This window comes from Actinophytocola glycyrrhizae (genome assembly GCF_042653545.1).
Classification (GTDB): Bacteria; Actinomycetota; Actinomycetes; order Mycobacteriales; family Pseudonocardiaceae; genus Actinophytocola; species Actinophytocola glycyrrhizae.
On record NZ_JBHSIS010000003.1, the window covers coordinates 681,328 to 762,886 of the forward strand.

Sequence of the window (81,559 nt, forward strand, 5' to 3'; positions counted from 1 at the left end):
ACCGCCGACGATCCGGTCCGCGTGGGACAACGCGCGCCGCGGCGGCACGGTCGTCGTGGTCGGCGCCGGTCGTGCGGACGCGATGGTGCGGTTCAGCGCGCAGGAGCTGTTCCTGCACGACAAGCGGCTGCTCGGCTCGTTCTACGGCGGCGCCGACGTGCGCCGCGACTACCCGATGCTGCTGAGGCTCTGGCAGGCCGGGAAGCTCGACCTCGACGGCATGATCACCAAACGGATCAAGCTCGACGAGATCAACGACGCCCTGCGGGCGCTGCGGGACGGCGCCAACGTCATCCGGCAGATCGTCACGTACTGACATGGGGGCGCTCGACGGGAAGGTCGCGATCGTCACCGGTGCCGGCGCCGGGCTGGGGCGGGCAGAGGCGCTCGCGCTCGCCCGCGCAGGCGCGGACCTCGTGGTCAACGACGTGGCCGACACCGATGTGGTCGCCGAGATCGAGGCGCTGGGCGGCAAGGCGCTGCTCGTGCGCGGCGACGTGTCCGACGCGGACACCGCGAAGGCGCTGACCGCCGCGGCGGTCGACCGGTTCGGCGGACTGCACGTGGTCGTGAACAACGCGGGCGTGCTGCGTGACCGGATGCTGTTCAACATGTCCGACGAGGAGTGGGACCTGGTGATCCGGGTCCACCTGCGCGGCCACTTCCTCCTGTCCCGCAACGCGGCCGCGTACTGGCGCGGGCACGCGAAGGCGAACGGCGGCACCACCTACGGGCGCGTGGTCAACACCGCGTCGGAGGCGTTCCTGTTCGGTTCCGAAGGCCAGCCGAACTACGCCGCGGCCAAGGCGGGCATCACCGCGCTCACCCTCGCCACCGCTCGCGGCCTCGCGAAGTACGGGGTGCGTGCCAACGCGATCTGCCCGAGGGCACGCACCGCGATGACGGCGGCGGTGTTCGGTGCCGCCCCGGCGGGTGTGGATCCCCTGTCCCCGGACCACGTCGCGCCGCTCGTCGCCTACCTCGCCTCACCTGCCGCCGAGAGGATCAGCGGGCAGGTGTTCGTCGTGTACGGCGGCATGGTCGCGCTGCTCGCGCCGCCGACCGTGGAAGCGCGCTTCGACAATCCACAGTGGACGTCGGAGGCGCTGGACACCGCCCTCGGCGCCTACTTCGCCGACCGCGACCAGAAGAAGACGTTCGCCGCCACAGAGCTGATGTCGCTCGAGGAGGAGCAGCAATGACTGGGTCAACGGCACTGAGCTTGGTCGCCCGCCGGGACGAGGTCGGTCTCAGGGACGGGCAGCTGCTGATCGACGGGACGTGGCGGCCCGCCGCGGCCGGCGAGACGTGGACGCACACCCATCCGGCGACCGGCGAGGCCATCGGCGAGATCGCGGTCGCCGGGCCGTCCGATGTGGACGAGGCGGTCCTGGCCGCGCGCCGGGCGTTCGACGACGGCCGCTGGTCGAACACCCGCGCGGGCGAGCGGGTGAAGGCACTGCACCGGTACGCGGACCTCCTGCGTGAGCACGCCGACGAGCTGCGTGGCCTGCAGGCACTGGACAACGGCGTGCCGCTGTCGTTCGGACCGGTGTACGCGACGTCGGTCGGTGCCGCCGCGGACGTGTTCGACCACCACGCCGGCTGGATCGACAAGATCGGCGGGCAGACACTCACCCCGTACCAGGGCGGCGACCACCTCGCGATGACCTTCCGCGAGCCGATCGGCGTGGTCGCGGCGATCCTGCCGTGGAACGGGCCGTTCCTGCTGTACGCGCAGAAGCTCGGCCCCGCGCTCGCGGCCGGGTGCACGGTCGTGCTGAAGCCGTCCGAGTACGCCACGTTCTGCGTGCTGCGCATGGTCGAGCTGCTCGCCGAGGCCGGCATCCCGGACGGGGTGGTCAACGTGGTCACCGGCCCCGGCGACCCGACCGGCCAGGCGCTGATCACGCACCCGCTCGTCGACAAGGTCAGCTTCACCGGCAGCCGCGGCGTCGGCAAACGGATCGTCGCCGCGTCGGCCGACACGCTCAAACGGGTGTCGCTCGAACTCGGCGGCAAGAGCCCGACGCTGGTGTTCCCCGACGCGCCGGACATCGGTCTCGCCGCGATGACCACCATGGGCACCGTCACCATGGGGCTGTCCGGGCAGGCCTGTGTCGCACACACCCGCGCGCTGGTCCACCGGGACGTCTACGACCAGTTCCTCGGCGCCGCCGAGATGATGGCGGGCGCGATCACCTACGGCGACCCGTTCGAGGCGTCCACACTGGCGAGCCCGCTCATCAACACCAAACAGCTCGACCACGTCATGGGTCTCATCGCCCGCGGCAAGGAACAGGGCGCGCGGGTCGTGTGCGGCGGCGAGCGGGTCGAGGGCGACCTCGCGGCTGGCAACTTCGTGCGGCCGACGATCTTCGCCGACGTCGACAACGGCATGGACATCGCCAGGCAGGAGGTGTTCGGGCCGGTCCTCGCGGTGATCCCGTTCGAGACCGAGGACGAGGCCGTCGCGATCGCCAACGACACCGAGTACGGCCTGGGCGCCGGGCTCTACACGACCGACGGGCGCAGGGCGTTCCGGCTCGCGCGCCGCCTGCGGGCGGGCACGGTCGGCATCAACGGCTTCCAGGTCGAGCCGCACCTGCCCTTCGGCGGTTTCAAGCAGTCCGGGCTCGGGCGCGAGGGCGGGCAGAGCGCGTTCGAGGCGTACACCGAGCTGAAGACGGTCCTGATGCCGCTCGGCGACGAGTTGATGTGACATGGGGCGACTGACCGGAAAGGTCGCGCTGGTCACGGGTGCGGCCGGTGGGCAGGGCGCGGCCGCGGCGCGCCGGTTCACCGAGGAGGGCGCGCGGGTCGTCGTCGCGGACGTGAACGACGAGGCCGGCAAGGAGTTCGCCGCCGAGATCGGCGCGCACTACCTGCATCTGGACGTGTCGCAGGAAGACGAGTGGAGGGCCGCGGCCGCCGAGGCGGTCGAGGTGTACGGGCCACCGAACGTGCTCGTGAACAACGCGGGCATCCTGCACTTCGCACTGCTCACCGATACCGCGCTCGCGGACTACATGCGCGTGATCCAGGTGAACCAGGTCGGCACGTTCCTCGGCATGCGGACCGTCGCGCCGCTGATGGTCGAGGCCGGTGGCGGATCCATCGTCAACGTGTCCTCTGTGGAGGGTCTGGCGGCGACCCCGGCCCTGACCGCCTACACCGCCAGCAAGTTCGCGGTGCGGGGCATGACGAAGGTGGCGGCGCTGGAGCTGGCGCGCAAAGGGGTGCGGGTGAACTCCATCCACCCCGGCGCGATCGAGACCGGCCTGCTGCCGGCCGCGCTCGGCGGGCAGCCCGTCGACCTGACCTATGTCGGCAAGCGGGTGCCGATGCGCAGGGTGGGCCAGCCGCCGGAGATCGCCGAGCTGGTGCTGTTCCTGGCGAGCGACGAGAGCTCCTACTGCACGGGTGCCGAGTTCGTCGCGGACGGAGGTGTGACCGCGGCCCATTCCTTGTCGAGTTTCGGGTAACCGCAACGGTTCTGGGTCGTTGTACCTCATGGGTGATGGCACATGGGCAATGAGGCTGGAGTGCGTCCCCCGCCTGTGCGTGCGCTCGCCCAGGTGGGGCGGATGTCGACCCTCGCGTGGGAGGTCGTCAGGTACACGCCGCGGCGGCCGTTCCAGTGGCGTGAGCTGATCCAGCAGTGCTGGTTCTTCGCGAGCGTCACGATCCTGCCGACGGCACTCGTGTCCATCCCGTTCGGCGCGGTCATCGCGTTGCAGCTCGGGTCGCTGACACAGCAGATCGGCGCGCAGTCGTTCACCGGCGCGGCCAGCGCGCTCGCGATCGTGCAGCAGGCGTCGCCGCTGATCACCGCGCTGCTGGTGGCCGGGGCCGGTGGGTCGGCCATGTGCGCGGACATCGGGTCGAGGACGATCCGCGAGGAGATCGACGCGCTCGAAGTCCTCGGTGTGTCACCGGTCCAGCGGCTGATCGTGCCGAGGGTGCTCGGCATGACGATCGTCGCGGTGCTCCTCAACGGGCTCGTCAGCGTCGTCGGTGTCGCGGGCGGCTACTTCTTCAACGTGGTCATGCAGGGTGGCACGCCGGGTGCGTACCTGGCGTCGTTCAACGCGCTCGCACAGCTGCCGGACCTGTGGATCAGTGAGATCAAGGCCGTGCTGTACGGGTTCGTCGCGGGGATCGTCGCCGCCTACCGGGGACTCAACCCGGGCCGGGGACCGAAGGGGGTCGGCGACGCGGTGAACCAGACGGTCGTGATCACGTTCCTGCTGCTGTTCCTGATCAACGTGGTGCTCACGGGCATCTACCTGCAGGTCGTCCCGCCGAAGGGCATGTGAGCGGAATGGCCACAGTGGACATTCCGCCGAAGGTGCCGCGACGGCTGGTGGTCGTCGCCACCCAGCCCGCGGACGGCCTCGCCGCGCTGGGCAGGCAGCTCGCGTTCTACGTCCGTGTCCTCGCGTGGGTGCCGCGCACGCTCGCGCACTACCCGCGCGAGATCCTGCGCCTGCTGTCGGACGTGTTCTTCGGTTCCGGCGCGCTCGCGGTCATCGGCGGCACGCTCGGCGTGATGATCGGCATGACCGTGTTCACCGGCCTGATCGTCGGCCTGCAGGGGTACTCGGCGCTCAACCAGCTCGGCACGTCCGCGCTCACCGGGTTCATCGCCGCGTACTTCGACACCCGCGAGGTCGCGCCGCTGGCCGCCGGGCTCGCGCTGTCGGCCACGGTCGGCTGCGGGTTCACCGCACAGCTGGGCGCGATGCGGATCTCCGAGGAGATCGACGCGCTCGAGGTGATGGCGGTGCCGTCGCTGCCCTACCTCGTGACCACGCGCGTGATCGCGGCGGTCGCGGCCGTGATCCCTCTGTACCTGGTGGGTCTGCTGTCGTCGTACGTGGCGTCCCGGCAGGTGACCGTGTGGTTCTACGGGCAGTCCGCTGGCACGTACGACCACTACTTCCACCTCTTCCTGCCGCCGGAGGACGTGCTGTGGTCGTTCCTCAAGGTGATCGTGTTCAGCGTCGTCGTGATCCTCGTGCACTGCTACTACGGCTACACCGCGTCCGGCGGCCCGGCCGGGGTCGGGGTGGCCGTGGGTAGGGCGGTGCGGGCGGCGATCGTGGTGCAGATGCTGCTGGACTTCTTCCTGTCGCTCGCCATCTGGGGCGCGACCACGACAGTGCGGCTGGCTGGGTGATGCCGATGAGTGAGCGACGCCGGTTCCAGGTCTACGGGCTGATCTTCCTGGTGATCGCCGGGATGTTCGTCGCAGCATCGGTTGCCTTCTACCGCAAGACGTTCACGCCGATCGTGCCGGTGACCCTGGAGACCGACCACGTCGGCAACCAGCTCCGCACGGGCGCGGACGTCAAGCTGCGCGGGCTGATCGTCGGGGAGGTGCGGGACATCCGGCCCAGCGGCGACCACGCGGTCCTCGACCTCGCGCTCGACCCGGACCACGTCGGGGAGATCCCCGGCAACGTGTCCGCGCGCCTGCTGCCGAAGACGTTGTTCGGCGAACGCTACGTGGCGTTGCAGACCCCGGCGGTCCCGAGCGGCCGGTTGCGGGAGGGCTCGGTGATCGGGCAGGACCGCACCAGCTCCGCCATCGAGATCGAGCAGGTGCTCGACAACCTCATGCCGGTGCTGCGGGCGGTGCAGCCGGAGAAGCTCGCGTCCACGTTGAACGCGATGGCGACCGCGCTCGACGGGCGCGGCGAGCAGTTCGGCGACACGCTCGTCCAGCTCGGGCGGTACCTGGGGGAGATCACCCCGTCGCTGCCGGACCTGCGCGCGAACATTCAGCGGCTCGCGGCGGTCGCGGACACCTACGCGCAGGCCGGGCCGGAGCTGCTGACCGCGTTGCGGGACCTGACCGTCACCACCCGGACCGTCGTCGAGCAGCGCGGTCGGCTGGCCGACCTGTACCGCACGCTCACGAACGCGTCGATCGACCTCGGCGGCTTCCTGGCCGCCAACAAGGACAACATCATCAACCTGGCGAGCACGTCGAAGTCGACCCTGGCCGTGCTGGCGAAGTACGCGCCCGAGTACCCGTGCCTGCTCAAGCAGCTCGTCGACTCGATCCCGGCCGCCGACGCGGCGTTCGGCAAGGGCTCGGCCACCCCGAACGTCACGCGCGTGACCATCGAGATCACGGCGAGCCGGGGCAAGTACCTGCCCGGGGTGGACACCCCGCGGTACGACGACAAGCGGGGCCCGGCCTGCTATCCGGTCGCGAAGCCACCGGCGCGGTTCCCGCAGTACCCGGAGGGCGGACCGCTCGACGACGGGTCGGCGAAACCGCCGCCGCCGAACTCGGACCGGCCCGAGGACTTCCCGAACACGCTGCCGCAGTCCGCGGCGGACATGCAGCTCGCCAACACCCCGCCGGAGCAGGACCTGATCGCCGCGCTCGTCGCGCCGGGGCTCGGGATGTCGCCGTCGGACGTGCCGGGGTGGTCGTCGCTGCTGCTCGGCCCGCTGTTCCGGGGTGCGGAGGTGACCGTGCGATGAGCGGAGCTTGCGGAGCGAACCATCGGTGTGCAGGCCGCCACGGAGCGGGCGAGGGGGCGGCATGAGGAACTTTCTCGGGCCGCTGGTCAAGATCACCGTGTTCGCGGTCGTCACGGTCACGCTGACCGCGTTGCTCGGCCTCACGATCGCCAACACCACACTGGGCTCGACCAGCGGCTACCTCGCCAGGTTCACCGACGCCACCGGGCTCAACGAGGGCGACGACATCCGCATGTCCGGTGTCCGCGTCGGGCAGGTCACCGACATCTCGGTGGTCGACGACACGTGGGCGGAGGTCCGGTTCGACGTCGAGGCGGCGCGGCGGCTGCCGAAGTCGGTGACGGCGACCATCAAGTTCCGCAACCTGATCGGCCAGCGGTACGTCGCGCTCGCCGTCGGATCCGGTGACCCCAACGCGGTGCTGCGGCCCGGCGACACGATCCCCCTTGAGCGCACGCAGCCCGCGCTGAACCTCACCCAGCTGTTCAACGGGTTCCAGCCGCTGTTCCAGGCACTGCAACCCGACCAGGTCAACAAGCTCGCGGGTGAGCTGATCCAGGTGCTGCAGGGCGAGGGCGGCACCATCGACAGCGTCCTCGCGCACACCGCGTCGCTCGCGAGCACGATCGCGAGCAAGGACAAGGTGATCGGGCAGGTCATCGACAACCTCAACACGGTACTGACGACGGTCAACGAACGCACGACCGAGCTGTCGGGGCTGATCGACCAGCTCCAGCAGCTCGCGTCCGGGCTCGCCGCGCAACGGCAGCCGATCGGTGCCGCGATCGGCGCCCTCGGCGACCTGACCCAGTCGACGGCCGGGCTGCTGTCGTCGGTGCGGCCGCCGATCAAGGACGACATCGCCGCGCTCGGTGCACTGGCCGGGAACCTGGCCGACCACGGCGACACGGTCGACAAGTTCCTCGCCGGGCTCCCGAACAAGATCCAGACGATCAGCCGGGTGTCGACCTACGGCGGCTGGTTCAACTACTACCTGTGCAGCATGTCCGGCCGGATCGGGGTGTCGGACCTCGGCGTCTCCGTCGACCTGCCGTTGTTGCCGGTTCCCGGTACACCGCCAGCGGAGAGGTGCCGATCGTGAGCGGAGCCAACCATCAGACACGGGGCGACCGTGAACGGCTTCCCCGAGCCTGCGAGGGGGAGTCGTGAAACCGCTGAAGGAACGGGACCAGGCGGCCGTCGGCACGGTGACGATCGTGTTGCTGGTGCTGGGGCTGCTCGTCGCGTTCAACTCCGACGACCTGCCGATCATCGGCGGCGGCACCACCTACACCGCCGAGTTCCGCGAGTCGGCCGGGCTGCGGCCGGGCAACGAGGTGCGGCTCGCCGGGGTGAAGGTCGGCGAGGTGCGCGGGGTCGAGCTGGCCCGCAACAAGGTGGTCGTGGACTTCCGCGTCGACGACGTGCGCCTCGGCGACCGCAGCACGGTGTCGATCGAGATCAAGACGTTGCTCGGCGACAAGTTCCTCGCGATCGAGTCCACGGGCAAGGCGCAACAGAGCGCCAACGACCCGATCCCGGTCAGCCGCACACGGACCCCGTTCGACATCGTCCCCGCGGTCGGCGAGCTGTCGCAGACCGTGGACCGGATCGACACCGAGCAGCTCGCGCAGAGCTTCCAGGTCATCTCCGACACGTTCGCGAACAGCCCACAGCACATGAAGGACACGCTGACCGGCCTGTCGCGGCTGTCCGCCACACTGTCCACACGGGACGAGCAACTGAAGACGCTGCTCGCGAACACCGCCGGGTTCACCGGGACCGTGGCCGACCGCGACGAGCAGTTGAAGCGGCTGTTCACCGACGCGTCGCTGCTGCTCGGCGAGCTGCGACTGCGCCGGGACGCCGTGCACACGTTGCTGACCGGCACCATCACGCTCGCCGGCGAGCTGCGCGGGCTGGTCGCCGACAACCAGGCACAGCTCAAACCCGCGCTGGACGAGCTGGACCGCGTCACCACGATCCTCGCGAACAACCAGGCGAACCTGTCGGAGAGCCTGCGTTCGCTCGCGCCGTACGTGCGGACCTTCAACAACGTCATCGGCAACGGCCGCTGGTTCGAGGGCTACATCTGCGGCCTGCTGCCACCGCCGACGGACCTGGGCATCCTCACGATCAACCCCGAGGGCTGCACGGTGCCGCACACCCCGCAGGGTGGTGGACGGTGAACGCGCGGGCGATGCTGGCCGAGAGCCGCACGAGCCGCCGCGCCGCGCTCGTCGTGATCTACGCGCTCGCGTTGATGCTGCTGATCAGTGCTGCGCTGTGGTGGATCACGATGGCCCCGGCGGGCACCCGGATCACCGCGTACTTCGCGAAGACCGTCGGCGTCTACCCGGACTCCGAGGTGAAGGTGCTCGGCGTCGGCGTCGGGCGGATCACGTCGGTGACCCCGAGGGGCGACCGGGTGCGGGTCGAGATGACCGTGGACGATGGCATCGAGATCCCGGCGGCCGCGCAGGCCGTCGTGGTCGCGCCGTCGCTGGTCAGCGACCGGTACGTGCAGCTGACACCCGCGTACGAGTCCGGCCCGCTGATGGCCGACGGGACGGTCATCCCGCTCGACCGCACCGCGACGCCGGTGGAGCTCGACGACCTGACCGCGAGCGTCAACGACCTCACGACCGCGCTGGGCCCGAACGGCGCCAACGAGAACGGCGCGCTGTCCGACGTGCTCGACACCGCCGCCGCGAACCTGGCAGGCAACGGCGAGCTGTTCAACCAGACCATCACGCAGCTCTCCGACGCGTCGGCCGCGCTCGCCGACTCGCGCGGGGACCTGTTCACCACCGTCGACAACCTCGCCACGTTCACCGAGGCGCTCGCGGAGAGCGACGCGCAGGTCAAGGCGTTCAACAACAGGCTGGCCGACGTGAGCGGCTACCTCGCGCAGGACCGCGACGAGCTGGGCACCGCGCTCACCTCGCTCGGCACCGCGCTGACCGACGTGCACGGGTTCATCGCCACCAACAAGGACGCCATCACGTCCAATGTGGACAAGCTGACCGGCGTGACGCAGGCGCTCGTCGACCAGCGGGCCGCGGTGGCGGAGATCCTGGACGTGGCCCCGCTCGCCATGTCGAACTTCCTGTCCACCTACGACGCCGCGTCCGCGTCGTTCGCGATCCGCGGCAACCTCAACGAGCTGACCTACCCGCCGGTGCTGATGCTGTGCCGCACGCTCGCGGCCGCGACCCCGGTCGAGCTGCCGAAGACACTGTCCGACCTGTGCACCCAGCTCGCCCCGTACCTCGACGGCACGCTCGGGTTGCCGTCCGCGGCGGAGGCACTCGGCGCGTTGTCGTCGGGGCAGCTGCCGCCGCTGCCGATCCCGCTCGTCGACCTGACCGGCGCCGTCTCGCGAGGTGGCCGATGAGACGAGCCATGGTGGGGTTCCTGGCTTTCCTGCTCGCGGGGTGTTCGACCGGCGGGTTCTCCGGCATGTACCAGCTGCCGCTGCCGGGCGGCGCGGACCTCGGCGAGCACCCCTACCGGGTCGTCGCCCAGTTCGGTGACGTGCTCGACCTGGTGCCGCAGGCCGGGGTGAAGGTCCACGACGTCGCGGTGGGCCGGGTCGACAGGATCGAGCTGGCGGCGGACAACACGACGGCCGTGGTGACGTTGCTCGTCAACGGCGACGTGCACCTGCCCGCCAACGCGGCCGCCGAGCTGCGGCAGTCGTCGCTGCTCGGCGAGAAGTTCGTGGAGCTGAGCGCACCGGACCGACCGGCCGGGAAACTGCGGGACGGCGCGGTGATCCCGATCGACCGCACCAACCGCAACCCGGAGATCGAGGAGGTCCTCGGCGCGCTGTCGCTGCTGCTCAACGGCGGCGGCATCGGGCGACTGTCGACCATCGTCGAGGAGGTGAACGCCGCGCTCGACGGCAACGAGCCGGAGCTGCGCGCCACGCTCGCCAACATCGACGACGTCGTCACGGTGCTCGACGGCGAGAAGCACAACATCACCAGGGCCATCGACGCGCTCGGCACCCTGTCGACGAGGCTCGCCGCGCAGACCGGCGACATCAGGGTCGCGCTCGACCACCTCGGGCCGGGCCTCGCGGTCGTCAACGAACAGCGGGACGCGCTCGTCACCATGCTCGGCGCGCTGGAGAACCTGTCGACCGTCGCCGTCGACACCGTCAACCGCAGCCGCGACGACCTCGTCGACGACCTGAAACTCCTGGCCCCCACGCTGAACAAGCTCGCGGAGGCGGGCTCGGACCTGCCGAACTCGCTGCAGTTCCTCGTGACCTACCCGTTCACCGACTACTTCCTCAACGCCGTCAAGGGCGACTACGTGAACGTGGACGTCAAGTTCGACCTCGATCTTTCGGTGCTGCTGGAGAACCTGGAGAACGCGAGCACACCGGTGATCCCGATCCCCGGCCTGTCGCCGACCCCGGGACCGTCGCAGTCACCGTCGCCGTCGCTGGAGCCGCCGCTGCCGGTGCCCACGCTGCCGCGGGTGCCGCAGGGCGACACGGCGGGCGGGCTGACCGGGCTGCTCGGCACGCTGCTGGGGGTGGGACGCTGATGTTGTTGCGCGGCACCAAGGTCCGGCTGCTCCTGTTCGCGATGATCGCGGTCGTCGGCATCGTGTACGTCGGCGGCACCTACGCGGGCCTGGACCGCCTGTTCGGCACCCGCGGCTACCGGGTGACGGTGCAGCTCGCCGACTCCGGCGGCATCTTCACGAACGCCGAGGTCACCTACCGCGGCGTCACCGTCGGCCGGGTCGAGCGGCTGCGCCTGTCCGACGACGGCATCGACGTGGTACTCGACATCGAGGACGACGCGCCACCGATCCCCGCCGACACCCGCGCCGTGGTGGCGAACCGGTCCGCGGTCGGCGAGCAGTACGTCGACCTGCAACCGGAACACGCCGGCGGCCCGTATCTCGCGGAGGGCGCGGTCGTGCCCCGCGACCGCACGTCGACCCCGTCGAGCCCGGAGACCCTGTTGTCCAATCTGGACAGTTTCGTCGAGAGCGTGCCGCAGGATTCGCTGCGCACCACGGTCGACGAACTGCACCGCGCGTTCGAGAACGCGGGCCCGGCGTTGCAGGTGCTGCTCGACAGCGCGGGACAGCTGACCACCACCGCGACCGAACACCTGCCACAGACCACGTCGCTGCTGTCCAACGGCCGGGTGGTGCTGGAAACGCAGGCGGCGCAGAGCAGACAGATCCTCGACTACAGCAGCAACCTGCGGCTCATCGCGCAACAGTTGAAGACGTCCGACCCGGACCTGCGCAAACTGATCACGACGGTCCCCGTGGTCGCCGTGCAGGTCGACGACCTCCTCCGCGACTCTGGCCAGGACCTCGGCGTGGTCATCGCGAACCTGCTGACCACCGTGCAGATCACGAGCACCCGCACCGACGCGCTGGAACACCTGCTGGTGGCCTTCCCGATGGTGACCGCGACCGCCCCGGGCGCGAACCCGGACGGCACCGGGCACCTCGGGCTCGTGCTCACGTTCAACGACCCGTTCTCGTGCACCCGCGGCTACGAGGGCACGAGACAACGCCCCGGCAACGACGTCACCGACGCACCACCGAACCAGCAGGCATACTGCGCGGAACCACCGGGCAGCCCGATCGGCGTACGCGGCTCACAGAACGCCCCGTTCGGCGGCAAACCGGTAGAGGTGCCGCCACCGGCCGCCGCACCGAGGACACCGACACCCGGCCTACCGGGCACACTGTCCTACCCGGGCGGCCCCCCGACCACACTGGGCGGCCTACTGGGCCTCCCCACCTGACCGAGGCCCACCTCCCAGGCCGCGGAATGCCCTGAAAGGCGCGTTCAGGGCGCTCGGCGCCCTGAACGCGCCTTTCAGGGCATGACCCGTGTCCCGAACGCGCCGTTGATCACCCTCGACCCACAGTTCGCTGCCCGCGAAGCGGGCACGCCGTGAAAGGCGCGTTGACGGCACACGACATGCCCTCAATGGCACATTCACGGCGCTCAGCGCCCTGAATGGCCCATTCACGGCACCGCCGATGTCCCAAATGTTCCGTTGATCAAGGACCGGCGCCGCTACGCGGGCCGCGCCGGCCGCAGGGCGAAGCCCGCGAAGCGGGCACGCCGCGAAAGGCGCGTTCACGGCACACCCCATGCCCTCAATGGCACATTCACAGCGCCCAGCGCCCTGAACGGCCCATTCACGACACCACCAATGTCCCAAACGCGCCGTTGATCAAGCACCGGCCCGCTACGCGGGCCGCGCCGCGCGCGGGCGCGCAGCGCCCGCCGGGCGAAAGCCCGCGCCGGGCGAAAGCCCGCGCCGGGCGAAAGCCCGCGCCGGGCGAAAGCCCGCGCAGCGGGCAAAGCCCCGCGCAGCGGGCCCGCCCCGAAGGGCAGAAGCACCCCGCCCTCAACGCACCTCAAGCGAACGGAACCACCCAGAAGGTTCGGTGGTGGCGGCGGGCAATCCAGTGGCAGGGCGCCAGCCCTGCCCGCAAGGGCCCCTGCAGGGCGGCGGAGGCTCGCGTGTCAAGGGTGGCGAAGCCATCCGGCGAAGCCGGACGCCGAAGGCGCCCTTGACACGTGAGGGGCCGCCCGTAAAATCCGCCGTCACCACCGAACACCAACACTCGCCAAAGCACCCCGAAGACCCAAGCGGGACAACGAATACAGCGACAAAGCACCCCGTGGTCAAACCCCAGCCCAAACCACACCCCGCGCAACAAGATCAACAGGCAGCCTCCGGCCCCCCGGAATCCAGCCTACCGGCCACCACCGACAGAACCGGACACAAGCGCCCGACCTGTCCACAGGCAATCGGCCTAGCGCTCCAGCATCGCGTCCACTTCGGACTCGAAGAACAGCGTGGTGTCGAAACCCATGGTGTCGAAGTGCCCGGCGATCTCGAGGCTGATCACCCCGTGCATCCTGGCCCACAGCCTCAGCGCCGTGCGGAGTGTCTCCGGCGGATCGTCGGTGCCCGCCCAGTCGCGGTGGGTGTCGAGGTGTTCGTCGAACGGCGTCTTCTCGCCGGGCCGGTGGTTTCGCAGTGCGGCCAGCAGCATGTTCATCAGCTCGGCGGCGATGTCGCGGGTCTGGGGTGGTGCGTGATAGCCGGGGATCGGCGTGCCGTAGATCAGGAAGTACCGCTGCGGGTGCGCGAGTGCCCAGTCCCGCATGGCGTGCGCGATCACCACCGGCTCGGAGCCCTTCGCCTCGACGGCGGCGCGGAACGCGTCGACCAGTTGGCGGTAGGCGTCGGTGACGAGGTCGGTGATCAGCTCGTCCCGGTTGGCGAAGTAGCGGTACAGGGCGGGCCCGCTCATGCCCATCTTCTTGGCGATCGCGTTGAGGGACAGCGCGGACGCGCCCGCCTCCGCGATCTGCGCCCATGCGTGCTCCTTGACCTCGGCACGTACCTGGGCGCGGTACCGCTCGCGGGGTGGACTGCTGCTCACCCCGGTAACTGTAACAGGCAGGTGCGCGTGTTATAAGCTGTAACCGGTCACCAGACGTGGTCGCCCGTGGCCAGTAGTGGCAGCAGTTCCGCCGCCTTGAGGGCCACGCCGACCGCCCACGCGTCGAGCGGGAGGCTGAGCCACAGCCACTGCCGGTGGGTCCCGGTGCGACGGCCGACCACGACCGTGAGTGCCGCGACGGCGACGGCGGGAAGGACCGTCCCCGCGCCCTGCCAGCCGAACCAGCCCAGCAGCCACATCATGCCGAGGCACATCAGGGCCGCGCGGGCGATGAGCCATCCCGGCCACAGTGACCGCAGGTGGTCGCGGACCGGCAGGCGTCGTTCCGCCTCCGCCAGTCGCGCGGCCACCAACCGCACCTCGGGCAGCGTCGCCATCTCGGCCGCCGTCGACCGGGACCGGCCGACCGTGAGCCAGGACGCGGCGAGCGCGACGAGGAGGAACACCAGCACGGGCCGGGGGGCGTCCGTCATGACCTGTCCGATGGCGTAACCGCCGACCCCCGCCGCGGCCGTGGCGACCACGAGCACCCAGAACGCGGTACGCGGCAGCCACTCCGGCGTCCGCGACCCGGTGGGTTCGGCAGGCACACCCATGGCGGCACGCAGTTCCCGTGCGTACTCGGCGGGGTCGCCGAGCCGGTCGGCGAGAGTGGCCGGGGACTGTGTGGCGGCGAGTTCGCCGGCGGTCGCCGACACCTGTGGCTCGACGTCCTGGACGATCTCCTCGACCTCGGCGGCCGGGAGGTCCGCCAGCTCGTGCCGCAGGCGGTCCAGATAGGACCCGACCTCGGTGTCCGTGCCGGTGTTCACGCCGTCTCCCCTTCCAGTAGGTCGGTCATCGTGTTCGCGAACCCGCGCCAGGTCTTGGTCCCGTCCGCGAGCCGCTGCCTGCCGAGTTCGTTGAGCCCGTAGTACTTGCGGTGCGGGCCTTCCTCGCTGGGGCGCACGTAGGACGTGAGCGCGCCCGCGTTGTAGAGGCGGCGCAGTGTGCCGTAGACCGACGCGTCGCCGACCTCGTCGAGTCCGGCCTTGCGCAGTCGCCGGACCACGTCGTACCCGTAGCCGTCCTCGGTGCTCAGCACCGCGAGCACGGCGAGGTCGAGCACACCCTTGAGCAGCTGGCTGATCTCCATCGGCGAGTCCAGTCGAGTGAGTAGTAGTACGGCAGGAACACTAGCACGCATTGCGTAGTAGTAGGTACGAGATCACGCAACACGCAATTTCAGGACAGTTACGAAGAAAGCCATTGGGCGCCCTCTGTCACTCGGATAGGCTCGGGCTCGCCCATTCGGGGGTGGAGCGGTCGCTGGGGGACACGATGAGCAACGCGTGCCTGCTCCTGCCGGTGGTTCCACCGCGCCGATGTGTCGACGATGAGGGGTTTTTCTTGATGCGTAGTCGAAGAGTTGCGGCCGTGGTGGCCACGGTGGCCGCCGCGCTGATGGCGGGTGTGCCGGTCGCCGGTGCGGAGCCGGAGAACGGCAGCGGGGTGAAGGCCGAGCGCGAGCAGGGGTCGCAGATGCGTGCCGCCGCCGTCCCCGCGATCCCGTCCGAGTACGTCCCGGTGTCGCCCGTCCGGGTGCTGGACACGCGGATCGGCGGGACCCCGGTCGGCCCAGGGCGCTCGGTGACCGTCGACCTGACGGCCAGGACGCCTGCCGCCGCCACGTCCGTGGTGCTGAACGTGACCGGTGTGTCGCCCACCCTCTCCACGTTCGTGACCGTCTACCCGGCGGGTGAGGCGCGGCCGAACGCGTCGAACCTGAACCTGGCCGCGCGGAACACGCGCGCCAACTCGGTCGTGGTCGCGTTGAGCGCGGACCGCCGCGTGACGCTGTACAACCACTCCGGCAACACCCACCTGGTCGCGGACCTCGCCGGTTACTACACCGAGGGCACCGCCAACCGGTACACCACCATGAACCCGAGGCGGGTGCTCGACACCAGGCCCGGCACGCCGCTTGGCCCGCGCGGCACCGGTGTGCTGAACGTGTCGTCGTTCGTCCCGGCCGGGGCCACCGCGGTGACCTTCAACATGACCGGTGTCGGCGCCACCGCGTCGACGTTCCTCACCGCGTACCCGAACGGGCAGACGCGGCCGACGGCGTCGAACATCAACCTGGCACCGGGTGAGGTCATCCCGAACCAGGTCACGGTGCCGATCGGGACCAACCGGTCCATCGTGCTCTACAACCACGCGGGCAACACCGACGTGATCATCGACCTCGTCGGCTACTACTCGCCGGGTGGGGCGTACAAGTTCATCGCCATCTCCCCGGAGCGCGCCTGGGACTCGCGTCAGGACGACGGCCTGCGGCCGAGCTACTTCGTCGGGCTGACCGGGTGGGGTGAGACGACCGACCCGGTGGCGTTGCACGCGATCGCGGGCAACGTGACCGGCGTCAACGCGACCGCACCCGGGTTCGTCACGGTGTGGCCGGGTGGTCAGCCGCGGCCGAACGCGTCGACCCTGAACGTGGTGCCGAACCAGGTCGTCGCCAACGCGGTGACCGTCGGGATCGGCTACGAGTCCGACCCGGGCATCCAGGACCGCGCGGTGAACTTCGCCAACAACGCGGGCTACGTCGACGTCGTGTTCGACGTCGCCGGGTTCTTCGTCGTACTGAACTGATCGCCGGCTCGCGCCGTCCGGGTGTTCACCGCCCGGGCGGCGCGAGCTGCGTTGCGTTGACCTCGCGGACCTCGGCCACCAGCTCCGGTCGCTCGACGACCGTCACCCCCGCCGCCGCGAGCTGTTCCGCGCCCTCGCCGACCACGAAGGTCGACGGTTCCCGGTAGGCGAAGACCACCCGGCGGACACCGGCGTCGAGGATCAGCCTGGTGCACGACAGCGGCCGGGACTTGCGGGTACTGCACGGTTCCATCGAGCTGTAGATGGTCGCACCCGCCAGGCGCGGGTCGTCGGCGGCGAGCTTGGCGAGCGCGGACTCCTCGGCGTGCACGGTCTCGTCGGTCTCGCGGGAGAAACCCCACGCGATCCGTTCTCCCGCCGCGTCGACGATCACCGCGCCGACGCTGAACGCGGTGGTCGAGGGCGGGCACCGGCGCGAGAGCGCGACCGCGTGGGCAAGCCAGTGACCGTCCACAGCGGACTCGCCGAGCAGGTACCTGTGCAGCACCACGTTCCCGATCGGTTCGACGGCCGCCAGTGTCGCCCGGTGGTCCTTGTGCCACCTGAACCGGCCATCGTGGACGAACCGGGGTGCCGCGCGGTCGCCGACGAAGAACGGCGCGATCACCAGCTGCAGCTCGTCGACCCGGCCAGAGGCGAGGAACGCCGTCAGCACCCGGCCGCCGCCCTCGACCATCAGCCGCGTCACCCCGCGTGCCGCCAGCCGCGCGAGGACCTCGTCGACGGACCCGCCGGTGACGAGCGACTCGCCGTCGGCGCGGAACGCCGCGTCCTGTGGCAGGTCCCCGTTCGACAGCACGACCTTCAGCGGTGTCGCCGGCTTCCCGGCCGCCTCCCGCGCGGCCCGGCGGGCGGGTGAGCGCACCGAGAGCCTCGGGTTGTCGTTGCGGACCGTGCCCGCGCCCACGAGGATCGCGTCGACCCCCGCGCGTTCGGCGTCCACCCGGTCGAGGTCGGCGGCGTTGGAGAGCACGAGCCGCTCGCCGGAGGTGTCGTCGAGGTACCCGTCGAGCGAGATCGCGCAGCTGAGCAGCACATACATGGTGTCGCCTATCCTGCCGGACAAATCTTTCTCTGGTGAGGTCAGCGCAACGTACCGGACGGCGGACACCCCGCCGGAACTGTCGGGGCCCAGGACCACCGCCCGGTTCCTGGCAACGAGCGCGTCGACGAACGGCCACTTCGGACTCTTCCAGTGGGACATGCCACCTCAGGCGGGCGGCCCCGGTGCGCACCGGTGTAGCCCAGAACACGGCCCGTCTGTCCCCGACGGCGCGTACCCTCGTTTTTGAACACGTTCAAAGTGAGGGGCGGGGCATGAAGATCGTGGTTCCCGGCGGGTCCGGGCACATCGGCACCTTCCTGTGCCGGGCGCTGGCCGCCGCCGGGCACGAGGTGGTCGTCCTCGGCAGGCGCGGCGGGGTGCGGTGGGACGGCAGGACGCTCGGCCCGTGGGCGGCCGAGGTGGACGGCGCGGACGCGGTGGTCAACCTCGCGGGCAGGAGCGTGAGCTGCCGGTACACCGAGGAGAACCTGCGGGAGATGATGGCGTCGCGGGTCGACTCGGCCCGGGTCGTCGGCGCGGCGATCGCCGCGGCGGCCCGGCCGCCGAAGGTCTGGCTCCAGATGAGCACCGCGACGATCTACGCCCACCGCTTCGACGCGCCGAACGACGAGCACACGGGCGTCATCGGCGGCGCGGAACCGGACGTGCCCGGCTACTGGGCGTACAGCGTCGAGATCGCAAGGCGCTGGGAGGCGGTGCAGGCGGCGGCCGAGACCCCCGCGACCCGCAAGGTCGCACTGCGCACGGCGATCGTGATGAGCCGGGAACGGGGTGGTGCGTTCACGGTGCTGCGCGGCATGGCCCGGGCGGGCCTCGGCGGCCCGGTGGCCGGTGGTGCGCAGTACGTGTCGTGGCTGCACGAGGAGGACTTCGTGCGGGCGGTGGAGTTCCTGCTGACCCACGAGCTGTCCGGCCCGGTGAACCTCGCCGCGCCGGAACCGTTGCCGCAGCGGGACTTCATGCGCGTGCTCCGCGCCGCGTGCGGGATGCCGGTCGGACTGCCCGCGACGAGGTGGATGGCGGAGCTTGGCGCGCTGGCCGTGCGCTCGGACACCGAGTTGCTGTTGAAGAGCCGCCGCGTGGTGCCGACCCGGTTGCTGGCCGCCGGTTTCACGTTCGGCCACCCGACGTGGCCACAAGCGGCCCGGGACCTGTTGGCACGGCATAGGATCGGCGCGTGAACCTCCATGAGGCCGCCGCGGGCGGAGCCGTCGAGGAGGCCACCCGCCTCCCCGCGGTGCTGTGGGACGTGGAGCGCGAGGGCCTCGGCCTGGCCTGCGTGGCGATGCCCTGAAAGGCGCGTTCAGGGCGCTGGGCGTCCTGAATGGCCCATTGACGGCACCGAAGCAAACCGGGCCACCGGCCGGACCTGCACACGCCCTAGCCCGCCGTGCGGCGGATGCGGCCCTCGTACAGCGCTTCGAGCTTGATGTTGCGTTCGTAGCCGCCCGGCACGTTGTTCGACACGTACACCGGCGGCTCGGTGCCCGACTCGAGCAGCAGCCGGACCGTGTCCGCCACCAGCATCTGCGCGAGCAGGCCCGCGGTCAGCGACGACACGCCACCGACGGAAGTGCCGTCCGGCAACGGAAGCAGCGTGTCGCCGAACGGTGCGCGGTTGTCCAGCGTCACGTCGGCGAAGTCGGAAAGGCGTTTGCCTGACTCGTGGCGCGCGGGGACCTGGCTGCTGTGCAGCAGCGAGGTGATCACGACGAGCTTGTGGCCGTTGGTGGTCGCGAGGTGCGCCATCTCCACGACCGACGAGTTCACCCCGGAGCTGGACGCGATCACGAACACGTCCTGCGGGTGCGGCGCCGCCAGCTCGTACAGGCGCGACACGACGTCGGCGCTGCGCTCGAGCATCGGGTCGGCGAGCACCGCGGGGTCCTCGCCGCCGAACTGCACGAGGTCCGACAGTGCGATGCGGTTCGTGGGGACCAGCCCGCCCGCTCGGCCCGCGATCTCCAGCGCGGTGCCCTGCGAGTGGCCGGTGCCGAACGCCTGGATCACGCCGTTGTCGCGCACCGAGGCCGCCAGCAGCTCGGCGGCGGGGGTCACGTCGGTCCCCGCCACCTCGGTGAGGCGCTCCAGCAGTGCGGCGGCAGAGGCGGAAGCGGAGACCGTCATGCCGTCACCGCCGCGACCGCGAACCGCACGACTTCGGCGATGACCTCGTCCAACGTGATCCTTCCCCGGTTCACTGAGTAGTGGTGCACCAGCTCGTTGACCGAGGCGATCACCGCGAGCGCGGGCAGGGTGAAGTCCCGCGCCTTCGCCTCGCCGCGCAGCACCGCGCGGTCCGCCTCGGCGACCATGAAGTCCCACCACCGCTTGCGCCACGCCATGCGGTGCTTCTCGACCTTGTCGCTGACGCCGATCATCTCGACGTACGCGAGGCGTGCCCAGCGCGGGTCGCTGGCCATGTTGTTGATGAACGTGCGCACGGCCAGCTCGAACCGCTCGGCGAGTGCGGCGTCGGTCGCCTCGGCGAAGGCGGCGTTGACCGCCCGGTAGGACTGCTCGTTGGCGCGCGAGTGCAGCGCGATCAGCAGGTCCTCGCGGGAGTTGAACTCCTCGTAGAAGTTGCGCGTGGACACCCCGGCGTGGGTGCAGAGCTTCTCGATCGACGTCGCCGCGTAGCCCTCGGTGCCGAACAGCTGCAGCCCGGCCTCCAGTAACCGCCCGCGTCGCTCGGCCCGCCGGTCGGCGGCCGTCCGGCCGCCGTACGTGCGCCGTGCCACCGCCTCGGTTCGCGGCATCCGATTCCCCTCGCCCTCAAAGCCACCAGTGCCACCGGTCAGGCTACTGGCACTCGACCAGGCAGGACAACGAGGTCAGCTCGCCGACAAACGTGCAAGCAGGCCGGTATCTCTCAGTTCTTCGTGGTCCGGAGCCCTTCGGCGAGGGCCTCCAGCGCGGGGAGCGCGTCGAGCAGGGCGTCGGTGACGTCCGGCGACAGTCCGTCGAGGATCCGCGCCACCGTTTCCGTGCGGGACTTGATGATCCGCAGGTGCACGTCCTGGCCGGCGTCGGTGGTCGCGATCTGCACCGCCCGCTGGTCGGCGGGGTTGGGCAGCCGGGTCGCGAGGCCGTCGTCGACGAGCTTGGCCACCACACGGGACAGCATCGTCGGGTTGAGGCCCTCGATGTCGGCAAGCTCGGTCATGCCGATCGGGCCGCGGTGCGCGACGATGCCGAGCACGGAGGCCTGCGTGGGGGTCAGGTTCTCGCTGACCGGCGCGGCGTTGAGCAGCCGCGCCAGCCGCCCGATGACCCGGCGCAGTCGGGTCACGTTCTCGGCATCCACTTACCGGCTCCCGGTCAGGTCTGGTTGGTCACAAACACTTGGTTGCTTGCCAGCAAGCAAGTATTCTCGGCTCTCATGGGGATGCGAAGCATAGGAGCAAACACCCGGGCGGACATCCCCTCCGAGCCGCTGCCGCGCCGCCACGTGGTCTTCGCCGTGGTGGCGATCGCCCTGTTCATGGCCTCCATGGACCAGACGATCGTCGCGACCGGGCTGAACGCGATCCAGTCCGACCTCGGCGCCGAGCTGACGTGGAGTGGCTGGACGATCACCATCTACTCGCTCGGCCAGATCATCGCGATGCCGATGGCGGGCAAACTGGGTGACCACTTCGGCCGCAAGAAGGTCTTCCTCACCGCCGTCGTGATCTTCACGGCGGCATCGCTGGCCTGCGGGTTCGCGAACAACATCTACGTGCTGGTCGCGCTGCGGGCCGTGCAGGCACTCGGTGGCGGCGCGTTCATGCCGTCCGCCACCGGCATCATCGCCGACCACTACGGCCCGGCCCGCGACCGCGCCGTGGGGATGTTCACCTCGATCTTCCCCATCGGCGGCATCCTCGGCCCGATCCTCGGCGGCGTCTTCGTCACGTACTCGTCGTGGCGGACGATCTTCTTCGTCAACGTGCCGATCGGCCTGGTGCTGCTGGTCCTCGGCTGGAAACTGATCGGCGCGACCCCGGGCAAACCGGCTGAACGCATCGACGTGCGCGGCCTGCTGCTGCTCGCGCTGCTGATGCTGACCACCATGTACGGCCTCACGAACCTCGACCACGGCCTGACCAGCCCGTGGTTCGCCGCGCCGGTCGTCTGCGGCGCGGTGTTCGCGTACCTGTTCGTGCGGCACACCCTCCGCGCCAGAGCCCCGTTCATCCCGCTGCAGTTGCTGCGCGGCAAGGGGTTCGGCGCGATGAACGTGCTGAACCTGCTGTTCGGCGGCGCCGCGATCGGGTTCGGGGCGCTGGTGCCGCTGTACGCCGAGGAGCGGTTCCACCTGGATCCCCTGGCTGCGGGGATGGTCCTGACCGCCAGGGGAGCCGGTGTCATCTGCGTGGCGGCGCTGGCCGTGCTGACGTTGCGCAAACTCGGCTGCCGCCTCCCGATGCTGGTCGGCTTCGTGTTGATCACGACCGGGTTCGCGCTGATGGCGTTCCCGCCGCCGAACACCAACGGCTACCTGTGGCTGATGATGGCGGCGGGGATCACCGGCGTCGGGATGGGGGTGTCGGTGCCCGCGTCGAACAACGCCGGGCTGCAGCTGGCACCGGACCAGATCGCGTCGATCGCCGGACTGCGCGGGATGTTCCGGCAGAGCGGCTCGATCATCGCCGTCTCGGTGATGACGGCCGTGGCGGCGAACAGTGCCCATCCGGCCATGACGCAGGCACACGGGTTCGTGGTCCTTTCGGTGCTCCTGGTGGCGGCGGTGCCACTGATCTTCACGATCCCGGACCACCGGGGCAGCTGGTAGCCGGCTCACCCCCGCAGGTCGTACACCGTCTGGCCGTCGATGGTCCGGCTGTCGAAGTTGGCCGACACCCACTCGTCGATGTCCGAGCCGCCGCCGGGGCGCATCCCGCCGCCACCGACGTAGTAGGCGACCGCACCGTCCGCGACGTAGCGCTGGAACTCGGCGAGCGTGGGTGCGGGATCGCCGCCGCTCCACCCGCCGATCGCGATCACCGGGCGCCCGCTCGCCAGTGACAGGTCCGCGGCCTGGGTGCCACCGGTCGTCGCGGCGGCCCACGTCGTGTCCGTGTCCGCCAGCAGGGTCGCCAGTTCCGCCGGCACGGGCTGCCCGCCCATGTCGAGCCGCGCCTCGCCGGTCGCCGGGCCCGACAGCGGGATGGACCCCGAGTGGGCCTGGGCCGCCGTTGCCACCGTGAAGGCTCCCGTGCCCAGCAGCGCGGTGACCACCGCCGCCACGCCCAGCGCCCGTGCGCGCACCCCCACCGCCAGCGCGGTCGCCACCGCCACCGTCGCCGCCAGGATCACCCAGCGTAGCCACGGCAGCCAGTCCGGTGACCGGTCCAGCAGGATGTACGTCCACACCCCGGTCACCGCGACCATCCCCGCCAGCACGAACCGGGCCGGTGGGTGCGCGCGCCCGCGCCACAGCTCCCGCCCCGCGACCGCCGCCACCGCGGCCACCGCCGGGGCCAGCGCCACCGCGTAGTACGGGTGGACGATGCCGCTCATCAGGCTGAACACCACGGCGGTCACGATCGTCCAGCCACCCCACAGCAGGAGCGCCGCGCGGGTCCGGTCCGTGCGCGGGGCCCCTCGGGTGAACCACAGGCCCGCCACCAGCCCGATCAGAGCCGCTGGCAGCAGCCACGACACCTCGGCGCCGAACGCCGCGCCGAACATCCGGCCCGGTCCGCTCGCGCCGCCGAAGCCGACGTTCCCGCCACCCGCGCCACCGCCACCGCCACCGCCGAAGATCCGGCCGAGGCCGTTGTAGCCGAGTGCCAGTTCGAGCACGCTGTCATCCGTCGAGCCCGCGATGTAGGGCCGCGAGTCCGCCGGCCACAGCGCCACCAGCGCGACGTACCAGCCCGTCGACACGATCACCGCGCCGAGAGCCATGGCCAGGTGCGCGATCCGCCTGCCCAGCGACGTAGGGGCCGCCACCAGGTACGCGATCGCCAGCGCGGGCAGCGTCAGGAAGCCCTGCAGCATCTTGGTCAGGAACGCGAAGCCGACCGTCGCCCCGGCCAGCATCAGCCACCGGGGGCTCGCCTGCTCCACCGCGCGCACCGTGCAGTACGCGCCCGCGACCAGCAGCAGCGTCAGCAGTGCGTCCGGCTGGTCGTACCGGAACATCAGCGCGGCCACCGGCGTCAGTGCCAGGCCGGTGCCCGCGAGCACACCCGCCGTGGTGCCCGACGTCCTGCGGACGGCCGCGTACAGCAGCCACACCGCCGCCACGCCCATGAGCGCCTGCGGCACCAGCACCGTCCACGGCGAGAACCCGAAGACCCGTGCGAACAGGCCCGGCACCCACATCGCGGCCGGGGGCTTGTCGACGGTGATCACGTTGCCCGCGTCGAGCGAGCCGAACAGCAACGCCTGCCAGCTCTGGGAACCGGCCTGGACCGCGGCCGCGTAGTAGCTGTTCCCCCAGCCGGTCGCGGTCAGGTTCCACAGGTACAGCACCGCGGTCCCCACCGGCAACAGCAGCACCCACGGCCGCCGCTTGCCGGTCGCGGGGGCCGCGGCCACGGTGGTGGCTGGCGAAGCGGTCGCGATCACGAGGCACTCTTCTCGGTGAGGCGGCGCGGGTGGAACACCCAGCCGCGGAGCAGCAGGAACCGCAGCACGGTGGCCGCGAGGTTGGCGGCGACGAGCACGGCCAGCTCAAGGCCCCTGCCGGGCACGGTGAACCCGTGCAGCACGGCGAGCGACCCGGCGGTCAGCGCCAGCCCGAGGCAGAACACGATCAGGCCCTCGAACTGGTGGCGCGCGACCCCGGCGCGCCCGCGGACCCCGAAGGTGTACCGCCGGTTGGCCGCCGTGTTGCCGACCGCCGTGACACCCAGGGCGACGAGGTTCGCGCCCTGTGCGCCCATCCCGTCGCGCAGCGTCGAGAACAGCACCAGGTAGGCCAGAGTGGACACCACGCCGACGGTCGCGAACCGGACCAGCTGGCGCAGCAGGCCGGCGGGTGGCGCGTCCCTGCCGAGCTGCTCGCGCAAGCGAGCCACCGGGATCCGGCCGGTCGCGAAACCCCGTGCCAGGCGGGCGATCCCCAGCAGGTCGGCGACCGCGGTCGCCACGATGTCGACGCGGCTGTCCGGGTCGTCCACCCAGTCGACCGGCACCTCGTGGATGCGCAGCCCGGTCCGCTCCGCGAGCACGAGCAGTTCGGTGTCGAAGAACCAGCCGGTGTCGGCCACGTGCGGCAGCAGCTTCTCCGCCACGTCCGCGCGGATCGCCTTGAAGCCGCACTGCGCGTCGGAGAACCTGGTCGCGAGCGCACCACGCAGCAACAGGTTGTAGCCACGGGAGATCAGCTCCCGTTTCGGCCCACGCACCACCCGGGCACCGCGCGCGAGCCGGGAGCCGATCGCGAGGTCGGAGTGGCCCGACAGCAGCGGCGCTACCAGCGGCGGGAGCGCGTTGAGGTCGGTGGACAGGTCGACGTCGAGGTAGGCGAGCACCGCGGCGTCGCTCGCGGACCACACCGCGCGCAACGCTCGTCCCCGCCCCTTCTCCGCCAGGTGCACGGCCCTGACCTCGGCGAACTCGGCGGCGAGTGCGTCGGCGACGGCGGCGGTGCCGTCGGTGCTCGCGTTGTTCGCGATCGTGATCCGGAAGCGGTGGGGGAACCCGGCCTTCAGGTGTCTCCGCAGTCTGCGGACGCAGGGCGCGAGGTCCCGTTCCTCGTTGTACACGGGCACGACGACGTCGAGCACCAGTGTGTCGCCGTCGGTCTCGATGGCTCCCCGGTCGGTGGGGTTGGGCACGGTCAGCGTCATGGTGACCACGCTCGGCTCCCCGGCTGGGTCGGCCGTGTGGCCTGCCTGTGCGTGCGCTGTGCGTGTCATGACAGGTCGTACACCGTGGCGCCGGACACCTGCTGTGCCTCGTAGTTCTCCGCGACCCACTCGGCGATCCGCGCACCGGCGTCGCTGCCGCCGGTCGCGGTGCCGGACATGCCGCCGTCGCCGATGAAGTAGCGGACCTGTCCGTTGTGGACATACTCCTGGAACTGTGCCGGCGTCGGCGCGGGGTCGGTGCCGTTGAAGCCGCCAACGGCGAGCACCGGTCTCCCGGACGCCAGCTGGTAGCCGGCCGCGTTGTTGGACCCGACGGTCGCGGCGGCCCACGTCCGGTCGCTTTCCCGCAGCAACGCCACCAGGTCCGCGCCGGGCGTCGGCGCGTCGAGCAGACCGCCCATGCCGCCGCCGAGGTTCGTGGTGCCCGCCGCCGGTCCCGCGGCGGGCAGCGCACCGGAATGCGTCGCCGCCGCCGTCTGCGACGAGTACGCCGCCGGTCCCGCGAGCGCCACGACCGCCGCGAGCACCGCCACCGCCGGGTGCTGTTCGACCAGCAGCAGCAACGCCGCCACGGCGAGGCCGAGGACCAGCAGCACCAGCGAGTCCAGCAGCAGGTACGTCTCCAACGCGGTCAGCGCCACCGCGCCGGACAGCACCGCGGCCCCGGTGGAACCCGTGCGCCACAACGCCACCGCGCCGATCCCGATCACCCCTGCGAGCGCCGGAGCCAGCGCCACCGGGTAGTAGGCGTGGATGATCCCGTCCATGAGGCTGAACACCACTGCCGTGACCACGAGCCACCCGCCCCACAGCAGCAGCGACGTCCACATCGGACCGCGGCGCCACGTCGCCAGCAGACCGCCGGCCAGCAGCACCACGGCCGCGGGCAGCAGCCACGCGATCCCGCCCGCCATCTCCGCGCCGAACAGCCGTCCCCACCCGCCACCGGAGCCGCCGCCGCCCACGCTGCCGACCTCGTCACCGGTCAGGCGGCCGAACCCGTTGTACCCGAACGTCAGCTCCAGCACCGAGTTGTGCTGCGACCCGCCGATGTAGGGCCGGTCGGCGGCCGGCCACAACGTCACCAGCAGCACCCACCAGCCCGCGCTCACCACCAGCGCGCCGACGGCCACGGCCAGGCCCAGCAACCGGTTGCGCCGCGCGCCGACCACCCACGCCAGCCCGAACGCGGGCAGCACCAGGAACGCCTGCAGCATCTTCGTGAGGAACCCGAACCCGACGCACGCACCCGCCAGCGCGAGCCACCGCACGCGCCCGTCGTCGATCGCGCGCACGGTCGCGTACGCGCCCGCGGTGAGCAGCAGCACGAGCAGCGCGTCCGGGTTGTTGAACCGGAAGATCAGCACCGCGACCGGGGTCAGCGCCAGCACGATCCCCGCCAGCAGCGCGGCGGCCTCGCCCGCGACCCGTTTCACCGCCGCGTACAGCAGCCACACGGTCGCGACCCCCATCAGTGCCTGTGGCACCAGGATGCTCCACGCGTGCACGCCGAAGATCCGCGCGGACAGGCCCATCACCCACACCGACGCGGGTGTCTTGTCGACGGTGATCCCACCCGCCGCGTCGGTCGCGCCGAACAACAGCGCCTGCCAGCTCGTGGCACCGGCCTGCGCGGCCGCCGAGTAGTACGCGTTCGCCCAGCCGGAGGCGCCCAGGCCCCACAGGTACAGCACGCCGGTGGCGGCGAGCAGGACGGGGAGCACGGGGCGGAAAGCCGTGCGGCGCACGGAAAGGGCCAGGGTGGTCATGAGACCCAACCTGGCGAGCGTCGCTGGGTGACGCCTTGGTCAACCCTGTGCGTGCGCTGTGTCCCGGGGAAGCCGCACGGTGAACCGGGTGTGCCCGTGGCGGCTGTCGACGGTTACGTGCCCGTGGTGGGCCTGCACGACCGCCGCGACGATCGCCAGCCCCAGCCCGGTGCTGCCCGCGGCGCGGGAGCGGGACGAGTCACCGCGCGCGAACCGCTCGAACACCGCGGGCAGCAGGTCGCCGGGGATGCCGGGACCGTCGTCGGTGACCGTCAGCGTCGCGACCTGGTCCGTCGCGGCCAGTCCGATCGTGACGGTCGTGCCGGGCGGGGTGTGCGTGCGCGCGTTGGACAGCAGGTTCGCGAGCACCTGGTGCAGGCGCGCGTCGTCACCGGGCACGGTGACCGGGTCGGGCGGCACGTCGAGGCGCCACACCTGCCCTCGGCCCGCGACCTGCGCGTCGCTGACCACGTCCACGACCAGCCGCGAGAGGTCGACCGCCGCGAACTCCAGCGGGCGGCCGGAGTCCAGGCGCGCCAGCAGGAGCAGGTCCTCGACGAGTGCCGTCATGCGGGCCGCCTCGGACTCGACGCGGCCGAGCGCGTGCGCGACCTCGGGCGCCACGTCGTCGTCACGGCGGCGGATCAGCTCGGCGTACCCGCGGACGGCGGCCAGCGGGGTCCGCAGCTCGTGGCTGGCGTCGGCGACGAACTGGCGGACGCGGGTCTCGCTCTCCTGCCGGGCGGTCAGCGCGTCCCGCACGTTGCCGAGCATCCGGTTGAACGCCAGCCCCACCTGGCCGACCTCGGTGTTCGGGTCGGTGTACCGCTTCGGCACGCGTTCCGCCAGCTCCACCTCGCCCCGGTCCAGCGGCAGGTCGGCGACCCGGCCCGCGGTGGCCGCGACCCGGCGCAGGGGCTGCAGCGCCCGCCGGACGATGAACGCACCCGCCACGGCCGCGGCCAGCAGCCCGGCGAGGGCCACACCGCCCATGATCAGCCCGGCGCTGAGCAGGACGTCGTTGACGTCGGCCATCGGCAGTCCGGTCACCGACGTCAGGCCGTTGGGGAGTTCGCGGGCGACCAGCCGGTACTCGCCGAGGTCGCCGATGGTCGCGGTGCGGGGTTTGCCGTCCGCGAGCACAGCCCGGACATCGGCCTCCTCGGCGGCGGTCAGGGTGCGCGGCTGGTTGGTGCTCGTCTCCTGCCACCCCGCCGTGGTGTCGCCGAGGTAGAGCGCGCTGATGGTGCCGGTCGCCTGCCTCGGTGGGGTTTCGAACTCGAGGTCGGGGCGCGGGGGGTTGCCGGGGCCATGGTTGTCGACGATCATCACCGTCTTGCCGCTGGCGTCCTCGAGCCGGTCGTCGAGCTGGTCGACGAGGAAGGCGCGGAGCGCGATCTCCGAGATGGCCACGATGACCACGCACACCAGCGCGAGCAGGACGATCTGCTCGAAGATGAGCCGCCGCTTCAGCGACCAGCTCGCCACGCCCCGCTCAGCCTGCGGGCTTGAGGACATAGCCCGCGCCCCGCATCGTGTGGATCATCGGCGTGCGGCCGGCGTCGATCTTCTTGCGCAGGTAGGAGATGTACAGCTCGACGATGTTGGCCTGGCCGCCGAAGTCGTAGTGCCACACCCGGTCGAGGATCTGCGCCTTCGACAGCACCCGGCGCGGGTTGCGCATCAGGTACCGCAGCAGCTCGAACTCGGTGGCGGTGAGGTCGACCAGCTCGCCGCCGCGGTGGACCTCGCGGCTGTCCTCGTCGAGGGTGAGGTCGCCGACGACCAGCGACGCGCCCGTCGACGCCTCGGTCACGCCGGTGCGGCGGAGCAGGGCCCGCAGGCGCAGCGTGACCTCCTCGAGGCTGAACGGTTTGGTGACGTAGTCGTCGCCGCCCGCGGTGAGGCCCGCGATGCGGTCCTCGACGGCGTCCTTCGCGGTGAGGAACAGGACGGGCAGCGTCGGCAGGTCGGCCCGCATGCGGCGGAGGACCTCCAGGCCGTCGACGTCGGGCAGCATGACGTCGAGGACGACGGCGTCCGGCCGGAACTCGCGGGCCACGCGGACCGCCTTGAGACCGTCGGGGGCACTGCGAATGTCCCAGCCCTCCAGGCGCAACGCCATCGTGACGAGCTCGGCCAGCGCGGCCTCGTCGTCGACCACCAGGACGCGGACGGGTCGGCCGTCCGGTCGTCGCAGCTCACTCCGCATAGGAACAGGGTCGCCCGCGAGGGTGTGGTTCCGCTGTGTGAAACCTGTGGATTCGCTGTGTCGGGGGAGGGTCACAGCGGTTGCCCACAGCGAGCACAGGTCACGCACAGGTACGGCCCGGACGCTGTTCGGTATGAGTACGGAACAGACAGAGACACCTCAGTGGGGCGCCCCGCCACCGCCGGCCCAGCCGCGCACCCGGTGGTCGGTGAAGCGCATCGCGGTCGCGGTGGCGATCGCGGTCGGCATCGCGGCGGCGGGCGGCGTCGCCATCTACGCCGCGAGCGGCTCGACCGCCGCGGAACAGGGCGGCCCCGGTGGCGGCCGCACCGGTGGCCCGATGCTCGTCGGCGGACCGATGGGCGGGATGTCCGGTATCGACCACGGCGAGTTCCTGACCGGCGAGATCACCGAGCTGACGGACGACTCGATCACCGCGGCGAGCGAGGACGGCTACACGAGGACCTACGTGATCGACGACGGGACCGAGCTGACCGACGGCATCGAGAAGGGCGACGAGGTGACGATCGTCGCCACCACCGACGGCGACATCGCGACGGCCGAGTCGGTCATGGAGATGGGCACGATGCCCCAGCGCCGCGCCGGCGGCGGCCCGCCCCAGAACGGCGACCGCGGCCAGGACGGCGGCAACTGAGCCCCGGGCGGCCGCCGGCCCCCGAGAACCAGCGTAGAGCGCCGCACCGACAGGGGCGGGCCGTGCTGGGTGAGTTGTCCACAGGGTGCCGGGTTGTCCACAGGCCCGGGCAGCGGACCGCCGTTTCCGTCGGTGCCCGCCGTTACGCTGGATTCCGGGGGCCGGCGGCCGCCCTCGGTCAGGGCGCCGCGGTTTCCGTCGTGGCCGGTTCCGGCGGGACCACGCAGTCCTGGGGCTCGCCAGCCAGCTCGCCGACCACCTCGGCCGCCGTGTCCGGCAGGTCGCACTGCCCGGCCGGTACCACCTCGGTCGCGTCCACCGACGGCTCCGACGGCGGCGCTGGCTCGGACGGCGGCGCTGGCTCGGACGGCGGCGCTGGCTCGGACGGCGGCGCTGGCTCGGACGGCGGTGGCGGCTCGGATGGCGGCGCTGGCTCGGATGGCGGCGCTGGCTCGGATGGCGGCGCTGGCTCGGATGGCGGCGCTGGCTCGGATGGCGGCGCTGGCTCGGATGGCGGCGCTGGCTCGGACGGCGGTGTCGGCTCGGATGGCGGCGTCGGCAAGGTCGGCGGCGGAGTGGTCGGTGGCGTGGTCGGTGGCGTCGAAGGAGGTGTCGACGGTGGCGTGGTCGGCGGTGTGCTGGGTGCCGTGGTCGGCGGTTGCGACGGCGAGCTGGTCGGTGGTGCGCTCGTCGAGGTCGGGGCCTCCGGTGGCAGCCACGAGACGTCGGTGACGTCGGCGACCGACAACGTGTTGTCCCGGTAGATCGCCATCCACGAGCGGACCAGCGCCAGGTAGCTGACCGAGTGGTTGTAGCTCAGCACCGCCTCGTCCAGCCCCTCGGGCGTGCCGAGGTCGCGGTCAGCGGCGCACAGGTAGCGCGCCGCGGCCAGGCTCGCGTCGTACACGTTCTGCGGGTCGCGCCTGCCGTCGTCGTTGCCGTCGGACCGCCACTTCGACCACGTGCCCGGGATGAACTGCATCGGGCCCACCGCGCGGTCCCACGACGTGTCCTCGTCGAGCGTGCCGCCGTCGGTGTCGTGGATCGCCGCGAACGGGCCGCCGTCGAGCACCGGGCCGAGGATGGGGGACAGCGCCCGCCCGGTCGCGTCCACCCGGCCGCCGCGGGCGTGGCCGGACTCGACCTTCCCGATCGCCGCGAGCAGCTCGACCGGGAGGTGGCAGTCCGGCTGCACCAGGTTGGTCCGCTCCACCGCCAGCCGGTAGGCCGCCAGCACGGTCGCCGGGATGGTGCCCGTCGCCGACGGCGGCAGCGCGTTGACGAACCTGCTGCTCGCCAGATGGCTTTCCACCAGCGGGAACGTGAGGTCGGGATGGGTGCCGCCGTCCGAGGGCACCGGCGTTCGGTCACTCACCACGGGTGCCTCGGTGATCGCCGGTGCGGCCGAGGAGGCCGCCGACGCCGCCAGGAGCACCGCGCCGATCGCCGCCAGCCCAGCGGAGGGCCGCCGTACCCGGCGGGGCACGCCGCCGGTCCGCGTGATCGTCCGTGCGTTCCTCTTCGGCACCCCGATCCACCCCTTCGATTCCCCTGTGGACAGGTGAACCCAAGCCAGTAGAGCACCGGGGCGACACGGGAGACAGCAATCGTGGGCACGACGTACCCGATCGGGTAATCAAGCCAGCCTCATTAGTGACAGTGCCCTGCTCGGAGCGTCACGACGGCGGTGACGCTCCTCAGTCAGTTGCCTCCACGGTGGCACCGGCACCGGCACCCACCGGGGCGCCGCGTGGCGGGATGGCGTCCGCACGGGCCGGATCGACCCGCTTCAGCGAGCCGTCGGCCGCGGTCTGGCTGACGGTCAGCATCACCAGGTAGGCCGCCCGGATCTGCGACTGCTCGTCGTCGATCGCGGACAGCTCCAGCAGCACGCTCGCGCTGCCGCGCAGGCCGTAGGCGTTGCGGGCGATGCCCTGGTAGTCCCCGCCGGGGTACTGGCTGACGTTGCCGCCTGCCAGGTGGTCGATGGTCCGCCGCGCCACGACCGTCACCTGCTTGGCCGCGTCCACCGCGGCGGGCGCGACACCGGGGTGCGTCGGCCACATCAGCGACGCGGTGATCTCGCGGCCGTCGTCGTCGAGGTAGCGGCCCTGCATGTGGAAGTCGATCGTGATGTGCGGCCGGAACCCGGCGTACGCGCGCTGGATGTGCCCGGCCTCCGTCGCCGGGTTGTCCCCGGGTGCCACGGCCGGGTCGTGGTACCGGTTGATGTCGTAGCCCTTGCCCTTCTCGCCGTACTCGGGGTCGGCGTCCGGGTCGTAGTTGTACCGCCAGTTCCTGGTGTGCCCGTCCGGGTTGGCGCGCACCACCACGTCGAGCGTGACCCGCGAGAGCAGCCACCGGTGCCAGACCGTGTTCGGCACCCCGACGGTGCGCAGGAACTCGACCGCGGCGGGCGTGCCGAGCGGTTCGTTGCCGTGCTGCTGGGTGATGAACTGGATCCGCACCGGCCCGTGCCCGAGGCGCGCGGCCAGGACCGGCCTGCCCTCGTTGGTGGCGCCGATGCCGCGGACCTCGATCCGTCCGTGACTCCTGCGCGCGAGGTCTTTCAGCTGTGCGGCGAGGACTTCGTTGCTCGGCCGGGGGTCGACCGTGTGGGTGAGCGGTGCGGTGGACTGTGCCTGAGCGGGCGCGGTCAGCGAGACGAGCGCCATCGTGGTCGCGGCGGTCAGCGCGAGCAGGGTACGTGAGCGCATGCGAACCAAACTCGCACGTACCGGCGTGGGTGACAAGGGCGTCAGGTGCGGCCCTTCAGCCCGGCCGCGGTCGCGATGGTCGCCACCAGGCCGAGGCCACCGGCCGCGACCAGCGTCACCGGCGCCGACGTCAGGTCCAGCAGCACGCTTCCGCCCACATAGGACAGTGCGGCCGCGATCCCGATCGCGCCGTACAGGTTCCCGAACACCCGGCCCAGCATCGCCGCGGGGACCAGCCGGGGCAGCAACGTGTTCGTCGCGACGTCCATCGCCGCGATGCCCAGCCCGCGCACCGCCTGCACGGTGAACGCCGCCGCCACCGCCCATGCCAGCCCGGTCAGCAGGTTGCCCGCACTGCTCACCGCGAACCCGGCGATCAGCAGCACCCCCATCGGCACCCGGCGCCCCGCGGAACTCAGCAACGTGTACCCGGCGAGCAGCCCGATCCCCACCGCGGCGAGGAGCAGCGCCACCGCCGAGTCGCCCGCGCCGAACGTGTCGTGCGCGAGGAACACCAACGCCACGTCGTCGACCCCGTTGCACGCCACCACCGCACAGAACCCGAGTGTGATCGCCCGCACCGCCCTGTTCGACCAGATGAACCGCACGCCCTCGCGTGCCGACCCCAGCAACCCGCCCTCGGCGGGCGCGGGCCGCAGCGACGGCACGGCCAGCAGCAGCAACGCGGACAGCCCGAAGGTCGCCGCGTCCACCACCAGCACACCGGGCACGCCGACGAAACCCACCAGTCCCGCGGCCAGCAGCGGCCCGAGCACCTCACCCGCGTTGGCGCCGAACCCCAGCAACGCGTTGGCGGCGGGGAGATCCTCGTCGGCCACGAGCGCGGGCATCGCCGCCCGGGACGCGGGCAGGAACACCTGTCCCGCCACCGCTCGCAACGCCACCAGCACCAGCAACAGCGGCAGCGGTGGCAACGTCAGCGCGATCACGAGGACCAGCCCGCCCTGCACGACCTCCGCGACCAGCATCACGCGCCGCAGGTCGAACCGGTCGCTGATCGCACCGGTCAGCGGGCCCAGGAGCGACGGAGCGAAGTCACCCACCAGCAACAGCAACGCGACCGCGAGCGCGTCCCCCGTGCGGTCGGCGACCAGCAGCATCAACGCGACGAGGCTGAGCGCGTCGCCGGTCAGCGACACGATCCTGGCCGTGGCCAGTGCGCCGAAGGGCCGGTTGGTCCGGACCAGGCGGATCGTGTCGATCACGAGGGGTCAGGCTACCTTCGCCCGCAGCGGGATGTCGCGCACAATTCCCCACGTCGCGGCGCATGCCAGCACGGCGAGGCCCAGGCAGATCGCGACGGTCGGGAGCACCGGCGACGTCAGCGTCACCAGCTCCAGCAACGTGGACCCGTTGAATCCGGTCAGGACCTCACCCGGCGCGACGAGCACGAGTCCGAACGGGACGGTCGCGATACCCAGCAGCCTGCCGCGGGTGAACCCCGCGGCGATCAGCACACCGGCGGTCGCCCACAGCAGCAGCACCACCGAGAACGAGCCGAGGATGCCGAGGACGTTGCCCGTGTCGCCGAACACGCTCGGGTACGCGAGCCGGTGGTCCCAGCCGAGCAGCGCGTACGCGCCGCGTTCGAGCTGGTAGCCGGCCGTCACCAGCACGGCGAGGCACACGGCCAGGCCCGGGAGGTAGGACCACAGCTGCCGCAGGAAGTCCCGCCGGGTGCGGCCGTGCGCGAGGTTGAGCCGCAGGTAGGTGTTGATCGCGTCGACGCCCACGCCGAGCGCGAACCACCGAGGCGCCTGCGTCGCCAGGTAGTGCCAGATGCTGCGGTCGACCTCGCCCCAGATGCCGATGCCGGTGACGATCAGCGCCGACAGCAGCATGAGCGGCAGCCACAGTACGAACCCGAACGACACGTGCGCGGTCAGCAGCACACGCAGCAGCGGCAGGCGGGCGGTCATCGGGCACCCCCGGAAGTCAGGTGTACGAACAGGTCCTGCAGTGCGAGGGGGTCGAGGTCGAGGCCGACCTCGCGGGCCCGCGCCTTGCGCCTGTCGTCGAGCGGGCCGTACACCATCGCCGACTTGGTGCGGCCCAGCGTCCGCTCGCCGAGCACCTCGAGCCCGATGGTGAACGAGTCCACGATCGCGGCCTCCCCGGTCACGGCCGAGCCCGCGGCCCGCAACGTGTCCGCCTCCTCGTGCAGCAGCAGCCTGCCGCGGTCGAGGATCAGCACGTCCTCGAACAGCGAGGCGACCTCCTCGATCAGGTGCGTCGACACGATCACCGTGCGCGGGTGCTCCAGCACGTCGGCCAGCAGCGTGTCGTAGAAGGCGTACCGGGACGGCGCGTCCAGCCCGAGGTAGGACTCGTCGAAGATCGTCACCGGGGCGCGGGACGCCAGGCCGATCGTGACGCCGAGCGCGCACCGCTTGCCGTGGGAGAGCGACTTGGCCTGCTCGTGCCGGGGCAGCTCGAACATCGCCAGCAGCTCGGCGGCGTACGCGGCGTCCCAGCCGGTCCGCAGCCGTGCGGCGTGGTCGATCAGGTCGTCGACGGTCACCGACGGGGTGACCGCGTCGCCGACGCCGCGGACGAGGCACACCTTCGCGGCCGCGGCGGCGTTCTCGAACACCGGCTCGCCGTCGACGTGCACCGTGCCGCCGGTCTGCCGCTCGAACCCGGCCAGGATCGACAGCAGCGTCGTCTTGCCCGCGCCGTTGCGCCCGAGCAGACCGCAGATCTTGGTGCCGGACAAGGAGAACGTCACGTCGGTGAGCGCGGCGACCGAGCCGAACCGCCTGCCGAGTCCGCGCACCTCGATGTCGGTCATCGCTCGTCCTCCCGTGCCAGCTCGTCGATGCGCTCGACGAGCTCGGACAGCTCGATGCCGACGGCCCTGGCCTCCTCGACCATCGGGTCGAAGACGTCGGTGAAGAAGCTCTTGCGCCGCCGCGTGCGCAAGGTCTGCCGCGCCTGCGGGCTCACGAACATGCCGATGCCCCTTCGCTTGTAGAGGATGCCGTCGTCGACCAGCTGCTGGAAGGCCTTGTTGACGGTGGCGGGATTGATCCGGTGGAACGCGGCGTACTTGTTGGTCGACATCACCTGCTCGTCCCCGGCCAGGGCGCCGCTCAGCACCTCGGCCTCGATCCGCTCGGCGATCTGCCGGTAGATCGGGCTCCGGTCGTCGAAGTTCACGGTCACCGCCCGGTCCGTCGGTTAGTTACTACACTAATGAACCACGCAACCTGTGCGAAGTCAAGCCACCGGGACGGACCTGGTTGGAAAGCGCTTTCTCCGGTACTTTTCGAAGCGATACGAGGCGAACGTGACCACGAGGAAGTGCACGGATGAACCACGGGATCACCAGACGGAGACTGCTCGCGTTGCTGGGCGCGGGCGTGACGGGAGCATCGATGGCGGGCACGGCGGCCGCCGACCCGCTCGCTGCGGGCGGGCGCTGCGGGCGCATCCCGCGCGGCGGCATCGGCATGCACCTCTACACGGTCCGCGACCTCCTCGCGGCCGATCCGCTCGGCACGCTCAAGGCGCTGGCCGGGATCGGTTACCGGTGCGTCGGGGTGAGCGCGTTCCCGCGCCCCGCCGAGGAGATCAGGGACATGTGCGCGGAGGCCGGTCTCAAGCCGGTGATCCTGCACATCGGGCACGGTGACCTCACCGGGAACCTGGCCGCCAAGCTCGCCGACGCGAAGACGATCGGCGTCCGGTGGGTCGTCCTGTCGTCGTTCCCCGGCAGCATGTACACCGTCGAGGGCATGCGGCTGGGTGCCCGGCAGCTCGACGAGGCCGGTCAGGCCGCCCGTGAACTGGGTCTTGGCCCGGTGCTGCACCACAACCACGACACCGAGTTCCGCGTGGTCGACGGCACCCGCCTCGCGGACATCCTGTTCGGCGAGACCGACCCGCGCCACGTCGGGTTCGAGCTCGACCTCGGCTGGGCCGACCGGGCGGGCATGGACGGCAGGCAGCTGTTCCTCGACCACCCGCACCGCTTCCCCGTGCTGCACGTCAAGGACCACGACGGGCAGGGCTCGTGGACCGACGTCGGCCACGGCGTCATCGACTGGTCGCGGACCTTCGAGACCGCGCACCGCGGCGGCGTGAAGTACTGGCTGGTGGAGCGCGACGACCAGCCCGCTCCGCTCGACACGGCCCGCAACAGCTTCAGAACGCTTGCCAGGCTTAGGTTCTAGCGATCACCCCGGGCACCGGTGTAGGCAGGGAGGATGACTGAGAACTCCCGGCGAACGTTTCTCACGGCGACGGTGGCGGCGGCAGGCGGTGTCGCGCTGGCGGGGACACCCGCGGTGGCGGAAGCGGCGGGCGGTGGCGACCGTCCGCCGCTTCCGCAGCCGCCCGACAAGGAGCTGCGCGCGATCCTGCGTGAGGTGGACCAGGACCGCATCGAGGCGATCGTGCGCAAACTGGTGTCGTTCGGCACCCGGCACACACTGTCCACACAGGACGATCCGGTGCGGGGCATCGGCGCGGCCAGGGACTGGATCCTCGCCGAGATGCGGCGGTACGCGGCGGCCTCCGGCGGCCGGATGACCGTCGAGCCGCAGTCCTACCTCCAGGAACCGGCGCCGAGGATCCCGGTCCCGACCCGGATCACCAACGTCGTGGCCACGTTGCGCGGCTCGGTGACGCCGGAACGGGTGTACGTGGTGTCCGGCCACTACGACTCCCGCGTCTCCGACGTCATGAACGCGACCGCCGACGCCCCGGGCGCCGACGACGACGCGTCCGGCGTCGCGGTGGCCATGGAACTGGCGCGGATCATGGCGAGACGCGCACCGAAGGCGACGCTCGTGTTCGCCGCCGTCGCGGGCGAGGAGCAGGGCCTGTACGGCGCCAGGTACATGGCCGCCCAGTACCGGGCGGCGGGCACCGACGTGCAGGCCGTGTTCACCAACGACATCGTCGGCGCCAGCAGGGCCGACGACGGCACCGTCGACCGGCGCACCGTGCGCCTGTTCGCGGAGGGCGTGCCGACCGCGGAGACCCCGGAGGAGGCCGCGACCCGCCGCGCGGTCGGCGGCGAGAACGACTCCCCACCACGTCAGCTCGCGCGCGGTTCGTGCGGTCGGTCGCCGACAACGGCGAGACCGGCATGGACGTCAGGGTGATCTACCGGCGGGACCGCTACCTGCGCGGCGGCGACCACATCGGCTTCCTCGAACAGGGCTACCCGGCGGCCCGGTTCACCGAACCCAACGAGGACTACGCCCACCAGCACCAGGACGTGCGGGTGGAGGACGGCAAGCAGTACGGCGACCTGCCGGAGTTCTGCGACTTCCGGTACATGGCGGGGGTGGCCCGCGTCAACGGCGCCGCGCTGTGGTCGCTGGCGGCCGCGCCGGGCACCCCGAAGGGCGTCCGCGTCCGGACGAGCGGGCTCACCAACGACACCGAGCTGTACTGGCAGCGCGGCACCGAACCCGACCTCGCGGGCTACGAGGTGGTGTGGCGCGAGATGACCGAACCGGAGTGGACCCACGTGATCGCGGTCGGCGACGTGACGACGGCGACCGTCGACATGTCGAAGGACAACGTGTTCTTCGGGGTCCGGGCCGTGGGCCGGGCCGGGCACCGCAGCCCGGTCGCATACCCCTCGCCCGGCAGCTGAGCATCGAAATCCCCTGAGTGTGCCAGGTGGCATATGCGCAGGTCGCGGCTTGCCTGAGCATTGTCGTACCGGGAGACGATAGGGGAGAACGATGGACACCACCCACGCGAGGACACTGGCCCGCCAGGCCGAATGGACACCGCGATCCGGGGCGAGCACCCCGGACGTGTACCCGCCGCACCCGCCACTGCAGTCCGGTGGCTGGTACCGCGGTTCGGCCGAGGAGGCACCGGGCCCCGGCAGGCCGCCGGTCGCCACGGCCCCTCGGCTGTCCCTACGGGCGGCGGTCGTGCTCACCGTGCTGTTCGGACTGGTCGGTCTGCTCGCCAGGACCGTGGACGACGGGGCGTTCGCGGTCCTGGCGACGATGGGCGCGCTGGCGGCGCCGGCCCTGCTGCTGCGGGGGCGGCGCCGGTCCGGCTAGAAGGAGACCAGTGGGCCGCCGGTGATGAACTCGAAGGCGAAGTTCACGAAGAAGAACCCGAAGAACAGGAAGTTCAGCACCAGGATCACGTAGTGCCACGGCCGGGGCCTGGCCGCCTTCGGGAGCCGGGAGTTCAGGTACATCAACGCGAACGGGAACATCAGCGCGCCGAAGTTCGACATGTTCGCCGAGATCTGCACCAGCTCGACCGGGAGCGCGAGGTGCAGCGCTGCCGCGATCACGACCAGCACGACCAGCATGTACGGGTAGTAGAACTTGCGCGGGTCACCCTCCAGCCTCCGGCGCAGCCGGGGGCTGGTGGCGTGGACCGCGTCGGTGAAGTTGCGGACCAGCGCCTCGAAGATGCCGAGCTGGGTGGAGAACAGCACCATCACGCCGACGACGAGCATCAGGTAGAACATGCCGAGGCCGTACTCGTTCCCGAGGTGCTCCGCGGTGAAGGTGGGGACGTTCGCGGTCGTCGGGGTCTCGCCGCTGGTGTTGACGACGTGTGCCATGAGGATCGTCGGCAGCAGCATGCCGATCATCGCGCCGCAGAAGAACACCAGCCACAGGTCGATCATCAGCAGCCGGTACCACCGCCGCCAGCGGGAGGTGTTCTCCGCCGTGTCCGGGAACGTCACGCCGACGGCCCGCACCTCCTCCTGCCTGCCGCGCAGGCCGGACAGGAACCCGACGCGCGAGCCCATGCCGTAACCCTTGTCGCGGTAGTGGTTCATCGCGTACCAGTTCAGGCCGGACGCGAGCGCGGTGAACCCGGCGAGCGCACCGAGCGTGGTCGCCGTGATGCCCGCCGGTGGCGCGGCGGGGGTGACGAGACCACGCACGCCCTCCCACCAGACCGACCACGGCACGACCGTCACACACACCACGACCAGCACCACCAGCAGTGTGCCGACCAGCACCCAGTTGGCGAGCTCCAGCGTGCGGGACACCTTGCGCGCCAGGGCGGTGATCGCGAAGACGACCAGCAGCAGCCCGATCGCGAGCAGCCGCACCCACTCGATCTCGTCCGGCCGGTGGGTCCGGCCCGTGATCAACGCGAACAGTCCCTGCCCCGCGCCCGCGGCCCACCCGCCGAAGATGAACGCGAAGTAGAACGCGATGAGGGAGAAGGGCACCCACAGTTTCCACCCCGGCGGCACCCGGCCGAACCCGACGATCGGCACCTCGCCGGTCGCGGTCACGTACCGGGCGCACTCGACGTTGTAGAACGTCTGCAGGATCGCGGAAACGGTGATGACCCACCCGACCCCGACGAACCCGAACTCCCCGATCGCGCCCGGCCCGAGCAACCACTCCCCGCTGCCGACGGAAATCCCGAGCGCGATGAGGCTCGGTCCGATCACGAACTGGACTATCTGCCGCGCGCCGAGCCTGCGGACCTTGAACACTTCTTCCGGTTCCGGCAGGTCGGCCACGCCCAGCGGTGGCCGGCTGACGCCGAGTTGGTATTCGGTGGGCTGAGAAGCACGTTCATCGACACCTTTGGCCATGACGACCTCCTCAGTCTGATTTAGCGCACCACGACATTTCCGTCAATTGTCCTTTACGGACAACGGAACGCGTTCGCAGTGCGAACAGACGAGAGGTCTCGGAAATGGCGGGGAGCCCCTTTGGTGGCGGCTTGCGCCACCGCCGGACGTCTCACCTCTGCCTTCCCGGTGGCCTGCGTTCAGCCGGTCGGTTCGGGTGCCGACTGGTCCATGAGGTGGAGGGTGTTGCCTGCCGGGTCCTGGAACGCGACAGAACGGCCGCCGGGGATGTCGAAGGGCTTGCCGGACCACCTGATGTCCGGGTGCTCGGCCATGAACGTGTCCACGCTGTCGACGGCTTAGAACCCGCCTGCCCTCCACTGTGGACTGTCGTCCGGTGGCACGTCCAGCATCAGCTCGATCTCGGTGCCGGGAAGGCGGAACGCGGCGGGGCCATCGCCCTCGCGCCACGTCTCGTCGAGGCCGAGCACGTCGCGGTAGAAGGCCACCGCGGCTGGCAGGTCGGCCATCTCCTGAAAGCTAGTCGCGGCGTGGTTCGATCACCGGCGCGTCGATGACGATCGGGTCGTCGGCCACGACCTCGCCGTCCACCACGTCGTGGCGGACCACCCTGGCGCGGGCGGCGGCGCGGGCGAGCAAACGTTTGCGGACCACGGCCCTGGTCGGCGGGAACAGCAGCAGCAACGCCGCGATGTCGCTCACGAACCCGGGGAACAGGACCAGTGCCCCGGCGGCCCCGATCAGCATCCCGTCCGCCATCTCTGGGCTCGGGTCGCGCCGGTTGCGCAGCGCGTCGGCGAACGCCGTGAGCGTGCGGGTGCCCTGCCTGCGCAGCAGCGCCACCCCCGCCATCGACACGGCGATCAGCAGCAGGATCGTCCACAGCGCGCCCACCGCCTGGCCCACCGCGATGATCACGGCGAGCTCGGCGACGACCGCGATGAGCAGCAGTGCGAAGACAGGCATGTCCATCCAACGAACGAGCGCCCGGATTCACTCCCGGGCGGTGCGGGCCGCCACGACCGGCGGCACCCACAACGGTAGTCGCGTGGACGGCACCGCACACGACAGCGGCCGTCACCAGCGGCCGGACGGACTTTCTACATAACCTCGACGATTGGTAGAGAATGGGTGGATGGTGTCCTTCGACACACACCCGGACCGGTACCGGCACTGGACGATCCGCGTGGACGGCGACGTGGCCTGGCTCGTCCTCGACGTCGACGAACAGGGCGGGCTGACCCCCGGCTACGAGCTGAAGCTCAACTCCTACGACCTCGCCGACGCGCTGGTCACGTGGTGCCGGGCGGGCCTCGCCGCCTACAAGCGGCCGCGTGCCGTGGTGGGCATGGCGGAGCTGCCGAAGACCGCGACCGGCAAGATCCGCCGCAACGTGCTGCGTGAGCTGGTCGCGGACGAGCTCGTGGCGTACCCGGTGCCGACCTGATGTGACGTCCGGAGGTCCTCGCCCGGCCCGGTCACCGTGCACACGGTGACCGGGCCGGACCACGTCCCGAAGGCCGGCTTCAGCGGCATCGACGACGAGGAGACGGTGATCGGGGTGGCTCGGGCGCAAGCCCGGGGCCGCCCCCGGGGGTCACCGGGCCAGCACCAGGTAGGCGAAGCCCAGCACCCGCCGGTACACGGTCAGGTACTCGTGTTCCCTGCTGTCGGCCGTCGCACGCACCTGCGCCGCGCGCGGGTCGTCCGGGTTGGCCAGCAGCCACTCGCGGACGCCCGCCCGGTGGCGGGACTCGAAGTCGTCCCACTCGTGCTGGGTCGCCATCGACAGGTGCAGCACGTGCCAGCCGGTGTCCCGGCAGGCGGCGACCAGGTCGGGCAGCGCGAGGACCCCGTCGCCGAAGATCCCGGCCGCGGCCGGGGTGGGCGGGGACTCCCAGCAGCCGTCGCCGACGAGCACGCGACCGGAGGGCACGACGTCCGCCAGCGCGGTCAGCATCGCGCGGGCACCGCCAAGCGTGTGCGCCGAGCCGACGCACAGTGCGCGGTCGGCGGTGCCGCCGTAGCCTGCCGCGTCCTGCTCGACGAAGTCGACGTCGAGACCGCGGTCGACGGCCGCGCGCCGCCCCCGTGCCAGACCTGCCGGGTCGGTGTCCAGTCCGATCGCCTTCGCCGTCGTCCTGCCCGAAGCGCGGAGCAGGAGTTCGCCCCAGCCGCAGCCGAGGTCCACGATGGATGTCGCGGTGGTCAGGTCGAGGTGGTCGAGCAGCTCCTCCGCGTGGGGTTCGGACAGGGGTGTGTTCCACCGCAGGCGGGCGTACCGCGCGGCGTCGAGTTCGCTCACTTCAGGTAGACCCTTTCCTGGGTGATGGGGTAGCCGGCCCTGGCGAAGGTGGCCGCCATCGGCGTGTTGGTGGTGTCGGTCTCGGCGACGACCTCGTCGGCACCCGACTCGACCAGCAGGTGCGTGGCCTCCACCAGCAGGTCGTAGGCGTAGCCGTGGCCGCGCTGCTCGGGCACCACCCCGATGATGCCGATGACCGGGTTCGCGTAGTTGCGTCCCGGCACGGTCAGCCCGACCGGCTCACCGTCCGGTGTGTACGCGACCCGCCACCACTCGCGCGGCGACGGCATCCAGTTGAGGAACTCCAGCTCGTCCCGCGCGGCCGCGTCGACGCCGTCGCTGTCCCTGGTCCGCTGTTCGTGCGCGTCGAGCGACCCGACGACGATCCGCCGCAGCACGTCGAGGATCCGCTCGTCGTCCGGCTCGGGCCGGTACACCAGCCGCCCCGGCCGAGGCGGCAGCCCGTGCTCGGGTGTCCACCGGTACCGCAACCGCTCGACGAACGGCGCCATCCCGGCGCGCCGCGCGACGTCGATACGAGCCTGCGCGGCGGTGCGGACCGCGGGCTTGTCCCGCCAGCCAGGCGGCACGAGCAGGCAGTACTCGACGCCGAAGCGTGCCTGCTTGAGCAGGTCGACGGCAGCGTCGTCCGCACCGTCGGCGAAGTCGAGCCAGTCCAGCGCGATCGGTGCCTCGTCGTCCGGCCCACCCCACCAGGCGGCACGCGCGACCACGTCACCGTCGCGCAACGCCACCCACGTCCACTCTGGACGGTACTGCCGTAGCCCGACCAGTTCGAGGTAGTCCCGGCCGATGCTCTGAAATCCGACGAGCGCGGGGTCGGCGAGGGAAAGGAAGAGGTGCTCCTCACCCGCGGAGAGCGGGCGCAGTTCCAACATGTTCGTCCTTACGGGAGAGACGTGCTCCCCCGCGCGAACGCCCCGAATGCGAGGTGGGAGCACATGGTCGTCAACGCGATCAATGCCCTCACCTCCTCTCCCGGCCGTTGGGCGTGACTACAGACAACCACGCCGGTCAACTCATTTATCCCCGCGCAGCGCCCGGCTGGCACCCGCAGGGGTGGACCGCCGCAAAAGGCGCGTTCACGGCACAACCGGTGCCGTCAATGGGCCTTTTCAGGGCGCCCAGCGCCCTGAACGCGCCTTTCAGGGCATTGCCACGCCGTCAACGCGCCCAGGGCCCGCGAAGCGGGGCCCAGCCCACGCAACCCTGACGGTGGCGCAAGCCCACCCCAAAGGGGTTCCCTGCCATCCCGTAGGGAGGTCGACGGGATGGCAGGCAGACCCGCCCAAACCGCCGCCAAACAGCATCCCCCGCCACCCCAGAGACCTGCCCGTCCGGCGAGGACAAACCCGCAAGACCAACGGTCAGAACCCAGGAAGGCCCAGACAAGGCCGCTGACCAGACGCGAGGGGTGGTTCGAGGGGGCCGGAGGCCACCGCCTCACTCGGCCGCCAGCTCCGACCAGCGGTCCTGGGCGGGCCTTCGCCAGCGGACGTGCAGCTCGTTGAACAGCTCCGTCGCCGTCGTTCCCGTCCACTTGGGAGGGAGCAGCGTCGCGGGCAGTTGCGGGTCCAGGAAAGGGAAACGGCGCCACTCGTGCACGAGCAGCGTCTGTGCGCGCAGCACCTCGTCCGGCGTGGTGGGTGCCAGGTCGCAGAACTCGTCGACGAACCGCTTGTACCGCGCGGCGACGTCGGCGAGGTCCCACGCGCTCGTCACCATCGACCGTTCCGAGCCCAGCGCGCCGTAGTTCGCCAGGAACGACATGACCTGCGACGACAGCTCCAGCTCGTCGAGGATCAGCTTCGCGTCGGCCTCCGCCGCCGGGTGCGGGGTGATCCACACCCCGGCCGTCGGTGACCCGAAACCCGCCCAGCTGAGCCGGGTCCGGAGTTTGTGCCGCAGGTCGCGCATCGACTCCGGCACCGAGACGAGCACCACGAGCCACTGCCCGTCCCACTCGCGCGAACCGCTGCCGAAGCCGTAGATCCGCGACGCGCCCTCGGCGAGCAGGTGCCGTCCCGGTTCGGTCAGTGTCCAGCGCACGCGCCTGCCGACGCGGTCGGAACGCAGCCAGCCCTCCGCGGCGGTGCGGGCGAGCGCCTGACGGGCCGCCTTCTCCTCCACGTCGAACAGCGCGAGCACGTCCACCAGCGTCGACGTCCACACCGGCGCCTCCGACGGCAGCACGTACTCACCGAGCAGCGTCGTCAGCAGCGAACGCGCGCTGCCGCCGCTGACCTCCCGGCGTCGGCTGACCACCGGCTCAGCCATGACAGCTCCCCCCATCAGAACAGTGTCGGTGGAAGATATCCCTCCAGGGTGAGCAGCCGCCGTTTCGACTCGACGCCGGTGCCGCCGCTGAAACCGCCGAGGCCGTCGCCCGCGACCACCCGGTGGCACGGCACGACGATCGGGATCGGGTTGCTCCCCATGATCGACCCGATGCCGCGCGGCGGAATGCCGGAACCGCTGCGCGCGGCCAACTCCCCGTACGTGACGACCCTGCCGTACGGCACCGTCGAGTACAGCGTGCCGAGCACCCGCCGCTGCGCCTCGGACGTCAGCCGCCAGTCGACGTCGACGTCGAACTCCCGCAGCTCACCGGCGAAGTACCGGGAGAGCTGCGTGCGGATCCGGTCCGTCCCCGCGGCCGTCGGCGCCTCCGTGAGCCCCAGCCGCGCGCAGATCGCGGCTCTGATGTGCGGCGAGTCCGTGAAGGCGGTGGCCACCAGACCGGCGGCGGTGACCGCCGCCAGCACGTCACCGAGCTCCGTCGGCACGCTGCCGAACGCGACCGTGTCAACGCTGTCCACCATTGCGCCATTATGCGCGCGACGTGCCGGGATTCGCTGCCCCCGCGCACGTCTTCGGCCCACCGGCCGAACGTGCGGCGGCTTGGCGTACGGACCCGTTCATCTGGGCCGACGCGAGTGCCGTCAATGGGCCATTCAGGGCGCCCAGCGCCCTGAACGCGCCTTTCAGGGCATTACCACGCGCACCGACTTCATCTAGGCCGGTCGTTCCGGGTCGCCGAGCCGGGGGAACGGCGAGGTGGAGAAGACCACCTCGACCGCCACCCCGAAGTACTCCGCGATCCGCAGCGCCAGGAAAAGCGACGGACTGTACTCGCCGCGTTCCAGGTAACCGATCGTCTGGTAGTGGACGCCGAGTGCCTCAGCCAGCTGCCTGCGCGACACCCCGCGTTCGACGCGGAGCATCGCGATCCGGTTGTGGATCGTCTCGTTGGTGGTGCTCTTGCCCGTCATGTCACCCGCTGCATGGCCTTCTCCCGGCGCTCGGCGACGCTCGAGCCGGACTCGCGGCGCGCCATTCTGCGCAACACCATAGGGGCCACCAGCAGACCGGCCACCGCCCACGCGCCGAGCACGCCGAGTGTCTCCAGGTGCCGCCACGACTCGCCGATCTCCACCGCGGCAAGGTTGTCCGGCAGCATCGCCGAGCGCATGCCCAGCCCCAGCCAGTAGATCGGGAACACCTGCGCGAGGCCCTGCACCCACTCCGGCATCGCGCTGATCGGGTAGAAGATGCCGGAGACCGCGACCAGCCCCATCACCGGCAGCATGATCAGCCCGGAGTTGCGCGGGTTGGCGAACAACGACCCGGCGACCGCGCCCAACGGCAGGGTCGCGACCAGCCCGAGCGCGATCACCCAGACCAGCGTGAACCAGTCCATCGAGATGCCTTCGAGCATGAACAGGCTCGGGACCAGCACGAACGTCTGGGCGACCACGGTCATCCCGGACACCGTCACGATCTTGCCGATCAGGTACCCGAGCATGCCGTTCGGCACCGCCTTGGCACGCAGCAGCGTGCCGTCCTCGCGCTCCACCGCCAGCAACATCATCAGCGTGACGAGCCCGCCGAACGCGATGCCCATGCCGATGATGCTCGGCAGCGTCCGCGAGCCGAGCGAGAACGTCGTGCCCGGCACCGTCGCGTCCCGCATGAAGAACATGACGACCAGGAAGATCACCGTGGGGAACAGGTAGTTCCACAGGTCCTGGCCGGTGGTGAGGGTCTGCCGCACCTCGGCGCGGCCCCGTGCGAGACCCGCCCGCACCGCCGCCGTCGTGGGGGTCATCGGGTCACCACCTCGAACTCGCGCACCGCGTCCTCCTGCCTGCCGGACTCGAACTGCTGGACCATCGCCATGTAGGTGTCCTCCAGACCCGCCCGGCGCACCTCCAGATCGGACAGCCTGTCGTCGTGCTCGCGGAACAGCTGCCGCACGAACTCGGTCGCGTCGGCGGTCGAGTGCACGAACCGCTGCCCGCCGACCGTCCACTTCACCTCGGCCTCGGTGGACATCCGCCGCGCCAGCTCGTCGGCCGAGCCGTCGGCGATGATCGTGCCGCCCGCGAGGATCAGGATCCGGTCGGCGAGCTTCTCGGCCTCGTCCAGGTCGTGCGTGGTCAGCAGGATCGTCGTGTCGGCGTCGGCGAGCTGGTGCACGAGGTCGTGGAACTCGCGGCGCGCCTCGGGGTCGAACCCGGCGGTCGGCTCGTCGAGGAACAGCAGCTCCGGCCGCCCGACGATGCCGATCGCGACGTCCAGCCTGCGGCGCTGCCCACCGGAGAGGCGCGAGATCTTCTTGTCGGCGTGCTCGGTCAGCCCGACCGCGGCCACCAGCTCGTCGACGTCCCACGGCCGGGTGATGTCGTCCGTGCTGTACGGCGCGTAGTAGAGCCCCAGGTGCGCCAGCAGCTCCCGGACCTTCCACTTGCCGTGGTCCCGCCAGGACTGCAGCACCACCCCGAGCCGCGCCCGCCAGTTCTCGTCGCCGTGCGCCGGGTCGACGCCCAGCACGCGCACCTCCCCCGCGGAGCGCATCCGGAACCCCTCGAGGATCTCGATGGTCGTGGTCTTGCCCGCGCCGTTCGGGCCGAGCAACGCGACCACCTCACCGGAACGAGCGGTGAGGTCCACCCCGGTCAGGACATCCTTCGTGCCGTACCGCATCCGCAGGTCACGGACGTCGAGCACGTTCCCCTCGGACGCGGGCTGAGTCCCCCTCGCCTGCGTCTCCGCGTGATCAACCACGGCCACGATCCACCTCCCTGTCGTTCAGTTGCGGCGAACGATAGCAGGTGTACTACATCGTGGGGTAGGAGTTGTCCGATCTGTTCACCAGTCCTCGGCGGTCACTCCGAGGCCGGGCCCGAGAAGTCCGCCCTTCGCTTGTTGCGGATCGCGTCGACGCCCTCGTGGACGTCCGGCCCCGCGAAGCCCATGAACTCCAGGCCGAGCGAGGTGTCGAAGATCGGGCCAGCCTGGCGCAGCCAGTTGTTCAGCGCGTACTTGGTCCACCGGATCGCCGACTGCGAACCCCGCGCCAGCCGCGCCGCCACCTTGCGGGCGCGGTCGTGCAGCTCCTCCTGCGGCACGCACAGCGACACCAGCCCGATCCGCTCCGCCTCCTCGCCGGACACCGGCTCGCAGGTCAGCAGGTGGTACTTGGCCTTCGCCATGCCGCACAGCAGCGGCCACACGATGGCGGCGTGGTCGCCGGCCGCGACGCCGAGGCGGGTGTGACCGTCCATGATCCGCGCGTCGGTCGCGGCGATCGACACGTCCGCCAGCAGGCCGACCACGAGCCCGGCGCCGACGGCCGGGCCCTCGATGGCGGACACGATCGGCTTCGCGCAGTCGATCACGTTGTACACGAGGTCGCGGGCCTCGCGCAGCACGCGGATCCGCACCTCGAAGTCGTTCGCCATGTCGCTGACCAGGTCGAGGTCGCCGCCGGAGGAGAACACGCCGCCCTCGCCGCGGATGATCGCGACCCGGACGTCCGGGTCGCGGTCGATGACCCGCCAGACCTCGGCCAGCTCGCGATGCCCTTCGTGGCCGACCGCGTTGAGCCGCCCTGGCGCGGACATGGACACCTCGAGCACCCCGGCGCCGACCTCACTGCCGAGGTCGGCGAACCGCAGTGTCGGGAACTGTGTGGAGTAGTCGTGCACCCCACATGCCTACTCGATCGCACCGCCGAGTAGCCAGTACCCGGAGAAGTACACGTCCTTCTTGTCGAGCCCGCGCTCCCGCACCAGGTGCCGCCGCAGCGCCACCACCGCGCTCGACTCGCCCGCCAGCCACGCGTACGGGCGGCCCGCCGGGAACTCCGTGCGCGCGATCGCGTCCCGCAGCAGGTCGCCGCCGGCGGGCGCGCCGCCGCGGGACAGCCAGGTCACGTGCACCCCGGCCGCGCAGTCCAGTGGCCGCATCTCGCGCGGCGACTCGACCTCGAGGAACACCAGCGCGTTCCGGTCCGCCGGCATGGCCGACAGGATCGCGCTGATCGCGGGCAGTGCGGTCTCGTCGCCTGCCAGCAGCGTCCAGTCGGTGCCCTCGGCCGGCTTGAACTCGTAGCCGAGGATCGGCGAGTGCCGTGCGTCCGGCGCGGAGATCGCGAGCCGGTCGCCCGGTTTCGCGGCACCGGCCCAGCGCGACGCGGGGCCAAGGTCGCCGTGCAGCACGAAGTCCACGTCCAGCTCGTGCTGGTCGGCACGCAGCGCGCTGATCGTGAACGTGCGCATCGGCGGCCGGATCTCGTCGGGCATCGCGCGGAACTCACCGAACCAGTCCGGGCCCTCCGGCACGATCGGGTCGGACTGGCCGGGGCGCGGGAAGAACAGCTTGATCCGCTGGTCGTGGCCCGCGCTGGTGCACCGGGTCAGGTCCGGGCCACCGAACGTCACCCGCAGCATGGCCGGGCTGAGCCGCTCGGTGCGCACGACCTGGACGCGGAACAGGCTGTACGGCGCGACCGCCGTCTCCGTGACCGTCATCGCACGCTCACCAGCTGCGCCGGGATCTGCGTGCGGATCGAGTCGAGGATCTGGCCTGCCCGCACCGCCGTGGTCGACAGCAGCGACGACGAGATGCCGTGCGAGTGCTCGGTACTGCCCTGCAGGTAGAGCCCGGCCCGCAGTTCGCTGTCGGTGTGCACGCGGTAGTCGCGGGCGAGGTCGGGGCGGCCCGCCTCGTCGCGGTGGCACAGCACCGAAAGGTCGCCGAGCAGCCGCAGCGGGTCGGCGGGCCGGTAGCCGGTGGCGTACACGACGACGTCGCAGTCGAGCACGGTCTTCTCGTGCGTGGTCAGCGACTCGATGGTCGCGCGCACCCCGTCGCCCGTCTCGACCGTCTCGACCACCCGGGACACGTTGAGCAGCCGCAACCGCCGCGTGCCGAGCACCTTCTCCTGGTACACCCGCCGGTACAGCTCCTCGATCAGGTCGGTGTCGACGACCGAGTAGTTCGTGTTGGCGTGATAGTCCATGATCAGCTGCTTGACCTCGGGCGACGCACCGTAGAAGTGGTCGACGGCCGCCGGGTCGAACACGCGGTTGGCGAACGGGCTGTCGTCCGAGGGGCTGTAGCCGTAGCGGGAGAACACCCCGCACACCTCGGCGTGCGGGAAGGTGTCGTGGAGGTACTTGGTGACCTCGGCCGCGCTCTGGCCCGCGCCGACGACCGCGAACCGGACGGGCGGCGGGCAGGTGGTGGACCGCTGGAGCAGCTCGACGCGGTCGAGCAGGTCCCGGTTGTGCCACACCCGCTCCGAGAGCGTCACCCCGTCGGGCAGGTGCGGGGTGAGGCCCGTGCCGAACACGAGGTTGCGGGCGCGGACGGTGGTCGTGGTGCCGTCGGCGCGCCGGGCGGTGACGTCGAGCAGCTCGACCGTGCCCGCGACGGTGACGGGCGTGACCTCGACGACGTCGTGGCCGTAGCGCACCTCGTCGGCGAACCTGGCCGCCGCCCACTCGAGGTAGTCGTGGAACTCGATGCGCAGCGGGAACAGCGACTTCTGGTTGATGAAGTCGACGAGCCGGTCGGCGCTGTGCAGGTAGGACAGGAAGCTGAAGTCGCTGGTCGGGTTCCGCAGCGTCACGAGGTCCTTGAGGAACGAGACCTGCATCGTGGCGTCGTCGATGAGCATGCCCCGGTGCCAGCCGAACCGCGGCTGCCGTTCGAGGAACAGGCTCCGCACCGGGTGCTGGGTGCCTGCTTGTGCGTTGTGTTCGGCGACCGCGATCGCGAGTGCGAGGTTGGCAGGTCCGAAGCCGATGCCGACGACGTCGTAGACGTCGGTCTGCTCCGCGAGTTCCTCTGGCATTACCGTCCTCTCCTCGGCTAGAGGTAAGGCTAACCTAACGCAGCAGGCTAAGGATAGCCTCGCTTCACTTGACGGAGATCACCGAGAACTGGGAGTAGTCATGCGCGTGGCGCTGTTCGGGTACCAGACCTGGGGGCATCGCACACTGGAGGCGTTGCTCGGGTCGGAGCACGAGGTGGTGCTCGCGGTGACGCACCCGGCGAGCGACCACGCCTACGAGTCGATCTGGAACGACTCGGTCGCGGATCTCGCCGCGGCACACGGGGTTCCGGTCGTGGTGGGCAACCGGCCGGACGACGAGGTCGTGCGTGCGCTGAAGGACGCGGCGCCCGACATCATCGTCGCGAACAACTGGCGCACCTGGATCCCGCCGCACATCTTCAACTTCCCGCCGAAGGGGACGCTGAACGTCCACGACTCGCTGCTGCCCGCCTACGCGGGGTTCGCGCCGGTGATCTGGGCGCTCATCAACGGCGAGTCCGAGGTCGGTGTGACCGCGCACATGATGGACGACAACCTGGACGCGGGCGACATCGTGCTGCAGCGGTCGGTCCCGGTCGGACCCGAGGACACGGCGACGGACCTCTTCAACAAGACGGTCGACCTGATCGCACCGATCGTCGTCGACGCGCTCGCCAAGATCGACCGCGGCGACACGGACTTCGTGAAGCAGGACCCGTCGAAGGCGTCGTTCTTCCACAAGCGGTCCATCGAGGACAGCCGCATCGACTGGACGTGGTCGGCGGCGGAGCTGGAGCGGTTCGTGCGCGCGCAGTCCGACCCGTACCCGAACGCCTTCACCTACCACGGATCCACCCGCCTGCGAATCCTGTCGGCGGCGGTGTCGACCGGCCGGTACGGCGGCACCCCGGGCCGGATCTTCATCAAGGAGGGCGACGGCGTGGTGATCGTCGCGGGCGCCGACGCGCGTTACGGCCGCAACCACGGCCTCCTGCTGCGCCGCGTCCGCCTCGACGACGGCACGGAACTGGCGGCGACGGAGTACTTCCGCACGATGGGCGGCTACCTGCGCCAAACCCCGACCCCCTGACCCACCGAATGCCGTGAAAGGGCCGTTCAGGGCGCTGAGCGTCCTGAACGCGCCTTTCAGGGCATTGGCCGTCCGGCGAGGCCACGAATGTCAGCCCATCCGCTCCCGAAGGGACCTGGGCCGCAGGTCGGTCCAGTGTTCCTCCACGTAAGCGACACAGGCCGCCCGCGTGTCCTCGCCGAAAGCGACGCGCCAGCCGGCCGGGACCTCGGCGAACGAAGGCCACAGCGAGTGCTGGTCCTCGTCGTTGACCAGCACGAGGTAGGTGCCGTCCTCGTCCTCGAACGGGTTCGTCATCGGGTGTGCTCCTCCAGGATCGTCAGCAGGGTGTCGGCCATCGACCGCGCGGCGGCCCGCGAGTGGGTCGCGGTGCGGTGGTGCAGGTAGCAGTGGACCGGTTGCCCGGCAGGCGGTTCGTAGAACGCGAACGTCAGGTCCGATGCCGACGTGCCGGTCGGCACCGCCTCGATGTCCGTCGTCGCGAGGGTCGCCTGCTCGTGGTGGATCAGCATCACACTGGGCGCGGTGCCCGCCAGTTCCGAGTAGGGCAGGTCCTGGTTGTCCAGTGCGTCCAGGTTGTGCTCGCGGATCTCGGACAGGGTCTCGGCGAACGACGGGAGGGCGCGGGTGCGTAGTACGACGGTGTTGAAGAAGCAGCCGACCAGGTTGGTGAGCTGGTCGTCGCCTCGCCCGGCGACCAGCGTGCCGATCGGGACCTCGCCGCCCAGCAGTGTCGCCAGGGCCGCCTGCAGGACCATGAACATGCTCGTGCCCGTGCGGTTCGCGAGCGCGTCGATCGCCGCGTGCAGCTCGGGGGACAGGGTCAGCGCGACGAAGTCGGCGGCCGGGTCGGTGGACTTCGTCGTCCAGTCCACACCGGACAGACGGTGCTGCCAGAAGGCCGACTGGCGGTCACGCACCGAGGCCAGCAGCTCCGCCGACCACGCCGCGTAGTCCGAGTACGTCACCGGCAGCGGCTCCCAGTCCGGGGCAGCGCCGCGGACGCGGGCCGTGTACGCCGTGTGCAGGTCGCGGAACAGCGGCACCACCGACCACTCGTCCACCGCCGCGTAGCTCATGCGCAGCGTCAGGTGCTCGGCCCACTCGGCACGGAAACCAGGGCCCCGCAACGGTTCGTGCCGCGCCACCACGTCGTCGACGGCCGCTGACAGGGCGGCACGGTCCGGCCAGCGGATCGTGAACACGTGGTCGTCGCCGGGGCGGTCGAGCCACTGTTCCTGCACCGGCGCCGTCAGGCCGGAAAGGCCCCGCGGCACCAGCGCGGGGCGGGCGGCGGTGGCCGCGCCGAGCGTGGCGGCCAGCGCCACCACCGTCGGCGCGTCGAAGACGTCGCGGATCGTCACGTCCACGCCGAACACCGCGCGTACCCGGCCGACCAGCCGCATCGCCGCCATCGAGTGGCCGCCCAGCGCGAAGAAGTTGTCGTGCACGCCGACGGCAGGCAGGTCGAGCACGTCGGCGAACACCGCCGCCAGCCGCTCCTCGGCCGCCGTCGTCGGCCGGTCGTCGCCGACCAGCGCGGCCCAGTCCACCGGCGGCAGCGCCCGCCGGTCCAGCTTTCCGTTGGGCGTCAACGGGAGCGGGCCGTCCAGTGCGACGATCGCCGACGGGACCATGTGTTCGGGCAGGAACCGCGCGGCGTGCGCCCGCAGGTCCGGCACCTCCTCGCCGGCGCGCGACACGACGTAACCGGCCAGGCGGCCGCTGTCCGCCACCACCGCCGCCTGCCGGACCGCGTCGTGACCGGACAGCACGGCCTCGATCTCACCGAGCTCGATGCGGAACCCGCGGATCTTCACCTGGTCGTCGACCCGGCCGAAGAAGTCCAGGTTGCCGTCGCGCCGCCACCGCGCGCGGTCGCCGGTGCGGTACATGCGGGTGCCCGGCGGCCCGAACGGGCACGCCACGAACCGTTCCGCCGTCAGCGCCGACCGGTTCAGGTAGCCGAGCGCCAGGCCGCGGCCCGTCACGTACAGCTCGCCGACCACGCCGGGCGGCACCGGCCGCAGCGTCTCGTCCAGCACGTACACCCGCGTGTTCGGGTCCGGCACGCCGATCGGCACCGCACCCGGCCAGTCCGGCGCCGCCGGCCACAGCGTCGAGTTCACCGTCGCCTCGGTCAGCCCGTACGCGGCCAGCACGTTCAGCCTGCCCGCGAACCGGGCGATCAGGTCCGGCGGCACGGTTTCCGTGCCGACCAGGATCGTCGCGCCCGCTGGCAGTTCGCAGCCCTCCGGCAGCGCCGACACCAGGGACGGCGGCAGGATCAGGTGCGTGATCCGTTGTGCGGCGAGGAAGTCCGTCAGCTCGCGCCCCGCGGTGCGGACCTCGTCCGGTGCGATCACCAGCGTGCCGCCCACGCACACGGCCATTGTCAGCTCGAACACCGCGACGTCGAAGCCCACCGACGCGTACTGCAGCACCCGGCTGTCGGTGCGCAGCCCCATCCGGTCGATCGCGGTCGCCGCGAGGCTCGCGATGCCGTCGTGCGGCACCAGCACGCCCTTCGGCCTGCCGGTGGAGCCGGACGTGTAGATCACGTACGCCGTGGTGTCCGAACCGAACGGCACGGTCGCCAGCGGGCTGCCGTCGGCGGGCACCACGTCCGGGGCGTCGAGCAGGATCACCTCGGACTCGGGGACCTTGCCGCTCACCGACTCGGTCGCCAGCACGAGCCGGGCGGCCGCGTCGTCCAGCATGTAGGCGAGCCGGTCCGCGGGGTGGGACAGGTCCAGCGGAAGGTACGCGGCGCCCAGCTTCACGACCGCCAGCACCGCCGCCACCATCTCCGCCGACCTCGGCACGGCCAGCGCCACGACGTCGCCCTGGCCGACACCGCGGGCCAGCAGCAGCCGCGCGAGCTGGTTGGACCGCGTGTCGAGCTGCGCGTACGTCCAGGTCACCGACTCGTCGACCACCGCGTCCGCGTCCGGTTTCTCCGCGACACAACGGGCGAACAGCTCCGGCATGGTCAGCTCCGGCACCACGCGGTCGGTGGCGTTGAAGCCCTCGACCACCTGCCGCCGCTCGGCGTCGGTGAGCAGGTCGACGCTGTCGAGCCGCGCCGCCGGGTCGGTCGTCACCGCCGCCAGCAGCGCCGTGAGCCGCTCTCCCAGCAGCGCCACGGTTTCCGCGTCGAACAGGTCGGTCGCGTACTCCAGGTGGCAGTCGAGCCTGCCGGTGCCGCCATGTTCGGCGAAGCCAAAGACGAGGTCGAACTTCGCGGTGGTCATGCGGAACGGCACCGGCTCGACCACGAGGTCCGGCAGGTCGAGCCAGTCCGTTCCGGTGTGGTAGCCGACCATGACCTGGAACAACGGGTTCCTGGCGACCGAACGGGCCGGGTTGACCCGTTCCACCACCGCCTCGAACGGCACGTCAGCGTGCGAGAACGCGGCCAGGTCGGTGTCCCGCACCTGGTCGACCAGCTCGGCGAACGTGGTCGCCCCGGTCACCGGCGTCCGCAGCACCAGCGTGTTCACGAAGAACCCGACGAGGTCCTCGAGCGCGTCGTCGACGCGGCCCGCGATCGGCGCGCCGAGCGGGATGTCCTGGCCCGCGCCCATGCGGTGCAGCAGGGCGGCGACGGCCGCGTGCAGCAGCATGAACATGCTCGCGCCCGTCCGCGCCGACAGCTCCCGCAGCGCGGCGGCCGTCGCCGCCGGGACCGTCAGCACCTCCTCCGCGCCGCGGAACGTCGGCCGCGCCGGGCGGGGCCGGTCCGCCGGCAGCTCCAGCTCCTGCGGCGCGCCGTCGAGCGTGCGCTGCCAGTAGCCGAGCTGATCGTCCGCGACGTCGTCGAGCAGGTCCCGTTGCCACAGCGTGTAGTCCGCGTACTGCACCGGCAGCGGCGCCCAGTCCGGCGCGCGGCCGTGCCGCCGCGCCTCGTAGGCCGTGGTCAGGTCCCGCAGGAACGGCCGGTCGGACCACTCGTCGGTCGTGATGTGGTGCAGCAGCACGACGATGACGTGCTCCACATCGGACACCCGCGCGATCGTCACGCGCAGCGGCAGCTCGGTAGCGAGGTCGAACGGCCGGTCGACCGCGTCCTGCACGGTGTCCGCGGTGTACTCGACGACCTCGACCGGCGGCGTCGCCTGGTCGAGGACCCGTTGGAACGGCTGCCCTTCGCGCTCGCCGAACACCGTGCGCAGCGCCTCGTGCCTGGCCACGACGTCGCCGAACGCGGCGGTCCACGCGCCGAGGTCGAGCGGGCCACGCAGCCGGAACACCAGCGGGAAGTTGTACGCCGCCGATGTGCCCTCCAGCTGCTGGATCACCCACAACCGTTGCTGTGCGTGGGAAAGCGGCAGCTCGTCCGGCCGCTCCACCGGACGCAGCGGCGGGCGGGAAGCACCCGACGCACCCGCGATCCGTGCGGCCAGCTCGGCGACCGTCGGCGCCTCGAACAGGTCACGAATCGACAAGTCGACGTCCAGTGCGGACCGGGCGCGGCTGACCAGCCTGGTCGCGAGCAGCGAATGCCCGCCCAGCTCGAAGAAGCTGTCACCGACGCCGACCGAGGGCACGCCGAGTACGTCCGCGAACAGCGCGCACAGGGCCACCTCGGCCGGGGTGGTCGGCGCGCGGTGCGCGGTCGCCGGGAGGTCCGGCGCGGGCAGCGCCTTGACGTCCAGCTTGCCGTTCACGGTCAGCGGCAGGTGGTCCACCGCCGTTATCGCGGCCGGGACCATGTAGTCGGGCAGCAGCCGCTTCAGGTGGTCGCGCAGGTCCGCGCGGCCGACGACGTAGGCCAGGAGCCGTTTCGTGGCACCGTGGTCGACCGCGACCACCGCGGCCTGCGTGACCTCCGGGTGGTCGTTCAGCGCGGCCTCGATCTCACCCAGCTCGACCCGGTAGCCGCGGATCTTCACCTGGTCGTCGGTGCGGCCGAGGAAGTCCAGGTTGCCGTCGGGTCGGCGGCGTACCAGGTCGCCGGTGCGGTACATGCGGTCGCCCGGCGCGCCGAACGGGTCGGCGACGAACCGCTCCGCCGTCAGCCCGGACCGCGCGTGGTAGCCGCGTGCCAGGCCGATGCCCGCGATGTACAGCTCACCTGGCGTGCCAGGCGGCACCGGCGCCAGCCGTGCGTCGAGCACGTAACCCCTGGTGTTCCAGATCGGCTTGCCGACCACCGGCGTCGGGGAGTCCGAAGTGGACGCACCGAGGGTGTTGATCGTGTACTCGGTGGGGCCGTACAGGTTGTAGCCGTAGGTGCCGTCGGTGTCCCGCAGCCTGGTCCACACCGCGTCCGACACCGCCTCGCCACCCAGCAGGACCAGCGGCGGCACGTGCCCGTCCAGCAGACCTTCCTCGAACAGCAGTTGCGCGTACGTCGGGGTCACGTTCACCACGTCGATGCGGTGCCGTTCGCAGTAGGCGACCAGGGCCGCCGCGTCGCGGCGCAGCTCCTCGTCGCACACGTGCACCTCGTGGCCCTCGACGAGCCACAGCAGCTCCTCCCACGACATGTCGAACGCGAACGACACCGTGTGCGCGATCCGCAGCCGCCGCCCCGCACCCGCCACCGTCGGGTCGAAGATCTCCGCGCGGTGGTTGAGCTGCATGTTCGTCAGCCCGCGGTACGGGGTGACCACGCCCTTCGGCTTGCCGGTCGACCCGGACGTGTAGATCACGTACGCCGGGTGCTCCAGCCTGCCGGGCAGCCCGTGCGCGAACAGCGGCCGCTCCGCGTCGCCGATCTCGTGGTCCGGGGTGGTGTCCAGCTCGGCCCGGATCTCCGGGTCGTCGAGCAGCACCGCACCGCCCGACAACGCCGGGTCCACCGTGGACATCGAGAGCAGGCAGACCGGTCCGGTGTCCTCGACCATGAGCCGCAGCCGGTCCACCGGGTGGTCCAGGTCCAGCGGCAGGTACGCGGCACCCGTGCGCAGCACGGCGAACAGCGCGACCACCATCTCGATCGATCGCGGCAACGCCAGCGCCACCACGGTCTCCGGCATCGCGCCACGCGCGAGCAGGTGCCTGGCGAGCTGGTTGACCCGCCCGTCCAGCTCGGCGTAGGTGAGGGTCCGCTCGCCGAACACCAGTGCCGGCTCGGCGGGCACCAGCGCCGCCCGCTGCGCGAGCAGGTCGGCGATCGTGTCGTCGGGCACCGGGTGCTCGTTGCCCGACCACTCGGCGGCCAGCGTCCCGTGTTCGTCCGGCAGCAGGAGATCCAGCCGTCCGACCGGCGCGTGCGGCTCCCCGGCAAGCCGGTCCAGCAGGGTGGTGAACCGGTCGAGGTAGGTGCGTGCGGCGTCGTCGTCGAACACGTCCGGCCGGTACTCGAGCTTCACCAGCAACCGTTCGCCCGGCGTGACGACCAGCGTGAGCGGGTAGTGGGTGGCGTCGACGCCACCGGCCGGGGTCACGCCGAACCGGTCGGACAAGGCGGCGAACGCGTCGGCGTCGACGAAGTTCTGCAGCACGTACAGCGTGTCGAACAGCCGGGAGTGCCCGGACTCCTGCTGCAGCTCACCGAGTCCCAGGTACTCGTGCGGCATCAACGCGGTCCGCTGGTCCTGGATGCGGCGCACCAGCCGCGCGACCGTCTCGTGTGGATCGAGCGCGACCCGGACCGGCACGGTGTTGAGGAACAGGCCGAGTGTGCTCTCCACGTCCGGCACCTCGGTCGGCCTGCCCGCGACCGTCGTGCCGAACACGACGTCGTCGCGGCCCGTCGCGGCGGCCAGCACCAGCGCCCACGCCGCGTTGAGCAGCGCGTTGAGCGTCACCCCCGCTTCGCGGGCCGCGGCCAGCAGCCGGGCCCCGTCCACCTCGGTCTGGTGGCGGCGCGGGATGGCCGGGCGCATGGCCTCCTCGGCACGACCGACGAGCGTCGGTTCCGCGAGCCCGGCAAGCGCGTCCCGCCACGCCCGCTTCGCCGCGTCCTTGTCCTGCCGGGCAAGCCAGTCGAGGTAGTCGCGGTACGAACCGGGGCGCGGCAGCCCTCGGTCGTCGCCGCCCCGTTCGTACAGCGACAGCAACTGCTCGGTGAACCGGCTCTGCGACCACCCGTCCCACAGGATCAGGTGGTGCATGGTGACGAGCCGGTCGGTGCCGTCCGGGAACCGGAAGACCTGCATGCGGCACAGCGGCGGCCGCGTGAGGTCGAACCGGACCGCGCGGTCGGCGGCCATCAACTCGGCGGCCTCCTCGCGGGTCGCGACCCCGTAGACCGTGATCGGCATCTCCGGTGCGACCGCGATGACCTGACCGTCCCCGGTGAACCCGGCACGCAGGCTCGCGTTGCGGGCCAGCAGGGTCCGGCACGCGGCGCGGAGCCGGTCGAGGTCGATCCGCCGGTCGAGGTCCAGCGCGCTCTGGGCGGTGTAGACGTCGAGGTCGGCCGTGTCGTAGGTGGCGTGGAAGTACAGGCCCTCCTGCAGCGGGGACATCGGCCAGACCTCTTCGGACCGGGCGGTCAGCGCTTCGGTCCAGTGGGCGGCGATGGTGTGGACGTCGTCCTCGGTCAGGTCGTGGGTCCACGACCACGTGGCACGCAGGCGCGGGCCCTCCGGGGTCTCCGCGCACACCGCGTTGAGCTCCAGGACGTGCGACATGCCCATGTCGGGGTCCGGCAGCAGTGTCGGCGCGTCGGGCACCGGCAGCCAGTCCTCGGTGCGGGCCGCGGGGAAGCGGCCGAAGTAGTTGAACAGCACCTGCGCGGGCGGCAGTTCCGCGAGCAGCGGCGCGGACTGCGGGTTGAGGTAACGCAGGATGCCGTACCCGAGGCCGTTGTCCTGCGCCTTGGCGAGCGCGGCACGGACGAGCCGCCGCTGTTCGGCCGGGGTGGCCGCGGCGGGAAGGCGGACGGGCTGGATGCTGGTGAACCAGCCGACCGTGCGGGACAGGTCGAGGTCACCCTCACGGCCGTGGCGTTCGACGTCGACCAGCAGGTCGCCGTCGCCGCGCCAGCGCGTGACCGCCGTGCGCAGCGCGGCCAGCAGCAGGTCGGTGCCGATGCCGTCCGGGGCGGGCAGGTCGACCACGTGCGTGCTCAGGTCGCGGACCCGGCCGGGCCGGGCGCCGGGTTTCAGCTCCGCGCCGGGGGCGAGGGTCGCGGTCCAGTGGGACAGTTCGGCGAGCCGGTGCGGTTCGTGCGCCTGCTCGGCGACGTGGCGGGCGAAGCCGCGCAGCGACGCGGCGACGGGGTCGAGCGGCCTGCCCTCCCACGCGGCGGCGAGATCCTCGAAAAGGATCCGCCACGACACGCCGTCCACCACCAGGTGGTGCGCGACGATCAGCAGCCGGTTGTCGTCCTCCTGCCACACGAACCGCAGCATCCGGCCCGACTCGGGGTCGAGGTCGATCTCGTCGGGGTCCCTGGTGAGCCGCACGGTCACCGACGGCAGCGTTTCGAGCGACCACAGGTCCGGCGCGTGTCTCGTGAGCTTCTGGCGCAGCCCGTCGTGGTGGTCGACGACGGCCTGGAGCGTGCGCGTGAGCTGCTCCTCGGTCGCGCCTTCCGGGGTGCGGACGGCCATCGACAGCGTGAACCGGTCGATCGGGCCGCGGCGTTCCCGCAGGTGGTGCACGACTGGGAGCAGCGGCACCGTACCGACGCCCTCGGTGTCCGGTGTGGACCGTGCGGGGGTGGTGACGGTCGCCAGCGCTGCCGGGGTGCGGCGTTCGAAGACGTCCTTGGGGCTCAGGTCGAGCCCCGCCTTGCGGGCGTGCGAGGACACGGTGATCGACAGGATGCTGTCGCCGCCGAGGGTGAAGAAGTCCTCGTCCGGGCCGACCCGGTCCAGCTTGAGGACGGTGGCGAAGATGTCGCACAGCGTCTGCTCGGCATTCGTGTCCGCCCGCCGCGTGGTGCGCGTGCGTCTCGGGAGCTTGTCGCGGTCGAGCTTTCCGTTGGCGGCGCGGGGAAGCACGTCGAGTGCGATGACCTCGTCGGGCACCATCGCCGGGGGCAGCGCGCGCCTCAGTGCCGTGTGGACGGCCGCGGGGTCGGCGGTGACGACGTAGGCGAACAGGCGGGTGCCGGGCCCGTCGGTGTCGACGACGACGGCCGCGTCGCCGTGCTCGCGCAGGTGCGCCTCGACCTCGCCGAGCTCGACCCGGTTGCCCCGGATCTTGACCTGCTGGTCGGCGCGGCCGAGGTAGGTCAGCGTGTCGCCGTCGCGGCGGACGAGGTCGCCGGTGCGGTACATGCGTTCCCCCGGCCGGTACGGGTTCGCGACGAACCGGGCCGAGGTGGTGGCCGGCCGGTGCAGGTAGCCGAGCGCGAGCTGCGGTCCCGCCAGGTACAGCTCACCCGTGGTCGCGGGCTTGAGGTAGCGGTCGAGCACGTACGCCGTGGTGTTCGCGACCGGCCGCCCGATCGGGACCGGGCCGGTGGTCTCCTTCGCGGGCCACGCCGTGACCTGGACGGCCGTTTCCGTTGGCCCGTAGACGTTGTACAGCTCGGTGCCGGTGGCCTCCCGCCACCGGGTGGCCAGCTCACCGGTCATCGCCTCGCCGCCACCGAACACCCGCCGCAGCGACCGCAAGGAGTCCACATCGGACGCCAGGAGCGCGGCCAGCATGGGGGACACCGACATCAGCGTGGTGACGCGGTGCTCGCGGATCGTGGCGACGAGTGCCTCGGCGTCGCGGTGGTCGTCGGCGACCACGACCGTCGCGCCGCTGGTGAGCGGCCACAGGACCGTGACGAGCGACGGGTCGAAGCTGGGGGAGATCTGGTGCAGCATCCGGTCCTGCCCGTCGAGCGGGAAGGTGGCGCGCAGCCAGGTGAGCTGGTTGACCAGCGCGGCGTGGGTGACGAGCACGCCCTTCGGCCTGCCGGTCGAGCCCGAGGTGTAGATCAGGTAGGCGGGGCCGGGCCCGGGGCGCGTCGCGGTGATCTCACGGGTGCGTGCGGCGCGGACGTCGGCGGCGGTGAGGACGGTACTGGCGCCGGAGTCCTCGCGGAAGAACCGGCGGCGCCGCTCCGGGTACTCGGGATCGACCGGGAGGTGGACCGCGCCCGCCTTCAGCACGCCGAGCAGGCCGACGACCTGCTCGACGGAACGGGCGATCTCGACGGCGACCACGCTGCCCTCGGCCAGACCGCTCGCGACCTGGCTCGACCACGTGTCCAGCTCGGCGTAGGTGAGCCGGTGCCCGCCCGCGATCACGGCCGTGGCGTCCGGGGTGGCGGCGGCGTGCCGGGTGAACGCGTCGGTGATGGTGCCGTCCTCGACCGGCAGCGCGGGACCCGTCAGCGGCTCGTCGTCCACAAGGGACAATGCGGCGACCGGCCGCGCGGGGTCGGCCTGGAGTGCTGTGCGCAGCTGCGCACCGATCTCCGCCGCGTTCGGCACCCGTGCGGCGTCGTACTCCAGGCGCACGAGCAGCCGCTCACCGGGCACGACGATCACGGCGAGCGGGTAGTGGCCCTCGCCGAAGTGCTCCCACGACGCCAGGTCGGGCAGTGGGTCGAGCGGGACGTTCTCGAACACCAGCAACGTGTCGAACAGCGTGCCGGTGCCCCTCTGCAGCTCGGACAGCCCGGCATGGTGGTGGCCGGACAGCTCCGACTGCTCGGTCTGCGTCCGCCTCGCCACCGCCGCGAGCGGCTCGTCCGGCCGCCACCGCACCCGCATCGGCAGTGTGTTCGCGAACAGGCCGATCATCGACTCGATGCCCGGCACGTCCGGGGGCCTGCCGGACACGGTCGTGCCGAACACGACGTCCTCGCGGTTCGTCAGCCTGCCGAGCACCACCGCCCACGCGGTCTGCACCCACGTGCCGAGCGTGACGCCCAGCTCGCGTGCGCGAGCCGACAGCGTGTCCTGCGGCAGTTCCAGTTCGAGCCGCGCCGGCCTCGCGGGCGCCGCGGTGTTCGCGAGGATCGTCGGTTCCGCACCGGACAACGCCGAGCGCCACACCGCGAGCGACGCTTCGCTGTCCTGTGTGGACAACCACTCGTGGTAGCCGCGGAACGGCGGCACCGGGCGCAGTCGCTCACCCCGGTACCGCGCGAGCAGCTCCCGCACCAGGATCGGCGCGGACCAGCCGTCGGTCGCGATGTGGTGCATCGTCAGCACCAGCCACTTCCCGCGCACCAGCGCGACCCGCAGCATCGGCGCGGTCGCCAGGTCGAACCGGACCGACCGCTCGGCCTCGGCCACCGCACGCGGTTCGCCGTCCGACTCCCGCCACGGCACCGCGACGCCGTCGCGGATCACCTGCAGCAGCCTGCCGTCCGCGAGCTGGTGGAACGAGGCCCGCAGCGGCGCGTGCCGGTCCAGCACCTCCTGCGCGGCCAGCCGCATCGCCTCGGGCGCCACCGGCTCGTGCAGTTCGGCCGTCTGCTGCACCACGTACACGTCGGTCTCGGCCGACTCGAACCGCTCGTGGAAGTAGAGCCCCGCCTGCAGCGGCGAGACACCCAGCACGTCCTCGGCGGCGCCCAGCTCGTCCACTTCGGACTGGGTGAGTGCCACCAGCGGGAAGTCCGACGGCGTGTGGCCGCCCCCGTCGAGCACCGACAGCCGGGTCAGGGTCTGCGCCCACAGCTGTCCGAGCGCCGACACCTCGTCCTCGGACAGCACGCCATCCGGCCACGACAGCGTCGCGGTGAACGAGTCGCCGTCGGGGTACGCGTCGATCGACAGGGCAGGCGGGAACGGCATGGGTGGGGCGTCGCCGCGGTCCAGGTACCGGAACCGGATCTGCGGGCGCCCGGCAGGCAGCCCCAGCAGGCCGTGGCCGATTCCGTTGTCCGGCACGGCACGCAGCTGTTCCTTCACCAGCTTGACCGCGGTCGGCAGGTCACCGGTGCCGGGGTCGACGCGCACCGGGAACGTGGTGGTGAAACAGCCGACCGTGCGGGACAGGTCGACCCCGTCAGCGACCTGTTCCTCCCGGCCGTGGCCGGTCAGCTCGACCAGCACCGCGCTGCCCGCGTCCCGCCACCGGCCGACCGCGACCGCGAGCCCGGTCAGCAGCACGTCGTCGGCCGAGCCGTGGAACGCGGCAGGCACCCGGGACAGCAGTGGTGCCGTCACGTGCGGCGGCAGCGTGATCGTGTGCGTGCGCACGGTCGCCGCGGTGTCGGTCGCGTCGAGCGGTCTGGTGCCGAGCAGTGGGTCGGGGCCGGCGAGCTGCTGCTCCCAGAAGGGTAGCTCAGCGGTCCGGTCCACTGTCGACAGTGCGCTGGCCCATCGGCGGAACGAGGTCCCCACCGGCACCGGGTCGTCCCCGGCCGCCAGCCTGGCCACGTCCTCGGCGATGATCCGCGACGACACCTCGTCGACCACGAGGTGGTGGAGCACGAGCAGGAGCCGGTCCGGGAAACGGACCGCGCACACCATGCGGCCATCGCGGGGCGCGAGCCGCGCGGCTGCGCGCCGCTCCTCGGTGTCCACGTCGGCGTCGGCGACGGTCACCTCGACCGGGCCCGACGGTGGCACGTCCAGCGTCCCGTCGTCGGTCAGCCGCGCACGGAGCAGGTCGTGGTGGTCGAGCAGGCGCCGCACCACCGCTGTCGCGTCCACAGTGGACGGCAACGGCAGGACGGCGGCCTGGTACCCGTCGACCTGGCTCAGCCACCTGATAGCCGGGGTCATCGGCACGGCACCGGTGCCGACGTCGGTCACCCTGGTCGGCCGCGTCGTCGTCGGGGTCGCGATCGCGGCCAGCGCCTCGACCGTGCGATGCCGGAACACGTCCCTCGGCGTCAGCGCCAGCCCGGCCGCGCGGGCGCGGCTGACCAGCTGGATCGCGACGATGCTGTCGCCACCCAGCTCGAAGAAGCTGTCCCGGACGCCGACCTCGGGCAGTGCCAGCACGTCGGCGAACACCGCGGCGAGGGTTCGTTCGGTGTCCGTGGCCGGGGCGGCGGAGCCGGTGAGACCGGCCCAGTCCGGTTCCGGCAGGGCCTTCGTGTCTAGCTTCCCGTTGGGTGTCAGGGGCAGCGTGCCATCGACCGTGAGGTACACCGACGGCACCAGGTGGTCCGGCAGCTCGTCCGCGACCGCCGACACGTCGATGTCCGCACCGGACAGGTAGGCCACGAGCCGGGGCGCTTTGCGCTGGTCGTGCCGCAGCAGCACCGCGGCCTGCGCGACCCCGGGCTGGCGCAGCAGCACGCTCTCGACCTCACCCGGCTCGACCCGGTGCCCGCGGACCTTCACCTGGTTGTCCGCGCGCCCAAGGAACTCCAGGTTCCCGGCCGCGGTCCACCGCACCCGGTCCCCGGTGCGGTACATCCGGTCACCGGGCTCCCCGAACGGGTCCGCGACGAACCGGGACGCGGTCATGCCGTGCCTGCCGAGGTACCCGCGCGCGAGCCCGCGCCCGCCGACGTACAGCTCACCGGTCACCCCGACACCCACCGGCCGCAGCGTCGGGTCCAGCACGTACAGCCGCGTGTTCGGGTCCGGCCCGCCGATCGGCACCGGCCCGTGCCAGCCGGGTTCCGCGAGCCACAGCGTCGAGTTCACGGTCGCCTCGGTCAGCCCGTAGGCGACCACGACCCGCAGCGTCGGCGACCACCGCGCCACCAGTTCGGCGGGCACCGCCTCCGTGCCCACCACGAGCACCGCGCCCTCGGGCAGCACGCACTCCGGCGGCAGCGCGGCCACCAGCGACGGCGGCAGGATCATGTGCGTGACCCCGTGCTCGACGAGGTACCCGGTCAGCTCCGGTCCCGCCACCCGCCGGTGCTCCGGCACCACGACCACGCGCGCACCGGTGCCGAGCGACATGCACAGGTCCCACACGGTCACGTCGAACCCGACCGACGCGAACTGCGCGACCCGGCTCGCGGCGCTCACCCCGATGCGGTCGACGGCGGTCGCGATCAGCGACCCGATCCCGTCGTGCGACACCACGACACCCTTGGGCCGCCCGGTCGACCCGGACGTGTAGATGACGTACGCCGCGCCGTCCAACGGGATCTCGACGTCCACATCGGACGGATCACAGGCCGGCAGCCCGGCCGCGTCGATCGCCAGCCGCTCACAGGGCGGCAGCTCGGTCCCGGACGTCGTCACGACGAGACGTGCCGACGAGTCCGCCAGCATGTACGCCAGCCGGTCGGCCGGATGGTCGGTGTCCAGCGGCAGGTAGGCCGCACCCGTCTTCATCACCGCGAGCAGCGCCACCACCAGGTCAGCCGACCTCGGCAGCGCGACCCCGACGACGTCCTCACGGCCGACGCCACGCGCGATCAGCAGCCGGGCCAACCGGTTCGCGGCCGCGTTCAGCTCGCCGTAGGTCAGCGTGACGCCCTCGCACACCACCGCGACCGCGGCCGGGTTCGCGGCCACCTGCCGCTCGAACGCGCCCGGCCACGTCACCTCGTCGGCGTCGCGGGGATCGGTGCCGAAGTCGAGCAGCGGCGGCGAGAGCTCGACCGACCGCAGCGGAGCGTCCGGTGTGGACACCAGCGCGTCGAGCACCGCGAGCAGCCCGCGTTCGTGCGTCGCCAGCTCGGCGTCGCCGCACACGGCCGCGTCGCCCTCGACGCTGAGGAGGAACGTGTCGCCGCCGGTCTGCTCGACCACGTTGACCGCGAGGTCGTGCACCGGGCCCGGCCACACGATGTGGAAGTCCGGCGCCAGTTCGCCGAACTCGATGTCGCGCATGAACCCGACCACGTTGATCGTCGGGCCCGCGAGCCCGTTGACGCCGCCTTCGCGCCCGAGTTCCCGTGCCAGCTCCTCGGCGCGGAACCGCCCGTGCCGCACCGTGCCCGCCACCTCGGCGGCGATCGACCCGAGCAGCGCGGACACCGGCGCGTGCGGGTCGACCGCCAACCGGACCGGCATGATGTTCGACGTCATCCCCGGCACGTCCCACGCCGAGCGGCCCGCGACCGGCATGCCGAGCACCAGGTCCCGTTCGCCGGTGATCCGGTGCGTGTACCCGAACACGGCCGCGACCAGCAGCCGCGACGGCTTCGTGTGCTCCCGCGCGGCCGCCGCTCGCAACGGCGCCCCGTCGACCACGAACTCGCGGCGCACCACGCGTTCCGTCGGCGCGGTCGGCCGGTCCAGCAGCCGCACCGGTTCCGGCGCGTCGGCGAACCGGGTCAGCCAGTACGCCCGGTCCGCCTCGTACGCCGCGCTGTCCCGGTAGGCGGCCTCGTCGTCGAGCAGCCGCGACAGCGACCAGTCGACGGCGCCGGGTTCGGTCCCGTTGTACCGGGCGGCGACGCGGCGCACCAGCAGCGCGGCGGTGAAGCCGTCGACGACCGTGTGGTGGTAGCGCTGGTACCACCACAGCCGGTCGCCCGCGAACCGCAGGAGCGCGTTCAGGAAGAGCGGTCCGGTCGCGAGGTCCATGGGACGGGCCCGGTCGGCGAGCAGCCAGTCCCTGGCCTCGTCCTCGGACCGGAAGTCGAGCACCGGAACGGAAACCGGGCCGGGGACCACGGTCTGCCCCGGCACACCGTCCGCGGTGGAGAAGCGGACGTGCAGTGCCTCGGCCTCCGCGAGGGTCTCCTCGACGGCCGTGACCAGGCGGGGCACGTCCGGCGCGCCCCGCAGGTCGACGATGAACGCGACGTTGAAGTCGGAGCCTTCCGGTTCCGCCTGCTGGGCGTACCAGACCCCGGCCTGCGCACCGGTCAGAGGCAGACCTGTCCCCATGTTTCCTTCTCCGACCGTCTCAGGACTTCTCGAGCAGCGGGACGAACTGGTCGATCGCGTACGGGATGCTGATCACGGTGTTGAACGACAGCGCTGCCCCGATCGCGGGCTCCGAGTAGGGCACGTACAGCACCCGCCCGTCCTTGACCGCGGCCAGGCCCTGCCACACCGGGTTAGCGTCGAGCGCCTGCCTGACCGCGGCCGGGTCGAACGTGAGGACGACGAGCAGGTCGCGATCGATCATGTCGAACCGCTCGCTGCTCAGCTCGACCGCGTTGTTGTCCTTGCTGTCCCGCGCGGCCTCGTTGATCTCCTCCGGCACCTCGAAGCCCAGCTCCTCCAGGAACGCCGCCTTCGGGTCGGTCTCCTGGAACGCCACGAGCTTGCCGGGCTCGTACGGGTCGACGACCGCGACCGACCTGCCCTTCCACTCCGGGTGCTCGTCGCGGATCGCGGCGAACTTCTCGTCCAGCGCCGCGATCTTCTCGTCCAGCGCCGCCGACATGCCCATCGCCTTCGCGGCCAGCCGCGCCATGTCCTGCCACGGCGCGCCGTAGTCGTCGAAGCCCTTCGGCTGCCCGACGGTCTTCGCGATCTTCGACAGCTCGACGTACTGCTGCTCGGACATGCCCGAGTACTGCGCGAGGATCAGGTCCGGCTTGAGGTTGAGGATCTTCTCGAAGTTGTAGTCGTCCCGCTCGCCGACGATCTCGGGCGGCTGGTCGCCCCACAGGTCCTTCGTCCACGGCCACAGCCCGTACGGGCGCTCCTTGAACCAGTCGATCGCGCCGACCGGCCGGACCCCCAGCGCGAGCACCACATCCTGGTCGGACAGCCCGAGCGTGACGATCCGCTCCGGCTTCTCCTCGACGACCGTGGTGCCGTACTTGTGCTCGATCTCGACGGGGAAGGTCGCGGCCTGGGACGAGGTCGTCTCCCGCGCGGCGTCCTGGCGGTCCGGCGGCTCCTGCGACGAAGGCGGATCGCCGACCCCGCAGCCGGCGAGGACGAGAACCAGGAGACCGGCGGCGACCTTGGCTGAGCGCATGAGTTCCTCTTTGCTCCGGGCACGGCGAAACCAACGACGGAAGTAGGTAAGGCGAACCTAACACAGGGAGAGTGCGCTGAGGTATACCTACCCTAAGTTCCGCCGAGTAGGGTGGGCCACATGATCCAGACCCACGCGGCGCCGGTGGGCGCCCCCTCGCGTGGGTCATCCCGGCGCCGGGGCACCTACCTGCTCGCGGGTGCCGGGGGGCTGCTCGTGCTGTGCGTGCTGTCGCTCGCGATCGGCACCAGGAACATCCCGCCCGGCGAGGTCCTCGCCACGCTTTTCGGGCAGGGCTCGGAAGACGCGATCATCTGGGGCACCCGCTTCCCCCGCACGCTGCTCGGCATCCTCGTCGGCGTCGCGCTCGGCCTCGCCGGTGCGGTCATGCAGGCGCTGACCCGCAACCCGCTCGGCGACCCCGGCCTGCTCGGGATCAGCGCGGGTGCCGCGTTCGGCATCGTCCTCGCCGTCGCGACCACCGGGATCGCCTCGCTGTACGGCTACATCTGGTTCGCGTTCGCCGGCGCTCTGGTCGCGAGCGTGGTCGTCTACCTGCTCGGCAGCGCGGGCCGGGGCGGTGCCACGCCGGTCAAGCTCGCACTCGCCGGGGTCGCGATCACCGCGCTGCTGACCTCGCTCACCAACGGCATCTCGCTCGTCGACCCGGCAGCACTCAACCGGTACCGCTTCTGGGCGTCCGGTTCGCTCGCGGGGCAGGACAACGGCGTGCTGCTGCGGGTGCTGCCGTTCGTGCTGGCGGGCACGGTCCTCGCGCTCGCGTCGGCGAACGCGTTCAACAGCCTCTCACTCGGCGACGACGTCGCGAAGGCACTCGGCCGCCGGGTGGCGCTGACCAGGGTGCAGGGCGCCGTGGCCATCACACTGCTCACCGGCTCGGCGGTCGCCGTGGTCGGGCCGGTCGTGTTCGTCGGGCTCGTGGTGCCGCACATCGCCCGCGCCATCACCGGACCGGACCACCGCTGGCTGCTGCCCTACTGCATGCTGTTCGCGCCGGTCCTCATGCTCGCCGCGGACATCATCGGCCGGGTCATCGCGCGGCCGGGCGAGGTCGACGTGGGGATCGTGGTCGCGTTCATCGGCGCCCCGTTCTTCATCGCGCTGGTCCGCCGCCGCAGGCTGGCCGAGCTGTGACCGCCGCGGTCACCATCCGGGTCGCGGGCGCCTCGGCCAGGGTGCGGCCGAGGGTGCTCGGCTCCGCCGTCGTCCTCGCCGCCGCCGCGTTCCTGTTGTTCTGCTTCGGCATGACGATCGGCGACTACCAGCTGTCCGTCGGCGAGGTCGTCGCCGCGCTGTTCTCCCAGGGCGACTACTACGACCGCGTCGTCGTCTACGACTGGCGCATGCCCCGCGCGCTGTGCGGGTTGTTCGTCGGGCTCGCGTTCGGCATGTCCGGTGCGATCTTCCAGACCATCACCCGCAACCCGCTCGCCAGCCCCGACGTCATCGGTGTCTCCGCAGGTGCCACCACCGCGGTCGTCGTGGGCATCGTGCTCGGCATCGGCGCCGGCCTCGGCACGCAGACGCTCGGCCTGGCCGGTGCGATCGGGGCCGCGTTGCTGATCTACGTGCTCGCGTGGCAGCGCGGCACCACCGGCTACCGCATCATCCTGGTCGGCATCGGCGTCGCGTGGGCGTGCACGAGCGCCACCAGCTACCTGCTGGCGCACGCGAAGCTGTACGAGGCGCAGCAGATCGTCGGCTGGATGGTCGGCAACCTCAACGACAGCACCTGGGCACAGGCGACGCCGCTGCTGATCGCCATGGCCGTGCTCGTCCCCGCCACGATCGCGATGAGCGGCTGGCTGCGGGCGCTGCACCTCGGCGACGACGTCGCCATCGGCCTCGGCACCCCGGTTCAGGTGGCCAGGCTGACGCTGCTGATCGCCGGTGTCGGGCTGGTCGCGTTCGGCACCGCGGCCGCGGGCCCGGTCGCGTTCGTCGCGCTGGCCGCGCCACAGATCGCCAAGCGCGTCGCCGGCACCCCGGTGCCGCCGCTCGTCACGTCCGGCATCACCGGCGCGGCCGTGCTGCTCGGCAGCGACCTGCTGCCCCGCGTGCTGATGCCCGGCACGCAGCTCCCGGTCGGCGTCGTGACCGGCGTGCTCGGCGCCCCGTTCCTGCTCTGGCTGCTGGCCAGGGCCAACCGAGCCGGCTCAGGAGGCTGACGTGACCGAACTGCGGGCCGAACACCTGCGCCTCGCCTACGATGACCGGGTCGTGGTCGACGACCTCGACCTGCTCGTGCCGCCCGGCCGGATCAGCGTGATCGTCGGTGCGAACGCGTGCGGCAAGTCCACGCTGCTGCGTGCGCTCGCCCGGCTGCTCACCCCGAAGGCGGGGGCAGTGCACCTCGACGGCCGCTCCGTGCACGCGCTGCCGACCAGGCAGGTAGCGAAGCGGCTGGGCATCCTGCCGCAGTCACCGGTGGCGCCGGACGGGCTGACGGTGGTCGACCTGGTCACCAGGGGCCGTTCGCCGCACCAGACCTGGTGGCGGCAGTGGTCGGCGACCGACGAGGCCGCGGTGGCCGCCGCGCTCGCGGCGACCGAGATGACCGATCTCGCGGACCGGCCGGTGGACGAGCTGTCCGGTGGGCAGCGGCAGCGCGCGTGGATCGCGATGGCCGTCGCGCAGGAGACCCCGGTGCTGCTGCTCGACGAGCCGACCACGTTCCTCGACCTCGCCCACCAGATCGACGTCCTGGACCTGGTGGTGGACCTGAACCACCGCGAGGGCAGGACGATCGTGATGGTGCTGCACGACCTGAACCAGGCGTGCCGCTACGCCGACCACGTGATCGCGATGAAGGCGGGCCGGATCGTGGCCGAGGGCCCGCCCGCGGATGTCGTGACCCCGGAACTGGTCGAGGACGTGTTCGACGTGCGCTGCCAGGTGACGACCGATCCCGTGAGCGCGACACCGCTGGTCATTCCCACGGGGCGGCACCACTCGCTTACGGAACGTGAAACCCAGCACTCTGGGTAACACTTTCGTGGACCGAGGCGAAAAGGTTAGTGCTGTACGCCTGTTTCCTGGCGTGCACCCACATGCCTGTTGTCTGGGGGTGACATGGCCATCCGGTGGATCATCGGGATCCTCGCCACCGCCGCGTTCGTCGTGGGGCTGGTGCTGCAGGTGCTCGTGCTGACGATCGGCGGACTCGCCGGTCTCCTCGTCGCCGTCGTCGTCCGCTCCGGCCGCAACCCACTGGCCGAGAGCTACCGCGACATCCGCGACCCACGAGGAATGCCCTGAAGGGCGCCTTCGGTACGAAGGCGCCCTTCAGAGCGGCGACGTCAGCCCGCCATGGCGGAGATCAGTTCACCGTTGCTCGTGTCACCGGACAGCTCCCAGAAGAACGCGCCGCCGAGCCCCTGCTGGGCGGCGTAGTCCATCTTGCCGCCGATGGTGGCCGGGGTGTCGTAGCTCCACCACTGCCCGTCGCAGAAGGCGTACGCGGTGCCCGCGACCGTTCCCGTTGCGGGGCAACGATCCTTGAGCACCTTGTAGTCCTCGATGCCCGGTTCGTACGTGCCGGGCGCGGGCCCGGTGGCCGCGCCGCCCGGTTCGGCCTGCGTGACGCCGGTCCAGCCGCGGCCGTAGAAACCGATGCCCAGCAACAGTTTCGCCGACGGGATGCCCTTGCCCTTCAGTTTCTGGATCGCCGCGTCGGAGTTGAAGCCAGCGGCGGGGATGCCGTCGTAGGCGGTCAGCGGCGAGTGCGGGGCGGTGGGACCGTCCGCGTCGAACGCGCCGAAGTAGTCGTAGGTCATCACGTTGTACCAGTCGACGTACTGCGCCGCGCCCGCGTAGTCGGCCGCGTCGATCTTGCCGCCGTCGGACCCGTCGGCGGTGATCGCGGCGGTGACCAGGTTGTCCGAGCCGAACCTGGCCCGCATCGCACCCATCACGTTCTCGAACGACTCGAAGCCGCTGGTGTCACACTGCAGGCCGCAGGCGTTGGGGTACTCCCAGTCGATGTCGATCCCGTCGAAGACGTCCGCCCAGCGCGGGTCCTCCACGAGGTCGTAACACGACTCGGCGAACGCCTCCGGGTTCTGCGCGGCCTGGCCGAAGCCCCCTGACCAGGACCAGCCGCCGAACGACCACAGCACCTTCAGGCCCGGGTGCATGGCCTTCAGCTTGCGCAGCTGGTTGAAGTTGCCACGCAGCGCACCGGCGTCCCACGTGTCGGCGGTACCGTCCACACTGGATGCGGCGTCGTAGAACCGGTCGTAGTCCGCGTACGCGTCACCGATGGCACACTGGCCGTTCGTGACGTTGCCGAACGCGTAGTTGATGTGGGTCAGCTTGTCCGCCGAGCCCGAGGTCTCGATGTTCTTGACATGGTAGTTGCGCTGGTAGACACCCCACTGCACGAAGTAGCCGAGGTTGATCCCTCCCGCCGCCACCGACACGGCGGGTGTGGATCCGGACTCGGCGCCTTGCGCGGGGGCGGTCACCAGACCGAGCGTGGTGGCCATCAGAGCCAGTAAGGCGGGTACCCGCCAACGTTTACGGGACATCGTTCTCCTCGTGGATGCAGGGGTCCAGCGCATGAACGGAGATCCGTTGTCCACTATGTGGTCTAGACCATGTCTCGTCAAGTGGTACAGAGCAAGCGGTTGCCGCTCGGTCCTGGGCTGTGGATGGTTGTTCCGGTTTGTCGGTGCTGCTGGGTAAGCTGGATTCCGGGGGGCCGGAGGCCGCGTGTTGATCTTGTTGATCTTGTGGCTGTTTGTTGTCCCGCTTGGGTCTTCGGGGTGCTTTGGCGAGTGTTGGTGTTCGGTGGTGGCGGCGGATTTTACGGGCGGCCCCTCACGTGTCAAGGGCGCCTTCGGCGTCCGGCTTCGCCGGATGGCTTCGCCACCCTTGACACGCGAGCCTCCGCCGCCCTGCAGGGGCCCTTGCGGGCAGGGCTGGCGCCCTGCCACTGGATTGCCCGCCGCCACCACCGAACCCTCTAGTGGTTTTTCTGGTTGGGGTGTGTTGGGGGCGGGGTGCTTCTGCCCTTCGGGGCGGGCCCGCTGCGCGGGGCTTTGCCCGCTGCGCGGGCTTTCGCCCGGCGCGGGCTTTCGCCCGGCGGGCGCTGCGCGCCCGGCGCGCGGCGCGGCCCGCGTAGCGGGCCGGTCCTTGATCAACGGCGCGTTTGGGACATCGGTGGTGTCGTGAATGGGCCGTTCAGGGCGCTGGGCGCTGTGAATGTGCCATTGAGGGCATGGGGTGTGCCGTGAACGCGCCTTTCGCGGCGTGCCCGCTTCGCGGGCTTCGCCCTGCGGGCGCTGCGCGCCCGCGCGCGGCGCGGCCCGCGTAGCGGGCCGGTCCTTGATCAACGGAGCATTTGGGACATCGGTGGTGCCGTGAATGGGCCATTCAGGGCGCTGAGCGCCGTGAATGTGCCATTGAGGGCATGTCGCAACGCGCTTTTTCACGGCATCGGCCCCTCGGGAGTGGCCGGGGTAGCGGGTCTGCCGGTTCCGATGGTGTCCTTGGGCACGTCGTGGGCTCGGAAGTGAACCGGGATTTGCTAAGTTCGGTTTGCTAACGAAGGAGGTGTCCATGGTCGAGGACCGGCAGGCGTGGGTCGAGCCCGGTGCGTTCGAGGTGGCGCCCGGTGTGCACCGCATCCCGTTGCCGTTGCCCACGGACGGGTTGCGGGCGGTGAACGTCTACGCCATCGAGTCCGGTGGCGGGCTGGTGCTCATCGACTCCGGGTGGGCGCTCGAGGTCGCGGAGCGGCAGCTCGAGGAGGCGCTCGGCGCGCTCGGCTACGGGTTCGGGGACATCCAGCGGTTCCTCGTCACGCACGTGCACCGGGACCACTACACGCTGGGTGTGGCGTTGCGGCGGATCTACGGCAGCAAGATCTCGCTCGGGATCGGGGAGCAGCCGTCCCTTGAGCGGATCATGGCCCGGCGGCTCGACGGGCAGGCCATGGAGATGGTCCGCTGGGGTGCCGCGCCGCTGATGAGTGAGTGGCGGCAGCAGTTCGTCGACCGGGACGAGCGGGAGGCGCCCGCGCGGTACGAAGAGCCCGACGAGTGGCTCGACGGGACCACCAGGATCGACCTCGGGGACCGGACGCTGGTCGCGCTGCCGACGCCGGGGCACACGCAGGGGCATGTCGTCTTCGTCGACGAGCGGGCCGGGGTGCTGTTCGCGGGTGACCACGTGCTGCCGCACATCACGCCATCGATCGGGTTCCAGCCCGCACCCGCGAAGCTGCCGCTTGGCGACTACCTCGACAGCCTGCGTCTCGTGCGGTCTTACCCGGACCTGCGCCTGCTGCCCGCGCACGGTCCGGTCACGGCCAGCGTGCACGCCCGGGTGGATGAGCTGCTGTCACACCACGAGGAACGGCTCGCCGAAACGCTGGCGGCGGTGCGCGACGGGGCCGCCACCGCGTTCGAAGCAGCGCGGCGGCTGGGGTGGACCCGTCGGCACCGCCGGTTCGACGATCTCGACCTCTTCAACAAGACGCTCGCGACGGGGGAAACCGCGGCGCATCTCGACGTGCTGGTCGTGCGGGGAGAACTTCAGTCGTCCACAGTGGACGGAGTGGTGGTGTACTCGGTCACTCCGCCGGGACCTTGATGGTCCCGTTCTCGTCCACTGAGTCCAGACCCAGCATCGCGAGCAGGTTCGCGCAGTCCTGCGCGTCCGACGCGTGGCCGGCGACCGTGAGTGCCGCCTTGCGGTTCTGAATGGCGTAGTGAACTCTCTCGTTCGCCCGCGCTTCGGCGAAGCGGCCTTGCTCGATCGTCGGGCTGGCGTGTCGTGCCCAGGTCATGCGGAGCCTTTCTGCCTGCCTGCCGCGGTGGCGTCGGGGGCCATCGCGGCAGCGCCATCGCTGATCGTGTCACTCGGTAATCGGGGGTCCGACTGTCACGATCGTCCGGGGAAACCTCCCGGCGACCGGCATCCTGACACTCGCGGAGTGCTTGACACCACCCCTCTGCTGGTAAGACCGACGGTAACACACAAGCTGAAAAGCAGTCTTATCGGCAGGTGAACCAGGCTTTAGCGATTTACACCCTCGGATTATTCCCAGCTTTCACGGTTATCAGTGTGAAGTACGTTCCGGATCCGGTCGATCACCCCCGGTGGGCGAGTTCACGACCGCATCACACTTGTGAACCTACCTGTAACGTCACCCTGTGTGCTCGGTGAGGAGCTTTCTCGCTCGTTTCGCCGCGCGGGCCGCGATGTCGGCGAGCTCGTCGGGATCGATGCCCGGCGCGGGCGGTACCACGAGTTCGCGCGGCGGGCCGGAAACCGGCGGCAGCGGCCCGACCTCCGGAACCTCCGGGCGTTCGAGCGCCGGAACGGCATCGTCCTGGCGTCGGCTCGTGGCCCGGCGGCGCAGCTCCTCGGTCAGGTCGTCCTGGCCGAGGCCACGCAACAGCAGCAGCACGAACGGGTCCGCGTCGAGCAGCCACGCGGCCTGGAAACACAGCGCGGCCGCGTGCGTGCACGGCAGCTCCCAGCCCTCGCAGTCGCACTCCGGTTGCAGGTCGCCAATTCCCGGCAGCAACGTGACATCCGCATCCGCCGCCGCCTCGACCAGGTCGTGTGGCATGTCCCGGTCCAGCAGCGCGGCGAGGTGCCCGGCCTTCGCTGCGACCTCGTCCAGGAACCGCCGCCACTGCGGGGCGGAGAGCCGGTCCACGAGCACGACCGTGTGGTGCACCGCGCCGTCGTCGCTCGTCACCTGCGCGGCGATGCGGCCCGCGCTGACCGTGATCGGCCCGACGAGCCCCGCGTAGGCGAACCTGCGGCCGCGTTTGAGCTGCGCGAGGTCGAGGGACGTGTCCGCCATGGCCTGCAGCCACGCGTTTCCCCACCAGGTGCCCGCGAACCGGCCCGGCTTTCTCCTGGTCACCGGAAACGCGGGAAATCCGATCGCCGTCACGGGGCCTCCCTCAGTTCCACCAGCTCGGCCAGCTGGGCGTCGGTGAGTTCGGTCAGTTCCGCGCCGTCCTGCCTGCCCAGCACGGCGTCCGCCAGTTCTTTCTTCGCCGCCAGCATCGTGGCGATGCGGTCCTCCAGGGTTCCTTCCGCGATCAGCCGGTGCACCTGCACCGGCCGGTCCTGCCCGATGCGGTACGCCCGGTCGGTGGCCTGCGCCTCGACGGCCGGGTTCCACCAGCGGTCGTAGTGCACGACGTGATCGGCACGCGTCAGGTTCAGCCCGGTGCCCGCCGCCTTGAGCGACAACAGGAACACCGGCGGCTCGTCGCTCTCCTGGAACGCCCGCACCAGCTCGTCCCGCCGCCGCACCGGGGTGCCGCCGTGCAGTAACCGCGTCGGCACGCCCCGTTCGCGCAGGTGCCGCTCCAGCAGCCGGGCCATCGCCACGTACTGGGTGAACACCAGCAGCCCGCCGCCCTCCGCGCGGATCGTGTCGACCAGCTCGTCGAGCAGCTCGAGCTTGCCCGACCGGCCGGACAACCGGGCGTCGGGCTCGCCGAGGTACTGCGCCGGGTGGTTGCACACCTGCTTGAGCGCGGTGAGCAGCTTCAGCACCAGCCCCTTGCGCTGCATGCCGGTGGCGTCCCGGATCCGGGTCATGGTCTCGCGCACCACCGCCTCGTACAGCCCGGCCTGCTCGCGGGTCAGCGCCACGGGCCGGTCGGTCTCGGTCTTGGGCGGCAGCTCCGGTGCGATGCCGGGGTCGGACTTGCGGCGCCGCAACAGGAACGGCGTGATCAGCCGCGACAGGTGCGCGGCCGTCACCGGGTCGCCGGACTCGACCGGCTGAGCCCACCGCGCCCGGAACTCACCGAGCGTGCCGAGCAGGCCGGGGGTGGTCCAGTCGAGGATCGCCCACAGCTCCGACAGGTTGTTCTCCACCGGGGTGCCGGTGAGCGCGACCCTGGCACGTGCGGGAATGCGTCGCAGTGCCCGCGCGGTGTCGGAACGCGCGTTCTTCACGTGCTGTGCCTCGTCGGCCACCACGAGGTCCCAGTCCACAGTGGACAGTTCGCCCGCGTCGACGCGCATGGTGCCGTAGGTCGTCAGGACGAACCCGTCCGTGTCCACAATGGAGCGAGCGCCACCGTGGTACCGGTGCACGTCCACCCCCGGCGCGAACCGGCGGATCTCCCGCTCCCAGTTGCCGAGCAGCGACGCGGGGCACACCACCAGCGTCGGTCCCGCCGCGCGATGCAGGTGCAGCGCGATCAACGTGATCGTCTTGCCGAGCCCCATGTCGTCGGCGAGACAGCCGCCGAGACCCAGCTCGGTCATCCGCGCGAGCCACCGCAGCCCGCGCAGCTGGTAGTCGCGCAGGGTCGCGGTGAGCGCGGCGGGCGCCTCGACGCTCTCCGTCGTGGACAGCTTGTCCCGCAACAGTTCCAGCGGCCTGCTCGGTGCTACCGGCACCCACTCGCCGTCGAGGTGCGCCCGCCCGGTGAGCGCGGCGCCGAGCGCCTCGACCGCGGTCAGAGGTTTGCGCACCCGCTCCCGCGCCTTGCTGGCGAGGTCGGGGGCGACGAGGGTCCACCGGTCCCGCAGCCGCACGACCGGCCGGTGCGCCTCGGCGAGCAGGTCCATCTCGGCGGCCGAAAGCGGTTCGCCGCCGACCGCGACCTGCCACGAGAAGTCCAGCACGCCGTCGAAGAACGACGGCAGCTCGGTCCCGCCGACCACCGCGGCGGCCGACACGTCCCGGTCGAGGTCCCTTGGCCAGTGCACGGGCACCCCGGCGGCGGCGAGCGCCTGCTCACCGCCGGTGAGCAGGTCCCGCACGTCGTCGTCGGACAGGTCCAGCCGGTCCGGCACCGCCAGCTCCAGCAGCCGGGCCAGCGGCGGCCAGACCCGTGCGGCGTGCCGGACCTCGAGCACGGCGTCGAGCCGCTCCCCGTGCCCGAACGCCGCGCCCGACCACACGTGCGCCGCGTCGGCGACCACACCGTCGGTCATGCCGTGCACCTGGAGCACGGCGCTCAGGGCCTCGTCACTCATCTCGACCCGCAGCGAGACGCGGGCCGACCGGTCGTGTTCCGCCGCGATCGCGTCGGCCCACTCCCGCAGCCGAGGCACGTGGTGGGGGGCCGGGTCGGCGAACGGTGTCGTGGCACCCGCCTCCCGCGCGAGCCGGTCGGCGACCGGGTCGAGTTGCTCGCGCGTGATCCCGAGCCGCCGCATCCGGTCCACATCGGAGGGATCGAGCGGCCCGACCCGCCACGCGGCGTACCCGTCGACGGTCACGGTCGGCAGGAGCCTGCCGCGTGCCACCAGGTGCAGCGCGAGCAACTCGGCCTCGGTCATCGAACTCCTATCGGGAGAGGCGCTGGAAACGGCGGACGGACAACGGGGCGAAGATCGCGATCAGGACCACCGGCCACACGACCGCCATCAGCAGCGCGTGCTCGGCGACCCACGAGTCCGCGCCCCAGGACGGGTTGCCGAACAGGTCGCGGGCCGCCGCGACCGTGGAGGACAACGGGTTCCACTCGGCCATGGTTCCCAGCCAGCCCGGCATCGTGCCCGGCGCCACGAACGCGTTGGACAGGAACGTGACCGGCCAGACCAGGATCTGCACCATCACCACGCTCTCCGGCCCCTTGATCACCAGGCCGAGGAAGATCCCCAGCCACAGCAGCGCGAACCGCAGCAGGAGCAGCAGCCCGACCGCGGCGAGCACCTCGGCGGGCCCGGTGTGCGCCTGCCAGCCGACCAGCACACCGGCGCCCATGATCACGGCGAGGCCGAGCACCGAGTTCAGCATGTCCGCGCCCGCCCTGCCGGTGACCACCGCGGACGGCGCGATCGGCATCGAGCGGAACCGGTCGGTGACGCCCTTCTGCGCGTCCGTGCTGACCGCGATCATCGTCGCCTCCAGCCCGAACGCCATGGTCATGGCGAACATGCCGGGCAGGATGAACTCGCGGTACCCCTCGCCGCCGCCCGGCACGGCCATCGCGCCGCCGAACAGGTAGCCGAACATCACGACCATCAGCACGGGGAACAGCAGTCCGATGATCACCGGGCCGGGGTCGCGGGTCCAGTGCAGTATGTCGCGGCGGGTGATGGTCCACCCGTCGGCGAAGGCGTACCTCATGCCGCCACCTCCTTCTTGTCGCCGGTCAGGTGCAGGAACACCTCGTCGAGCGTCGGCCTGCGCAGTGCGACGTCCTCGACGCCGAGGCCCGCCTCCCGCAGTGCCCGCACCGCGTCGCCGAGCGCGCCGAGCGGATCGGTCACGGGTGCGCTGACCATGCGGTTGTCCTCGTCGACCGTCGCCGGTTCCCCGGCGACCCTGGTCACCACCTCGGCCGCGGCGGGCAGCGCGGCCACGTCGTGCAGGACCACGTCGAGCCGGTCGCCACCCAGCCGCGCCTTGAGCGTGGCCGGGCTGCCCTCGGCGATCACCCGGCCGTGGTCGACGACCGAGACCGCGCTCGCGAGCTGGTCGGCCTCGTCCAGGTACTGCGTGGTCAGCAGCACCGTCGTGCCATCGCGGACCAGTGCGCGGACCGCCTCCCACACCTCGTTGCGGCCGCGCGGGTCCAGCCCGGTGGTCGGCTCGTCGAGGAACAGGACGCGGGGTCGCAGGATCAGGCTCGCGGCGAGGTCGAGGCGCCGCCGCATGCCGCCGGAGAACTGCTTGACGGCCTTGTTGCCGGTGTCCGCGAGGCCGAACCGGTCGAGCAGCTCGGTCGCGCGGGCCCGGGCGTCCCGCGAACCGAGGTGGTAGAGGCGGCCGAACAGCTCGAGGTTCTGCCGCGCGGACAGGACCTCGTCGACCGCGGCGTTCTGGCCGACCAGCCCGATGTGCGCGCGGACCTGGTCGGGCCTGGTCATGACGTCGAAACCGGCGACCTCGGCCCGGCCCCCTGCGTTGTCGTCGTCGAGTTTCAGCAGCGTGGTGAGGATGCGGACGGCGGTGGTCTTGCCTGCCCCGTTCGGGCCGAGCACCCCGTGGACGGTGCCGGCCGCGACGGTCAGGTCGACCCCGTCGAGCGCGGTCCTGTCGCCGAACCGCTTGCGCAGTCCTTGCGCGGCGATGATCGGGCGCACCTGTCATCTCCCTTGTCGTACCTTGTACGGAGTTTGGTCGAACGCTACCGTACATCGTACGGAGATTCTAGGATGTTACGGCGATGGCGAAAAAAGATGACGAGACCAGGCACTACGGCGGCCGAGGCGACCCGGTGCGCAGCATGGAGCTGCTGTGGGGGACGGCGCAGCCGCCCAGGTCACGCGGGCCGAAGCAGGGCCTCACGGTGGAGCGGATCGTGCGGGCGGGCATCGAGATCGCCGACGCGGAGGGCCTGGCCGCGGTGTCCATGCGCCGCGTCGCCGACCGCCTGGGCGTCGGGACCATGTCCCTCTACACGTATGTGCCGTCGAAGGCCGAACTGGTCGACGTGATGTTCGACCGCGCGGTCGGCTCCTCGCCCCGGCAGGAGGTCGAGGGCGGCTGGCGGGAGAAGCTGACCGCGGTCGCCAGGTCGGCGTGGGATCTCTACCAGCGCCACCCGTGGCTGCTGCAGGTCATGGCGATGTCCCGGCCGCCCCTGGGGCCGAACAGCATCGCCGACTACGACCACCAGCTCCGCGCCGTCGACGGCATCGGGCTGACCGAGCTGGAGATGGACTCGGTGGTGAGCATGGTCGCCGTCTACGTGCAGGGCACGGCCCGCGCGGCCGCGGAGGCGGCGTCATCGGTGCAGGCCACGGGGCAGACGGACGACGAGTGGTGGTCGGTCTACGCCCCGCTGCTGGAGAAGGTCTTCGACCCGGAGAAGTACCCGGTGGCCGCCCGCGTCGGCGCGGTGGCGGGCGAGACCTACCAGTCGGCCTACGACGCGACCCACGGCTTCGAGTTCGGCCTGGCCCGCATCCTGGACGGCATAGAAACCCTACTGACCTCCCGCCACTAACCCCACCCACCCACCCACCCAACCCCGCGAGTCCCCC

Annotated in this window: 69 protein-coding genes (1 of these 69 cut by a window edge); 28 read left to right on the forward strand and 41 right to left on the reverse strand. The window is 71.3% G+C overall.

The annotated features are described in order from the left end of the window. From ACFPCV_RS09335 to ACFPCV_RS09390, 12 genes are all read left to right on the forward strand, one after another. A protein-coding gene (locus ACFPCV_RS09335; RefSeq protein ID WP_378055644.1) for a Zn-dependent alcohol dehydrogenase crosses the window boundary here: on the forward strand, positions 1 to 316 show its 3' portion. 767 nt of this gene lie to the left of the window's left edge; only the last 316 of its 1,083 coding nucleotides appear in the window; its start codon lies off the left edge, out of view; its stop codon occupies positions 314 to 316. Between the two features lies 1 nt (position 317). After that, the gene (locus ACFPCV_RS09340) at positions 318 to 1,202 is read left to right on the forward strand and encodes a 3-oxoacyl-ACP reductase (protein ID WP_378055645.1); all 885 of its coding nucleotides are present in this window, start codon (positions 318 to 320) and stop codon (positions 1,200 to 1,202) included. Beyond that, positions 1,199 to 2,722, forward strand: coding sequence for an aldehyde dehydrogenase family protein (locus ACFPCV_RS09345; RefSeq protein ID WP_378055646.1), 1,524 nt, complete (start codon positions 1,199 to 1,201; stop codon positions 2,720 to 2,722). Before ACFPCV_RS09340 ends, ACFPCV_RS09345 begins: the two co-directional genes overlap by 4 nt. Position 2,723: 1 nt before the next feature. Continuing rightward, entirely contained in the window at positions 2,724 to 3,485 is a 762-nt protein-coding gene (locus ACFPCV_RS09350) for a glucose 1-dehydrogenase (RefSeq protein WP_378055647.1), read from the forward strand. 42 nt (positions 3,486 to 3,527) lie between these two features. Then, positions 3,528 to 4,319 carry an MlaE family ABC transporter permease gene (locus tag ACFPCV_RS09355; protein WP_378055648.1) on the forward strand — a complete coding sequence of 264 codons (792 nt, stop codon included), beginning with the start codon at positions 3,528 to 3,530 and terminating at the stop codon, positions 4,317 to 4,319. 5 nt (positions 4,320 to 4,324) lie between these two features. Beyond that, positions 4,325 to 5,182, forward strand: coding sequence for an MlaE family ABC transporter permease (locus ACFPCV_RS09360; protein ID WP_378055649.1), 858 nt, complete (start codon positions 4,325 to 4,327; stop codon positions 5,180 to 5,182). A 5-nt stretch (positions 5,183 to 5,187) separates the two neighbouring features. Then, positions 5,188 to 6,501, forward strand: a complete 1,314-nt coding sequence (locus ACFPCV_RS09365; RefSeq protein ID WP_378055650.1) for an MCE family protein — start codon at positions 5,188 to 5,190, stop codon at positions 6,499 to 6,501. 61 nt (positions 6,502 to 6,562) lie between these two features. Continuing rightward, on the forward strand, positions 6,563 to 7,603 hold the full coding sequence (locus tag ACFPCV_RS09370; RefSeq protein WP_378055651.1) for an MCE family protein: 1,041 nt from the start codon (positions 6,563 to 6,565) through the stop codon (positions 7,601 to 7,603). Positions 7,604 to 7,667: 64 nt separating this feature from the next. Further along, complete coding sequence (locus ACFPCV_RS09375) at positions 7,668 to 8,690, forward strand: MCE family protein (RefSeq protein ID WP_378055652.1); 1,023 nt, start codon at positions 7,668 to 7,670, stop codon at positions 8,688 to 8,690. Positions 8,691 to 8,701: 11 nt separating this feature from the next. Continuing rightward, complete coding sequence (locus tag ACFPCV_RS09380; protein WP_378055751.1) at positions 8,702 to 9,898, forward strand: MCE family protein; 1,197 nt, start codon at positions 8,702 to 8,704, stop codon at positions 9,896 to 9,898. Beyond that, a complete protein-coding gene (locus tag ACFPCV_RS09385) occupies positions 9,895 to 11,061 on the forward strand; it encodes an MCE family protein (protein ID WP_378055653.1) in 1,167 nt (388 codons plus the stop codon). Before ACFPCV_RS09380 ends, ACFPCV_RS09385 begins: the two co-directional genes overlap by 4 nt. Next, complete coding sequence (locus tag ACFPCV_RS09390) at positions 11,061 to 12,290, forward strand: MlaD family protein (RefSeq protein ID WP_378055654.1); 1,230 nt, start codon at positions 11,061 to 11,063, stop codon at positions 12,288 to 12,290. Before ACFPCV_RS09385 ends, ACFPCV_RS09390 begins: the two co-directional genes overlap by 1 nt. A 1,027-nt stretch (positions 12,291 to 13,317) precedes the next feature. On the opposite strand, the gene ACFPCV_RS09395 is transcribed toward ACFPCV_RS09390, so the two are convergent. Genes ACFPCV_RS09395 through ACFPCV_RS09405 form a run of 3 tightly spaced genes read right to left on the reverse strand, consistent with a single transcriptional unit; the run spans position 13,318 to position 15,109 of the window. Beyond that, the gene (locus ACFPCV_RS09395) at positions 13,318 to 13,953 is read right to left on the reverse strand and encodes a TetR/AcrR family transcriptional regulator (protein WP_378055655.1); all 636 of its coding nucleotides are present in this window, start codon (positions 13,951 to 13,953) and stop codon (positions 13,318 to 13,320) included. A gap of 47 nt (positions 13,954 to 14,000) precedes the next feature. Beyond that, positions 14,001 to 14,786 (reverse strand): DUF1700 domain-containing protein, encoded by a 786-nt coding sequence (locus ACFPCV_RS09400; RefSeq protein ID WP_378055656.1) that lies wholly within the window; start codon positions 14,784 to 14,786, stop codon positions 14,001 to 14,003. Further along, entirely contained in the window at positions 14,783 to 15,109 is a 327-nt protein-coding gene (locus ACFPCV_RS09405) for a PadR family transcriptional regulator (protein WP_378055752.1), read from the reverse strand. The genes ACFPCV_RS09400 and ACFPCV_RS09405 overlap by 4 nt, the downstream gene beginning before the upstream one ends. 281 nt (positions 15,110 to 15,390) lie before the next feature. On the opposite strand from ACFPCV_RS09405, the gene ACFPCV_RS09410 reads away from it, so the two are divergent. After that, positions 15,391 to 16,608: a hypothetical protein gene (locus ACFPCV_RS09410; RefSeq protein WP_378055657.1), complete on the forward strand. Its 1,218-nt coding sequence runs from the start codon at positions 15,391 to 15,393 to the stop codon at positions 16,606 to 16,608. Positions 16,609 to 16,633: 25 nt separating this feature from the next. On the opposite strand, the gene ACFPCV_RS09415 is transcribed toward ACFPCV_RS09410, so the two are convergent. Beyond that, complete coding sequence (locus tag ACFPCV_RS09415) at positions 16,634 to 17,833, reverse strand: dihydrofolate reductase family protein (protein WP_378055658.1); 1,200 nt, start codon at positions 17,831 to 17,833, stop codon at positions 16,634 to 16,636. Positions 17,834 to 17,946: 113 nt separating this feature from the next. Between ACFPCV_RS09415 and ACFPCV_RS09420 the strand changes: the two genes are divergently transcribed. Further along, positions 17,947 to 18,876 carry an epimerase gene (locus ACFPCV_RS09420; RefSeq protein ID WP_378055659.1) on the forward strand — a complete coding sequence of 310 codons (930 nt, stop codon included), beginning with the start codon at positions 17,947 to 17,949 and terminating at the stop codon, positions 18,874 to 18,876. A 199-nt stretch (positions 18,877 to 19,075) separates the two neighbouring features. On the opposite strand, the gene ACFPCV_RS09425 is transcribed toward ACFPCV_RS09420, so the two are convergent. The 3 genes from ACFPCV_RS09425 to ACFPCV_RS09435 all read right to left on the reverse strand — a co-directional run bounded on the left by ACFPCV_RS09425 (position 19,076) and on the right by ACFPCV_RS09435 (position 21,002). Next, positions 19,076 to 19,822 carry a sugar isomerase domain-containing protein gene (locus tag ACFPCV_RS09425; RefSeq protein ID WP_378055660.1) on the reverse strand — a complete coding sequence of 249 codons (747 nt, stop codon included), beginning with the start codon at positions 19,820 to 19,822 and terminating at the stop codon, positions 19,076 to 19,078. After that, positions 19,819 to 20,454 carry a TetR/AcrR family transcriptional regulator gene (locus ACFPCV_RS09430; RefSeq protein WP_378055661.1) on the reverse strand — a complete coding sequence of 212 codons (636 nt, stop codon included), beginning with the start codon at positions 20,452 to 20,454 and terminating at the stop codon, positions 19,819 to 19,821. The genes ACFPCV_RS09425 and ACFPCV_RS09430 overlap by 4 nt, the downstream gene beginning before the upstream one ends. Before the next feature lie 113 nt (positions 20,455 to 20,567). Then, positions 20,568 to 21,002 carry a MarR family winged helix-turn-helix transcriptional regulator gene (locus ACFPCV_RS09435; protein WP_378055662.1) on the reverse strand — a complete coding sequence of 145 codons (435 nt, stop codon included), beginning with the start codon at positions 21,000 to 21,002 and terminating at the stop codon, positions 20,568 to 20,570. A 75-nt stretch (positions 21,003 to 21,077) separates the two neighbouring features. Here ACFPCV_RS09435 and ACFPCV_RS09440 point away from each other — a divergent pair, with 75 nt between their 5' ends. Beyond that, entirely contained in the window at positions 21,078 to 22,472 is a 1,395-nt protein-coding gene (locus ACFPCV_RS09440; RefSeq protein ID WP_378055663.1) for an MFS transporter, read from the forward strand. 5 nt (positions 22,473 to 22,477) lie between these two features. On the opposite strand, the gene ACFPCV_RS09445 is transcribed toward ACFPCV_RS09440, so the two are convergent. From ACFPCV_RS09445 to ACFPCV_RS09465, 5 genes are all read right to left on the reverse strand, one after another. Beyond that, the gene (locus ACFPCV_RS09445; RefSeq protein WP_378055664.1) at positions 22,478 to 24,256 is read right to left on the reverse strand and encodes a glycosyltransferase family 39 protein; all 1,779 of its coding nucleotides are present in this window, start codon (positions 24,254 to 24,256) and stop codon (positions 22,478 to 22,480) included. Next, on the reverse strand, positions 24,253 to 25,482 hold the full coding sequence (locus ACFPCV_RS09450; RefSeq protein ID WP_378055753.1) for a bifunctional glycosyltransferase family 2/GtrA family protein: 1,230 nt from the start codon (positions 25,480 to 25,482) through the stop codon (positions 24,253 to 24,255). Before ACFPCV_RS09450 ends, ACFPCV_RS09445 begins: the two co-directional genes overlap by 4 nt. A gap of 65 nt (positions 25,483 to 25,547) precedes the next feature. Then, positions 25,548 to 27,272: an ArnT family glycosyltransferase gene (locus ACFPCV_RS09455; RefSeq protein WP_378055665.1), complete on the reverse strand. Its 1,725-nt coding sequence runs from the start codon at positions 27,270 to 27,272 to the stop codon at positions 25,548 to 25,550. Positions 27,273 to 27,311: 39 nt separating this feature from the next. Then, positions 27,312 to 28,790 carry a sensor histidine kinase gene (locus ACFPCV_RS09460; RefSeq protein ID WP_378055666.1) on the reverse strand — a complete coding sequence of 493 codons (1,479 nt, stop codon included), beginning with the start codon at positions 28,788 to 28,790 and terminating at the stop codon, positions 27,312 to 27,314. Further along, a complete protein-coding gene (locus ACFPCV_RS09465; RefSeq protein WP_378055667.1) occupies positions 28,768 to 29,484 on the reverse strand; it encodes a response regulator transcription factor in 717 nt (238 codons plus the stop codon). The genes ACFPCV_RS09460 and ACFPCV_RS09465 overlap by 23 nt, the downstream gene beginning before the upstream one ends. Positions 29,485 to 29,617: 133 nt before the next feature. On the opposite strand from ACFPCV_RS09465, the gene ACFPCV_RS09470 reads away from it, so the two are divergent. Continuing rightward, complete coding sequence (locus ACFPCV_RS09470; protein WP_378055668.1) at positions 29,618 to 30,139, forward strand: hypothetical protein; 522 nt, start codon at positions 29,618 to 29,620, stop codon at positions 30,137 to 30,139. Positions 30,140 to 30,317: 178 nt separating this feature from the next. Here the strand turns inward: ACFPCV_RS09470 and ACFPCV_RS09475 are convergent, their stop codons facing one another. From ACFPCV_RS09475 to ACFPCV_RS09500, 6 genes are all read right to left on the reverse strand, one after another. Then, on the reverse strand, positions 30,318 to 31,667 hold the full coding sequence (locus ACFPCV_RS09475; protein WP_378055669.1) for a lytic transglycosylase domain-containing protein: 1,350 nt from the start codon (positions 31,665 to 31,667) through the stop codon (positions 30,318 to 30,320). 169 nt (positions 31,668 to 31,836) lie between these two features. Then, entirely contained in the window at positions 31,837 to 32,856 is a 1,020-nt protein-coding gene (locus ACFPCV_RS09480) for a M14 family zinc carboxypeptidase (RefSeq protein ID WP_378055670.1), read from the reverse strand. A 41-nt stretch (positions 32,857 to 32,897) separates the two neighbouring features. Further along, a complete protein-coding gene (locus ACFPCV_RS09485) occupies positions 32,898 to 34,082 on the reverse strand; it encodes an MFS transporter (RefSeq protein WP_378055671.1) in 1,185 nt (394 codons plus the stop codon). A 6-nt stretch (positions 34,083 to 34,088) separates the two neighbouring features. Then, a complete protein-coding gene (locus tag ACFPCV_RS09490; protein ID WP_378055672.1) occupies positions 34,089 to 34,796 on the reverse strand; it encodes a hypothetical protein in 708 nt (235 codons plus the stop codon). Then, the gene (locus ACFPCV_RS09495) at positions 34,793 to 35,668 is read right to left on the reverse strand and encodes an ATP-binding cassette domain-containing protein (RefSeq protein WP_378055673.1); all 876 of its coding nucleotides are present in this window, start codon (positions 35,666 to 35,668) and stop codon (positions 34,793 to 34,795) included. Before ACFPCV_RS09495 ends, ACFPCV_RS09490 begins: the two co-directional genes overlap by 4 nt. Beyond that, positions 35,665 to 36,042, reverse strand: coding sequence for a GntR family transcriptional regulator (locus ACFPCV_RS09500; RefSeq protein ID WP_378055674.1), 378 nt, complete (start codon positions 36,040 to 36,042; stop codon positions 35,665 to 35,667). The genes ACFPCV_RS09495 and ACFPCV_RS09500 overlap by 4 nt, the downstream gene beginning before the upstream one ends. Positions 36,043 to 36,188: 146 nt before the next feature. Here ACFPCV_RS09500 and ACFPCV_RS09505 point away from each other — a divergent pair, with 146 nt between their 5' ends. The 4 genes from ACFPCV_RS09505 to ACFPCV_RS09520 all read left to right on the forward strand — a co-directional run bounded on the left by ACFPCV_RS09505 (position 36,189) and on the right by ACFPCV_RS09520 (position 38,912). Further along, positions 36,189 to 37,052 carry a sugar phosphate isomerase/epimerase family protein gene (locus ACFPCV_RS09505; RefSeq protein ID WP_378055675.1) on the forward strand — a complete coding sequence of 288 codons (864 nt, stop codon included), beginning with the start codon at positions 36,189 to 36,191 and terminating at the stop codon, positions 37,050 to 37,052. A gap of 33 nt (positions 37,053 to 37,085) precedes the next feature. Next, positions 37,086 to 37,988: a M20/M25/M40 family metallo-hydrolase gene (locus ACFPCV_RS09510; protein WP_378055676.1), complete on the forward strand. Its 903-nt coding sequence runs from the start codon at positions 37,086 to 37,088 to the stop codon at positions 37,986 to 37,988. Next, complete coding sequence (locus tag ACFPCV_RS09515; protein WP_378055677.1) at positions 37,973 to 38,488, forward strand: zinc-binding metallopeptidase family protein; 516 nt, start codon at positions 37,973 to 37,975, stop codon at positions 38,486 to 38,488. The genes ACFPCV_RS09510 and ACFPCV_RS09515 overlap by 16 nt, the downstream gene beginning before the upstream one ends. A gap of 91 nt (positions 38,489 to 38,579) precedes the next feature. Beyond that, entirely contained in the window at positions 38,580 to 38,912 is a 333-nt protein-coding gene (locus ACFPCV_RS09520; RefSeq protein ID WP_378055678.1) for a hypothetical protein, read from the forward strand. On the opposite strand, the gene ACFPCV_RS09525 is transcribed toward ACFPCV_RS09520, so the two are convergent. The 4 genes from ACFPCV_RS09525 to ACFPCV_RS09540 form a co-directional block, all read right to left on the reverse strand. Next, positions 38,909 to 40,429 carry an Nramp family divalent metal transporter gene (locus ACFPCV_RS09525; RefSeq protein WP_378055679.1) on the reverse strand — a complete coding sequence of 507 codons (1,521 nt, stop codon included), beginning with the start codon at positions 40,427 to 40,429 and terminating at the stop codon, positions 38,909 to 38,911. The genes ACFPCV_RS09520 and ACFPCV_RS09525 overlap by 4 nt on opposite strands. A gap of 179 nt (positions 40,430 to 40,608) precedes the next feature. Beyond that, entirely contained in the window at positions 40,609 to 40,743 is a 135-nt protein-coding gene (locus tag ACFPCV_RS09530; protein ID WP_378055680.1) for a hypothetical protein, read from the reverse strand. A 24-nt stretch (positions 40,744 to 40,767) separates the two neighbouring features. Continuing rightward, the gene (locus ACFPCV_RS09535) at positions 40,768 to 40,938 is read right to left on the reverse strand and encodes a VOC family protein (RefSeq protein WP_378055681.1); all 171 of its coding nucleotides are present in this window, start codon (positions 40,936 to 40,938) and stop codon (positions 40,768 to 40,770) included. A 10-nt stretch (positions 40,939 to 40,948) separates the two neighbouring features. Then, the gene (locus ACFPCV_RS09540) at positions 40,949 to 41,395 is read right to left on the reverse strand and encodes an FxsA family protein (protein WP_378055682.1); all 447 of its coding nucleotides are present in this window, start codon (positions 41,393 to 41,395) and stop codon (positions 40,949 to 40,951) included. A 169-nt stretch (positions 41,396 to 41,564) separates the two neighbouring features. Here ACFPCV_RS09540 and ACFPCV_RS09545 point away from each other — a divergent pair, with 169 nt between their 5' ends. After that, positions 41,565 to 41,876 carry an AMP-binding enzyme gene (locus tag ACFPCV_RS09545; RefSeq protein WP_378055683.1) on the forward strand — a complete coding sequence of 104 codons (312 nt, stop codon included), beginning with the start codon at positions 41,565 to 41,567 and terminating at the stop codon, positions 41,874 to 41,876. A gap of 150 nt (positions 41,877 to 42,026) precedes the next feature. On the opposite strand, the gene ACFPCV_RS09550 is transcribed toward ACFPCV_RS09545, so the two are convergent. From ACFPCV_RS09550 to ACFPCV_RS09595, 10 genes are all read right to left on the reverse strand, one after another. Beyond that, positions 42,027 to 42,734 (reverse strand): SAM-dependent methyltransferase, encoded by a 708-nt coding sequence (locus ACFPCV_RS09550; RefSeq protein WP_378055684.1) that lies wholly within the window; start codon positions 42,732 to 42,734, stop codon positions 42,027 to 42,029. Beyond that, positions 42,731 to 43,633, reverse strand: coding sequence for a GNAT family N-acetyltransferase (locus ACFPCV_RS09555; RefSeq protein WP_378055685.1), 903 nt, complete (start codon positions 43,631 to 43,633; stop codon positions 42,731 to 42,733). Before ACFPCV_RS09555 ends, ACFPCV_RS09550 begins: the two co-directional genes overlap by 4 nt. A 565-nt stretch (positions 43,634 to 44,198) precedes the next feature. Continuing rightward, a complete protein-coding gene (locus tag ACFPCV_RS09560; protein ID WP_378055686.1) occupies positions 44,199 to 45,032 on the reverse strand; it encodes a PaaX family transcriptional regulator in 834 nt (277 codons plus the stop codon). Positions 45,033 to 45,046: 14 nt separating this feature from the next. Further along, entirely contained in the window at positions 45,047 to 45,577 is a 531-nt protein-coding gene (locus tag ACFPCV_RS09565) for a methylated-DNA--[protein]-cysteine S-methyltransferase (RefSeq protein ID WP_378055687.1), read from the reverse strand. Positions 45,578 to 45,769: 192 nt separating this feature from the next. After that, positions 45,770 to 46,027: a helix-turn-helix transcriptional regulator gene (locus tag ACFPCV_RS09570; RefSeq protein WP_378055688.1), complete on the reverse strand. Its 258-nt coding sequence runs from the start codon at positions 46,025 to 46,027 to the stop codon at positions 45,770 to 45,772. Continuing rightward, on the reverse strand, positions 46,024 to 46,863 hold the full coding sequence (locus ACFPCV_RS09575; RefSeq protein ID WP_378055689.1) for an ABC transporter permease: 840 nt from the start codon (positions 46,861 to 46,863) through the stop codon (positions 46,024 to 46,026). Before ACFPCV_RS09575 ends, ACFPCV_RS09570 begins: the two co-directional genes overlap by 4 nt. Then, positions 46,860 to 47,741, reverse strand: a complete 882-nt coding sequence (locus ACFPCV_RS09580) for an ABC transporter ATP-binding protein (RefSeq protein ID WP_378055754.1) — start codon at positions 47,739 to 47,741, stop codon at positions 46,860 to 46,862. The genes ACFPCV_RS09575 and ACFPCV_RS09580 overlap by 4 nt, the downstream gene beginning before the upstream one ends. A 182-nt stretch (positions 47,742 to 47,923) precedes the next feature. After that, the gene (locus ACFPCV_RS09585) at positions 47,924 to 48,745 is read right to left on the reverse strand and encodes an enoyl-CoA hydratase/isomerase family protein (protein ID WP_378055690.1); all 822 of its coding nucleotides are present in this window, start codon (positions 48,743 to 48,745) and stop codon (positions 47,924 to 47,926) included. A 9-nt stretch (positions 48,746 to 48,754) separates the two neighbouring features. Further along, entirely contained in the window at positions 48,755 to 49,570 is an 816-nt protein-coding gene (locus ACFPCV_RS09590) for a siderophore-interacting protein (RefSeq protein ID WP_378055691.1), read from the reverse strand. Continuing rightward, positions 49,567 to 50,898 carry a lysine N(6)-hydroxylase/L-ornithine N(5)-oxygenase family protein gene (locus ACFPCV_RS09595; RefSeq protein WP_378055692.1) on the reverse strand — a complete coding sequence of 444 codons (1,332 nt, stop codon included), beginning with the start codon at positions 50,896 to 50,898 and terminating at the stop codon, positions 49,567 to 49,569. The genes ACFPCV_RS09590 and ACFPCV_RS09595 overlap by 4 nt, the downstream gene beginning before the upstream one ends. Before the next feature lie 100 nt (positions 50,899 to 50,998). Between ACFPCV_RS09595 and ACFPCV_RS09600 the strand changes: the two genes are divergently transcribed. Further along, entirely contained in the window at positions 50,999 to 51,949 is a 951-nt protein-coding gene (locus ACFPCV_RS09600; protein WP_378055693.1) for a methionyl-tRNA formyltransferase, read from the forward strand. A gap of 90 nt (positions 51,950 to 52,039) precedes the next feature. Here ACFPCV_RS09600 and ACFPCV_RS09605 read toward each other — a convergent pair whose 3' ends face one another. From ACFPCV_RS09605 to ACFPCV_RS09615, 3 genes are read right to left on the reverse strand one after another with little or no spacing between them, the layout of a single operon-like run. Next, positions 52,040 to 52,246, reverse strand: coding sequence for an MbtH family protein (locus ACFPCV_RS09605; protein ID WP_378055694.1), 207 nt, complete (start codon positions 52,244 to 52,246; stop codon positions 52,040 to 52,042). Then, positions 52,243 to 67,560: an amino acid adenylation domain-containing protein gene (locus tag ACFPCV_RS09610; RefSeq protein WP_378055695.1), complete on the reverse strand. Its 15,318-nt coding sequence runs from the start codon at positions 67,558 to 67,560 to the stop codon at positions 52,243 to 52,245. The genes ACFPCV_RS09605 and ACFPCV_RS09610 overlap by 4 nt, the downstream gene beginning before the upstream one ends. A 19-nt stretch (positions 67,561 to 67,579) precedes the next feature. Further along, complete coding sequence (locus tag ACFPCV_RS09615; protein ID WP_378055696.1) at positions 67,580 to 68,608, reverse strand: iron-siderophore ABC transporter substrate-binding protein; 1,029 nt, start codon at positions 68,606 to 68,608, stop codon at positions 67,580 to 67,582. A 120-nt stretch (positions 68,609 to 68,728) separates the two neighbouring features. Between ACFPCV_RS09615 and ACFPCV_RS09620 the strand changes: the two genes are divergently transcribed. From ACFPCV_RS09620 to ACFPCV_RS09635, 4 genes are all read left to right on the forward strand, one after another. Then, positions 68,729 to 69,763 (forward strand): FecCD family ABC transporter permease, encoded by a 1,035-nt coding sequence (locus ACFPCV_RS09620; RefSeq protein ID WP_378055697.1) that lies wholly within the window; start codon positions 68,729 to 68,731, stop codon positions 69,761 to 69,763. Beyond that, entirely contained in the window at positions 69,760 to 70,797 is a 1,038-nt protein-coding gene (locus ACFPCV_RS09625) for a FecCD family ABC transporter permease (RefSeq protein ID WP_378055698.1), read from the forward strand. The genes ACFPCV_RS09620 and ACFPCV_RS09625 overlap by 4 nt, the downstream gene beginning before the upstream one ends. Before the next feature lies 1 nt (position 70,798). Beyond that, entirely contained in the window at positions 70,799 to 71,617 is an 819-nt protein-coding gene (locus ACFPCV_RS09630; protein WP_378055699.1) for an ABC transporter ATP-binding protein, read from the forward strand. Positions 71,618 to 71,701: 84 nt separating this feature from the next. Further along, positions 71,702 to 71,887: a hypothetical protein gene (locus ACFPCV_RS09635; RefSeq protein ID WP_378055700.1), complete on the forward strand. Its 186-nt coding sequence runs from the start codon at positions 71,702 to 71,704 to the stop codon at positions 71,885 to 71,887. Positions 71,888 to 71,928: 41 nt separating this feature from the next. Here the strand turns inward: ACFPCV_RS09635 and ACFPCV_RS09640 are convergent, their stop codons facing one another. Continuing rightward, positions 71,929 to 73,158 carry a glycoside hydrolase family 18 protein gene (locus ACFPCV_RS09640; protein WP_378055701.1) on the reverse strand — a complete coding sequence of 410 codons (1,230 nt, stop codon included), beginning with the start codon at positions 73,156 to 73,158 and terminating at the stop codon, positions 71,929 to 71,931. A gap of 1,033 nt (positions 73,159 to 74,191) precedes the next feature. Between ACFPCV_RS09640 and ACFPCV_RS09645 the strand changes: the two genes are divergently transcribed. Next, on the forward strand, positions 74,192 to 75,226 hold the full coding sequence (locus tag ACFPCV_RS09645; RefSeq protein WP_378055702.1) for an MBL fold metallo-hydrolase: 1,035 nt from the start codon (positions 74,192 to 74,194) through the stop codon (positions 75,224 to 75,226). Here ACFPCV_RS09645 and ACFPCV_RS09650 read toward each other — a convergent pair. The 5 genes from ACFPCV_RS09650 to ACFPCV_RS09670 form a co-directional block, all read right to left on the reverse strand. Further along, positions 75,207 to 75,422 (reverse strand): hypothetical protein, encoded by a 216-nt coding sequence (locus ACFPCV_RS09650; RefSeq protein WP_378055703.1) that lies wholly within the window; start codon positions 75,420 to 75,422, stop codon positions 75,207 to 75,209. The two genes, ACFPCV_RS09645 and ACFPCV_RS09650, sit on opposite strands and share 20 nt — an antisense overlap. A 360-nt stretch (positions 75,423 to 75,782) precedes the next feature. Next, entirely contained in the window at positions 75,783 to 76,544 is a 762-nt protein-coding gene (locus ACFPCV_RS09655) for an SWIM zinc finger family protein (RefSeq protein ID WP_378055704.1), read from the reverse strand. Continuing rightward, positions 76,541 to 78,904 (reverse strand): DEAD/DEAH box helicase, encoded by a 2,364-nt coding sequence (locus ACFPCV_RS09660; RefSeq protein ID WP_378055705.1) that lies wholly within the window; start codon positions 78,902 to 78,904, stop codon positions 76,541 to 76,543. Before ACFPCV_RS09660 ends, ACFPCV_RS09655 begins: the two co-directional genes overlap by 4 nt. 7 nt (positions 78,905 to 78,911) lie before the next feature. Next, complete coding sequence (locus tag ACFPCV_RS09665) at positions 78,912 to 79,697, reverse strand: ABC transporter permease (protein WP_378055706.1); 786 nt, start codon at positions 79,695 to 79,697, stop codon at positions 78,912 to 78,914. Beyond that, positions 79,694 to 80,656, reverse strand: coding sequence for an ATP-binding cassette domain-containing protein (locus tag ACFPCV_RS09670; RefSeq protein ID WP_378055707.1), 963 nt, complete (start codon positions 80,654 to 80,656; stop codon positions 79,694 to 79,696). Before ACFPCV_RS09670 ends, ACFPCV_RS09665 begins: the two co-directional genes overlap by 4 nt. An 83-nt stretch (positions 80,657 to 80,739) precedes the next feature. Between ACFPCV_RS09670 and ACFPCV_RS09675 the strand changes: the two genes are divergently transcribed. Continuing rightward, positions 80,740 to 81,522 (forward strand): TetR/AcrR family transcriptional regulator, encoded by a 783-nt coding sequence (locus ACFPCV_RS09675; RefSeq protein WP_378055708.1) that lies wholly within the window; start codon positions 80,740 to 80,742, stop codon positions 81,520 to 81,522. Positions 81,523 to 81,559 lie beyond the last annotated feature (37 nt).

Coding starts and splice junctions, on each gene's coding strand:
- ACFPCV_RS09340 (WP_378055645.1), top strand. CDS start 318: ATGGGGGCGCTCGACGGGAAGGTCGCGATCGTCACCGGTGCCGGCGCC.
- ACFPCV_RS09345 (WP_378055646.1), top strand. CDS start 1,199: ATGACTGGGTCAACGGCACTGAGCTTGGTCGCCCGCCGGGACGAGGTC.
- ACFPCV_RS09350 (WP_378055647.1), top strand. CDS start 2,724: ATGGGGCGACTGACCGGAAAGGTCGCGCTGGTCACGGGTGCGGCCGGT.
- ACFPCV_RS09355 (WP_378055648.1), top strand. CDS start 3,528: ATGGGCAATGAGGCTGGAGTGCGTCCCCCGCCTGTGCGTGCGCTCGCC.
- ACFPCV_RS09360 (WP_378055649.1), top strand. CDS start 4,325: ATGGCCACAGTGGACATTCCGCCGAAGGTGCCGCGACGGCTGGTGGTC.
- ACFPCV_RS09365 (WP_378055650.1), top strand. CDS start 5,188: ATGAGTGAGCGACGCCGGTTCCAGGTCTACGGGCTGATCTTCCTGGTG.
- ACFPCV_RS09370 (WP_378055651.1), top strand. CDS start 6,563: ATGAGGAACTTTCTCGGGCCGCTGGTCAAGATCACCGTGTTCGCGGTC.
- ACFPCV_RS09380 (WP_378055751.1), top strand. CDS start 8,702: ATGCTGGCCGAGAGCCGCACGAGCCGCCGCGCCGCGCTCGTCGTGATC.
- ACFPCV_RS09385 (WP_378055653.1), top strand. CDS start 9,895: ATGAGACGAGCCATGGTGGGGTTCCTGGCTTTCCTGCTCGCGGGGTGT.
- ACFPCV_RS09390 (WP_378055654.1), top strand. CDS start 11,061: ATGTTGTTGCGCGGCACCAAGGTCCGGCTGCTCCTGTTCGCGATGATC.
- ACFPCV_RS09405 (WP_378055752.1), bottom strand. CDS start 15,109: ATGGAGATCAGCCAGCTGCTCAAGGGTGTGCTCGACCTCGCCGTGCTC.
- ACFPCV_RS09415 (WP_378055658.1), bottom strand. CDS start 17,833: ATGTCCCACTGGAAGAGTCCGAAGTGGCCGTTCGTCGACGCGCTCGTT.
- ACFPCV_RS09420 (WP_378055659.1), top strand. CDS start 17,947: ATGAAGATCGTGGTTCCCGGCGGGTCCGGGCACATCGGCACCTTCCTG.
- ACFPCV_RS09425 (WP_378055660.1), bottom strand. CDS start 19,822: ATGACGGTCTCCGCTTCCGCCTCTGCCGCCGCACTGCTGGAGCGCCTC.
- ACFPCV_RS09430 (WP_378055661.1), bottom strand. CDS start 20,454: ATGCCGCGAACCGAGGCGGTGGCACGGCGCACGTACGGCGGCCGGACG.
- ACFPCV_RS09440 (WP_378055663.1), top strand. CDS start 21,078: ATGGGGATGCGAAGCATAGGAGCAAACACCCGGGCGGACATCCCCTCC.
- ACFPCV_RS09450 (WP_378055753.1), bottom strand. CDS start 25,482: ATGACGCTGACCGTGCCCAACCCCACCGACCGGGGAGCCATCGAGACC.
- ACFPCV_RS09455 (WP_378055665.1), bottom strand. CDS start 27,272: ATGACCACCCTGGCCCTTTCCGTGCGCCGCACGGCTTTCCGCCCCGTG.
- ACFPCV_RS09460 (WP_378055666.1), bottom strand. CDS start 28,790: ATGTCCTCAAGCCCGCAGGCTGAGCGGGGCGTGGCGAGCTGGTCGCTG.
- ACFPCV_RS09465 (WP_378055667.1), bottom strand. CDS start 29,484: ATGCGGAGTGAGCTGCGACGACCGGACGGCCGACCCGTCCGCGTCCTG.
- ACFPCV_RS09470 (WP_378055668.1), top strand. CDS start 29,618: ATGAGTACGGAACAGACAGAGACACCTCAGTGGGGCGCCCCGCCACCG.
- ACFPCV_RS09480 (WP_378055670.1), bottom strand. CDS start 32,856: ATGCGCTCACGTACCCTGCTCGCGCTGACCGCCGCGACCACGATGGCG.
- ACFPCV_RS09490 (WP_378055672.1), bottom strand. CDS start 34,796: ATGACCGCCCGCCTGCCGCTGCTGCGTGTGCTGCTGACCGCGCACGTG.
- ACFPCV_RS09495 (WP_378055673.1), bottom strand. CDS start 35,668: ATGACCGACATCGAGGTGCGCGGACTCGGCAGGCGGTTCGGCTCGGTC.
- ACFPCV_RS09505 (WP_378055675.1), top strand. CDS start 36,189: ATGAACCACGGGATCACCAGACGGAGACTGCTCGCGTTGCTGGGCGCG.
- ACFPCV_RS09510 (WP_378055676.1), top strand. CDS start 37,086: ATGACTGAGAACTCCCGGCGAACGTTTCTCACGGCGACGGTGGCGGCG.
- ACFPCV_RS09515 (WP_378055677.1), top strand. CDS start 37,973: ATGGACGTCAGGGTGATCTACCGGCGGGACCGCTACCTGCGCGGCGGC.
- ACFPCV_RS09520 (WP_378055678.1), top strand. CDS start 38,580: ATGGACACCACCCACGCGAGGACACTGGCCCGCCAGGCCGAATGGACA.
- ACFPCV_RS09525 (WP_378055679.1), bottom strand. CDS start 40,429: ATGGCCAAAGGTGTCGATGAACGTGCTTCTCAGCCCACCGAATACCAA.
- ACFPCV_RS09530 (WP_378055680.1), bottom strand. CDS start 40,743: ATGGCCGAGCACCCGGACATCAGGTGGTCCGGCAAGCCCTTCGACATC.
- ACFPCV_RS09535 (WP_378055681.1), bottom strand. CDS start 40,938: ATGGCCGACCTGCCAGCCGCGGTGGCCTTCTACCGCGACGTGCTCGGC.
- ACFPCV_RS09540 (WP_378055682.1), bottom strand. CDS start 41,395: ATGCCTGTCTTCGCACTGCTGCTCATCGCGGTCGTCGCCGAGCTCGCC.
- ACFPCV_RS09545 (WP_378055683.1), top strand. CDS start 41,565: ATGGTGTCCTTCGACACACACCCGGACCGGTACCGGCACTGGACGATC.
- ACFPCV_RS09555 (WP_378055685.1), bottom strand. CDS start 43,633: ATGTTGGAACTGCGCCCGCTCTCCGCGGGTGAGGAGCACCTCTTCCTT.
- ACFPCV_RS09560 (WP_378055686.1), bottom strand. CDS start 45,032: ATGGCTGAGCCGGTGGTCAGCCGACGCCGGGAGGTCAGCGGCGGCAGC.
- ACFPCV_RS09565 (WP_378055687.1), bottom strand. CDS start 45,577: ATGGTGGACAGCGTTGACACGGTCGCGTTCGGCAGCGTGCCGACGGAG.
- ACFPCV_RS09570 (WP_378055688.1), bottom strand. CDS start 46,027: ATGACGGGCAAGAGCACCACCAACGAGACGATCCACAACCGGATCGCG.
- ACFPCV_RS09575 (WP_378055689.1), bottom strand. CDS start 46,863: ATGACCCCCACGACGGCGGCGGTGCGGGCGGGTCTCGCACGGGGCCGC.
- ACFPCV_RS09580 (WP_378055754.1), bottom strand. CDS start 47,741: ATGCGGTACGGCACGAAGGATGTCCTGACCGGGGTGGACCTCACCGCT.
- ACFPCV_RS09590 (WP_378055691.1), bottom strand. CDS start 49,570: ATGACGGTCACGGAGACGGCGGTCGCGCCGTACAGCCTGTTCCGCGTC.
- ACFPCV_RS09595 (WP_378055692.1), bottom strand. CDS start 50,898: ATGCCAGAGGAACTCGCGGAGCAGACCGACGTCTACGACGTCGTCGGC.
- ACFPCV_RS09600 (WP_378055693.1), top strand. CDS start 50,999: ATGCGCGTGGCGCTGTTCGGGTACCAGACCTGGGGGCATCGCACACTG.
- ACFPCV_RS09605 (WP_378055694.1), bottom strand. CDS start 52,246: ATGACGAACCCGTTCGAGGACGAGGACGGCACCTACCTCGTGCTGGTC.
- ACFPCV_RS09610 (WP_378055695.1), bottom strand. CDS start 67,560: ATGGGGACAGGTCTGCCTCTGACCGGTGCGCAGGCCGGGGTCTGGTAC.
- ACFPCV_RS09615 (WP_378055696.1), bottom strand. CDS start 68,608: ATGCGCTCAGCCAAGGTCGCCGCCGGTCTCCTGGTTCTCGTCCTCGCC.
- ACFPCV_RS09620 (WP_378055697.1), top strand. CDS start 68,729: ATGATCCAGACCCACGCGGCGCCGGTGGGCGCCCCCTCGCGTGGGTCA.
- ACFPCV_RS09635 (WP_378055700.1), top strand. CDS start 71,702: ATGGCCATCCGGTGGATCATCGGGATCCTCGCCACCGCCGCGTTCGTC.
- ACFPCV_RS09640 (WP_378055701.1), bottom strand. CDS start 73,158: ATGTCCCGTAAACGTTGGCGGGTACCCGCCTTACTGGCTCTGATGGCC.
- ACFPCV_RS09645 (WP_378055702.1), top strand. CDS start 74,192: ATGGTCGAGGACCGGCAGGCGTGGGTCGAGCCCGGTGCGTTCGAGGTG.
- ACFPCV_RS09650 (WP_378055703.1), bottom strand. CDS start 75,422: ATGACCTGGGCACGACACGCCAGCCCGACGATCGAGCAAGGCCGCTTC.
- ACFPCV_RS09660 (WP_378055705.1), bottom strand. CDS start 78,904: ATGACCGAGGCCGAGTTGCTCGCGCTGCACCTGGTGGCACGCGGCAGG.
- ACFPCV_RS09665 (WP_378055706.1), bottom strand. CDS start 79,697: ATGAGGTACGCCTTCGCCGACGGGTGGACCATCACCCGCCGCGACATA.
- ACFPCV_RS09675 (WP_378055708.1), top strand. CDS start 80,740: ATGGCGAAAAAAGATGACGAGACCAGGCACTACGGCGGCCGAGGCGAC.